Source organism: Planobispora longispora, assembly GCF_016863135.1.
In the GTDB taxonomy this organism is placed as follows: Bacteria; Actinomycetota; Actinomycetes; order Streptosporangiales; family Streptosporangiaceae; genus Planobispora; species Planobispora longispora.
On record NZ_BOOH01000045.1, the window covers coordinates 1 to 113,209 of the forward strand.

General features: G+C 70.5%; 103 protein-coding genes, 5 tRNA genes and 1 pseudogene (1 of these 109 cut by a window edge). 46 read left to right on the plus strand and 63 right to left on the minus strand.

Features of this window, described 5'->3' with window-relative positions; all coding sequences use genetic code 11:
- Positions 1–223 precede the first annotated feature (223 nt).
- Positions 224–2,284: a S9 family peptidase gene (locus Plo01_RS26565; RefSeq protein WP_203893425.1), complete on the plus strand. Its 2,061-nt coding sequence runs from the start codon at positions 224–226 to the stop codon at positions 2,282–2,284.
- A complete protein-coding gene (mgrA, locus tag Plo01_RS26570; RefSeq protein ID WP_203893598.1) occupies positions 2,284–3,300 on the plus strand; it encodes an L-glyceraldehyde 3-phosphate reductase in 1,017 nt (338 codons plus the stop codon). The genes Plo01_RS26565 and mgrA overlap by 1 nt, the downstream gene beginning before the upstream one ends.
- Positions 3,301–3,355: 55 nt before the next feature.
- On the opposite strand, the gene Plo01_RS26575 is transcribed toward mgrA, so the two are convergent.
- Positions 3,356–5,779: a lysylphosphatidylglycerol synthase transmembrane domain-containing protein gene (locus Plo01_RS26575; RefSeq protein ID WP_239317119.1), complete on the minus strand. Its 2,424-nt coding sequence runs from the start codon at positions 5,777–5,779 to the stop codon at positions 3,356–3,358.
- Positions 5,780–6,514: 735 nt separating this feature from the next.
- Between Plo01_RS26575 and Plo01_RS26580 the strand changes: the two genes are divergently transcribed.
- Entirely contained in the window at positions 6,515–8,068 is a 1,554-nt protein-coding gene (locus Plo01_RS26580; RefSeq protein WP_203893426.1) for a M28 family metallopeptidase, read from the plus strand.
- A 181-nt stretch (positions 8,069–8,249) separates the two neighbouring features.
- Positions 8,250–10,256: a molybdopterin-containing oxidoreductase family protein gene (locus tag Plo01_RS26585; RefSeq protein WP_203893427.1), complete on the plus strand. Its 2,007-nt coding sequence runs from the start codon at positions 8,250–8,252 to the stop codon at positions 10,254–10,256.
- An 80-nt stretch (positions 10,257–10,336) separates the two neighbouring features.
- On the opposite strand, the gene Plo01_RS26590 is transcribed toward Plo01_RS26585, so the two are convergent.
- Positions 10,337–10,786, minus strand: coding sequence for a GNAT family N-acetyltransferase (locus Plo01_RS26590; RefSeq protein ID WP_203893428.1), 450 nt, complete (start codon positions 10,784–10,786; stop codon positions 10,337–10,339).
- A gap of 90 nt (positions 10,787–10,876) precedes the next feature.
- On the opposite strand from Plo01_RS26590, the gene Plo01_RS26595 reads away from it, so the two are divergent.
- Entirely contained in the window at positions 10,877–11,344 is a 468-nt protein-coding gene (locus tag Plo01_RS26595; protein WP_203893429.1) for a hypothetical protein, read from the plus strand.
- A 3-nt stretch (positions 11,345–11,347) separates the two neighbouring features.
- On the opposite strand, the gene Plo01_RS26600 is transcribed toward Plo01_RS26595, so the two are convergent.
- The 4 genes from Plo01_RS26600 to Plo01_RS26615 form a co-directional block, all read right to left on the minus strand.
- Complete coding sequence (locus Plo01_RS26600) at positions 11,348–11,815, minus strand: SRPBCC family protein (RefSeq protein ID WP_203893430.1); 468 nt, start codon at positions 11,813–11,815, stop codon at positions 11,348–11,350.
- Positions 11,816–11,958: 143 nt separating this feature from the next.
- A complete protein-coding gene (locus Plo01_RS26605) occupies positions 11,959–12,333 on the minus strand; it encodes a VOC family protein (protein WP_203893431.1) in 375 nt (124 codons plus the stop codon).
- 91 nt (positions 12,334–12,424) lie between these two features.
- On the minus strand, positions 12,425–13,306 hold the full coding sequence (locus tag Plo01_RS26610) for a class I SAM-dependent methyltransferase (RefSeq protein ID WP_239317121.1): 882 nt from the start codon (positions 13,304–13,306) through the stop codon (positions 12,425–12,427).
- Between the two features lie 102 nt (positions 13,307–13,408).
- Complete coding sequence (locus Plo01_RS26615) at positions 13,409–14,734, minus strand: Nramp family divalent metal transporter (protein WP_239317123.1); 1,326 nt, start codon at positions 14,732–14,734, stop codon at positions 13,409–13,411.
- 205 nt (positions 14,735–14,939) lie between these two features.
- Between Plo01_RS26615 and Plo01_RS26620 the strand changes: the two genes are divergently transcribed.
- The 5 genes from Plo01_RS26620 to Plo01_RS26640 all read left to right on the plus strand — a co-directional run bounded on the left by Plo01_RS26620 (position 14,940) and on the right by Plo01_RS26640 (position 21,110).
- Positions 14,940–16,763, plus strand: coding sequence for an acyl-CoA dehydrogenase (locus Plo01_RS26620; RefSeq protein WP_203893433.1), 1,824 nt, complete (start codon positions 14,940–14,942; stop codon positions 16,761–16,763).
- A 155-nt stretch (positions 16,764–16,918) separates the two neighbouring features.
- Positions 16,919–17,653: an NUDIX hydrolase gene (locus Plo01_RS26625; protein WP_203893434.1), complete on the plus strand. Its 735-nt coding sequence runs from the start codon at positions 16,919–16,921 to the stop codon at positions 17,651–17,653.
- Between the two features lie 67 nt (positions 17,654–17,720).
- Positions 17,721–18,785, plus strand: a complete 1,065-nt coding sequence (locus tag Plo01_RS41095; RefSeq protein ID WP_203893435.1) for a lipopolysaccharide kinase InaA family protein — start codon at positions 17,721–17,723, stop codon at positions 18,783–18,785.
- A gap of 31 nt (positions 18,786–18,816) precedes the next feature.
- Entirely contained in the window at positions 18,817–19,776 is a 960-nt protein-coding gene (locus tag Plo01_RS26635; RefSeq protein ID WP_203893436.1) for a hypothetical protein, read from the plus strand.
- Positions 19,773–21,110, plus strand: coding sequence for an adenylosuccinate synthetase (locus Plo01_RS26640; RefSeq protein ID WP_239317125.1), 1,338 nt, complete (start codon positions 19,773–19,775; stop codon positions 21,108–21,110). The genes Plo01_RS26635 and Plo01_RS26640 overlap by 4 nt, the downstream gene beginning before the upstream one ends.
- Positions 21,111–21,116: 6 nt before the next feature.
- Here the strand turns inward: Plo01_RS26640 and Plo01_RS26645 are convergent, their stop codons facing one another.
- From Plo01_RS26645 to pdhA, 4 genes are all read right to left on the minus strand, one after another.
- A complete protein-coding gene (locus tag Plo01_RS26645) occupies positions 21,117–21,410 on the minus strand; it encodes a Dabb family protein (protein ID WP_203893437.1) in 294 nt (97 codons plus the stop codon).
- 114 nt (positions 21,411–21,524) lie between these two features.
- Positions 21,525–23,015 carry a dihydrolipoamide acetyltransferase family protein gene (locus tag Plo01_RS26650; RefSeq protein ID WP_203893438.1) on the minus strand — a complete coding sequence of 497 codons (1,491 nt, stop codon included), beginning with the start codon at positions 23,013–23,015 and terminating at the stop codon, positions 21,525–21,527.
- A 12-nt stretch (positions 23,016–23,027) separates the two neighbouring features.
- Positions 23,028–24,008, minus strand: a complete 981-nt coding sequence (locus Plo01_RS26655; protein ID WP_203893439.1) for an alpha-ketoacid dehydrogenase subunit beta — start codon at positions 24,006–24,008, stop codon at positions 23,028–23,030.
- Positions 24,005–25,123: a pyruvate dehydrogenase (acetyl-transferring) E1 component subunit alpha gene (pdhA, locus tag Plo01_RS26660; RefSeq protein ID WP_203893440.1), complete on the minus strand. Its 1,119-nt coding sequence runs from the start codon at positions 25,121–25,123 to the stop codon at positions 24,005–24,007. Before pdhA ends, Plo01_RS26655 begins: the two co-directional genes overlap by 4 nt.
- Positions 25,124–25,410: 287 nt before the next feature.
- Here pdhA and purS point away from each other — a divergent pair, with 287 nt between their 5' ends.
- The 7 genes from purS to Plo01_RS26695 all read left to right on the plus strand — a co-directional run bounded on the left by purS (position 25,411) and on the right by Plo01_RS26695 (position 34,219).
- Complete coding sequence (purS, locus tag Plo01_RS26665; RefSeq protein ID WP_203893441.1) at positions 25,411–25,656, plus strand: phosphoribosylformylglycinamidine synthase subunit PurS; 246 nt, start codon at positions 25,411–25,413, stop codon at positions 25,654–25,656.
- Positions 25,657–25,828: 172 nt separating this feature from the next.
- Positions 25,829–26,269 (plus strand): ATP-binding protein, encoded by a 441-nt coding sequence (locus Plo01_RS26670; RefSeq protein WP_203893442.1) that lies wholly within the window; start codon positions 25,829–25,831, stop codon positions 26,267–26,269.
- Positions 26,270–26,571: 302 nt separating this feature from the next.
- Positions 26,572–27,252, plus strand: a complete 681-nt coding sequence (purQ, locus tag Plo01_RS26675; RefSeq protein ID WP_203893443.1) for a phosphoribosylformylglycinamidine synthase subunit PurQ — start codon at positions 26,572–26,574, stop codon at positions 27,250–27,252.
- Positions 27,249–29,516 carry a phosphoribosylformylglycinamidine synthase subunit PurL gene (gene purL, locus Plo01_RS26680; protein ID WP_203893444.1) on the plus strand — a complete coding sequence of 756 codons (2,268 nt, stop codon included), beginning with the start codon at positions 27,249–27,251 and terminating at the stop codon, positions 29,514–29,516. The genes purQ and purL overlap by 4 nt, the downstream gene beginning before the upstream one ends.
- Positions 29,517–29,723: 207 nt before the next feature.
- Entirely contained in the window at positions 29,724–31,778 is a 2,055-nt protein-coding gene (locus Plo01_RS26685) for an adenylate/guanylate cyclase domain-containing protein (protein WP_203893445.1), read from the plus strand.
- 160 nt (positions 31,779–31,938) lie between these two features.
- Positions 31,939–32,607, plus strand: coding sequence for a Crp/Fnr family transcriptional regulator (locus Plo01_RS26690; RefSeq protein WP_203893446.1), 669 nt, complete (start codon positions 31,939–31,941; stop codon positions 32,605–32,607).
- 79 nt (positions 32,608–32,686) lie between these two features.
- The gene (locus tag Plo01_RS26695; protein ID WP_203893447.1) at positions 32,687–34,219 is read left to right on the plus strand and encodes an MFS transporter; all 1,533 of its coding nucleotides are present in this window, start codon (positions 32,687–32,689) and stop codon (positions 34,217–34,219) included.
- Positions 34,220–34,232: 13 nt separating this feature from the next.
- Here Plo01_RS26695 and Plo01_RS26700 read toward each other — a convergent pair whose 3' ends face one another.
- The gene (locus Plo01_RS26700) at positions 34,233–34,919 is read right to left on the minus strand and encodes a TetR/AcrR family transcriptional regulator (protein WP_239317165.1); all 687 of its coding nucleotides are present in this window, start codon (positions 34,917–34,919) and stop codon (positions 34,233–34,235) included.
- An 82-nt stretch (positions 34,920–35,001) separates the two neighbouring features.
- Between Plo01_RS26700 and Plo01_RS26705 the strand changes: the two genes are divergently transcribed.
- Positions 35,002–36,474, plus strand: coding sequence for an MFS transporter (locus Plo01_RS26705; protein WP_203893449.1), 1,473 nt, complete (start codon positions 35,002–35,004; stop codon positions 36,472–36,474).
- 121 nt (positions 36,475–36,595) lie between these two features.
- On the opposite strand, the gene Plo01_RS26710 is transcribed toward Plo01_RS26705, so the two are convergent.
- Together Plo01_RS26710 and Plo01_RS26715 are read right to left on the minus strand one after the other, a co-directional pair.
- Entirely contained in the window at positions 36,596–37,375 is a 780-nt protein-coding gene (locus tag Plo01_RS26710; RefSeq protein WP_203893450.1) for a methylenetetrahydrofolate reductase, read from the minus strand.
- A 251-nt stretch (positions 37,376–37,626) separates the two neighbouring features.
- Positions 37,627–39,711 carry a PhoX family protein gene (locus Plo01_RS26715; protein ID WP_373871718.1) on the minus strand — a complete coding sequence of 695 codons (2,085 nt, stop codon included), beginning with the start codon at positions 39,709–39,711 and terminating at the stop codon, positions 37,627–37,629.
- Between the two features lie 161 nt (positions 39,712–39,872).
- On the opposite strand from Plo01_RS26715, the gene Plo01_RS26720 reads away from it, so the two are divergent.
- The gene (locus tag Plo01_RS26720) at positions 39,873–40,328 is read left to right on the plus strand and encodes a sterol carrier family protein (protein WP_373871719.1); all 456 of its coding nucleotides are present in this window, start codon (positions 39,873–39,875) and stop codon (positions 40,326–40,328) included.
- 39 nt (positions 40,329–40,367) lie between these two features.
- On the opposite strand, the gene Plo01_RS26725 is transcribed toward Plo01_RS26720, so the two are convergent.
- A complete protein-coding gene (locus Plo01_RS26725) occupies positions 40,368–40,700 on the minus strand; it encodes a hypothetical protein (protein WP_203893452.1) in 333 nt (110 codons plus the stop codon).
- A 1,097-nt stretch (positions 40,701–41,797) separates the two neighbouring features.
- Between Plo01_RS26725 and purF the strand changes: the two genes are divergently transcribed.
- Together purF and purM are read left to right on the plus strand one after the other, a co-directional pair.
- Complete coding sequence (gene purF / locus Plo01_RS26730; RefSeq protein ID WP_203893453.1) at positions 41,798–43,270, plus strand: amidophosphoribosyltransferase; 1,473 nt, start codon at positions 41,798–41,800, stop codon at positions 43,268–43,270.
- A gap of 55 nt (positions 43,271–43,325) precedes the next feature.
- Complete coding sequence (purM, locus tag Plo01_RS26735) at positions 43,326–44,351, plus strand: phosphoribosylformylglycinamidine cyclo-ligase (protein WP_203893454.1); 1,026 nt, start codon at positions 43,326–43,328, stop codon at positions 44,349–44,351.
- Between the two features lie 342 nt (positions 44,352–44,693).
- Here the strand turns inward: purM and Plo01_RS26740 are convergent, their stop codons facing one another.
- Together Plo01_RS26740 and Plo01_RS26745 are read right to left on the minus strand one after the other, a co-directional pair.
- A complete protein-coding gene (locus Plo01_RS26740) occupies positions 44,694–44,927 on the minus strand; it encodes a DUF3073 domain-containing protein (protein WP_203893455.1) in 234 nt (77 codons plus the stop codon).
- Between the two features lie 150 nt (positions 44,928–45,077).
- Entirely contained in the window at positions 45,078–46,193 is a 1,116-nt protein-coding gene (locus tag Plo01_RS26745) for a Leu/Phe/Val dehydrogenase (RefSeq protein ID WP_373871720.1), read from the minus strand.
- A gap of 204 nt (positions 46,194–46,397) precedes the next feature.
- Here Plo01_RS26745 and Plo01_RS26750 point away from each other — a divergent pair, with 204 nt between their 5' ends.
- Both Plo01_RS26750 and bldC read left to right on the plus strand, forming a co-directional pair.
- Positions 46,398–47,330, plus strand: a complete 933-nt coding sequence (locus Plo01_RS26750; protein WP_203893457.1) for a DUF8083 family protein — start codon at positions 46,398–46,400, stop codon at positions 47,328–47,330.
- Positions 47,331–47,648: 318 nt separating this feature from the next.
- Positions 47,649–47,852, plus strand: a complete 204-nt coding sequence (gene bldC / locus Plo01_RS26755) for a developmental transcriptional regulator BldC (protein ID WP_013133571.1) — start codon at positions 47,649–47,651, stop codon at positions 47,850–47,852.
- A gap of 244 nt (positions 47,853–48,096) precedes the next feature.
- On the opposite strand, the gene Plo01_RS26760 is transcribed toward bldC, so the two are convergent.
- Positions 48,097–48,786: a TetR/AcrR family transcriptional regulator gene (locus Plo01_RS26760; RefSeq protein ID WP_239317129.1), complete on the minus strand. Its 690-nt coding sequence runs from the start codon at positions 48,784–48,786 to the stop codon at positions 48,097–48,099.
- A gap of 181 nt (positions 48,787–48,967) precedes the next feature.
- On the opposite strand from Plo01_RS26760, the gene Plo01_RS26765 reads away from it, so the two are divergent.
- From Plo01_RS26765 to Plo01_RS26795, 7 genes are all read left to right on the plus strand, one after another.
- The gene (locus tag Plo01_RS26765; RefSeq protein ID WP_203893458.1) at positions 48,968–50,059 is read left to right on the plus strand and encodes a LacI family DNA-binding transcriptional regulator; all 1,092 of its coding nucleotides are present in this window, start codon (positions 48,968–48,970) and stop codon (positions 50,057–50,059) included.
- A gap of 112 nt (positions 50,060–50,171) precedes the next feature.
- Positions 50,172–50,420, plus strand: a complete 249-nt coding sequence (locus Plo01_RS26770) for a hypothetical protein (RefSeq protein ID WP_203893459.1) — start codon at positions 50,172–50,174, stop codon at positions 50,418–50,420.
- 140 nt (positions 50,421–50,560) lie between these two features.
- Positions 50,561–51,523, plus strand: a complete 963-nt coding sequence (locus Plo01_RS26775) for an N-acetylmuramoyl-L-alanine amidase (RefSeq protein ID WP_203893460.1) — start codon at positions 50,561–50,563, stop codon at positions 51,521–51,523.
- Between the two features lie 223 nt (positions 51,524–51,746).
- Positions 51,747–53,381, plus strand: coding sequence for a beta-N-acetylhexosaminidase (locus Plo01_RS26780; protein WP_203893461.1), 1,635 nt, complete (start codon positions 51,747–51,749; stop codon positions 53,379–53,381).
- Positions 53,382–53,589: 208 nt separating this feature from the next.
- Entirely contained in the window at positions 53,590–54,069 is a 480-nt protein-coding gene (locus Plo01_RS26785) for an NUDIX domain-containing protein (protein WP_203893462.1), read from the plus strand.
- 187 nt (positions 54,070–54,256) lie between these two features.
- On the plus strand, positions 54,257–54,856 hold the full coding sequence (locus Plo01_RS26790; RefSeq protein WP_203893463.1) for an RNA polymerase sigma factor: 600 nt from the start codon (positions 54,257–54,259) through the stop codon (positions 54,854–54,856).
- Positions 54,849–55,766: a hypothetical protein gene (locus Plo01_RS26795; protein WP_203893464.1), complete on the plus strand. Its 918-nt coding sequence runs from the start codon at positions 54,849–54,851 to the stop codon at positions 55,764–55,766. The genes Plo01_RS26790 and Plo01_RS26795 overlap by 8 nt, the downstream gene beginning before the upstream one ends.
- A 326-nt stretch (positions 55,767–56,092) precedes the next feature.
- On the opposite strand, the gene Plo01_RS26800 is transcribed toward Plo01_RS26795, so the two are convergent.
- From Plo01_RS26800 to Plo01_RS26810, 3 genes are all read right to left on the minus strand, one after another.
- Complete coding sequence (locus tag Plo01_RS26800; protein ID WP_203893465.1) at positions 56,093–56,296, minus strand: heavy-metal-associated domain-containing protein; 204 nt, start codon at positions 56,294–56,296, stop codon at positions 56,093–56,095.
- Between the two features lie 40 nt (positions 56,297–56,336).
- Positions 56,337–57,404, minus strand: a complete 1,068-nt coding sequence (locus Plo01_RS26805) for a quinone-dependent dihydroorotate dehydrogenase (protein ID WP_203893466.1) — start codon at positions 57,402–57,404, stop codon at positions 56,337–56,339.
- A 76-nt stretch (positions 57,405–57,480) separates the two neighbouring features.
- Positions 57,481–58,188: a GAF and ANTAR domain-containing protein gene (locus Plo01_RS26810; RefSeq protein WP_203893467.1), complete on the minus strand. Its 708-nt coding sequence runs from the start codon at positions 58,186–58,188 to the stop codon at positions 57,481–57,483.
- 164 nt (positions 58,189–58,352) lie between these two features.
- On the opposite strand from Plo01_RS26810, the gene Plo01_RS26815 reads away from it, so the two are divergent.
- From Plo01_RS26815 to Plo01_RS26825, 3 genes are all read left to right on the plus strand, one after another.
- On the plus strand, positions 58,353–58,736 hold the full coding sequence (locus Plo01_RS26815) for a hypothetical protein (RefSeq protein WP_203893468.1): 384 nt from the start codon (positions 58,353–58,355) through the stop codon (positions 58,734–58,736).
- A gap of 213 nt (positions 58,737–58,949) precedes the next feature.
- Positions 58,950–59,741, plus strand: coding sequence for a phosphatase PAP2 family protein (locus Plo01_RS26820; RefSeq protein WP_203893469.1), 792 nt, complete (start codon positions 58,950–58,952; stop codon positions 59,739–59,741).
- A 240-nt stretch (positions 59,742–59,981) separates the two neighbouring features.
- Complete coding sequence (locus Plo01_RS26825) at positions 59,982–60,626, plus strand: phosphatase PAP2 family protein (RefSeq protein ID WP_203893470.1); 645 nt, start codon at positions 59,982–59,984, stop codon at positions 60,624–60,626.
- On the opposite strand, the gene Plo01_RS26830 is transcribed toward Plo01_RS26825, so the two are convergent.
- The 6 genes from Plo01_RS26830 to Plo01_RS26855 all read right to left on the minus strand — a co-directional run bounded on the left by Plo01_RS26830 (position 60,595) and on the right by Plo01_RS26855 (position 66,260).
- On the minus strand, positions 60,595–61,098 hold the full coding sequence (locus Plo01_RS26830) for an isochorismatase family protein (protein ID WP_203893471.1): 504 nt from the start codon (positions 61,096–61,098) through the stop codon (positions 60,595–60,597). The two genes, Plo01_RS26825 and Plo01_RS26830, sit on opposite strands and share 32 nt — an antisense overlap.
- Before the next feature lie 265 nt (positions 61,099–61,363).
- The gene (locus Plo01_RS26835) at positions 61,364–62,008 is read right to left on the minus strand and encodes a response regulator (RefSeq protein WP_203893472.1); all 645 of its coding nucleotides are present in this window, start codon (positions 62,006–62,008) and stop codon (positions 61,364–61,366) included.
- Positions 62,009–62,085: 77 nt separating this feature from the next.
- Entirely contained in the window at positions 62,086–63,258 is a 1,173-nt protein-coding gene (locus tag Plo01_RS26840; RefSeq protein WP_203893473.1) for a sensor histidine kinase, read from the minus strand.
- A 261-nt stretch (positions 63,259–63,519) separates the two neighbouring features.
- Complete coding sequence (locus Plo01_RS26845; protein ID WP_203893474.1) at positions 63,520–64,683, minus strand: epoxide hydrolase family protein; 1,164 nt, start codon at positions 64,681–64,683, stop codon at positions 63,520–63,522.
- A 143-nt stretch (positions 64,684–64,826) separates the two neighbouring features.
- Positions 64,827–65,666 carry an SDR family oxidoreductase gene (locus Plo01_RS26850; protein WP_203893475.1) on the minus strand — a complete coding sequence of 280 codons (840 nt, stop codon included), beginning with the start codon at positions 65,664–65,666 and terminating at the stop codon, positions 64,827–64,829.
- Between the two features lie 138 nt (positions 65,667–65,804).
- The gene (locus Plo01_RS26855; protein WP_203893476.1) at positions 65,805–66,260 is read right to left on the minus strand and encodes a pyridoxamine 5'-phosphate oxidase family protein; all 456 of its coding nucleotides are present in this window, start codon (positions 66,258–66,260) and stop codon (positions 65,805–65,807) included.
- 323 nt (positions 66,261–66,583) lie between these two features.
- Between Plo01_RS26855 and Plo01_RS26860 the strand changes: the two genes are divergently transcribed.
- Complete coding sequence (locus Plo01_RS26860) at positions 66,584–67,396, plus strand: SAM-dependent methyltransferase (RefSeq protein WP_203893477.1); 813 nt, start codon at positions 66,584–66,586, stop codon at positions 67,394–67,396.
- A gap of 222 nt (positions 67,397–67,618) precedes the next feature.
- Here Plo01_RS26860 and Plo01_RS26865 read toward each other — a convergent pair whose 3' ends face one another.
- From Plo01_RS26865 to Plo01_RS26885, 5 genes are all read right to left on the minus strand, one after another.
- The gene (locus tag Plo01_RS26865) at positions 67,619–68,542 is read right to left on the minus strand and encodes an aminoglycoside phosphotransferase family protein (RefSeq protein ID WP_203893478.1); all 924 of its coding nucleotides are present in this window, start codon (positions 68,540–68,542) and stop codon (positions 67,619–67,621) included.
- A 486-nt stretch (positions 68,543–69,028) separates the two neighbouring features.
- Positions 69,029–69,102: transfer RNA gene (locus Plo01_RS26870), tRNA-Phe, on the minus strand.
- A 28-nt stretch (positions 69,103–69,130) separates the two neighbouring features.
- Positions 69,131–69,205: transfer RNA gene (locus tag Plo01_RS26875), tRNA-Asp, on the minus strand.
- Positions 69,206–69,313: 108 nt separating this feature from the next.
- A tRNA-Glu gene (locus Plo01_RS26880) sits at positions 69,314–69,386 on the minus strand.
- A gap of 96 nt (positions 69,387–69,482) precedes the next feature.
- Complete coding sequence (locus Plo01_RS26885; protein ID WP_239317131.1) at positions 69,483–70,931, minus strand: metallophosphoesterase family protein; 1,449 nt, start codon at positions 70,929–70,931, stop codon at positions 69,483–69,485.
- A 149-nt stretch (positions 70,932–71,080) separates the two neighbouring features.
- Here Plo01_RS26885 and Plo01_RS26890 point away from each other — a divergent pair, with 149 nt between their 5' ends.
- Together Plo01_RS26890 and Plo01_RS26895 are read left to right on the plus strand one after the other, a co-directional pair.
- A complete protein-coding gene (locus Plo01_RS26890; protein ID WP_203893480.1) occupies positions 71,081–71,422 on the plus strand; it encodes a metallopeptidase family protein in 342 nt (113 codons plus the stop codon).
- 220 nt (positions 71,423–71,642) lie between these two features.
- On the plus strand, positions 71,643–72,890 hold the full coding sequence (locus Plo01_RS26895) for an MFS transporter (RefSeq protein ID WP_307837405.1): 1,248 nt from the start codon (positions 71,643–71,645) through the stop codon (positions 72,888–72,890).
- Between the two features lies 1 nt (position 72,891).
- Here Plo01_RS26895 and Plo01_RS26900 read toward each other — a convergent pair whose 3' ends face one another.
- Complete coding sequence (locus Plo01_RS26900; RefSeq protein ID WP_203893482.1) at positions 72,892–73,410, minus strand: PspC domain-containing protein; 519 nt, start codon at positions 73,408–73,410, stop codon at positions 72,892–72,894.
- Between the two features lie 133 nt (positions 73,411–73,543).
- Here Plo01_RS26900 and Plo01_RS26905 point away from each other — a divergent pair, with 133 nt between their 5' ends.
- On the plus strand, positions 73,544–74,701 hold the full coding sequence (locus Plo01_RS26905) for an acyl-CoA dehydrogenase family protein (RefSeq protein WP_203893483.1): 1,158 nt from the start codon (positions 73,544–73,546) through the stop codon (positions 74,699–74,701).
- Positions 74,688–74,813: a hypothetical protein gene (locus Plo01_RS41100; RefSeq protein WP_275415423.1), complete on the plus strand. Its 126-nt coding sequence runs from the start codon at positions 74,688–74,690 to the stop codon at positions 74,811–74,813. The genes Plo01_RS26905 and Plo01_RS41100 overlap by 14 nt, the downstream gene beginning before the upstream one ends.
- A 94-nt stretch (positions 74,814–74,907) precedes the next feature.
- Here Plo01_RS41100 and Plo01_RS26910 read toward each other — a convergent pair whose 3' ends face one another.
- On the minus strand, positions 74,908–75,549 hold the full coding sequence (locus tag Plo01_RS26910) for a 3'-5' exonuclease (RefSeq protein ID WP_203893484.1): 642 nt from the start codon (positions 75,547–75,549) through the stop codon (positions 74,908–74,910).
- 116 nt (positions 75,550–75,665) lie between these two features.
- On the opposite strand from Plo01_RS26910, the gene Plo01_RS26915 reads away from it, so the two are divergent.
- Positions 75,666–75,741 (plus strand) — tRNA-Lys (locus tag Plo01_RS26915).
- A gap of 357 nt (positions 75,742–76,098) precedes the next feature.
- Here the strand turns inward: Plo01_RS26915 and Plo01_RS26920 are convergent.
- From Plo01_RS26920 to Plo01_RS26960, 9 genes are all read right to left on the minus strand, one after another.
- A complete protein-coding gene (locus Plo01_RS26920; RefSeq protein WP_203893485.1) occupies positions 76,099–77,481 on the minus strand; it encodes a tyrosine-type recombinase/integrase in 1,383 nt (460 codons plus the stop codon).
- Positions 77,478–77,669: a helix-turn-helix transcriptional regulator gene (locus Plo01_RS26925; RefSeq protein ID WP_239317133.1), complete on the minus strand. Its 192-nt coding sequence runs from the start codon at positions 77,667–77,669 to the stop codon at positions 77,478–77,480. Before Plo01_RS26925 ends, Plo01_RS26920 begins: the two co-directional genes overlap by 4 nt.
- On the minus strand, positions 77,666–79,312 hold the full coding sequence (locus Plo01_RS26930; RefSeq protein ID WP_203893605.1) for a replication initiator: 1,647 nt from the start codon (positions 79,310–79,312) through the stop codon (positions 77,666–77,668). The genes Plo01_RS26925 and Plo01_RS26930 overlap by 4 nt, the downstream gene beginning before the upstream one ends.
- 101 nt (positions 79,313–79,413) lie before the next feature.
- Positions 79,414–79,608: a hypothetical protein gene (locus Plo01_RS26935; protein ID WP_203893486.1), complete on the minus strand. Its 195-nt coding sequence runs from the start codon at positions 79,606–79,608 to the stop codon at positions 79,414–79,416.
- Positions 79,608–81,032 (minus strand): FtsK/SpoIIIE domain-containing protein, encoded by a 1,425-nt coding sequence (locus tag Plo01_RS26940; protein ID WP_203893487.1) that lies wholly within the window; start codon positions 81,030–81,032, stop codon positions 79,608–79,610. The genes Plo01_RS26935 and Plo01_RS26940 overlap by 1 nt, the downstream gene beginning before the upstream one ends.
- 84 nt (positions 81,033–81,116) lie before the next feature.
- Entirely contained in the window at positions 81,117–81,539 is a 423-nt protein-coding gene (locus Plo01_RS26945; protein WP_203893488.1) for a plasmid replication, integration and excision activator, read from the minus strand.
- 109 nt (positions 81,540–81,648) lie between these two features.
- Complete coding sequence (locus tag Plo01_RS26950; RefSeq protein ID WP_203893489.1) at positions 81,649–82,386, minus strand: GntR family transcriptional regulator; 738 nt, start codon at positions 82,384–82,386, stop codon at positions 81,649–81,651.
- 150 nt (positions 82,387–82,536) lie between these two features.
- Entirely contained in the window at positions 82,537–82,830 is a 294-nt protein-coding gene (locus tag Plo01_RS26955; protein WP_203893490.1) for a hypothetical protein, read from the minus strand.
- Positions 82,814–83,170, minus strand: a complete 357-nt coding sequence (locus Plo01_RS26960) for a hypothetical protein (protein ID WP_203893491.1) — start codon at positions 83,168–83,170, stop codon at positions 82,814–82,816. Before Plo01_RS26960 ends, Plo01_RS26955 begins: the two co-directional genes overlap by 17 nt.
- Positions 83,171–83,501: 331 nt before the next feature.
- Here Plo01_RS26960 and Plo01_RS26965 point away from each other — a divergent pair, with 331 nt between their 5' ends.
- Entirely contained in the window at positions 83,502–84,926 is a 1,425-nt protein-coding gene (locus Plo01_RS26965) for a helix-turn-helix domain-containing protein (protein WP_239317138.1), read from the plus strand.
- Entirely contained in the window at positions 84,923–85,459 is a 537-nt protein-coding gene (locus Plo01_RS26970; protein WP_203893492.1) for a flavoprotein, read from the plus strand. The genes Plo01_RS26965 and Plo01_RS26970 overlap by 4 nt, the downstream gene beginning before the upstream one ends.
- On the opposite strand, the gene Plo01_RS26975 is transcribed toward Plo01_RS26970, so the two are convergent.
- Positions 85,456–85,866, minus strand: a complete 411-nt coding sequence (locus tag Plo01_RS26975) for a hypothetical protein (protein ID WP_176728631.1) — start codon at positions 85,864–85,866, stop codon at positions 85,456–85,458. The two genes, Plo01_RS26970 and Plo01_RS26975, sit on opposite strands and share 4 nt — an antisense overlap.
- A gap of 246 nt (positions 85,867–86,112) precedes the next feature.
- Positions 86,113–86,760, minus strand: coding sequence for an HNH endonuclease (locus Plo01_RS26980; RefSeq protein ID WP_203893493.1), 648 nt, complete (start codon positions 86,758–86,760; stop codon positions 86,113–86,115).
- 558 nt (positions 86,761–87,318) lie between these two features.
- On the opposite strand from Plo01_RS26980, the gene Plo01_RS26985 reads away from it, so the two are divergent.
- Positions 87,319–87,921: a hypothetical protein gene (locus Plo01_RS26985; RefSeq protein WP_203893494.1), complete on the plus strand. Its 603-nt coding sequence runs from the start codon at positions 87,319–87,321 to the stop codon at positions 87,919–87,921.
- Between the two features lie 1,525 nt (positions 87,922–89,446).
- Here the strand turns inward: Plo01_RS26985 and Plo01_RS26995 are convergent.
- The 4 genes and pseudogenes from Plo01_RS26995 to Plo01_RS27010 all read right to left on the minus strand — a co-directional run.
- Positions 89,447–89,707: pseudogene (locus tag Plo01_RS26995) on the minus strand (tyrosine-type recombinase/integrase); the annotation flags it as partial.
- Positions 89,708–89,733: 26 nt separating this feature from the next.
- Positions 89,734–90,798: an integrase core domain-containing protein gene (locus Plo01_RS27000; protein WP_203893497.1), complete on the minus strand. Its 1,065-nt coding sequence runs from the start codon at positions 90,796–90,798 to the stop codon at positions 89,734–89,736.
- Between the two features lie 151 nt (positions 90,799–90,949).
- On the minus strand, positions 90,950–91,570 hold the full coding sequence (locus tag Plo01_RS27005; protein WP_203893498.1) for a nucleotidyl transferase AbiEii/AbiGii toxin family protein: 621 nt from the start codon (positions 91,568–91,570) through the stop codon (positions 90,950–90,952).
- 20 nt (positions 91,571–91,590) lie between these two features.
- Positions 91,591–91,911, minus strand: a complete 321-nt coding sequence (locus Plo01_RS27010) for a hypothetical protein (RefSeq protein WP_203893499.1) — start codon at positions 91,909–91,911, stop codon at positions 91,591–91,593.
- Between the two features lie 858 nt (positions 91,912–92,769).
- On the opposite strand from Plo01_RS27010, the gene Plo01_RS27015 reads away from it, so the two are divergent.
- A complete protein-coding gene (locus Plo01_RS27015; RefSeq protein WP_203893500.1) occupies positions 92,770–93,012 on the plus strand; it encodes an integrase core domain-containing protein in 243 nt (80 codons plus the stop codon).
- Positions 93,013–93,103: 91 nt separating this feature from the next.
- Here the strand turns inward: Plo01_RS27015 and Plo01_RS27020 are convergent, their stop codons facing one another.
- The 9 genes from Plo01_RS27020 to Plo01_RS27060 all read right to left on the minus strand — a co-directional run bounded on the left by Plo01_RS27020 (position 93,104) and on the right by Plo01_RS27060 (position 104,710).
- A complete protein-coding gene (locus Plo01_RS27020) occupies positions 93,104–94,534 on the minus strand; it encodes a sigma-70 family RNA polymerase sigma factor (RefSeq protein WP_203893501.1) in 1,431 nt (476 codons plus the stop codon).
- Positions 94,535–96,322: an RICIN domain-containing protein gene (locus Plo01_RS27025; RefSeq protein ID WP_203893502.1), complete on the minus strand. Its 1,788-nt coding sequence runs from the start codon at positions 96,320–96,322 to the stop codon at positions 94,535–94,537.
- 74 nt (positions 96,323–96,396) lie between these two features.
- Complete coding sequence (locus Plo01_RS27030; RefSeq protein WP_203893503.1) at positions 96,397–97,080, minus strand: N-acetylmannosamine-6-phosphate 2-epimerase; 684 nt, start codon at positions 97,078–97,080, stop codon at positions 96,397–96,399.
- On the minus strand, positions 97,077–98,036 hold the full coding sequence (locus Plo01_RS27035) for an ROK family protein (protein ID WP_203893504.1): 960 nt from the start codon (positions 98,034–98,036) through the stop codon (positions 97,077–97,079). The genes Plo01_RS27030 and Plo01_RS27035 overlap by 4 nt, the downstream gene beginning before the upstream one ends.
- A 46-nt stretch (positions 98,037–98,082) precedes the next feature.
- Positions 98,083–99,012 carry a dihydrodipicolinate synthase family protein gene (locus Plo01_RS27040; RefSeq protein ID WP_239317141.1) on the minus strand — a complete coding sequence of 310 codons (930 nt, stop codon included), beginning with the start codon at positions 99,010–99,012 and terminating at the stop codon, positions 98,083–98,085.
- A gap of 50 nt (positions 99,013–99,062) precedes the next feature.
- Positions 99,063–100,112 carry an oligopeptide/dipeptide ABC transporter ATP-binding protein gene (locus tag Plo01_RS27045; protein WP_203893506.1) on the minus strand — a complete coding sequence of 350 codons (1,050 nt, stop codon included), beginning with the start codon at positions 100,110–100,112 and terminating at the stop codon, positions 99,063–99,065.
- 11 nt (positions 100,113–100,123) lie between these two features.
- On the minus strand, positions 100,124–102,118 hold the full coding sequence (locus Plo01_RS27050) for a dipeptide/oligopeptide/nickel ABC transporter permease/ATP-binding protein (protein ID WP_203893507.1): 1,995 nt from the start codon (positions 102,116–102,118) through the stop codon (positions 100,124–100,126).
- Between the two features lie 2 nt (positions 102,119–102,120).
- Positions 102,121–103,071 (minus strand): ABC transporter permease, encoded by a 951-nt coding sequence (locus Plo01_RS27055; protein WP_203893508.1) that lies wholly within the window; start codon positions 103,069–103,071, stop codon positions 102,121–102,123.
- A 49-nt stretch (positions 103,072–103,120) separates the two neighbouring features.
- Positions 103,121–104,710, minus strand: a complete 1,590-nt coding sequence (locus Plo01_RS27060; protein WP_203893509.1) for an ABC transporter substrate-binding protein — start codon at positions 104,708–104,710, stop codon at positions 103,121–103,123.
- Between the two features lie 164 nt (positions 104,711–104,874).
- Here Plo01_RS27060 and Plo01_RS27065 point away from each other — a divergent pair, with 164 nt between their 5' ends.
- Together Plo01_RS27065 and Plo01_RS27070 are read left to right on the plus strand one after the other, a co-directional pair.
- A complete protein-coding gene (locus Plo01_RS27065; RefSeq protein WP_203893607.1) occupies positions 104,875–105,600 on the plus strand; it encodes a FadR/GntR family transcriptional regulator in 726 nt (241 codons plus the stop codon).
- Positions 105,557–105,638: transfer RNA gene (locus Plo01_RS27070), tRNA-Lys, on the plus strand. Before Plo01_RS27065 ends, Plo01_RS27070 begins: the two co-directional genes overlap by 44 nt.
- 131 nt (positions 105,639–105,769) lie before the next feature.
- Here Plo01_RS27070 and Plo01_RS27075 read toward each other — a convergent pair.
- Both Plo01_RS27075 and Plo01_RS27080 read right to left on the minus strand, forming a co-directional pair.
- Positions 105,770–108,199, minus strand: a complete 2,430-nt coding sequence (locus tag Plo01_RS27075) for an ABC transporter permease (protein WP_203893608.1) — start codon at positions 108,197–108,199, stop codon at positions 105,770–105,772.
- Entirely contained in the window at positions 108,199–108,930 is a 732-nt protein-coding gene (locus Plo01_RS27080) for an ABC transporter ATP-binding protein (protein ID WP_203893510.1), read from the minus strand. The genes Plo01_RS27075 and Plo01_RS27080 overlap by 1 nt, the downstream gene beginning before the upstream one ends.
- 97 nt (positions 108,931–109,027) lie before the next feature.
- On the opposite strand from Plo01_RS27080, the gene Plo01_RS27085 reads away from it, so the two are divergent.
- The gene (locus Plo01_RS27085; protein WP_203893511.1) at positions 109,028–109,636 is read left to right on the plus strand and encodes a response regulator transcription factor; all 609 of its coding nucleotides are present in this window, start codon (positions 109,028–109,030) and stop codon (positions 109,634–109,636) included.
- A gap of 17 nt (positions 109,637–109,653) precedes the next feature.
- Here Plo01_RS27085 and Plo01_RS27090 read toward each other — a convergent pair whose 3' ends face one another.
- The 4 genes from Plo01_RS27090 to Plo01_RS27105 all read right to left on the minus strand — a co-directional run.
- Complete coding sequence (locus Plo01_RS27090) at positions 109,654–111,792, minus strand: sensor histidine kinase (protein WP_203893512.1); 2,139 nt, start codon at positions 111,790–111,792, stop codon at positions 109,654–109,656.
- A 145-nt stretch (positions 111,793–111,937) separates the two neighbouring features.
- Complete coding sequence (locus Plo01_RS27095) at positions 111,938–112,360, minus strand: peptidase inhibitor family I36 protein (RefSeq protein WP_203893513.1); 423 nt, start codon at positions 112,358–112,360, stop codon at positions 111,938–111,940.
- An 83-nt stretch (positions 112,361–112,443) separates the two neighbouring features.
- Positions 112,444–112,683 (minus strand): helix-turn-helix domain-containing protein, encoded by a 240-nt coding sequence (locus Plo01_RS41400; RefSeq protein ID WP_203893609.1) that lies wholly within the window; start codon positions 112,681–112,683, stop codon positions 112,444–112,446.
- Positions 112,684–112,941: 258 nt separating this feature from the next.
- On the minus strand, positions 112,942–113,209 hold the 3' portion of the coding sequence (locus Plo01_RS27105) for a pyridoxamine 5'-phosphate oxidase family protein (protein WP_203893514.1). 257 nt of this gene lie beyond the right edge of the window; 268 of the gene's 525 nt are visible here — the last part of the coding sequence; its start codon lies off the right edge, out of view; its stop codon occupies positions 112,942–112,944.

Genomic DNA, 113,209 nt, shown 5'->3' on the forward strand with positions numbered 1-113,209 from the left:
CTAACTTACCAGCCATTGAGCGGCTCTGCGAACCGATCTCTGAAACCGTTGGTTTCAAGGGGTTATCGACATACACAGGACAGCCCACATCACAGTCACCTGAGTGATGGGAGTGGGTTGCGCCGGATCTTGCCGACACCAAAAGATTAGCAGTCCCCGCCGACCGCTCGGGACGGAACGTCGGAACCTGAGCCCGGCGGGGCCGGAATCATAGACTCGGCGGGTGAGCATCGAGACGCCGCCTACGGCGAAGAAGGTTCCCAGCGAGCGCGTGCACCACGGGGACACCGTGGTCGATGACTACGCCTGGCTGACGGTCAAGGACGATCCCGAGACGATCGCCTATCTCGAGGCCGAGAACGCCTACACCCAGCAGGTGACATCACACCTGAAGCCCCTCCAGGAAACGATCTTCCAGGAGATCAAGGGACGCACTCTGGAGACCGACCTCTCCGTCCCCACCCGCAAGGGTGACTGGTGGTACTACTCCCGCACCGAGGAAGGCAAGCAGTACGGCATCCAGTGCCGGGTCGCGGCCGAGGGCGACACCCCTCCCGAGCTGAAGCCGGACGAGTCGCTGCCCGGGGAGCAGGTCATGCTCGACGCCAACGAGCTGGCCGGCGACAGCGACTTCTTCTCCCTCGGGACCAGCGCGGTGAGCCCCGACGGCACCCTGCTGGCCTACTCCGTCAACTTCACCGGCGACGAGCGCTTCACCCTGAAGGTGAAGAACCTCGTCACCGGCGAGACCCTCCCCGACGAGATCCCCGGCATCTTCTACGGCGGGGCCTGGTCGGCCGACGGCACCACGTTCTTCTACACGACGGTCGACGAGACGTGGCGGCCGCACAAGGTCCACCGGCACGTGATCGGCACCCCGGCCGCCGCCGACGTCCTCGTCTACGAGGAGACCGACGAGCGGTTCTGGATCGGCATCGGACTGACCCGCAGCGAGCGCTACCTCGTCCTCTCCGCGGGCAGCAAGATCACCAGTGAGGTCCGCATCCTGGAGGCGGACGACCCGACCGGCGAGTTCCGCGTCGTACGGCCCCGCAAGACCGGCGTCGAGTACGGCATCGACCACGCGGGCGACCGCTTCCTGGTCCTGCACAACCGCAACGCCGAGAACTTCGAGCTGGCCACCGCCCCGATCGACGATCCGGGCGCCTGGACGCCGCTGATCGAGCACCGCGAGGACACCCGCCTGCTCGACGTCGACGCCTTCGCGGGCCACACCGTCGTGCACTTCCGCCGGGACGGCCTGACCGGCATCCGCGTCCTGCCCGCGGACGGCGAGCCGTACGAGATCTCCTTCCCCGAGCCGATCTACGACGCGGCCCCCTCGGGCAACCCCGAGTTCGTCACCGGACGGCTCCGCCTCGGCTACACGAGCATGATCACTCCGCCCTCGGTCTACGACTACGACCTCCAGGCGCGCGAGCTGATCCTGCTCAAGCGCAGGCCCGTGCTCGGCGGCTACGACCCGGACGACTACGAGCAGTTCCGGGAGTGGGCCACCGCCTCGGACGGCACCCGCGTCCCGATCTCGATCGCCGTCAAGAAGGGCGCCGCCCGGCCGGCGCCCACCGTCCTGTACGGCTACGGCAGCTACGAGATCTCGATGGACCCGTCGTTCTCGGTGGCCCGGCTGAGCCTGCTGGACCGGGGGTTCGTCTTCGCCGTCGCGCACGTCCGGGGCGGAGGCGAGATGGGCCGCCGCTGGTACGAGGACGGGAAGTTCCAGCAGAAGAAGAACACCTTCACCGACTTCGTCGCCTGCGCCGAGCACCTCAAGGCCGGGGGCTGGTCCTCCGAGATCATCGCGCGGGGCGGCTCGGCCGGCGGGCTGCTGATGGGCGCGGTGGCCAACCTCGCCCCGGAGGTCTTCGCGGGCGTGGTCGCCGAGGTGCCGTTCGTGGACCCGCTGACCTCGATGCTCGACCCGTCGCTCCCGCTCACCGTCATCGAGTGGGACGAGTGGGGCGACCCGCTGCACAACCCGGACGTCTACCACTACATGAAGTCCTACTCGCCGTACGAGAACGTGGACGAGAGGGTCTATCCGCCGATCCTGGCGATCACGAGCCTCAACGACACCCGCGTCCTCTACCACGAGCCGGCCAAGTGGATCGCCAGGCTCCGCGACACCGCGCGGGGCGGGCCGTTCCTGCTCAAGACGGAGATGGGCGCCGGGCACGGCGGCCGCAGCGGCAGGTACGACTCCTGGCGCGAGGAGGCGTTCACCCTCTCCTGGATCCTCGACACCGCGAAGGTCTCCGAATGATGACGTACATCGCCGCGGACGACCGCTACGACGGGCGGCAGCCGTACAACCGGGTGGGCCGGAGCGGGCTCAAGCTGCCCGCGGTCTCGCTCGGGCTCTGGCACAACTTCGGTGACGACAAGCCGCTCGGGGTGCAGCGGGACATCCTGCGCCGGGCCTTCGACCTCGGGGTGACCCACTTCGACCTGGCCAACAACTACGGCCCGCCGTACGGCTCGGCGGAGACCAACTTCGGGCGGCACTTCCGCGAGGACTTCGCGCGCCACCGCGACGAGCTGATCATCTCGACCAAGGCCGGGTACGACATGTGGCCCGGGCCGTACGGCGAGTGGGGCTCCCGCAAGTACCTGCTGGCCAGCCTGGACCAGTCGCTCAAGCGGATGGGCCTGGACTACGTCGACGTCTTCTACAGCCACCGGTTCGACCCGGACACGCCGCTGGAGGAGACGATGGGCGCGCTGGACCACGCGGTCCGCTCGGGCCGGGCGCTGTACGCCGGGATCTCGTCCTACTCGCCCGAGCAGACCGCCGAGGCCGCGCGGATCCTGCGCCAGATGGGCACGCCGCTCTTGATCCACCAGCCGTCCTACTCGATGCTCAACCGGTGGATCGAGGGCGGGCTGCTGGACGTGCTGGAGGAGGAGGGCGTGGGCTGCATCGCCTTCTCGCCGCTGGCGCAGGGCATGCTGACCGACCGCTATCTCGGCGGGATCCCGGAGGGGTCGCGGGCCTCGCTGGGACACTTCCTCAAGCCGGAGATGCTCACCGACGAGGTCATGCGGCACGTCCGCAGGCTCAACGAGATCGCGGCGGCGCGGGGCCAGTCGCTGGCGCAGATGGCCCTGGCGTGGGCGCTGCGCGACCGGCGGGTGACGTCGGTGCTGATCGGCGCGAGCAGCGTGGCGCAGCTGGAGAACAGCCTCGCGGCGGTGGAGAACCTCTCGTTCACCCCGGAGGAGCTCGCGGCCATCGACAAGGACGCGGTCGAGGCCGGCATCAACCTCTGGGCGGTCTGACCGTTCCCGTGAGCCCGGTCCCCCCGCAGGGGTCCGGGCTCGCGGGCTCAGGGGCTCACAGGGCCTCGTTGCGCTGCAGATAGGTGAACGAGGCCCAGCCGGGCAGGACCGGGAACCAGAAGGTGAGCAGCCGGAACAGCAGCACGGCGGGGGTGGCCACGTCGGGGTCCAGGCCGGCGAGGGTGAGACCGGCCGAGAGCGCGACCTCCACCGCCCCGAGGCCGCCGGGGGTGGGGACGGCCGAGCCGATGGCGTTGCCCGCGAGGAAGACCACGGCCACGGCGGCGAGGTTCAGGGAGCCGCCGAAGGCCCGGACGCAGGCGTCGAGGCAGGCGATGAAGAAGACCGTCAGCAGCAGGGTGCCGGTGAACCCTTCGGCGATCTTCCGGGGGGACTGGAGGACGTCCAGCAGGCGGGGCAGGACGCCCGAGAACAGCGAGCGCAGGCGCGAGGTGACCATGCGGCGCAGGCGCGGGATCCCCAGGAGGACGACCAGCAGCAGGGCCACCGCCAGCAGCACGAACACCAGCGTGCGGGACGGGGTGAAGGACGCGGCCGTGCTGGAGCCGGTGATGTAGGCGAACAGCAGCAGCAGCCCGATGTGGAAGGCCAGGCCGGTGACCTGCGAGGCGCCCACGCTCGCCATCGCCGGCCCCGGCGGGATCCCGCGTTTCTGCAGGTAGCGGGTGTTGATGGCGACGCCGCTCACCGCGGCCGGGGCGACCAGCTTGACGAACGAGCCGGCGAACTGCACGAGCACGGTACGGCCGAGCGGCAGTTTCTCCGGCACGAAGCCCATCAGCATCAGCGCGGCGGCGACGTAGCTCAGCATCGCGGCGACGAACGCGATCCCGGTCCAGCCCCAGTTCGCCGAGGTGACCACGGTCAGGTTGATCTGGGTCAGGTAGGAGAGCACGAGATACGCGGCGAAGGCGCTGGCGATGATCGTGACCAGGGTGCGCGGGCGGAACCGCTCCAGGCGCACCTCGCCGACCTCGACCTTGGGTTCGAGCCCGACGATCTGCTCCCGGATGGCGGTCAGCAGCCCCTTGTTCTTCTTCAGCGCCGCCCGGGTCTCCCGGGTGAGCGCGATCCGCTGCAGCAGCGGGAGCGCGGTGGCCAGCGTGTTCGGACCGGTCACGGCCGCCGCGGCGCGGACCGAGCGCTCGGCGCCGACGCGCAGGCTGAGGTAGGTGACCAGCTGGGCGACGTCGAGGCTGAGCAGCAGGTCCCCGGCGGCGATCTCACCGCTGCGGGCGTCCATCAGGACGACCCGCCCCTCGTCGTCGACGTGGATGCTGTCACCCGTCAGCCGGCGGTGGGCCAGCCGCTGGACCTGCAGGAGCATGACCTGCTCCCAGATCTGGGCGAGCAGGTCGTCGCCGATCTCCTCATCCGGGATGTCGGCGAGCGCCCGGGTGGGGACGTGCTCGTAGATGAGGATCGCGGCCTCGGAGCCGATCTCGCCCGTGCCGACCAGCCGGGGGCTGCCGACCCCGGCGGCCTGCGAGGCGTAGGCCATCAGCGCCTCGCGCTCCAGCTCGGCGCGGAGCGAGCGGATGGCCTTGCGCCGGGTCTCGGAGTTGAGCCGGATCCGGCGCCAGAGGCGGTAGAGCAGCCCGGCGACCTGCCGGTCGCGGTCGAGGACGGTGACGTCGAGGCGGGTGCCGTCCTTCAGCCCGATGGCGTATCTGCGGCTGTCCTGGGGGTCGTCCTCCATCCGGTGGGCCTTGACCGGGTGGAACCCCAGTTTGCGGACCGCGGCGACGATCGTGCTGCCGGGCGGGCGGGTGTTGGGGCTGCCCAGGCCGTACAGCGTGGCGTATCCGACGGCGAGCCCGACGATGATGGAGACGGCGATGCCGGGGATGGTGGCCGCCAGCCCGGCGAACAGCGCGACCGAGTTGATCGCGACCGCCGTCCACAGGGCGGCGCGCCAGGTGGGGCGGCGGGAGATGCGCATCGCGGTGACGTAGGCGATGACCGAGGTGAGCAGCGCGTTCAGCGGCTCGACCCCGGAGCGGCCCCCGGTGAGCAGCAGCCGCAGGTCCTCCGGGCCGGGACCGAGGATCCACTCGCCGAGGGCGAAGGAGAGCACCATCCCGGCGATCGCCGCGAACAGTCCCTCGGCGACGCGCAGGCCGTCGCGGTGGAGCACCCGCTCGACCGCGTACGCGGCGGGGACGGCGAGCATGGCGACGCCGCCCAGGCCGCCGACCAGGCCGCTCACCAGGAACGGGACGCGCCGGGTGCCGTCGGCGACGTCGGCTTCCAGGCCGTTGAGGGTCTTCCTCGCCACCAGGGCGAGGAGGATGACGGCTGTCAGCCCCAGCAGCGTGGCCAGGAAGCGCAGCGCGTCGGAGGGGCGCCGGAGCCGCTGCGGGAGCAGCGGCTCGACGACGAGCACGGCGGTCTCCCCGCCCGGCGGCGGTGCGCCGCGGGCGACGGCCGTGTCGTCGCGTTCCTTGATGTCCTTCACCGCCAGCGATTCTGCCTGTTTCGCATTACAGGTGCGTCACCGATCTTTCCGTCCAGTCTCCACGATCGGAGTCATGCGTATCTCGCGGCCGCCGGCGGTCTCGGCGGCGTGGCTCCCATTCTGATCTCTGAGCCCGGGGAGCGCGGGCACCGGGTCGTCCCGGAGCGGCGCCGCGTGCGGACGCGGAGACCGCCGCGGGGGCGCGGAAGCGGAACGACGCCGGCGTTCCGGTGATCCGCCTCCGGCCGGCCTCGCCACCTCCGCTGAAGAAGATCCTGGACGTCTGGTTCACCGGGAGTGTCAGCACCGACGAAGCGGACATCGCCAACGTCTCCTCTATCTCCGAGATGGAGAATTGACCCGCCGATCTGCGATAACCGGGAAACAAACGGTGGCTTCCTGGAAAGCTGACCCCATGGACCGGCATCCCGCCTTCGACCGCGGCCCGCCCCGGGTCACCTCCCGCCCCGGCCATGACCGCCCGGTCCGGGCACGCCGTACGTCCTTCCCGGCGTCACCGCGCTTCCGGCCGCCGTCGCGGGCACGACGACTGAGATCATTACTCCATCCGCGCCGCCGCCGTCAAGTACTCCCCGAGAACGCCGGGAACGCTGATTCGACTCCGCTCGATAACAAATGTTGAGAGGGTCTTACAGAATCCCATTCGCCCCACTAAGTTCCGATTATCGCGATCACGGGGGATTTCCTGCTTCATTGGTGTTAGAGGAGTTTCGCATGCGCGTACGCGCGTACAAGGGCCTGCTGGCCGCCGTCACCGCGGCTTCCGCCCTGGTCCTGCCCGTCATCTCCGCCACCCCGGCCGCCGCTGACCCGGATCCCCGCGCCCTCAGCAAGTCGGTCACCGGGCTCGGCGTCAAGCGGCATCTCGTCAAGTTCCAGCAGATCGCCGACGCCAACGGCGGAACCCGCGCCTCGGGCACCGCCGGCTACGACGCCTCGGTCGCCTACGTGGCCGACAAGCTCCGCAGGGCCGGATACAAGGTCACCCTGCAGGAGTTCGAGTTCCCGTTCTTCCGCGAGATCACGAAGTCCTCGCTGGAGCGGGTCGCCCCGTCGGCCAAGACCTACGTGCGCAACACCGACTTCAGGACCATGACCTACTCCGGCTCGGGCAACGTCACCGCCGCCGTGCAGGCCGTGGACGTCATGATCCCGCCGAGCCCGACGCCCAACACCTCCACCTCCGGCTGCGAGGCGAGCGACTTCGCCGGCTTCACCCCGGGCAACATCGCCCTCATGCAGCGCGGCACCTGCGGCTTCCAGGTCAAGGCCGAGAACGCCCAGGCCGCCGGGGCCAAGGGTGTGATCATCTTCAACGAGGGCCAGCCCGGCGAGGGCGCGGCCGACCGCCGCACCCTGCTCCTCGGCACCCTCGGCGCCCCCACCGTGAACATCCCGGTCGTCGGGACCACCTACGCCGTCGGCGAGGAGCTGGCCGCCGCCGGGACGACGGTCACCCTGGTCACCGACACCGAGAGCGACCTGAACCGCAAGACGCACAACGTGCTGGCCGAGAGCCGCTGGGGCGACCCGGACAAGGTCGTCATGGCGGGTTCGCACCTGGACAGCGTCGTCGAGGGCCCCGGCATCAACGACAACGGCTCGGGCAGCGCGGGCGTGCTGGAGACGGCGCTGAAGGCCGGCCTGTTCCCCACCAAGAACAAGCTGCGCTTCGCCTTCTGGGGCGCCGAGGAGCTGGGCCTGCTCGGCTCCGAGCACTACGTGGCCAACCTCTCCGCCGAGGAGAAGGCCAAGATCAAGCTGTACCTGAACTTCGACATGATCGCGTCCCCGAACTACACCTTCGGCATCTACGACGGTGACGACTCCGACGGCGTCGGCGCCCCGGCCGGACCGGCGGGCTCGGACCAGATCGAGAAGCTCTTCGAGTCGTACTTCAAGGCCATCGGCGAGCCGTACACCGGCACCGACTTCACCGGCCGCTCGGACTACGGCCCCTTCATCGAGGTCGGCATCCCCGCGGGCGGCCTGTTCACCGGCGCCGAGGGCATCAAGACCGCCGAGGAGGCCGCGAAGTTCGGCGGTGAGGCGGGTGTCGCCTACGACAAGTGCTACCACCTGGAGTGCGACACCATCGACAACATCAACGACAAGGCGCTGCGGGTGAACACCGGTGCGATCGCCACCGCGACGTTCGTCTACGCCTACAGCTCGCAGCTGCCCGGCGGCGGCGCCCCCGGCGCCAACCAGCCGGGGACCGGCGGCGGCGGCCACGACGACCACGACCACGACGGCGTGGAGATGTAGTCTCCGCCCCGTGACGAGCGCCTGACGAGCACGTGACAGGCGCCGCGGTCACCGCTCCGTGACGTGACGAGGGGGTACGGCCGGGTCCGGCCGTACCCCCTTCCCGTGCGCTTCCCGGTGCGCCGCGGGCCGTCCCCGCACCCCGTGAGTCCCGCTCTGCCCGCGCCGGTAAAGTCAAGCTATGTCGGGTGAAGTGCAGATTTTGGGGGCGTGTCCGCTGGACTGCCCGGACACATGCTCGTGGGTCGTCACGGTCGAAGACGGCCAGGCCGTCAAGATGCGCGGCAACCCCGACCACCCCTACACCCGCGGCGCGCTCTGCGTGAAGGTCAACCGCTACCTGGAGCACACGAAGGCGGCCGACCGCATCCTCCACCCGCTGCGCAGGGTCGGGCCCAAGGGCTCGGGCACATTCGAGCGGATCTCCTGGGACGAGGCCCTGGAGGAGATCTCCGTACGGCTGCGCGCGATCGTCGACGAGCACGGCGGCGAGGCGATCTGGCCCTACAACGGCACCGGGAACCTCGGCTACCTTCAGGGATCCGAGGGCATCGCGGGCCGGCGGTTCTGGAACGTCCTCGGCGCGTCCCGGCACTACCTGAACATCTGCTCCGAGGCGGGCAACTCCGGCCTGAAGGCGATCAACGGCACGCCCGGCGGCATGGACCCCGAGAACTTCGCCCTGTCGAAGCTGATCCTGCTCTGGGGCACCAACACCCTGACCAGCGGGCACCACCTGTGGAAGTTCATCCAGGACGCCCGCGCGGCCGGGGCGCACGTGGTGGCGATCGACCCGATCCGCACCCGCACCGCCGAGCAGGCCGACGAGCACCTGCCGATCCGGCCGGGCACCGACGCGGCGCTGGCGCTCGGGCTGCTCCACGTCGTGCTGGAGGAGGGCGCGGAGGACCGCGACTACCTGGAGAACCACACGGAGAACTGGGAGGCGTTCCGCGAGGAGATCCTCCGGTATCCCCCGGCGCGCGTCGCCGGGATCACCGGGCTGCCCGAGACGGACATCCGGGCTCTGGGCCTGCGCCTGGCGCGCACCCGGCCCACCGGCATCCGCGCCACCATGGGGATCCAGCGGCACTCCGGCGGCGGGGCGACGCTGCGCGCGCTCGCGGCCCTCCCCGCGGTGACCGGTGACTGGCGCCACCCCGGCGGCGGGATCGCCTACTCCACCAGCGGCCACGTCCACCTGAACATCGACACCCGCGACGACCTGCTGCCCGCGCCGGTCCGCACGCTCGCCATGACCCGGCTGGCCGGGGACCTGGACGAGTCGGTGAAGTGCCTGTGGGTCGCCATGGCCAACCCGGTGGGATCCTCCCCCGACCAGAACCGCATCCGCGAGAAGCTCCTGCGCGAGGACCTGTTCACGGTCGTGATGGAGCAGTTCCCCACCGACACCGCGGACTACGCCGACATCGTGCTGCCCGCGACCATGCAGATCGAGAACACGGACCTGCACGCCGGCTACGGGCACATGTACCTGATGTGGAACGAACCGGCCGTCGAGCCGCCGGGCGAGTGCCTGTCCACCACCGAGACGTTCCGCCGCCTGGCCCGGCACATGGGGCTGACCGAGCCGTCGCTGTTCGACTCCGACCTGGAGCTGGCCGAGCAGCTGCTCTCCTCCGGGCATCCGTCCCTGGACGGGATCACGGTGGATCGGCTGCGGAAGGAGGGCTGGGTCCGGCTCAACGTGCCGCAGCCGTTCGCGCCGTTCGCCGACGGCGGCTTCCCCACCCCCTCGGGCCGCCTGCGCTTCCCCCGGGGGTCCGCCTACACCCCCTCCCACACGGCCTCGGCGCCGGGCGGGCCGTACCCGCTGGCGCTGGTCACGCCCGCCCCCCACACCTTCCTCAACACGACCTTCGGCAACAATCCCGAGCTGCGACGCCGCGCCAAGGGGCCGCGGGTCCTGGTCAACCCGGCCGACGCCGCGGACCGGGGCCTGACCGACGGGCAGCGGGCGCGGGTGTTCAACGCCGGCGGCGCGTTCGAGGCCGAGGTGGAGATCAGCGAGAGGGTACGGCCCGGCGTGGTGGCCTCAGCCAAGGGGAACTGGCCCAAGCTCAGCCCCGGTGGCGCGACGGTCAACGCCGTGGTGGAGCAGCGCGACGCCGACATGGGCCGCGGCGCCGTCTACCACGACAACTTCGTGGAGATCGCCCCCGTCTGAGCCTCCGGTGCTCCCGGCCGCGCCCGGCCGGCTCTCGATCGGGTTCTCGGCCGGGCTCCGGACTCCCGCGGGCCGGTCTCTCAGTCGAGGGCGAGCTTGTAGCCCTCGTGGGAGGCGGCGAAGCCGAGGGAGTCGTAGAACCGGTGGGCGTCCTCGCGCCGCTTGTCGGTGGTGAGCTGGACCACGGCGCAGCCGCGTTCGCGGCCCCGCTCGATCGCCCACCCCATCATCTTCCGGCCGAGCCCCTGACCGCGCAGGGCGGCGGTGATCCGTACGGCCTCGATCTGCAGGCGGAGGGCGCCGCGCCGGGAGATCCCCGGGATGTAGGTGAGCTGCATGGTGCCCACGACCTCGCCGTCCCGCTCGGCCACGATCAGCTCGTTGTTCGGGTCGGCCGCGATGGCCTCGAACGCGGCGCGGTGCTCGGGGCCGTACGTCCCGGTGCGGGCCGCGGCGATGGAGTCGTCGGCGATCATGGCGACGACGGCCGGGAGATCCTCGAGGCGGGCGGTGCGGAATTCCACTGACATGACGATCAACCTAGTCCGGGGCGGAGGTCAGGGCAGGGTCAGGGTTGCTCCCGGATGTGGATGAGGGGTCCGAAAGCGCACCCTGATGTCATGAAAGAAGAACTGACTCGACGTGACGAGATGTCCCTCGCCGGCGCGGCCCTGCACGGGGCGCCCTGGAAGAGCGCCGCGGTGACCGGCGGCGCGGTGGCGGCGACCAGCTTCGGGCTGGGCGTGATCCTGCCCGGGGCCGCCAGCCTGACCTGGGCCCTCTGCCTGGGCGTCAGCCTGTTCGCGCTGGTCGCGGCGGTCGGTGCGATCTCCAGGCCCGGCGCCGGCGACCGGGTGACCCGGCAGGCCCGGTCCTGGGCGCTGCGCCACCCGTGGCGCTTCTCCCTCTACCCGTCGCTCGGCGCCGCCGCGCTGATGTACCCGGTGCAGCTCGTCATCGACGGCGAGGGCCCGTTCGGCGCGGCGCTGGACGCGCTCCAGGGCGGCGTCGCGGTCTACCTGATCACCGCGGTGCTGGCGCTGACCATGAAGGGCCGGGGCCAGTCGTCCCTGCCTCCCGGCCGCTGACCCTCAGGGCCGTTCCGCGACGGCCTTGAGGCTCTCCAGGGTCCGGCGCATGTTGACGGCGTTGTGGCCCGCCCGGTCCGCCACCCCGGTGGCGAGGCCGCCCACGACGCGCATGAACCGGCCCCGCCTGTCCCAGGTCTTCTGCTCCACCCGGCAGCCGTTCTCCGTCTCCGTGATGTCGAACCGCCAGATCGCCACGTCGAGCACGCCCTCCGCGCGCACGTGGTAGGCGAAGGTGCGGCCCGGCTCGGCGGCGGTGATCGTGCAGATCGTCGACCAGCGCCGCCACCCGTTGCGGTTGATCCCCCGGAACCTGGCTCCCGGCCGCGGCTCCCGGACGGGGCCGACCCAGCGGATCCGCTCGCACTCGGCGTTCCAGGCGCTCATGTCGGTGATGTCGGCGATCAGGTCGTAGACCGCCTCGGGCGGTGCGGAGATCTCGATGCTCGCCGACGCGCTGGGGACACTCATGTCCGCAGCATGACCGTCAGAACATCGTTCCGGCAAGAGCCGATCCCTCCCGTCCGCGACGGGACCGCCGCGGGATCAGCTCCGCGGAACCGACTCCGTGCGAAACTCCGTACGATCAACCTTGCGAGATAAGCCCTGCGAGGTCAGCCCTGCTCGCGCTCCGCCTCGCTCCGGCAGACGCAGAACTCGTTGCCCTCCGGGTCGAGCATGGTCACCCAGCCGGTCCCGTCGGGGTTGCGGTGGTCGCCCTGGATCGTGGCCCCGAGGCCGAGCAGCCGCTCGACCTCCTGGTCGCGGGTGGAGCCCTCGGTGCCGTTGACGTCCAGGTGCACGCGGTTCTTGACGGTCTTGCCCTCGGGGACCTTGATGAAGAGCAGATTGATCTTGCCCACGAGCAGGACCTCGTCGTCGTCCTTGTCGGTCTCCGGGTGGAATTCGAACCCGGTGGCGTCGCGCCAGAAGGCCGCCAGCTCGTACGGCCGCGCGCAGTCGAAGGTCACGTAGTGAACGTCAATCATGCGTCCACCCAACCGCGACACCATCTAACCCGTCAAGCCGGTGTTGTGGCTCCCCGTACGGCCGGGCCGGTCACTCCGGCGGCCCCGGGCGTCATGCCACGTCCCACCAGAGCGTGATCCAGCGGTCTCTCGGCACCGGCCACATGTCCAGCTCGGCCACGGCCGCGATGACCTCCTCCGCCCGGTCCGGATGGAGGCAGAGCCTGCGGCAGGCGCTCTCGGCCAGCTCCGCCACGTCCGTGAACCGGCTCAGCGGGGCCAGGCGCTCCTGGCGGCCGACGCCGTACCCCAGCCGCTCGGCGATGGCGACCACGTCGTCGGCCGTGGGTCCCCCGGGACGGCTGATGCCGTGGAAGTGGGCCCAGAGCGGGTCGAGCCAGCTCATCGGGTGCCGGTACGGAAGCTCCAGGACGACCCGGCGGCGGGCGTGACGGGTCAGCTCGGTCAGGAAGCCCACCAGGCCGGGCACGTTGTAGACGACGTGGGCCGCCACCGCGACGTCGGCCTCCGGGGTCTCCCCGGCGACGTCGGGCCAGCGGCCCCGGATCGTCCGCGCCGGGACGCTCAGCGCCTCGGCCCGGGACGCCAGCTCGGCCAGCATCTCCCCCGAGGTGTCGACCGCGATCAGCTCGCCGAGGGTCCCGGCCCCGCCCCGCGCGCCGGAGCCCCCGGGGCCGTCCGTGACACCGGAGCCCCCGGGACCGTCGCCGCGGCCCAGGCGGGCCAGCGGGAGCGAGGCCGCGCCGGTCCCGGCCCCCACGTCGAGGACGACCCCCTGATCCGGCAGCGCCTCGGCGATCCGGGCCAGGGTCGGCCCCTCGGGGGCCTCCAGCGCGCGGTCGGTGCGCTCGGCGAAGCGGGCGGGCGAATGCCGCCACGGATCGGCCGGCGCCTTCGCCGCGATCTCCTCGGGGATGCCCCATCCCGCCAGGTCCGACCGCCAGCGCCCGGCCATTTCCTCCAGCTCGTCCATGTCCTCAGAGCCTAGAAGACGCCGGAAGCCCGAGCCCCCGGAGCCTGGAAGGCGGCCGGGGCCCGGGTCTCGGGTCTCGGGCCCCGGCCGCGTCCGACGGATCTAGAAGAGCTTGCCGAACTGGTCGATCACCGTCAGCACCGAGAAGTAGCCGAAGAACGCGAAGACCAGCAGCACGATCACCATGCGGTAGCCGCGGACGCGGATGGCCTCGGGGACCAGCTTCCGGTTGAGGATGACGAGCAGCACGGAGTAGAGGAACATCATGATCCCGCCGACGCTCGCGGAGATCACCAGCAGCGTGATGGGCTGGTCGAAGCCGATCACGAGCATCGTGATGCCGAACAGCACGATGAACCAGACGACCAGGCTGTAGATGCGGCTCTCGGTCCACCGCGCGCTGTTGGGCAGGTAGACCGTCTTGACGATGTCGGCGACCATCCGGCCGACGTAGTCGCAGATCCCCATGCTGGCCGCGAACAGCGACAGCGCCCCGATGGCCCAGAAGAACGTGCCGAACCACGACAGCCGCTGGTTGAGCACCTCGCCCTCGGTCCGCAGGAACGTCACGTTGTTCGCGGTGTCGGCGCCGAAGACCGTGGAGTAGGCCAGCATCGACATCAGGAAGATCGTGAAAATGGTGATGGCCACGAACGAGACGAGCTGCTCGATGTTGGCCACCCGCCACCACCTGCGCCAGCGGGCCAGGTTGGCCTCGTCGGGCTCGAAGGTGTAGCCGGTGGCGGGGGCGGCCTGGTCCTCGCCGGTCACCGGGGAGACCAGGCGCGGGATGCGCGCGCCCATGCCCATGTTCTTGTCGCGGATCCAGTTGCTCTGCACCAGGTTCTGCCCGCCGCCCGCGCCGGCGAAGGCCATCGCGCCGAGCACGAGCGCCGCGCCGAGCTGGGCGGGGACCTGGCCGACGTGGGTGACCGCCTCGCCCAACCCCCGGTAGGCGTCCCCGGTGATGGCCAGGAACACCGCGACCACCAGGAAGACGAGGACCGCGCCCACCTTGACGAACTGGGTCGCCTCCACGGTCCGGTAGATGACCGGCGACAGGGTGAGCGCCGCTGCGATCACCAGCAGCTCGACCACGGCGATGACGGTGATGTCTCCCCCGCCCACGGCGTAGGTGAGGACGGTGGCCGAGCTGGTGGCCCAGCCGGGCCAGATGTTGGCCAGCACCGCCATGAACGCGAACAGCAGGCCCCAGTGCCGCCACAGGCGGCTGAACCCGGTCAGCGCGGTCTCCCCGGTGGCGAGCGTGTACCGCTCGATCTCCATGTTGAGGAAGTACTGGGCGACGACGCCGACCACGGCCGCCCAGAGGAAGACCAGGCCGACGTTGGCGGAGATGTAGGGCCAGATGACGAACTCGCCGGAGGCGAGGCCGACCCCCGCCGCGATGACTCCCGGGCCGAGCACCTTCCGCAGCGGCTGAGGGTCCGGGAGCTCAGCCGGGCGTAACGGAGGAAGAGCCATAAGAAACGTCTTCCCCCGGCCGATGTGACAAACGTCCCCAGTCTCGCTGTTTTCTAGGGGTTACTGGCGGGTAGCATTGTCAGTAAGGTTACTGACCAGTAGACCACCTGTCGCGAGTCCCGGTTCCCGGTTTCAAGGAGCAGAGCCCATGGGCCACTACAAGAGCAACATCCGTGACCTGGAGTTCAATCTCTTCGAGGTGTTCGGACGCCGGGAGATTCTGGGCACCGGCCGCTACGCCGAGCTGGACGAGGACATCGTCCGCAGCATGCTCGACGAGCTCAACCGCATGGCCACGGGCGTGCTCGCCGACTCCTTCGAAGAGGGCGACCGCACCCCGCCGGTGTTCGACGCCGCGACCGGCACGGTGAAGATGCCCGAGGGCATCAAGAAGTCCTTCTTCGCCATGCGCGACGCCGGCTGGACCAACCTCGACCTGCCCGCCGAGATGGGCGGCCCGGGCGTGCCGCGCAGCGTGGCCTGGGCCCTGGCCGAGCTCGTCCTCGGCTCCAACCCGGCCCTGTGGATGTACTCCAGCGGCCCCGGCTTCGCCCACATCCTGCACACCGTCGGCAACGACGAGCAGAAGCGCTTCGCCGAGCTGGCCATCGAGCGCCAGTGGGGCGCCACCATGGTGCTCACCGAGCCCGACGCGGGCTCCGACGTGGGCGCCGGCCGGGCCAAGGCCGTCCAGCAGCCCGACGGCACCTGGCACATCGAGGGCGTCAAGCGCTTCATCACCAGCGCCGAGCACGACATGGCCGAGAACATCTTCCACCTGGTGCTGGCCCGCCCCGAGGGCCACGGCCCCGGCACCAAGGGCCTGTCGATGTTCCTGGTGCCCAAGTACCACGTGGACCTGGAGACCGGCGAGCTCGGCGAGCGCAACGGCGTCTACGTCACCAACGTCGAGAAGAAGATGGGCCTGAAGGTCTCCACGACCTGCGAGCTCACCTTCGGTGACAAGCACCCGGCCGTCGGCACGCTCGTCGGCGACGTGCACGAGGGCATCAAGCAGATGTTCATGGTCATCGAGCAGGCCCGCATGATGGTCGGCACCAAGGCCATCGCCACCCTGTCCACCGGCTACCTGAACGCGCTGGAGTACGCCAAGTCCCGCGTGCAGGGCGCCGACCTGACCCAGATGGCCGACAAGACCGCCCCGCGCGTGACCATCACCCACCACCCGGACGTACGCCGCGAGCTGATGCTCCAGAAGTCGTACGCCGAGGGCATGCGGGCGCTGGTCCTGCTGACGGCCTCCTACCAGGACGCCGTGCAGATCGCCGAGTTCGAGGGCCGCCGGGACGAGCACGCCGAGGCGATGAACGACCTGCTGCTCCCGCTCGTCAAGGGCGTCGGCTCCGAGCGTTCCTACGAGATGCTCGCCCGCTCGCTGCAGACCCTGGGCGGCTCCGGCTACCTGCAGGAGTACCCGATCGAGCAGTACATCCGGGACGCCAAGATCGACTCCCTCTACGAGGGCACCACCGCGATCCAGGGCCTGGACCTGTTCTTCCGCAAGGTCCTGCGCAACCAGGGCAAGGCGCTCGGCTCGCTCTACACCGACATCAAGGCCTTCGCCGACTCCGAGGCGGGCAACGGCCGGCTGAAGCAGGAGCGCGCGCTCCTGGCCGAGGCCGCCGACGAGGTCAAGGCCATGGCCGACACCCTGGCCGGCTGGGCGCTCGGCTCGCTGGAGAAGCCCGCCGAGGTCTACAAGGTCGGCCTGAACACCACCCGCTTCCTGCTCTCCCTGGGCGACCTGGTGATCAGCTGGCTGCTGCTGCGTCAGGCCGAGATCGCCCTGGCCGCGCTGGGCGCCTCGGACGAGGACCGGGCCTTCTACACCGGCAAGGTCGCCGCCGCCTCGTTCTTCGCCCAGACCGTTCTGCCGCGCCTGGCCGCCGAGCGCCGCGTCCTGGCCGCCACCGACCAGGACCTGATGGAGCTCCCGGAGGACGCGTTCTGACCCGGATGGGCGACTAGATCACCTGCTCCCGCGGCAGGTCGGCGATGAGGGGCGGTCCCGTGTCAACGGGACCGCCCCTCACCCGTTCTCCCGGGGGTTGACTCCGCCCTCTGTTATTCTCATACTGAGACTATCTCAGATTGAGAAGGACTGGCATGGATGAACGCGAGTATCTGGCGGCCTACGACCCCCGGGCATATCCGGCGATCGCCGTGACCGTCGACGTGGTCGCGCTCACGATCATCGGGGGCGTGCTGCACGTGCTCCTGGTCGAGCGGGGGGAACCGCCCTTCCTGGGGCGGTGGGCGCTGCCCGGCGGGTTCATCCGGCCCGGAGAGGATCTGGACGAGGCCGCGGCCAGGGAACTGGCCGAGGAGACGGGCATGACCGACCGGGTCCACATCGAGCAGCTGGCCAGCTACGGATCACCGGGCCGCGATCCCCGGATGCGGGTCGTGTCGATCTCCTACCTGGCCTTCGCCCCCGACCTGCCCGACCCGCAGGCGGGCTCCGACGCCACCGACGCCGCATGGTACGGCGTGGACCGCCTGCCGAAGCTCGCGTTCGACCACGAGCGCATCCTGGGGCATGCGCTTGAGCGGGCGCGGGCCAAGCTGGAGTACACCCCGCTGGCCACCGCGTTCGTGGGCCCGATGTTCACGATCTCCGAACTGCGCGGGGTCTACGAGGCGGTGTGGGGGGCGCCGCTGCACGCGGGCAACTTCCACCGCAAGGTCCTGTCGGTCCCCGGGTTCGTGGAGAGCACCGGCGAGACCACCGAGAGCGGCGGAGCCCGGGGCGGCCCGCGGGCCAAGCTCTACCGCGCGGGGGACGCCCGGCTCCTCCATCCCGCTCTGCTGCGGCCGGAGCGGGAGGAGGAGATCCGGTGAGCACGACGGCGACCGCGCCGAGGGGGACCCGATGACCATGACCGCGACCGGACCGAGGGGAGATCCGATGACCGACGAACCCACCGGGGCCAGAGGAGACCCGGTGACCACGACCGCCGAGGCGATCGCCCTGGTGAAGGCCGCCGTGGATCCGCAGGACCTGTTCTCCGGGGACGCCCCGGAGCGCACCTACCGGCGGCTCGCCCGGCTCCTCCACCCCGATCTCGCCTCCGGTCCGGACGCCGCGGCCGCCTTCGTCAGGCTGGCCCGGCTCTGGGCGGCCCGCCACGGGAGCGCGGGCCGTCCGAGAACGATCACCACCGGGCGGGGGACCTACCGGATCGCCGGGGTTCACCGGCGGGGCTCCACCGCCGTGCTCTACAAGACCGGCGGGGACACCCTGGTCAAGCTGGTCCGGAGCCCGGCCGACAACGACCTCCTCCGGCGCGAGGCCGACGCGCTCAGAACGATCGAGCGCAAGGGCGTTCCCCTGCTCCTGCCGTACGTGCCCCGGCTGGTGGAGTCGTTCCGCTACCGTTCGGGCGGGGTGGAGCGGCAGGCCAACGTGATCAGCAGGGTGCCGGACGGGTTCCTGACCCTGGACGAGATCACCCGGCGGCGGTCACCGCTGGACCCGCGGGACGCGGCGTGGATCTGGCGGCGGCTGCTGGTGGCGGTCGGCGTGGCCCACCGCGCCGGGATCGCGCACGGCGCCGTCTTCGGCCACCACGTGCTGGTCCACCCGATCGAGCACGGCCTGGTCCTGATCGACTGGAGCCAGTCGGCGCCGCTGGGCACGCCGCTGACCGCCCTGGTGACACGGCACCGCGACGACTACCCGCCCGGCGTCCTCGCCCGGGAACCGGTCACCGAGACCCTCGACATCCGCCTCGCCACCCGCTGCGTCGCCACGCTCATGGGCTACCGCGCCGGCCGTCCCGCCGCCCCCGGCGGGCGCGGCCCGGCCCAGGACCCCGGAGGCGCCCCCCGCGGCGTCCCCGCCCGGATGCGCGCCTTCATCAGGGGAAGCCTGCTGAGCCCTCCGCGTGACGCCTGGGGACTCCTCGCCGAGCTCGACGAACTCCTCGACGACCTCTACGGCCCACGGCTGTACCGCCCCCTCCACCTGTGACAAGCCTGACACCCGCGAGACGGAGACCCCCATGGGAAGCGGAATCTGGTCCACCGACGTATACACCGCGGCCAAGCGCCTGCGCGCGGTCAGCGGCGCCAGCGCCTTCGCCTACAGCGACGGCGGCGCCCGCACCGTGCACGCCGATCTCGACCCCCACGGCGTGACGGCCCGCGAGAGCCGCGACTCCGACGAGCACCCCGCCTCGCTGGCCGTCGCCGTGCTCTTCGACGTGACCGGCTCGATGGGCGACGTGCCGCGCACACTCCAGACCAAGCTGCCCGACCTGCTCGGCCTGCTGCTGCGCAAGGGGTACGCCACCGACCCGCAGATCCTGTTCGGCGCGATCGGCGACGCCACCTGCGACCGGGCGCCGCTGCAGATGGGGCAGTTCGAGTCTGACAACCGCATGGACGGGCACCTCGGCAACATCCTGCTGGAGGGCGGAGGCGGCGGGCAGATGAGCGAGTCCTACGAGCTCGCCATGTACTTCATGGCCCGGCACACCTCGATCGACTGCCTCGAGAAGCGGGGACGGCGGGGCTACCTGTTCATCATCGGGGACGAGCTCCCCTACCCGAAGGTGAGCCGCCACCAGGTCGCCGCGGTCATCGGCGACCACCTGGAGCGCGACATCCCCATCACCGACGTCGTCGCCGAGCTGACCCGCATGTACGACGTCTACTACATCATCCCCGCCGGGGCGTACCACGCCGGGGAGGGCAAGGTGCTCAAGCGCTGGCGCGAGCTGCTCGGACAGAACGTCCTGGAGCTCGACGACCTGAGCATGGTCTGCGAGACCATCGCGCTCACCGTGGGGCTCGGCGAGGCCGCCATCGACCTCGACGAAGGTCTCAGCGACCTGGACGACCTCGGCTCCGCCGCCGGGGCCGCGGTCTCCAGGGCACTGGCCAGACTGGACCGCGGCGCGCTCGTGGTGGACGACGGGCCCGGTCTCGAGATCGGCGAGAGCGGGGTGACGCGGCTGTGAAAGATCACATGATCGTCGTCGATCTGGGGTACGGCGACGCCGGCAAGGGCGGCGTCGTGGACTGGCTCTGCGCCCGGGGCGACGTCACCGCCGTGATCAGGTTCAACGGGGGCGCGCAGGCCGGGCACAACGTCGTCCTGCCCGACGGACGGCACCACACGTTCGCGCAGTTCGGCTCCGGAACGTTCCGGGGCGTGCCCACCCATCTCTCCCGGCACATGGTGGTGGATCCCTTCGCGCTCTCCGCCGAGGCCGACCACCTGCGCCGTCTCGGCGTCTCCCAGCCGTACGGCATGCTCACGATCGACCGCGAGGCCCTGCTCGCCACGCCGTACCACATCGCGGCCGGACGGGACCGCGAGCGGGAACGCGGCGAGAGCCGGCACGGCTCCTGCGGGATGGGCGTCGGCGAGGTGATGGCCTACGCGCTGGAGAACCCGTTCGTGGCTCCCAAGGTCGGCGACTGCGAGCGGCCCGGGCTGCTGGCGCAGAAGCTGAACCTGCTGCGCGACCGGCTCGGCGACCGGATCGGCGCGGACGCGCCCCCGGTCGCCGACTGCCTCGCCGCCTACCTGGCCTTCGCCCAGCGGGTGCGGTTGGTCGATCCCTCCTACGTCAGCGAGCTGCTGCGCAGGCGCCCCGTGGTCTTCGAGGGCGCCCAGGGGGTGCTGCTCGACGAGTGGCACGGCTTCCACCCCCACACGACCTGGAGCACCACGACCTTCGACAACGCCTTCTCCCTGCTCGACGGGGAGCACGCCGTCCGGCTCGGCGTGCTGCGCACCTACACCCCCCGGCACGGGCCCGGCCCCCTGGTCACCGAGGACCCGGAGCTGAGCCTGCCCGAGCCGCACAACCGGTCCGGCCCCTGGCAGGGACCGTTCCGGATCGGCCACTTCGACGCCGTGGCGCACCGCTACGCCCTGGCGGCGGCGGGCGGGGTGGACCTGCTGGCCCTGACCCACCTGGACGCGCCGGTGTCGCGGATGTGCGACTCCTACGACATCGGCGAGCTCCCGGTGGAGGAGAAGAGCGAACCGGTCGACCAGGCCGGGCTCGCCGCCCGCCTGGCCCGGCAGTCCGAGCTCACCGCCCGGCTGGACAAGGCCCTGCCCCACTACGTGGACGGGATCAGCGACTGGCCCACGGCGGTCTCCGAGGCGCTGGGCGTGCGCGTCTGGCTCGGCTCCTCCGGCCCCACCGCCCACGCCAAGTCGCTGATCCCGTCCGCCTCGTCGCGGAAGACCGGGGTGAGTTTCATGGGGGGCGCGCGGGCGCTGCGGGAGCGGACGGAGCGGGCGGAGGCGGGCTACCGGGCGCTGCGCTGGGCGTGAACCGTCCTAGACGGTGAACTGCACGGCCGCGCGGGCGGCCAGGATCGGCTTGATGTGCTCGGCGATCACGGCCTGGTGCTCCGGGTGGTCGCGGTAGACCAGGTAGTCGTCCACGGAGTCGAAGTCCGCCACGAGCGCGAACTCGTGGTTGCCCGGGTTCACCCCCGCGTCGGAGCCCAGGGCGTAGGCGCGGATCTCCGGGATGGCGCCCGGGAGCCTGCCCAGCTCGGCGGCGACGGCGGCCTTCTGCTCGTCGGTGGCGTCCTCGGCCCAGGTGAACAGCACGACGTGGCGGAACATGATCGTCCTTTCGGTTCGGATGCCCGCCAGCGTACGGCCGCCGCCCGCGGTCCCCCGCCCCGGGTCACGCCCCCGGGGCGGGGTGGGTCTCCCCGCGGGATCCCGTGCTCCGGGTCAGCCCCAGGCGAGCATCCGGAGGGGGTCCTCCAGCATGGCGCCGACGTCGCGCAGGAACAGCGAGCCGAGCTCGCCGTCCACCACCCGGTGGTCGAAGGAGAGCGCGAGCGTGCACACCTTGCGCGGCACGATCTGCCCGTCCACGACCCAGGGCATGTCCCTGACCTGCCCGAAGGCCAGGATCGCCGACTCGCCCGGGTTGAGGATCGGCGTCCCGGCGTCCACCCCGAACACGCCCACGTTGGTGATCGTGAACGTGCCCCCCGCCATGTCGGCGGGCTGGGTGCGGCCGGCCCTGGCGGTCTCGACGAGGCCGCCGAGCGCCGCCGCCAGCTCCGGCAGCGACAGGGCGTGGGCGTCCTTGACGTTGGGGACCAGCAGGCCGCGCGGGGTGGCCGCGGCGATGCCCAGGTTCACGTAGTGCTTGACCACGATCTCCTGAGCCGCCTCGTCCCACGCCGAGTTGATCATCGGGTGGCGCCGGGCGGCGACGAGCACGGCCTTGGCGACCAGGAGCAGCGGCGAGACCTTGACCTCGGCGAAGTCCGGCAGGGCGCGCAGGCGTGTCACCGCCTCCATGGTCGCGGTCACGTCCACCTGGAGGAACTCGGTGACGTGCGGCGCGGTGAACGCCGAGGCCACCATGGCCTGCGCGGTCGCCTTCCGCACCCCCTTGACCGGGATGCGCTCCTCGCCGCCGGACGGCACGGCGCGCATCCCCGGGCGGGCGGTCCCGGCGTCCTGCCCGGGCGCCGCGTTCGCGGCCGTGTGCACGTCGTCCCGGGTGATCGAGCCCTGCGGCCCGGTCCCGGTGAGCGTGGCGAGATCGACCCCGAGGTCCTTGGCCAGCTTGCGCACCGGCGGCTTGGCCAGCACCGCGACCCGGCCCGCCCCGGCGGGGGCCGACGCGGGAGCGGGCTGCGGCTGAGACTGCGGTACGGCGCCGGCCCGGGACAGTCCCTCGGGAGCCCGCGCGCCACCCGGGGCGGAGGACCCGGTAGAGGGCCCTGTTGAGGGCTGCTTGCGGGCGCGGCGCTTGGCGGCGCCCATCTTGACGCCGTACCCGACCAGGACGGGCTGGCGTTCCTCCTTGGGCTTCCCCGACCCCCCGGGCCCCCCGGCCTCCTCGGGGACCGCCGGGACCATGTCGTCCGCCAGAGCCTGGCCGCGCCCCGCGGGCTCGGCGGCCCCGCCGTCCCGGCCGCCCGCCGCGCCGGACAGGGCCGCGCCGCCGGCGGGGGCCGCGGGGGCGGAGCCGTCGTCCACCCTGATGATGGGCTTGCCCACGTCGACGGTCTCGCCCTCGTCCGCCAGCAGGGCCGAGACCACGCCCTCGAACGGGCAGGGCAGCTCGACCACGGCCTTGGCGGTCTCGATCTCCACGATGGTCTGGTTGACCTTGACCGGGTCGCCGACCTTCACGTGCCAGCGGACGATCTCCGCCTCGGTCAGTCCCTCGCCCACGTCGGGGAGCTTGAACTCCTTCATCCCTCTCCCTCTTTAGAACGTGAACGCGCGGTCGACGGCGTCCAGGACCCGGTCCAGGTCGGGCAGGTAGTGCTCCTCCAGGCGGGAGGGCGGGTACGGGGTGGACGGCCCGCCGACGCGCAGGACCGGCGCCTCCAGGCTGTAGAAGCACTCCTCGGTGATCCGGGCGGCCAGCTCCGCGCCGAAACCGCCGAAGACGGGAGCCTCGTGCACCACGACGCACCGCCCGGTGCGCCGTACCGACTCCGCGATCGCCGCCGTGTCCAGCGGGTTGAGCGAGCGCAGGTCCACGATCTCCAGCGAGCGGCCGTCCTCCTCGGCCGCCGCCGCGGCCTCCAGGCAGGTCTTCACCATCGGGCCGTAGGCGAGCAGGGTGACGTCCGTGCCGGGCCGTACCACGCGGGCCCGGTCGAGCGGGAACCACTCCTCCGCCGCGGCCGTGTCGACCTCGGCCTTCTCCCAGTAGCGCCGCTTGGGCTCGAAGAAGATGACCGGGTCGTCGCAGCGGATCGCCTGCTGGATCATCGCGTAGGCGTCCGCCGGGTTGGAGCAGGCCACCACCCTCAGGCCCGCGGTGTGCGTGAAGTACGCCTCGGGGGACTCGCTGTGGTGCTCCACGGCCCCGATGCCGCCGCCGCACGGGATGCGCACGACCACCGGGAGCTTGAGCGCGCCCAGCGAGCGCAGCGGCATCTTGGCGAGCTGGGTGATGATCTGGTCGGCGGCCGGGAAGACGAAGCCGTCGAACTGGATCTCGCAGACCGGGCGGTAGCCGCGCAGCGCCAGGCCGATGGCCGTGCCGACGATGCCGGACTCCGCCAGCGGGGTGTCGATGACCCGCTCCTCGCCGAAGTCCTTCTGCAGCCCGTCGGTGACCCGGAACACGCCGCCGAGCTTGCCCACGTCCTCGCCCATGACCAGGACCTTGGGGTCGTCCTCCATGGCCTTGCGCATGCCCTCGTTCAGGGCCTTGGCCAGAGTCAGCGTCGTCATCGGCCGCCCTCCTCGGTCTCGAACCCGGAGAGGTAGGAGGCGAAGGCCGCGCGCTCCTCGTCCATCAGCCGGTGCGGCTCCGTGTAGACGTGATCGAAGATCGCCAGCGGCTCGGGGTCGGGCATCTCCAGGCAGCGCTTGCGCACGTCCCTGCCGAGCTCGTCGGCCTCGGCGTCGACCTCGTCGAAGAACGCCTGGTCGGCGAGCTGGTTCTTGAACAGGTAGGCCCGGACCCGCTCGATCGGGTCCTTGAGCTTCCACGCCTCCAGCTCGTCCTGCACGCGGTAGCGGGTCGGGTCGTCGGAGGTGGTGTGCGCGCCCATGCGGTAGGTGAAGGCCTCGATCAGCACCGGGCCCTGCCCGGACCGGGCGTCGGTCAGCGCCTTGCGGGTGACCGCGAGGCAGGCGAACACGTCGTTGCCGTCCACCCGCACGCCGGGGAAGCCGAACCCGCTGGCCCGGCGGTAGAGCGGGATCCGCGACTGCTTCTCCAGCGGCTCGGAGATCGCCCACTGGTTGTTCTGGCAGAAGAACACGACCGGCGCGTTGAACACCGACGCCCAGATGAACGACTCGTTCACGTCGCCCTGGGAGGTGGCGCCGTCGCCGAAGTAGACGATCGTGGCGGCGCCGTTCTCGCCGACCGCGCCGTCGCGCTGGATGCCCATGGCGTAGCCGACGGCGTGCAGGGTCTGGCTGCCGATCACGATCGTGTACAGGTGGAAGTTGTGCTCGGCGGGGTCCCAGCCGCCGTGGTTGACCCCGCGGAACAGTCCGAGGAGGTTCACCGGGTCGACGCCGCGGCACCAGGCCACGCCGTGCTCCCGGTAGGTCGGGAAGGCCATGTCCGCGTCGGTGAGCGCCCGGCCGGAGCCGATCTGCGCGGCCTCCTGGCCGAGCAGCGAGGCCCAGATGCCCAGCTCGCCCTGGCGTTGCAGGGCCACGGCCTCCAGGTCCACGCGGCGCACCAGGACCAGGTCCCGGTAGAGCGCCCGGATCTCCTCCGGGGTCAGGTCGATGTCGTAGTCGGGGTGTTCGACCCGCTCGCCTTCGGGGGTCAGCAACTGGACGAGCTCGGGGGGTGCTTGCGCACCACGAGAGGCGTCGGCTGTCACGTGCCGCTCCTGTGTGCTCGGGGCCGTCCGAGTGGGTTCGCCACTCCCGTCCGGCCGGTTAGCGACGCATCCGATCCGTTGTGGTGGGGTTCGTCTGCGGTTATGGACATCGTGGCAGAGGTCACATACCTGAGCGCAAGACCTCGCGTGACGTCCATGTCCTCCCCGTTCCCACTCCGCCTGTTTTCACCCCAGGGAGCGCGAGCCCGGACCCGGCGACAGAACGCTTCCGGGGCCCGTTACGCTTGAGTCGCCTGACCGTCCCCGCATCAACCTGGAGGAACACCGTGGCGCGCGTCATCGTCGACGTCATGCTGAAGCCGGAGATTCTCGACGCGCAGGGCCAGGCCATCGCCCGCGCGCTCCCGCGGCTCGGCTTCTCCGGTGTGTCCTCGGTACGGCAGGGCAAGCGGTTCGAGGTCGAGATCGAGGGCCCGGCCGACGAGGCCGCGCTCGCGGAGGTCCGCAAGATGGCCGAGACCCTGCTCGCCAACACGGTGATCGAGGATTTCACCGTCACCGTCGCCGGCTGAACAGTCACAATAGCCACAGGAAATTCCGGTAGAGCCAGGAGAATTCCAACGCGGCAGGACACAAACACCACGACCTGACCAACAGTAGATAACATCACAGTTATTTTGCGGTTAGCCCCGATTGTGTCAGGGAAGCCTTTCGAGGGTGACGTCTGGCCCCGGGAGGAAACCGGTGGATATCGAGTTCTCGCTGGCTCTGCCAAGGGAGGCCATCGGCATCCCGATGGTCCGCAGGGTCCTCGGAGACTCTCTGCGCTCCCTCCACGTCACGGAGAACTGCGTCTCCGACATCCTGCTCGCGGTGAGCGAGGCGTGCGGCAACGCGGTGCGCTACGGCGGCCCGGCCAACCGCTACCAGGTCGAGGCCGCCATCGGCTACGGCCGCTGCGACGTGCGCATCATCGACAAGGGCCGCGGGCTGATGCGGATGCCCGAGCGCTATCCCTCCCCCGACCTCGAGAACGGCCGCGGCATCCTCATCATGCGGGCCGTGGTCGACGAGATCTTCTTCGACATCGCCCCCGGCCAGGGCACCACGGTGCACCTGAGCAAGCGGCTCGACGTGGAGGAGGGAGCCCGCGCCCCCGGCCGCAGGGAGCTCGCCTCGGTCTGAGCGCGCGTCCGGGCGATCACGTCGATGCGATCACGCCCGGGGATCACGTCCGGGCGATCGCGTTCATGTGATCGCGTTCATGTGATCGCGTTCGCGTGATCGCCTCCATACGATCGCGTTCGTGCGATCGTGTTCGTGCGATCCTCCAACGGCGCGCCCCCTTCCGGCGCGGCCGATCGTGCGATCCGACGACTCCGCGTGCGACTCTCTCATGCGGAGCGGATAGCCTGGGCGCACCGCCGCAGACCGCCGTCCGCCGTGAGACGTCGGCGCGGTGCTCGTTTGTGGAGGGAAACGCTGTCATGAGTGCTGCCCGCGTGGGCGTCGTCACTTTCCCCGGAACCCTTGACGATCAGGACGCGGCCCGCGCCGTACGCCATGCGGGCGGCGAGGCCGTCCCGCTCTGGCACGCGGACCCCGACCTCAAGGGTGTGGACGCCGTCTTCCTGCCCGGCGGTTTCTCCTACGGGGACTACCTGCGGTGCGGTGCGATCTCCCGGTTCGCGCCGCTGATGGAGGAGCTGATCCCCGCCGCCCGGGCCGGGCTGCCGGTGCTGGGCACCTGCAACGGCTTCCAGATCCTCTGCGAGGCCCACCTGCTGCCCGGCGCGCTGATGCGCAACGCCAGCCTGCACTACATCTGCCGCGACCAGGGCGTCGTCGTGGAGAACACCGCCACCCCCTGGACCGCCGACTTCACCGAGGGCCAGAGGATCGTGCTCCCGATCAAGCACGGCGAGGGCCGCTACGTCGCCGACGAGGCGACCCTCGCGGCCCTGGAGGCGAACGGCCAGGTCGTCTTCCGCTACGTCGGGAACCCCAACGGCTCCCTGAACGACATCGCGGGCATCCGCAACGAGGCCGGCAACATCGTCGGCCTGATGCCCCACCCCGAGCACGCCGTCGAGGATCTGACCGGCGCCCCGAGCACCGACGGCCGCGGGTTCTTCACCTCGATCCTGAAGAAGCTGGTGAACGCGTGAGCCCCGACGTGAACCTCGACACCGTCAAGCGCGCCGCGGACACCCCCGGCGAGCGCCAGCCGTACGCCGAGCTGGGCATGAAGCGCGACGAGTACGACCGGGTCCGCGAGATCCTCGGCCGCCGCCCGACGAGCTCCGAGCTGGCCATCTACAGCGTCATGTGGAGCGAGCACTGCTCCTACAAGTCCTCCAAGGTGCACCTGCGCCAGTTCGGCACCAAGGCGCCGAAGTCCGACGCGCTGCTCGTCGGCATGGGCGAGAACGCCGGCGTGGTGGACGTCGGCGACGGCTGGGCGGCCACCTTCAAGATCGAGTCGCACAACCACCCGTCCTACGTCGAGCCGCACCAGGGAGCGGCCACCGGCGTCGGCGGCATCGTCCGCGACATCATGTCGATGGGCGCCCGGCCGATCGCGGTCATGGACTCCCTGCGCTTCGGCGGCGCCGACCAGCCCGACACCCGCCGGGTGCTGCCCGGCGTGGTCGAGGGCATCAGCCACTACGGCAACTGCCTGGGCCTGCCCAACATCGGCGGCGAGGTCGTCTTCGACCCCTGCTACATCGGCAACCCGCTGGTCAACGCGCTGTGCGTGGGTCTGCTCCGCAAGGACCAGATCAAGCTGGCCACCGCGCCCGGCCCGGGCAACAAGGTCGTGCTGTTCGGCGCGCTGACCGGTCCCGACGGCATCGGCGGCGCGTCGGTGCTGGCGAGCGCCACTTTCGAGGACGAGTCGCAGGCCAAGCGGCCCAGCGTCCAGGTCGGCGACCCGTTCATGGAGAAGCTGCTGATCGAGTGCTGCCTGGAGCTGTACCAGGCGGACGTGGTCGTCGGCATCCAGGACCTCGGCGCGGCCGGCGTCTCCTGCGCGACCACCGAGCTGGCGGCCAAGGGCACCGGCGGCATGGACGTCCAGCTGGACCTGGTCCCGCTGCGCGACCCGTCGCTGCGGCCCGAAGAGATCCTGATGAGCGAGTCGCAGGAACGCATGATGGCGGTCGTCACCCCCGACGACATCGACGCCTTCATGGCGATCTGCACCAAGTGGGACATCCCCGCCACGGTGATCGGCGAGGTCACCGACACCGGCCGCCTGGTCATGACCTGGCACGGCGAGACCATCGTGGACATCCCGCCGGGCACCGCGGCCGACGAGGGCCCGGTCTACGAGCGCCCCTTCGCCGAGCCCGCCGGGCAGGCCGCGCTCAACGCCGCCTCCGCCGCGGAGCTGCCGCGCCCCGAGGACCTGCGCGCGACCCTGCTGCAGCTGTTCGGCTCGCCGAACCTCGCCTCGAAGGAGTGGGTGACCTCCCAGTACGACCGGTACGTCCGGGGCAACACCGTGCTGGCCCAGCCCGCCGACGCCGGGGTCCTGCGGATCAGCGAGGCCATGCCGGGCGCCGAGGAGACCACCCGCGGCATCGCGCTGGCCACCGACGGCAACGGCCGCTACGCCCGCCTCGACCCCTACGCCGGGGCCCAGCTCGCCCTGTCCGAGGCCTACCGGAACGTGGCCGTGACCGGCGCCACGCCGCTGGCGGTGACCAACTGCCTGAACTTCGGCTCCCCCGAGGACCCGGAGGTCATGTGGCAGTTCGCCGAGGCCGTGCGCGGCCTGGCCGACGCCTGCAAGATCCTCGGCGTCCCGGTGACCGGCGGCAACGTGTCGTTCTACAACCAGACCGGTTCCACCGCGATCCACCCGACCCCGGTCGTGGGCGTGCTGGGCGTGATCGACGACGTGGCCAAGCGGGTGCGCAGCGGCTTCACCGGCGAGGGCGACCGGGTCGTCCTGCTCGGCGAGACCCGCGAGGAGCTCAGCGGTTCCGAGTGGGCGCACGTCGCCCACGGCCACCTCGGCGGCCTGCCGCCGGTGGCCGACCTGGAGGCCGAGCGCGCCCTCGCGCTCGTCCTCACCGAGGCCGCCTCCCGCGGTCTGCTGACCGGCTCCCACGACCTGTCCGACGGCGGCCTGGCCGTCGCCCTGGCCGAGGCCTGCCTGGCCCGGGGCGTCGGCTGCGCGGTCTCCCTGCCGGGCGACGACGCGTTCGTCGACCTGTTCAGCGAGTCGGCGGCCCGCGCCCTGGTGACGGTGCGGCCGGAGGCCTTCGACGCCCTCGCCGAGCTGTGCGCGGCCCACGAGGTGCCCTGCTACGGCCTGGGCGGCACCGGCGGCGGCACGCTGGCGGTCGAGGGCGTGCTGGAGATCCCGGTCGCCGAGCTCCGCGAGGTCCACGAGGGCGCGCTCCCGGCCGTCTTCGGCTGATCGGCGGACGCGGAGGAGGGGTACGGCCCGCGCGGGCCGTACCCCTCCTTCCATCCGGCGCCCCGATCGTGACCGGGTGTCGATGGAAACCGCGTTGGCGACAACGGCGGCGTATCGCAATAATCGGATCGTTCGGGGGAGCCCCGTCTGCGGACGGGGGCGGACGCACAGGGGGTTACGCGACTCCCGTTGAATACGGAGGCCACCGTGCCGACGAACGACCCGACGGCCACCTCGCTCGTGGGCAGCGCCGGGCCTGAGCCCTACCTCCCTCCGGCCACGCAGCCGGTCCGCTCGGTCGTCTGGGTGATCCACCTGGCGCTGCCGATGCTGGGACTCTGGCTGCTGCTCGCCAACCACGACCACATCAACGTCAAGTGGCAGCACAATCCCAGCCACTTCCTACTGATCATCGTCGTCGCGGGGATCAACTTCGTCCTGGGCACCATGATCAGCCAGACGGCGGCCCGGCGGTCGGACGCCCGGCTGCTCCTGCTCTCACTGGTCTTCCTGAGCAGCTCCGGATTCTTCCTCATGCACGGCCTGGCCACCCCGAAGGTCATCCTCCCGGCCGGCAGCTACGGGTTCGACCTGTCCCAGCCGGTCGGTCTCCTGCTGGCCTCGGGGTTCGCCTTCGCCTCGGCGCTGCCGCTGAACGACCGCGCCGCGGCCGCCGTCCTGCGCTCGCAGATCTGGCTCCGCGGCGGGCTCGCGCTGCTGCTGGTGCTGTGGGGGGTGCTCTCGCTCGTCCCCGGTCTCACCCCGCTGTCCAGCAAGCCCCCGGAGCTGGGGGCCGGCCTCGGCGGGGCCGAACTGCTCGGGCTGGCCCTGTACGGCGCGGCCGCGGTGCTGCTCTTCCAGCATCACCGCAGGCGCCCGGCGGCGATGCTGATCAGCATGATCACCGCCTACGCCCTGCTCGCCGAGGCGATGCTCGCCGGGATGTACCACCGCAACTGGCACCTGTCGTGGTGGCTGTGGCACCTGCTGCTCACCTTCGCCTTCGTGTTCGTCGCCTACGGCGCCCACATCCAGTCGCGCCGCGAGGGCACCACCGCCGGGCTGTTCGACTCGATCGCCCTGACGGCGACCGTCCGGAGGATCCGGGCGGACTACGAGCGGGCGCTGGAGGAACTGGTCGGCCATCTGCGGCGCCGGGCGGACAGCCGGGTCCCGGTCGCGACCCGGCTGGCGGGCAAGTTCGGGCTCACCGAGGCGCAGGCCGCCGTGCTCGACCGGGCGGGCGAGGCGCTGGCCAACGAGCGCGAGCTGTCGGAGCGGCTGGCCGCGCTGGTGGACCTGGGCAACCGGGCCCGCGTCGGCCTCCCCGAGGACGAACTGCTCGTGCAGTCGCTGGAGCGGGCGCGGCAGGCGTACGGGGACGTGCGCATCGCGCTGGTCTCGGACGGGCGGGTCTCCCTCGGCGCGGCGGAGTACCGCGCGGACGACTTCCCCGCGGGCGGGCCGATCCGGGCCGACGGCTCGGTCGTCCACCCGCTGACCGTCAAGGGACGGCTCGCCGGGGCCCTGCGGGTGCCGGTGGGCCGGACGCCCCAGGACGACGCGCTCGCGGCCACCCTGGCCGGCCAGATGTCCATCTCCCTGGAGAACGCCCGGCTCTACCAGGAGCTGGAGACCCTGTTCCGGCAGTACATGTCGCCGGATGTGGCCAAGTCGCTGCTGGCCGATCCGCGGACCGCGGAGCTCGGCGGCGAGCTGGTCGAGCTCACCGCGCTCTTCGCCGATCTGAAGGGGTTCACGAGCTTCTCCGAGCGGGTCGCGCCGGGAGAGATCGTGGAGATGCTGAACCGCTACCACACGGCGGCCGTCCCGATCATCCTCGGGAACGGCGGCACGATCGTGCAGTTCGTCGGCGACGCGCTGCTGGCGCTGTTCAACGCCCCGGCCCGGCAGTCCGACCACGCCGCGGCCGCGGCCCGGGCGGGCCTGGCCATGCAGGAGGCCGCCGCGGAGATCGTCGCCGACGCGCCCGGCTATCCCCGGTTCAGGATCGGGATCAACACCGGGCCCGCCCTCGTCGGCAACATCGGCAGCCCCCAGCTGCGCGGGTTCAACGCGATGGGCGACTGCGTGAACGTGGCCGCCCGGCTGGAGGGGATCGCCGAGCCGGGCACCGTCGTGATCGGCCAGAGCACCCTCGACCAGATCGGCTCGCACGCGCGGGTCAGCTCCCTGGGGGAGCTGAGCCTCAAGGGCAAGGAGAAGCCCGTCCACGCCTACGTGCTCTCCGGGCTCTCGTGACCGGCTTCTGCCGACGTAATTCTAGTGATTTATCCGAATTCACCAGGGTTTGAGGCGCAGAGTGGGAATTCCCTCGCCGGAGTGCGTTCTCCAGCGGGGGCCATACCGACATAATCGACATCTGTCACCGACACTCCGCCCGAGCCGCCAGGGGGTGCACGTGAGTACTTCTTCCGAGCCGGGTGAGTTCCTCGCCCTCTTCACCCCCGACGAGGCCGCCGCGCTCCGCGCGACGGGGCGGGTCCGGCGGTGGGACCGGGGGGCGACCCTGATGACCGAGGGCGACGTCTCGGACTGGGTGCTCGTGCTGACCGCCGGCCGGGTCAAGGTCTCCTCGCACACGGCGAGCGGGACCGAGGTCGTCCTCGCCATCCGCGGGCCCGGCTCGCTGCTGGGCGAGTTCTCGGTCATCGACGGCCTGCCCCGGTCGGCCACGGTCACCGCCCTGGAGCCGGTCGAGGGCATCGCCGTCCGCGACTTCACCGCCTTCCTCCAGCAGCACGGCCGGATCGCGGTGCTGCTGCTGCAGATGGTGACCAGCCGGGTGCGCGACGCCGACCGCAAGCGGATCGAGTACGGCGCGTTCGACACCACGGGGCGGGTGGCGACCCGGCTGGTGGAGCTGGCCGAGCGGTACGGCAAGCCGGCCAACGGCGGGATCCGGGTGGAGCTCCCGCTCTCCCAGGACGAGCTGGCCGGGTGGACCGGCGCCTCGCGCGAGGCGGTCAGCAAGGCCCTGCGGTCGCTCCGGGACCGGGGCCTGATCGCGACCGGCCGCCGCCGCGTGGTCGTCCACGATCTGGAGGGCCTGCGCAGACGGGCCAGGTGACCGGCCCGCCGGAGGTCCGGGCGGGGATCGCCGGCACCCCGGACAAAACGGGCGTACGCCGTACGTCAGACTGGAGCCTATGGTCGCGCTTCCCCAGGACCTTCCCGGCTCGCCGGAATACGTCTCGAAGCTCCGCTACGCGTGGCGGGTCTGCTCGGTCACCAGCCTCGGCCTGGTGCTGATCGGCGTCTCCGGGAGCACGCTCAACGTCGCCCTGCCGGCGGTGGTCCGGCACTTCCACGCCGACGCGTTCGCCTCCGGCTGGATCCTCCTGGCCTTCCTGCTCGTCAACACCTCGACCCTGGTGTTCTTCGGCCGGGTGGCCGACCTCCTGGGCCGCCGGGAGGTGTACCTCACCGGGTTCGCCCTGTTCACCGCGGCCTCACTGCTGGCGGGCCTGTCGCCGAACGTCTGGTTCCTGATCGCGATGCGGGCGCTCCAGGCGATCGGCGCGGCGATGATCCTGGCCAACGGAACCGTGATCATCACCGACGCCTTCCCGCCCGACCGGCTCAGCCAGGGCATGGGCGTCTACATCGGCACGCTCTCGGTCGCCCAGCTCGCCGGCCCCACCCTGGGCGGCCTGGTCGCCGAGGCCGCCGGATGGCAGTGGATCTTCTGGGTGAACGTGCCCGCCGGACTGATCGCCCTCGTCTGGGGGGCGTTCACCCTGCGCAAGGTCGAGCGCGGCCCCCGCGAGCCGGTGGACGCCCTGGGCAACCTGATCGTCTTCGCCGCCATGTCGGCGGCGCTCATCGCGCTGTCCGAGGCGGGCTCGCGCGGGCTGGGCAGTACGGTCGTGCTCGCCGGCGCGGCCATCACGGCGGTCCTGATCCCGCTGCTGATCGTCGTGGAGCGCCGCGCCTCGCACCCGGTGCTCAACGTGCGCCTGTTCGGCGAGCGCATGCTGGCCTTCGCCAATCTCGCCTCGTTCTGCAACGCGCTGGCCCGCGCGTCGCTGATCCTCCTGGCCGCCCTCTACTTCCAGGCGGCCAGGGGCGTCGACGCCGTCACCGCCGCGCTGGGCGTGCTCCCGGTCCCGGTCGGCATGGCCCTGGCCTCCCCCGTCACGGGCGCCCTCGGCCGCCGGATCTCCCCCTACGCCCTGTCGGTGGGCGGCGCGCTGCTGGGCACGTGCGGGCTGGGGGTCCTGATGCTGAACACCGCGCCGGCGACGCCGTACTGGGTCATCGGGATCGGCCTGTTCCTGTGCGGCTGCGGGAGCGGAACGTTCCTGACCGGCAACACCACCCAGGTGATGAAGGCCCTCCCGCCGGGGAGCCTCGGCGTGGTCAACGGCTTCCGGCTCATGGTGATGAACGTCGGCATCGTGCTCAGCGTCGCCCTCACCCTGAGCGTGCTCACCAGCGCGGTCAGCCCCGCCCTGCGCGCCCAGGTCTACGCGGGCACGCTCTCGCGCATGTCGCCGGTCGCAGTGGACCAGCTCATGGACGGCTTCCAGAGGACGTACGGCGTGCTGTTCTGCGTCGCGGTGGCCGGGACCCTGCTGGCCGCCCTGGCGCGCTCCCGCAAGATCCCGGGCGTTCCGAGCGATGCGGGCGACGCCGGCTCCCAGAACGATCCGGACGACCGGGACTCCGCCTCGCGGTAGCGGGCCGCCGGGATCAGGAAGGATCCGGCGATCTCGCCGAGCGCGCCGATGCGGTGGCGGCCATGGCCTCGATGCCGCCGATGAGCAGGTCGGCGCCGAAGGTGTCGTAGAGATCGGGGTCGATCCCCTCCGCCAGGGGGGAGGCCATCTCCACGATGTGCGGGTAGAGGCCGGACGGGAGCGACTGGAGGGTCAGGCGCTTGACGCGCACCCGCTCGGCCGCCTCCTCCTCGGTCAGGCCGGGGCAGCGGCGGTTCAGCGGCCCGGAGGCCAGGGCGATCGCGCCGTGGAGGAGATACTTCGAGATCAGGCAGCTCTGCTCGTAACCGAAGCCCGCCCGCTTGGCCAGTCCGAGCGCGGTGTCCCACACGCGCAGGAAGTTCGGCACCTCCAGGCCGTCGATCTCTTCGAGGACGGCCGCCGCGCAGGGATGGCGGCGCAGCACCCGGACGAGGCCCGCGACCAGCGCGCGGAGCTGCTCCTGCCAGGGGGCGCCGTCCTCCTCGATCACGAAGCCCTCGATCAGGTGGTCGGCCATGCCGACGGTGAGCTGCTCCTTGTTCTTGAAGTGCCAGTAGAGCGCCATCGGCGTGACGCCCAGCTCCTGGGCGAGCCGCCGGATGGTCACCGCGGCGAGCCCCTCGGCGTCACCGATCTGCAGCGCCCGCTCGACGACCGCCTCGCGGGTCAGTTTTCCCATCACGCTTGACAACTATACGCCGTATAAGCTCCACTATCCACCGTACATGTACGTCGTACAAGTACACCGTAGAGGAGTGGGGATGACGGACAACCGCAGGTGGTGGGCGCTGGGATCGATCTCCCTCGCCACTTTCATGACGTACCTCGACAACAACGTGGTCAACGTGGCGTTGCCGACGATCCAGCGGGACCTCGGGCTGAGCATCTCGGGGCTGGAATGGATCGTGAGCGGCTACATCCTGGTGTTCGCCGGGCTGATGCTGGTCGGCGGGCGGCTGGCCGACGTCTTCGGCCGCAGGCGGGTGTTCCTGACCGGGCTCGGGATCTTCACCCTGGCCTCGCTGGCCGCCGGGCTCTCCCCGGACGGCGCGACCCTGATCGCCACCCGGGCGGTGCAGGGCGTCGGGGCGGCTTTCCTGACCCCCACCGCGCTCGCGCTGATCGGCTCTGTCTTCCGCGACCCGAAGGAACGCGGCACGGCCGTCGGCCTGTGGAGCGCCGTCGGCGCGCTCGCCCTGGCGCTCGGCCCGCTGACCGGCGGGTTCATCAGCGAGCGCTGGGACTGGGGATGGATCTACCTGATCAACGTGCCGATCGGGGTCGTGACCTTCGGCCTCGGCCTGTGGGCGATCCGCCCGGCCGCCCAGGACCGGGTACGGCACAGCCTCGACGCGCCCGGCCTGGTCACCTCCAGCCTGGCCCTGTTCGCGCTGACCTACGCCCTCATCGAGGGCGAGGGCGCCGGATGGACCTCGCCGGAGATCCTGGGGGCCTTCGGGATCGCGCTGGCGTCCGCGCTGGCCTTCGTGGTGCTGGAGACCCGGGGCCGGGAGCCGATGATCGACCTGTCGCTGTTCCGCTCCCGGGTGTTCAGCGGCGGCACGCTGTCCATGGGCCTGTGGTCGTTCGGGGTCTTCGGGATCTACTTCTTCACCGCGCTGTACCTGCAGAACGCGCTGGGCTTCACCCCCGTCGAGGCCGGAGCCGCGTTCGTGCCGATGGCCCTGGTGATGGCCGCGACCGCGACGGCCGCCCCGCGGATCAGCGGCGCCCTGGGCACCGCGCGGACGGTGGCGGCCGGACTGCTGCTGATGGCCGTGGCCGTGTTCGGGATCTCGTTCATCGGCGAGGGCGGGGCGTTCGGCGACCTGCTCCCCTGGTTCCTGACCTACGGCCTGGGCGGCGGCCTGCTGGTGCCGCTCACCACCGCCATCCTCGGCCAGCTCCCGGACGACCGCGCCGGGGTCGCCTCGGGCGTGCTGAACGTCTCGCGCGAGGTCTTCGGCCTGCTCGGCATCACGCTCCTCGGCGCGATCCTCAACTCCCGCCAGGCCGCGCTCGTCGCGGACGGGGCCCAGCCGCTGCCGGCGTTCCTGTCCGCCTACCAGTTCGCGCTGGTGCTCGCCGCGGCGATCGTCCTGGCAGGCGTGCCGATCAGCCTGTTCTCGCTGAGGTCGTCCCGAGGCTCCGCGACCGCCGCGGACTCCCGGCCCGGCCGCCACGCGGAGACGTCGGACGGCGAGGCCGGGCGCCCCGCCGTACCGGTGCCCTGACGAACGCGTCCCACCTCAACGGCCTCCCCCACCGGCACGGTGCCCTCGGGGCCGAGACGGACCCGAGGGCGGGCCCCGGCATGGACCGCAGACTTTCCGTACGGCGGCGCCGAGGTCGTGCTCACAGGATGCCGGACAACCGGGACTCCACCTCGCGGTACCTGGCCACCGGGACCAGATGAACACCGTCGAAGGCGCCCGAGTCGCGGATGCGCAGCACCTGCTCGCAGGCGGCTTCCACCCCGGCGAGGCGGTCGTCCGCCACCCGCTCCACCAGGTCCGCCGGGATGTCGATGTCCGGGATCGCGGCGGCCATGCGACGGGCGTGGTTCTCGCTGGCGACGACCATCACACCGGCGTAGACCGGCACGTCCACCGGGTTGGCCTCGCGCCAGCGCAGCAGCGCGTCGAGGGAGAAGCTGACCTGGACGAACATGAAGTCGGCCGCGCGCTTCCAGGCGGGCAGCGGGCGCAGCCCGGCGGCGGCGCCGACCTGGAAGGCCGGGATGCCGGCGAACGCGGGGTCCCCGTCGAGGGAGCGAACCTCCTCGATCATCGAACGGACGGTGAGGTCGCTGGTCCGGTTGCCGGTGGTGGGCTTGTCGCCGTACACGAACAGGAAGCGCTCCACCCCGTAGGCCGCGGCGGTCAGCAGGTCGCGGCGGAAGCCCAGCAGGTTGCGGTCGCGGGAGTTGAGGCAGGCGATACTCCGCCCGCCCATCGCCTGGACCTCGTGGGCGACGGCGACGCTGGAGACGGTGGCCCGGCCGATGTGGTTGTCCGGGATCAGGAAGGAGTCCGCGATCCGGCTGAGCGTGCCGATCTGGTGGCGGACGTGTTTGAGGTCGGGACGGGTCGGTGGCTCGACCTCGCAGATGATGTCGAAGGGGCGAGTGGTCATGGGGTCAACCTAGACAGCCCCACCTGCGTGAACCATCCGGTTCCACGGGATGAGACGGGTGACCGGGGACAGGCGATGAGGGCCGTCCCCGCACTCGGCGGGGACGGCCCTCATCACTGCCATAGGGAAACCGGGTCCGGACGGAACCGGAGGGGAACCGCGCAACGGCCGTGCCGGAGGGGGTGGTACGGCCTGCGTCCCCCGGACCCCGCCCCGGACGCCTCCGGGGCGGGACGCAGGCCGTACCGGGCTCAGGAACCGATCTTCTTGCCCTGGGTGTGCCAGGCCACGGCGACCGACGGGCGGGGCTGGCTGTCGCCGCCGTCGGGCCAGTGGCTCGCCGGGGTCTCGGGCGAGGCGCCGTCGACCTCGCCCGGGTGCTGCACGGCGACGAAGACGCTGCGCTGGTCCTGGGTGATCAGCGGACCGCAGGTCTCCGCGCCGATCGGCACGGTGAGGAACTGGCGCAGGTAGCCGCGCTCCCGGCCGGTGACCGGCATGACGAACAGGCCGTCGTTGAGCTTGAAGGCGTTGCCGTCGGTGGAGATCCACAGGTTGCCGTCGCGGTCGAAGGCGACGTTGTCCGGGCAGGAGATCGGCGAGACCTTGGTCTTGTCGAACCCGGCGAAGTAGGTGGCGGGGTCGCTCGGGTCACCGCAGACCACCGGCAGCGACCAGGCGAAGGTCGTGGCCCCGGCGTCGTTGCGCCTCTCGGCGATCTCCAGGATGTGGCCGTGCTTGTTGGACGGGCGCGGGTTGGCCTCGTCCACCTGGGCCGCGGTCCGGTTGGAGTTGTTGGTCAGCGCCAGGTAGACGCCGCCGGTGACGGGATTGCGCTCGATGTCCTCGGGCCGGTCCATCTTGGTCGCGCCGACCTTGTCGGCGGCCAGGCGGGTGAAGACCAGGACCTCGGCGGCCGTCATGCCGGGCACGTGCGAGACGTTCCCGGTGACCAACGGGATCCACTCGCCGGAGCCGTCGAACTGCCCGTCGGCGGGGAGCTTGCCCGAGCCGTCGATCTCGGCGGCCGGGCTGTCGCCGGTGAACTTGGCCACGTACAGCGTGCCCTCGTCCAGCAGGGTGCGGTTGTGGCGGTCGAAGCCGGGGATGTAGCGCTTCTTCGAGACGAACTTGTAAACGTACTCGAACCGGGAGTCGTCACCCATGTAGGCCACGACCCGGCCGTCCCTGGCCAGGGTGGTGGTGGCGCCCTCGTGGGCGAACCGGCCCAGGGCGGTGCGCTTGACCGGGGTGGAGTCGGGGTCGAACGGGTCGATCTCCACGATCCAGCCGAAGCGGTTGACCTCGTGCGAGTGCTTGGACAGGTCGAAGCGCTCCTCGAGCCGCTCCCAGCCGCGCCCGCTGGGAGCGGTCGAGGTGGTGCTGATGCCGTACCGCGCCAGGCCGGCCTTCTCCGCCTCGGGGGCGCCGCCGCCCTTGGCGAAGTACTGGTTGAAGTTCTCCTCGGCGGTCAGCACGGTGCCCCACGGGGTGGTGCCGCCCGCGCAGTTGTTCAGCATGCCCAGGACGACGGTGCCGGACGGGTCGGCGGCGGTCTTCAGCAGGTCGCTGCCCGCGGCCGGGCCGGTGAACTTCATCGGGGTCTGCGCGGTGACGCGCCGGTTGTAGCGGCGGGAGCCCCTGGTGACCAGCCTCCACTGACCGGAGTGGCCCACCCGCTCGATCTCCACGATCGAGCCGCCGTGCGCGGCCATACCGATCTTGATCTGCTCCTCGGTCGCGGTGGCGCCACCGGCGTACCCGCGGAACATGAGCGCCTCGTCGGTGTACTCGTGGTTGACCCACAGCAGGCCGCGGTGGCCGCCCATCGGGAAGAAGGTGACGAAGTCGCAGTTGTAGCCGAACTGCTTGGCCTGCGCCGCGGCGGTCTGGTTCTCGTAGTCGAAGGCCGGGGCGTCGGGCAGGACCGGGTCGCCCCAGCGCACGACGGCGGCCGACTGGTACCCCTCGGGGACCACGATGCGGTCCTCGCGGTTGGGCGCGACGGCGGCGAACCGGAGCGAGCCCCGGCCGCCGTGCCTGGCGGCGTCGGCGGACAGGCTCTCCGGCTGGGGCTCGGCGGCCGCCGGAACGGCCCCCGCCACACCGGCCGCGCCGGCCCCGGCGGCGATGACGCCGAGCGCGCTCGCGCGCAACATGCCCCGGCGGGAGAGCGCCGAGGCGACCACGTCACCGAAGTAGGCGTTGCCGCTGGTGTTCGAGACATCGTGCGCGCAGGCGTTGCCACAGCGGAATTCACAGGTCAGCGCGCTGCGCCCACCCTTGTGCGGGCTCATGAGCAGCGGGAGCGAGCGGCGCGGCGACGGGTTCGCCACAGGGGCCTCCAGGGTGTGCACGGTTGTTCCGGGCCCGGACGCTACGGGCGCAGACCGAACCCGAGGTGAACGACGTTTGCCCGGATGATGAACCGTTTGTCACTGATGTCCTGGTGCTCTCCGGGTCCCCTGACATCCCGCGGGACGCCACGGCATGCATGATGAGAGGCGTGCCACCACACAAGCCTGACGCCGCCAAAGTCCGCGCCGCGCTGGACGCCCAGCTGGTCGCGCTCGACGAACCGCCCTACGACGGCCCCGAGACCCCCGACGCCCTCCTGGGGGCGTGCGTCATGGCGGCCCTGCGGGCGTACGAGCGGGGGACGCGGCCGGAGCGGGAGGCCGCGCGCCTGGCCGTACGGCACCTGCTGGACCGGCTCGCGGCGGCGGCCCCCGGCCGGACCGTCGAGGTGCGGGTCCCGCCGTACGCCGCGGTTCAGTGCGTGGAGGGCCCCCGGCATACCCGGGGAACCCCTCCGAACGTGGTGGAGACGGACGCGCGGACCTGGCTGGAGCTGGCCACCGGACGGCTGACCTGGGCCGAGGCCATGGCTTCGGGAAGCGTCGCGGCGAGCGGCGCCCGGGCCGACCTGTCCGACTATCTTCCGATCGGCTGAGGGTCCGTCAGGGATGGGGTCCGTCAGGGATTGAGTCCGTCAGGGATTGAGTCCGGTCCTGATGCCGAACCGCTCCTCGACGCAGGACCGCTGGATCTCGGGCGGCAGGTTCAGGCAGTCGCCGACCCGGTTGGCGAACCAGACCATGAACCCGGCGAAAATGATCAGAGCGAGGGCGCTCAGGGCCAGGCCGACCCAGGCGCGGCTCCGGTTGGAGTTCTTGACGATCGCGACGATGCCGATGACCACCCCGACGAGCGCCGTCAGCGCGCCGAGCCCGCAGGCCAGGAGCAGGACGAGGCTGACGATGCCGAGCACCAGGGTCGCGGTGCCCAGCCCGCCGCCCTGCGCGCCCTTGGGCCAGTCCCCCATCGGGGGAGCCGGATATCCCGCCGGGCCTCCGGGATAGGCGGGGACGCCCGGGGGAGGCGGGTAGCCCTGTCCCGCGCCGTAAGGCTGCGCTCCGCCGGGCACGACGCCCGGCGTCGGGCCGCCGTAGGGACCGCTCGGCGCCGCCCCGTTGTGCGGAGCGCCCGATGCCGGAGCGCCCGATGCCGGAGCGCCCGGTGCCGGACCGCCGTAAGGACCGCTCGGCGCCGCCCCGTTGTGCGGACCGCCCGATGACGGCCCGCCGTAGGAACCGCCCGGTGGCGGACCACCGTAGGAACCGCTCGACGCCGGGCCGCCCGGTGGCGGACCGCCGTAGGAACCGCTCGACGCCGGGCCGCCCGGTGGCGGCCCGCCGTAGGAACCGCCCGGTGGCGGGCCGCCGTAAGGGTCGCCCGGCGCCGGAGCTCCGTGCGGGCTCTCCGTCACCGGGACGCCGTGCCGCCCGCCCGCCCCCGACGGCCGGTCCGGCGGGAACCCGCCGCCGACGGGTTCGGTGGCCTCGGAGGGGACGGTGGAGAAGTCCTTCGACGGGGTGGGCGGGTCGTAGCGCGAGGGCGGGGACGCGCCCGCGGACATGCCGGGAGCGCCCAGGGGCGGCCTCTGCTCCGCCTGGACCGGCGGAGGGACCTCCGGCGCGTCCGGCATGTCCGGAGTCGGCGGCACCGGCTCCCGCGGTGCGGGCTCGGGCGGCCCCGGCGGCGGCTCGCCGGGCCCCGACGGCTCCGGGGTGTACGGCGGCGGTTCACTGGGGTCCGGAGGCTCCGGGGTGTACGGCGGCATCTCGCCGGAACCGGAGTGTTCCGGGGTGTACGGCGGGTGCGAGGCGGGCTCCTCCGGCTCGGCGGGATCGGCCGGCCGGTTCCCGGGCTCCCGTCGCGGATCAGGCTGGTTTGGATCCACAGGTGATGTCACGTCTGCTCTCCCGACGCGTCGGTATGCCGATCTCACCCTCCCCTGGACCTGCCACCCGAAACCGGGACGCCACGCCAAAAGGCAGACGATTGTTCGGTAAAACCAGAACAAACGGAAGAGACGGACCCGGAGTACGAGCAGCCAGGAAGCGCACCTACACTGAAGCCGTGCTGAAGGGCGACGGCCAGCTGAGCCATGACCTTGATCCCCACGACCGTCCTCCGAAGGACGCCTGCGGCGTCTTCGGCGTATGGGCCCCGGGGGAGGAAGTCTCCAAACTCACCTACTACGGGCTGTACGCGTTGCAGCACCGCGGACAGGAGTCCGCGGGCATCGCGGTCAGCGAGGGCAGCCGCATCCTCGTCTACAAGGACATGGGCCTGGTCGCCCAGGTCTTCGACGAGTCGATCCTCGGCACCCTCCGCGGTCACCTGGCCATCGGCCACTGCCGCTACTCGACCACCGGGTCGAGCGTCTGGGAGAACGCTCAGCCGACGCTGAGCTCGACCGAGGTCGGCGGGCTCGCGCTGGCCCACAACGGCAACCTGATCAACACCCGCGAGCTGTCCCGGCGCCTCGCGCCGGGCACCACCCGCGCCACCACCGACACCGAGGTGCTGGCCGCGCTGCTGGCCCAGGACCGCAGCCAGCCGGTCGAAGACGCCGCCGCCGAGCTGCTCCCCCAGGTCAAGGGCGCCTACTCGCTCGTCTTCATGGACGAGAAGACGCTCTACGCCGCCCGCGACCCGCAGGGCATCCGCCCGCTGGTCCTGGGCCGCCTCCCGGGGGCGGAGGGGCACAGCCACGGGGGCGGGACCAAGAGCGGCTGGGTCGTCGCCTCCGAGACCGCCGCCCTCGACATCGTGGGCGCGGTGTTCGTCCGCGAGATCGACCCGGGCGAGCTCATCACCATCGACGAGAACGGGGTGCGCTCGCGCCGGTTCGCGCTGGCCGAGCCCAAGGGCTGCCTGTTCGAGTACGTCTACCTGGCCCGCCCCGACACCACCATCGCGGGACGCAGCGTGCAGTCCACCCGCGTCGAGGTCGGCCGCGTGCTGGCCCGCGAGCACCCGGTCGAGGCCGACCTGGTCATCCCCACGCCCGAGTCGGGCACCCCGGCCGCCGTCGGCTACGCCGAGGCGAGCGGGATCCCGTACGGCCAGGGCCTGGTGAAGAACTCCTACGTCGGCCGGACCTTCATCCAGCCGTCCCAGACCATCCGCCAGCTCGGCATCCGGCTCAAGCTGAACCCGCTGAAGGAGGTCGTCGCCGGCAAGCGCCTGGTGGTCGTGGACGACTCCATCGTGCGCGGCAACACCCAGCGGGCGATCGTCAAGATGTTGCGCGAGGCGGGAGCCCGGGAGGTCCACGTCCGGATCTCCTCGCCCCCGGTCGCCTGGCCGTGCTTCTACGGCATCGACTTCGCCACCCGGGCCGAGCTGATCGCCGGCTCGCTCAGCGTGGAGGAGATCCGCGACTCCCTCGGCGCCGACTCGCTCGGCTACATCTCGCTGGAGGGCCTGACCGAGGCCACCACGCTCCCCTCCGACCGGCTCTGCCGCGCCTGCTTCACCGGTGAGTACCCGATCGCCGTCGACCAGGACAACGTCGGCAAGTACGTCCTGGAGGCGAAGGCGTGAGCCCGCGCGCCGGGAAGCACAGCACGAAGGTCGTGCGACCGACGAAGGAAGTTGAATGACCAGTTACGCCGCCGCCGGTGTGGACATCGACGCGGGTGAACGCGCCGTCGAGCTGATGAAGTCGAAGGTCGCCCGGTCGCGGCGGCCCGAGGTCGTCGACGATCCCAGCGGGTTCGCCGGCCTCTTCGACGCCTCCGCGCTGCTGGCCTACCGGCGTCCGCTGCTGACCACCTCGACCGACGGCGTCGGGACCAAGGTCATGCTGGCCCAGCGGGTCGGAAAGCACGACACGATCGGCATCGACCTGGTCGGCATGGTCGTGGACGACCTGGTGGTCTGCGGCGCGGAGCCGCTGTTCATGACCGACTACATCGCCTGCGGCAAGGTCGTCCCCGAGCGGATCGCCGAGATCGTCGGCGGCGTCGCCGAGGGCTGCCGCCTGGCGGGGACCGCGCTGATCGGCGGCGAGACGGCCGAGCACCCGGGCGCCATGGGCGCGGACGAATACGACCTGGCGGGCGCCGCCACCGGTGTCGTCGAGGCCGACGCCATGCTGGGCCGGCACCGGGTCCGCGAGGGCGACGTGGTGCTGGCGCTGGCCTCCTCCGGCGTGCACTCCAACGGCTACTCGCTGGTCCGGCACATCATCTCGCTCGCCGGGCTCCCGCTGGAGCGGGAGGTTCCCGAGTTCGGCCGGACGCTGGGCGAGGAGCTGCTGGAGCCGACCAGGATCTACTCCCTGGACTGCCTCGCGCTGGCCCGTTCCGTCGAGGTCCACGCCTACGCGCACATCACCGGCGGCGGTCTGGCGGGCAACCTGTCCCGCTCGCTCCCGCCCACGATGGACGCGCTGCTGGACCGCTCGTCCTGGACCCCGCCGCCCGTCTTCGGCTTCCTGGCCGAGCACGGCAAGGTCGCGCAGGCCGACATGGACCGCACCTTCAACCTGGGTGTGGGCATGGCGGCGATCGTCCCGGCGGACGCGGTCGACGCGGCACTGGCCCTGCTGGAGGAGCGGGGCCTGCCGGCCTGGGTCCTCGGCGAGGTCGTCCCCGGCGCGGGCGAGGCCCGCTACCGCTGAGGCGCGACACGGACGAAACGAGCGACACGGACCTCCCGGCGCCGCGCCGTACGACGGCGCCGGGAAGGCCCGTGCGCCGTCTCGCCGTACCGGCGCCACAGGAAACACCCGTGGCCGTGTCGGGCGGAGCACCGGCCCGTCCCGCGTGAGCGCGCGGCCGTCGGGCTGCGGCCCCGTGCCGGAGCCGGTCAGTCGGCCGGTCGGCCGGAGGAATGAAGTCGAAGAGCCCGTGAGTCCATGGAGACGACGAGGTCGTCAGATTCTGATTCTGACGCACGGATAGGACACCCGGTGGCCCATGGCCACCGGGTGTCCTGATTCGCCTTTCAAACGAAAATTCGCCTACCGGCGACCGCGTGAGTCGTCATCCCGCTCGTCGTCGGAGCCGAAGTCATCGGCGTAATCGGCATAGCGATCCGCCAGCTCGTCGTAGGAGTCGTCGGCGTCGTCGTTGTGGTCGGAGTCGTCTCCGACTCCGAGTTCGTGGCGAAGACGCTCAAGATCGGTGCCACCGCTGTTGTACTTCAGCTGGCGAGCAACCTTGACCTGCTTGGCCTTTGCTCGGCCGCGCCCCATTGGCTCGACCCCCTCGTGTGGGGTCGTGCCCGACCCCTCGTCGCTAACGCACCACGCACTGACGCCACCCGACTTGAGGCGTCAGCTCTCGTTCGACTACAACCGTACCTGTTTTGCGCCCGCCTCGGTACGCCGTATGGGCGCGAGGGACTACCGGCCCAGCCAAATGCCCCTAATTCGCCCGACTTCCGACATTCTGCGCTCGGCCAGCCTATCCGCTGCGACCGCCGGAGGGACGCCATCCTCCGCCGCCGTAGCGAAAATCTTGAGAGTCGTGGCGTAGATCTTGGTGGCCTTTGCCCGGGCACGGTCCATATCGAACCCGCCGATCTCGTCGGCGACCTGGATCACACCGCCGGAATTGACGACGTAGTCGGGCGCGTAGAGGATGCCGCGGTCGGCGAGTCGCTTCTCCACGCCGGGGTGGGCGAGCTGGTTGTTGGCGCCGCCGCAGACGATCGTGGCGCGCAGCCGGAGGACCGTGTCGTCGTCCAGGGCGCCGCCCAGCGCGCACGGCGCGTAGACGTCGATGTCCGCCCCGGTCAGCTCCACCTGGTCGGCGACGACCTCCACCTGGGGGTGGCGCTGCCGTACCCGCTCGACCGCCTGCTCGCTGACGTCGCAGATCACGACCTCGGCGCCGTCCTCGACGAGGAGGTCCACCAGCCGGTGGCCGACCTTCCCGACGCCCTCGACCCCGACCCGCCTGCCGCGCAGCGACGGCGTGCCGAAGGAGTGCTCGGCCGCGGCCCGCATGCCCTGGAACACCCCGAAGGCGGTCAGGATGGAGGAGTCCCCGGCGCCGCCGTGCGCGACGGTCCGCCCGGTCACGTAGGGGGTCTCGCGGGCGACGAGGTCCATGTCCTCGCTGTAGGTGCCCACGTCGCACGCGGTCAGGTAGCGCCCGCCCAGGGAGTGGATGAACCTGCCGTAGGCGCGGAGCATCGCCTCGTTCTTGTCCCGGTCGGGGTCGCCGATGATGACGGCCTTGCCGCCGCCGAGGTCGAGACCCGCCAGGGCGTTCTTGTAGGCCATCGCCCGGGAGAGGTTGAGCACGTCGGCCAGGGCGGCCTGCTCGCTCTCGTAGGGATAGAACCTCGTGCCGCCGAGGGCCGGGCCCAGAGCGGTGTTGTAGATCGCGATGATCGCGTAGAGGCCGCTGCGCTCGTCCGAGCAGAAAACGACCTGCTCGTGCTTGGCCTGTCCGCTCATCGGGGTGCCTGCTGGGCTTGCATCCTTGTGGGAGAGCCCGAAGACGTCCGTCACTGTGGTGACTCCCGGTCGTCCGGTCCGCCGCCCCTTCGCGGCGGAGATCACTCTCAGGGTAACCACAACCGCTGGTGAACGAAGAGGGAAAGCCCCCCTTCTCACCTGCCGAGACGCGATCGAGACGCGGTCAGACCCCACCGGCCCGCACGACGGACGGGTCGATACCGGACAACAGCGGGGTCTTCGTGGCACGATGCGAGCGTGCTGCCCTATGCCGCGTACCTCCGCGTCTACGAACCTCTGACCGCGTTCAGCCCGCCGGAACGCGCCTCATGGGAGACCTACGCCGGCGCGCGCGACCGGCCGCGCCGCGCGACCGCGCTCCACGCCGAACACGGCGAGGCCGTCGCACGCCTGCTGGGCGTGCCCCCGATCCCGGCCCCGCCGCACGAGAGCCCCAACGCCTACCTGCGACGCGTGGAAGAGGTGCTCTACGTCTGCCCCTGGCAGAGCAGGCTGCGCTCGTGGCTGGCCTTCACGCGTTTCCGCGGGAGCACGCCCCCCAGGCTGGCCGAGCGGTTCGTGCCGATCTCCATCGCCGAGCAGACCGCCGACGACTTCGACCGGTTCAAGCGGCGCGGCGGCTCGGCCGCGCTGCGCACGCACATCCGAACCTCGACCTGGCACATCCCCATCTCCTGGTTCGTCCCCTTCGACGGCAACGAGCGCTGGCTGGTGCTGAGCGGCGACCAGGGGCCCGCGGGCCCCACGGCCGGAGAGCCGCCGGCCGAGGACTCGACGGCCATAGACTCGGCGGCCGGGAGCTCCGCGGCCAAGACCTCCGCCGCCGGCCGCAACCTCCTCTACGTCACCACCATGGCCCACGCCCGGCGCCGCACCGCCCGGGCCCTGCAGATCATCCGCAGGCAGGTGGGCGACGCCGGGGTGACCGGCGAGGTCGAGGACGTCGCCCGGTGGCTGGAGGAGTTCCACCCCCACTCGCTGGTCGAGCTCGACTACGGCGGCATCGTCCACCTCATGGACGACCAGAAGCTCCAGGCCGATCAGTCCGTGGCGGAGCTCGCCGCGGCGCTCACGGGCCTGGAAACGGGACAGGAAGAGCTCGCGTTCGCCATGTACCAGCGGGTGATCCTCCGCTGGAGGTCAATACAACTTCTCGAATCAGCAAACTGAGTCGCATATCACCCCTCTGACCTGCATAAGTGGGGCTGTCAACGTCCGGGGACGCATCTGCGAACTGAGTAGTTTGCCGTTTTCACTGCGATACCACGAAACGTGTCGCTAGAATCACCGAGCGTGACTACACCGCGTACACAAGAGAGATGAGTCTCCCAAAGACTCGCCAATCGCTCTGCGTGGTTGTATGGTCACATCGGGTGATGCCGCATATGGCCCCATCAGCCGCACGCAGGGGCCGTAGGAGGACATCCGTGACAAGCGTCAAATCGCAGGATCGCTGTCGCCGGTCCACACGGAGGAGAGGCCGCACAAATGTCAGCTCGTACACCTGAGGCCGAGCCGCTGCTCACCCCGGCGGAGGTCGCAACCATGTTCCGGGTCGATCCCAAGACGGTCACCCGGTGGGCGAAGGCGGGCAAGCTCACGTCCATCCGCACCCTGGGTGGTCACCGTCGCTACCGGGAGACCGAGGTCCGCGCGCTGCTCGCGGGGATTCCGCAGCAGCGTTCCGAGTGAGGGGGCACCGCGTCGGCCCCCGGGGGAGCCGTGCCCGCGCTCACCGAGCGTGAGCGCGGAGGGCACGTGATTTGCGTGGAGAGCGGCGTCGCACGCCCGGCGCCGCCCCACCATGACCCTCCCGCGACCCGTCCGGCAGCTGGATCTCCCCCTCCATGACCCAACTGCCCCGGCAGTCCGGTTCCGCCCCGCGGACTCCGGTTCCCCCGCACGCTCCGGTACGGCCGCCGTCCGCTCCCCGCCCCTACAGCAACTGGTCGCGGACGAGCTCCTGGAGGAGATCCTCGACCTCCGGCGCGTGACTCGCGGCCACTCCGAGCAGCGCCACCATGTGATCCACCAGCATGCGCTCCAGCACGGGCCGCTCGATGTCCCGGTGCTCCAGCCAGTCGAGGCCGGCCGTCTCGACCGAGGCGATCCACGAGCGCAGCGTCATGCGCAGCGTCGGGCCGGGCTCCTCGACCCGCATCTGCCTCGTGATGAGGTTGAACAGGCGGTGCCGGACACTGTCGACGATCTCCCCGATCTCGCCGCTGCGGTTGGCCGGGCCGCCCTTGAGCAACGCGGCGAAGCCCGCCGCGTGCTCCTCCACGAAGTCGAAATAGCGTCCGAGCCCCAGGGCCAGCTCATCCAGCGGACGGCCGTTCCCCTGGGGGCGCAGGCGCTCTTCCAGCTGGGTCGCGGCGCTCTTCAGCGCGGCGACGTAGAGCTCCTGCTTGCCGCCGAAGTAGTGGTAGACCAGGGCGCGCGACGCCCCGGCGGCCGAGGCGACGTCGTCGATGGAGACGTCTTCGGCGTCGTGCTTGCTGAACAGCTCCAGGGCCGCGGCCATGAGTTCCTCACGGCGCCGGTCCACGCTGAGCCTGCGCCGCGCAGGACGCGCGCCGCCTGCCGCAGGTTTCTCCTGCTTGGCGGCTCCGGATGTCGAACCCACATCCCGCACACTATCGGAGTCGGAGCCCCCAGGCGCCGCTGTCAAGATCCGGGGCCGCCGCACGAAAGCTGTACCCCATCCGGAACAAAGCCGTACCCCAAACGGAAGTGGATCGTTTTGTGGGAGAGGGCATCCAGACACCCGCACAGGTGCCCACCCACCATTTCCGGGGGAGAGGCCAATGTCAGGACCGCCGGTCGACATCACCACCACCAGCCGAGCCCGTGCGCTCGACATCCCCGTCCCGACGGACGGCGCCGCACCGCGTCCGCGTCCCACGATCCGCAACGTCGCTGAGCGAGCCGGCGTCTCCAAATCGCTGGTCTCCCTGGTGCTCCGCGGATCACCGCACGTCAGCGAGCACCGCAGGCAGGCCGTGCTGCAAGCGGCCAGGGAGCTGGGCTACCGCCCCAACGCGGTCGCCCGGAGCCTCGTCGAGGGCCGCACCCACCTGGTCGGCGCGCTCGTCGCCGACCTGCACAACCCCTTCTACGCCGAGTTCCTCGACGGTCTGCAGGAAAGCCTGCACGGCGACGGGCTCCGGCTGCTCATCGGCAACAGCCAGTGGGATCCCGCCTTCGAGGACGAGGCGGTCGAGGCCTTCCTGGAACTCCGGGTGGACGGGCTCGTCCTGCTCGGCATCCCGCCCACCAGCGAGACGCTCATCGAGGCGACCGCCTACACGCCGACGGTCGTGGTGGGCGAGCGCGAGACCGACCTGGGCGGCGTGGACATCGTCGTGGACGACGACCAGCTCGGCTCCCGCCTGGCGATCGACCACCTCGTGGAACTCGGCCACCGCAGGATCGCCCACATCGAGGGCGCCTGCTCCTCCGCTGGAAGGTTCCGGTGCGAGGGCTACCTGGTCGCGATGCGGCGGCACGCGCTGGCGCCGTACATCACGGTCGAGCAGGGCGAGGCCACCGAGGAGGGCGGCGCCCGGGCGGCGCACAGCCTGCTGACCCGCGACCCGCGTCCCACCGCGATCTTCGCCGCCAGCGACAGGGTGGCCATGGGCGTGCTGTCCGCCGCGGCCGAACTCGGCCTGCGCGTGCCCGAGGACCTGTCCGTGGTCGGCTACGACAACTCCCAGCTGTCGGGCCTGCTCCCGATCTCCCTCACCACCGTCGACCAGCCCCGCCGGGCCATGGGCCGCTCGGCCGCGACGCTGCTCAGCGACCGGATCGGCGACCCCGGCAAGGCCTCCCGCCTGCGCCAGGTGACCCCCCGCCTGGTCGTACGGCGCACCACCGGCCCCGCCAGCGGATCGTAAACAGCCCGCCTGGAGCGTTACACCGTTTCCAGGCGGGCGCCAAGGCTGGGCAAATCCCTTCGGGTGCCAGAGGCCCCTGGTGTTGACTCTGGTCCTGATAAGGGGGGTAACCATGCGTGATCCAGAACTGGTTTCATGCGCTCAGCGCGCCGCCTCCGAGCTGGAGCGGGCGTGGGCGCAGTGGCGCACCAGCCGCGGCCGGAACGGAGAGTCGGCATCCGACTCGGTGGCGAGTTACGTGGCCCACTCGATCGACCACCCGTGGGGCCGCCCACGCGTGGTCCTCGGCGTCGACGCCGAGGACGCCCGCGAGCTCGCCGCGCTGCTGCAGCGGCAGGAGGTCGGAGAGCACGTCTGGTGACCTGACACCGGACACCCCGGGAATCCGGCACCGGGCACGCACGGAGGCCACGCCGCCGCACGTGCCCGGGAACCCGCCAGCGGGCGCGGTACCTGTACGCGTAGATTGGGGGGCTGACGGTTCCTACGGGGGGATTGAGCGTGACTGGCAGAGCATTCACGGCGGCCCTTGTCCTGTGCGGTCTGACCGCGACGGCCTGCGGCGGCGCGCCGGACGACACCGACGCGGCTCCGCAGCGGGCGAGCGAGTCCGCCGCGAGCCCGGCGGAGACCGCCGACGGCGGCCCGCCCGACGACACGGAATCCGCCTCCCCGTCCGGCTCCGGCTCCGGCCCCGAGAGCACCGCCGATCCGGAAACCTCCGAGGGGACCTCCTCCGCGCTCCCGGAGGCCACCGTCACCGGCACCGCCGAGGCGCCCGCGACGGGCGGCGCCACCGGCGTCAAGCCCCTGCAGGGCAAGGTCGTGGTCATCGACCCGGGGCACAACGAGAACAACCACCGGCACACCGCGGAGATCAACAGGCAGGTCGACGTCCTGACCCAGAAGAAGGCCTGTGACACCACCGGGACGGCCACCACGAGCGGCTACAGCGAGGCCGCGTTCGCCTGGGACGTCTCCCAGCACCTGGCCAGGATCCTGCGGGCCAAGGGCGCCACGGTGAAGCTGACCCGCAGCAGGAACACGGCGTTCGGACCGTGCATCACCGAGCGGGCGAGGATCGGCAACCAGGCCCGGGCGGACGCGGCGATCTCGGTGCACGCCGACGGCTCCGCCGCAGGCAACCGCGGCTTCCACGTGATCATGCCGAAGAAGATCGGCGGCAAGGTGGACGCGGTGGTGGACGACTCCAGGAGGCTCGGCCTCAACGTGCGGAAGGCCTTCCGCGAGGGCACCGGGCTGCCGTACTCCACCTACATCGGGAACAACGCCCTGGACTACCGGAGCGACCTCGGCGGTCTGAACCTCTCCACGGTCCCGAAGGTCTTCATCGAGTGCGGGAACATGAAGAACTCCGGCGAGGCGGCGAAGTTCCAGGACGCCAGGTTCCGGCAGCGGATCGCCCTCGCCCTGGCCAACGGGGTGGAGCAGTACCTGCGGTAGAACCGGCGCCCGGCACCGGGGTCCCGCGCGGGCTTCCGCCGCGAGGCCCCGGACGCGGATGACGTCCAGCGCGGCATCGGCTCGGTATCGGGCTTCGGGCTTCGGGCTTCGGGCTTCGGGCTTCGGGCTTCGGGCTTCGGGCTTCGCGACGATCATGGTCGCTATGCACAACATTCGACTGGTTCCCGGAGGGTTCCGGGGAGATTTGACATGATTTAGGGCCATGACCGACCTCCTGCCCCGTCCCACGTCCGCCGAGTCCGGTTCAGAATCCTTCACCCTCTCCCCCGGTGACTCCGTCTCCGGCCCCGCCGAACTGGTGGACGCCGTACGGCAGGCGCTCACCACGCTGGACCTGCGCCCCGCCGAATCCGGCACGGTCACGATCGAGCGCGACGCGTCGCTGGGCCCGGAGGCCTACCGGCTGGAGGTGACCGCGCAAGGCGTGCTCATCGCGGCGGCCGACCGGTCCGGCGCCTTCTACGCCGGGCAGACGTTGCGCCAGCTCCTGCCCGACACGGCGTTCCGGAGCGTCCCGGCCGGCGGGGAGGTGCCGCTGGTACGGGTGACCGACGCGCCGCGGTTCCCCTGGCGCGGGACGCACCTGGACGTGGCCCGGCACTTCCTGCCCAAGCGGGAGGTGCTGCGGATGATCGACCTCATGGCGGCGCACAAGCTGAACCGGCTCCACCTGCACCTGGTGGACGACCAGGGCTGGCGGTTCGAGAGCCGGGCCTACCCCCGGCTGCACGAGGTCGCCTCGCACCGGCCCCAGACGACCACCAGCTACTACCGCGAGGAGCCGTCCTTCGACGGCGTCCCGCACGGCGGTTACTACACCCTGGACGACCTGGCGGAGATCGCCGCCTACGGCAGGGCCCGGGCCGTGACGATCGTGCCGGAGATCGACGTGCCCGGCCACGCCTCGGCCGTCCTCGCCGCCTACCCGGAGCTCGACGCGCGGGCGACCGGCGGCCGGGAGCCGGAGCCGTTCCCCGTGCTGGAGCGGTGGGGCATCTCCCCGGCGATCCTCTCCCCCCTCCCGCCGACGATCGACTTCCTGACCGTCGTGCTCGACGAGCTGCTCGGGGCGCTCGGCGAGACTCCGTACGTGCACCTCGGCGGGGACGAGTGCGTTCTCGACGACTGGGCGGCCTCGCCGGAGATCACCGCGTTCCAGGCCGAGCTGGGCCTGCCCGACCTGGCCGGTCTGCACGCGTGGTTCCTGCGGCGGCTGGCGGACGTGCTGGCCGAGCGGGGCAGCCGCGCGGTCGTCTGGGACGAGGCGTTCGTCAGCGGCATGCTCCGCCCCGACACGGTCGTCATGCCGTGGCGCGGGCTCGGCGTGGCCCGGCGGGCCGCCGCGGCCGGGCACGACGTGGTGCAGACGCCGATCTTCCCGCTCTACTTCGACTACGCGGAGGCGTCCTCGGAGGAGGAGCCGGTCGCCATCGGCGACGCGACCACGGTGAGCGACGTGGCGGGGTTCGCGCCGATCCCCGAGGCGTGGACCGCCGAGGAGGCCGGGCACGTGCTGGGCGCGCAGTTCCAGCTGTGGAGCGAGCGCCTGCCCGACGGCCGGGCCGTCGACTACCGTGCCTGGCCGCGGGGATGCGCGCTGGCCGAGGTCGCCTGGGCGGGATCCGCCGACGCCTCGTTCCCCGCCCGGCTGGAGCGGCACCTGCGGCGGCTGGACGCGCTGGGCGTCGAATACCGCCCGCTGGACGGGCCGCGCCCCTGGCAGCGCGGCGGGTCCGGATGGCGCCGGCACCGGCCGGGCGTCATCGACGTGCGCGAGAGCATGAAGCACGTGGAGGAGCTGACCCTCACCGCCGACTCCACCCGCCCCAGCATCTGATCCCGCCCCCTCCCGCCCCACCCGGCATCCGGCTTCAGCTCGGCCTCCGCCCCACGGCCCGGTATCCGGCTCGGCGTCCGGCCCCGCCGCGACCCGGCATCCGACTCTGGCCTGGCCGGACCGGGTTGGAGGCGGGGCGGGTCAGGGTGAGGCGGGCCGGGTAAAACGGCTGGCTGGGGCATCGCCCCGCTCAGTACGCTCCGGAGGCATGAGCGCTGCCCTCTCCCCCTCCTCGAACGCTCCCGCCCCCCGGAGCGCGCCCAAGGCGCCCTCCGTCTCCTGCGTGTTCGTCTGTCATGACGGCGCGGGCCGGGTGCTGCTGGCCCGGCGCGGCGCCGGGGCGCGGGACGAGCCCGGGACGTGGGACTGCGGCGCCGGGGCACTGGAGTACGGCGAGACGTTCGAGGCGGCGGTCGCCCGGGAGGTCCGCGAGGAATACTCCGCCGAGGCGCTGGAGATCGAGACGATCGGCGTCCGCAACGTCCTGCGCGGCGACCCGGTCACCTCCCACTGGGTCGCGGTGGTCTTCGCAGTCAAGGTGAACCCCGGCGAGGTCGCGATCGGGGAGCCGCACAAGTTCGACGAGCTGGGCTGGTTCACGCCCGACGCGCTGCCCGGCCCGCTGCACTCGCAGCTCCCCGGGAGCCTCGAACTCCTTCACGCGCACCACCGCCTCCGGACGGCGTAGCCCGAGGCCCGCCGTCTCCGAACGGTGTGACCAAGGACCGCCGCCTCCGGGCGGCATGATCCGGGGCCCGCCGCCTCTCCGGCGGATCCCTCGCGGGACCGTTCGCCCGGACCCGTCTCTCCCGGGGAACCGTTCGGGGCGTTCTCGGCAACAACGGATGATCTGATCCAGAGCCGAGAGGCACAGAATGAGTGAGAGCAGCCGGGCGGAGGACGACGATGTCTCCTTCATCGAACGGTCCCGGCATGACCCGGAGGCGTTCGCGGAGCTCTTCCGGCGGTACGCCCCCGACATCGCCCGCTACGTCACCCGCAGGCTGGGCGGCCACGCCGCCGACGACATCGTGGCGGAGACGTTCCTGACGGCCTTCCGGCAGCGCGGCGGTTACGACGCGGCCCGTCCGAACGCGAGGCCGTGGCTGTACGGGATCGCGACCAATCTGATGAGACGGCACGTGCGCACGGAGGTCCACCAGCTGCGTGTCGTGGAGCGCACCGGGACCGACCCCGTGCTGGCTCCGTTCACCGAGCGCAGCAACGAACGGCTGAGCGCCGAGGCGGCCCACCGCCGCCTCGCGGGCGCGCTGGCGGCTCTGCCGCGAGGCCACCGTGACGCGTTGCTGCTGGTCGCCTGGGGCGGCCTCACCTATCCGGAGGTCGCCGAGGCACTGAACGTCCGGCTGGGCACGGTCCGCTCACGCGTCAACCGGGCGCGCACCAGGCTCAGGAGCGAACTCGGCGGGGTCAACCCGCTTACCGCCGTCAGCGAGGAGCCCGTCCATGAGTGAGATGACCCATCTTGAGCGTTTCCGCGCGGAGGTCCCGCGCCCCGGCCTGGCCGACCTGCGCGACCAGGAACGGCGGCTGCTGACCGCCATCGCCGGGACCGGCCCGGACGCCGCCGGAACCGGCCCGTCCGGGCCGGTCAGGCGCCGCGGCGCGATGCCCCGCCTGGTGGCGGGCCTGGCGGTCACCACCGTGCTGGCCGTGGCCGCCGTGATCGGGTTCACGCTGGTGCAGGAACGCGCCGGCACGGCGACCTCCTACGCCAACGCGGCCATCGACATCGAGCTGCGCGGCGACGAGTACGTGGCGACGATCAAGGATCCGTTCGCCGACCACGCCCTGTACTCCGAGGGGTTCAAGGCGCTGGGCCTCGATGTCGGCCTGCAGCTGGTGCCCGCCTCGCCGACCCGGGTGGGCGACATCGTGCGGTACGGGTCCTCCGGCACGAACGGCGACGACAAGCTGGGCGGCGGCCTGTCCCCGGAGGGGTGCGCCCCGGGCTCCCCCGGCTGCGCGCTGACCGTGACGGTCTCCAAGGGGTTCAGCGGCAAGGGGACCGTCTACCTGGGCCGGCCGGCCCGGCCGGGTGAGCGGTACGGCGCCCATGCGATGGCCGAGGCGAAGGGCGAGATGCTGGAGGGTTACGACCCCGTCGAGCGCACCGTGGGCGAGGTCGCGGCCGAGGCGCGCAAGCGCGGCCTGACCGTGGTCTACCAGATCATCACACCCGACGAGGGCGGCGACGGCTTCTCGGTGAGCCCGGACGAGCAGTCCGCCCGGGTCGGCGACCACTGGGTCGTGTGGGCGGCCGAATCGGAGAGCGCCGGAACGGTCCGGCTGCTGGTGTCGGAGAAGCGGGTGGCGAAGAACCCGGTCTACGGCGACTCCAGGCCGAACGCCCCGAGTGATTGACCTCCGACCGAACGCCCCGAGTGATTGACCTCCTACCGGACGTCCCGGCCGATTGATCTCCGGCCGGACGGCGTCGCGGCGCGGGGCGGCGCGCCCGAGGAGCGTGGGGTGACGGGCCGCGCCCCGGTCGGCGGGTGGCGGTGACCGGGGCGGAGCCGTACGGAGAAGCACGGGTCACCGAACACGGACGTACCAGAAGCACAGGTCACCGAACACGGGCGTACCGGAAGCACAGGTCACGGCCGTATCGGAAGCGCAAAGCACGGCCGTGCCGGAAGCACAGGGCACGGCCGTGCGGAGCGTTCGGAACGGAGTGCTCGGTCTCCTCAGCCCGCCACCGAGTAGCCGGCTTCCTCGATGGCGGCGCGGACGGCCCCGTCGTCGAGGTTGTCGCCGGTCACCTCGACCCGGCCGGACTGCAGGTCGACGTCGACCCCGGTGACGCCCGGGACTTCGCCGACCTCCTCCTTGACCGAGCTGACGCAGTGGCCGCAGGTCATGCCGGTGACGGTGTATGTGGTCACGCTCATCACGCCTCCAGGTCTGTGGGTTACCCACCCAGGGTATAACTCAGCGCGCCGTACGGCCGATGATCTCGCGGAGATCGTCGACGCCGTGGCGGCGCATGCGCCGGGCGAGCTGCCGGTGGATGCGGTGCGCCCACAGCGGGCCCTTGTAGATCATGGCGGTGTAGCCCTGGACCAGGGTGGCTCCGGCGAGCAGGCGCTCCCAGACGTCGTCGACGTCCTCGACTCCGCCGACGGAGACGAGGGTGAGCCGGTCGCCCACCCGGACCCGGAGCCTGCGGAGCACCTCCAGCGACCGGGCCTTCAGCGGGCGCCCCGACAGGCCGCCGGTCTCGTCGCTGGCGACGCCCTCGCGGCTGATCGTGGTGTTGGTCGCGATGATGCCGTCGAGCCCGAGCTCCAGGGCGAGGTCGGCGACCGCGTCCACGTCCTCGTCCGCCAGATCGGGAGCGATCTTGACGAGCAGCGGGGTGCGCTTCGGGGTGCCGTCGGCGACCTCCTTGACCGCCTGGAGCAGCGGGCGCAGCAGTTCCACGGCCTGGAGGTTCCGCAGGCCCGGAGTGTTGGGCGAACTCACATTGACGACCAGGTAGTCGGCGAGCGGCGCCAGTCGCTTGGCGCTGGCCACGTAGTCGTGGACGGCCTCGGACTCGGGCACGACCTTGGTCTTGCCGATGTTGATCCCGACGATCGCCGGCACCCCGCGGGTCCTGCTCAACGTCCTGGCCGCGGCGTCCGCGCCCGCGTTGTTGAAGCCCATCCGGTTGATGACCGCCCGGTCCTTCACCAGCCGGAACAGCCGGGGCCTGGCGTTGCCCGGCTGGGCGTGGGCGGTGATCGTGCCCACCTCGACGTGGCTGAAGCCGAGCGCGGACATGGCCTCCACGCATCCGGCGTCCTTGTCGAAGCCCGCCGCCAGCCCGAACGGGCCCGGGAAGTGCACGCCGAACGCCTGCACCCGCAGCGCCGGGTCACGGGGCGCGAGGCGACGATGGAGGACCTTCTTGGCCACCGGCGCCGCGGAGAGCACGCGGAGCCCCCGGACCGTCAGGTGGTGGATGTCCTCCGGGTCGAGGCGGCTGAGAATCTGCGTGAAAAGGAATCGGTACATCACCGGTCAGGTTAGCCCCCCGGCCGGGCGCCGGATCACCCCGGCCCGCCGTACTAGCTGTACTCGGCCAGCAGGGTCACCCCGGCTCGCCCGCCGCCTCGGCGAGCACTTCGGCCGCCAGGTCGGCCACCCTGCGGCGGCTGTCCCTGGCCCGCTTGCGCAAGCCGGTGAACGCCTGCGCGGCGGTGAGGTCGTGCTTGCCCATCAGGTAACCGATGGCCCGCTCGATGACCACCCGGTAGTCGAGAGCGTACTGGAGCTGGTCGGCCAGGACGCTCTTCTCCTCGGCCGCGATCACGGAGGTGAGTATCTGCTCGACGACGCCGGCGTAGGCGTGGAGGGACTCCAGGTCGGAGCCGTTCCAGTCGTAGGGGGCGGACCGGTAGACGTTGAGCGTGCCGACCGGCCGCCCGCCGAGCCGTACCGGCACTCCGGCGACCGCGCGCACGTCGGGGTGGAGCCGCTCGGCGAGTTCCGGCCAGCGCGGATCGTTCCGCACGTCGCAGGAGGTGACCGCGGTCCCCCCGGCGAAGGAGGAGATGCACGGGCCCCGGCCGGTGTGGAGCTGAGCCCCTTCGAGGCTGTGACCCGCCTCGTCGGTGGTGACCAGGTAACGGAGTTCCCCCTGCTCCCCGCTGAACATCAAGCCCGCACCCGAGTGTCCGAGCAAGACGTCGACGACCCCGACCGTCCGCTCGAGCTGCTCGACGATGCCCGGGGCCGGGACCGTCGGCTGAAGCCCTCTGAGGCCCGCGACCAGCGTGTCGTGGTCAGTGCGCGTCATATCGGGGGATGCCTTTCGTCATGCTCGGGGATCTGTTCTGAGGCTTACATCTGCCCCGGGGAAGGAGATTTAGGCGAGTGTCCGGGACCCGGCCGATCCACGCCGCATATGATCGTCAACACCTTGTTAAACATTCGGCAAGCGAAGATCGGCAAGCTGTGGGCATGGACATCCCCTCGCGTTCCACCGCCGTCCGCCGCCGGCGCACCCTGGCGCACGTCATCCTGCGCGATCTCATCGAGACCGGGCACACCACCGTCCCGCCTTGGTGGGAGGCCGAGATCGAGCAGGAGTTCGGCGGGCTGGGCGGGTTCCTGGCGGAGCTGAGCCGCCAGTGGTGGACGGCCTACGCCGCGCACCTGGACACGCTGATCGAGCTGGGCATGGGCGGCCCCGACCAGGCGTGGGCCGATGTGACCGAGCAGATGCCGCACCTGCGGGCCGTGCTCGACGCCTACTCCGGCGAGCCCACCCTCGGCGAGGCGGAGCGGCGCCACTGCGACGTGCTGCGCTGGACCACCCGCCGCGAGGCCCGCCACGCCGCTTGAAGGCGGTTTCCCGGATCCCTGTCGCCGGGATCCGAGCCGTCCGAGCCTCCGTCCTTCGAATCCGTGTCGTCCGAGCCTCCATCCTTCGCGCCTCTGCCGTCTGGATCCCCGCAGGTCGAGTCCCTGCCGTCTGCACTCTCCCTTCCCGAACTCCCAGCGGACTCTCATCCGCCGTCCCATGCATGAACCCCCGCATCGGGGTAGCCATAGGTGATGGTCAGATTGCTCGATCGCCAGGGGACGAACCAGCGGCTGGGTGTACGGCTCACGCTCGCCACGGTGGCCGTCACCCTGTTCGCGATGCCGTTCATGCTGCTGCTGGTACTGGTGCTGTCCTCGTTCGAGCCGCTGAACAACTTCGACGAGGGCATGGCCCGGCTCTTCTACGGGCACGCGCTCTCCATCCCGGGCTACACGGACTTCCTCAGCGTGGCGACCGAGGTGTTCGGGCCGTGGACGTGGCGCGTCCTCGCGGTGCTCGCGGCGATCTGGCTCTGGGTGCGGGGGTGGCCGCGCCTGGCGGTCTGGTCGGTCGTCACGATCACCGTCAGCGGGCTGCTGAACCTCGCGGTCAAGGAACTGGTCGACCGGGCCCGTCCCATCCTGCCCGACGCGGTGTCGTGGGCGCCCGGGCCCTCGTTCCCCTCCGGCCACGCGATGGCCGCGGCGACGGGGACGAGCATGCTGGTTCTCCTCCTGCTCCCCGTCCTCAAGCACCGGTGGACCCACCTGGCGGCCTGGATCACGGCGGCGGCGATCACGGTCTTCGTCGCCTACAGCAGGGTGGGGCTCGGCGTGCACTGGGTCAGCGACGTGGTCGCCGGGGTCGCGCTGGGTCTGGCGACCGTCGCGGCCACCGCCACGGGTTACGAGACCTGGCGCCGTGACGAGGGCCACAGACCGGCCGTGCCGTACGAAGAGGGCGTCGAGCCCGAGGTCTCCGAGGCTCCCGAGGAGGCGGATTCCGTCGAGGGGCGGGGCTTCCCGAGGGGCCAGACCTCTTAGGCGAGACGTCTCAGGCCGGCAGTCCCCCCAGGGGAAACCCCTCGGCCTCTTCGGGGGCTCCTGCGGAAGGCGTCTGTCTGCAGCAGGAAACCTCTGGACGTGTCGCGTACGGAAAACCCGTCGCTTTGATGTGAAGTTGAGCGTTCTCTAGTCCCTTTTTGGGGTAGCTGGGGCACCATGTCGAGGATGCCGATCGATGGCAGGAGCGCTCTCCGCCTCATCCTGTTACCGCTGTCCATCATGGCCGCTCTGACGATCGGCGTCGGCCTGCTGATCACCAAGGTCCTGGAGACGACCACCATCGGCGCCAACGACCAGGGGGTCAACGAGGAACTGGCCGACGGCCGTACGACCTTCTGGAGCGACGTCACGGACGTGCTGTCGAAGCTGTCCGACACACCCGTGATCGTCATAGCCACCGCCGTGCTCGTGGTCGTCTTCCGGCTGGTGTTCAAGCGCTGGAACGAGTCGCTCTTCCTCGTGGTGGCCGTGTGGTCGCAGTCGATCATCTTCCTGCTCTCGACCGTCCTGGCCAAGCGCGACAGGCCCGAGGTCGAGCGGCTGGACCCGGCCCCACCCACCTCCAGCTTCCCCTCCGGGCACACCAGCGCCGCGGTCGCCTTCTACTGCGGTGTGGCCCTGGTGCTGACCCTCCACACCCACCGCTACAAGATCTTGAATGTGCTGTGGTGGCTGGTCGGCCTGGGGATCCCGCTGGGAATCGCCTACTCCCGGATGTACCGCGGCATGCACCACCTGAGCGACGTCGCCTGGGGCTTCCTGCTCGGCCTGGTCTGCGTCGCGGTGGCCGCCAAGGCACTGCTGAGCACGCGGCACACGACCCGGGAGGGAGTCAGAACAACTCGGACGGCGTGGCCACCCTGACGCCCGCCGCGGTCAGCTCCTCTTCAACCTTCCGGGAGATGTCCGCGGCGGGTTCATCCCCGTCATAGGTCGCGTGCGCGCCCCGCACGAGCGTGACCGTGTGCCCCCGTTCCAGGGCGGCCAGGGAGGTCTCGCGAACGCACCACTCGCTCTGCATCCCGGCGACCACGACGGGCGCCGCGGGCGGGAGGAGCCAGGCGAGGCTGGTGCCGGCGAACGCGTTGGGGGCGTGCTTGTCGACCACGTGCTCCCCCGGAAGCAACTCGTGGACCAGCTCCCAGCCCGGCGTCCCGGGGGCGTCGGGGTCGTCCGCCCCACCGTTGTTCCGCACGAAGACCACCGGCATCCCGGTGGCGCGGGCGCGCTTCAGCAACGTGTCGATCGCGGCCGAGATCTCTTCCGCGCCGGGCACCGGTTCGGGAGGCTGAAGCATGTTCCGCTGAACGTCGATGAGGAGCAAGACGGGATTCATATCCGAACTCTAGTTCCCATCCCCTGCTCGGAGAAGCCTTTCCCAAGATCCCACAGTGGCTGCCGGAGATCCACCGAAAGTTCCGGATCCGGCTCGCGACTCCGCCCGCCTCCGCCCGCCTCTGACCGCCCGCCTCTGACCCCACCCGCACCCGTTCGGGTCTGCCCGCCTTTGACCGCCCGCCTTTGGCCACGCCCGCACCCGTCCGGGTCCGCCCGCCTTTGACCGCCCGCCTTTGGCCACGCCCGGGTCTCCCGGGACCGGCTCAGGACTCCAGGAAGCGCAGCACGGCCAGCACTCGCCGGCTGTATCCGGACACGTCCAGGAGCTGGAGCTTGTCGAAGACCGCATTGATGTGCTTCTCCACCGCGCTCTGCGAGACGAACAGCCGGTCGGCGATCGAGGCGTTGGTCAGGCCCTGGGCCATGTGCTCCAGCACCTCCCGCTCCCGTGGGGTGAGCCTGGAGACCGGATCGGCCTGTGTGGTGCGGGCCAGCAGCTGCCGCACCACCTCCGGGTCGAACGCCGCGCCCCCGGCGGCCACCCGCTCCAGCGCGTCCAGGAAGTCTCCGACCTGCGCCACCCGATCCTTGAGCAGGTAGCCGACGCCGTTGACGTCGCCGCTCATCAGCTCGGTGGCGTACTTCTTCTCCACGTACTGCGACAACACCAGCACCCGCGCGCCGGGATGGCGCCGGCGGATCTCCAGAACCGCCCGCAGTCCCTCGTCGGTGTGGGTCGGCGGCATCCGCACGTCCGCCACCACGATGTCGGGCGAGTGCTCTGCCACGGCCGCCATCAGCGCCTCGCCGTCCCCGACCGCGGCCGGAACCTCGTGACCCTCCTCCAGCAGGAGCCGTACCAGCCCCTCGCGCAGCAACGTGGAGTCTTCCGCCAGAACCACCCTCATGACCACCCCGCCACTCTCACGACCATCCCACCGGCCTCATGGCCGTCCCACCACCCTCACGTCACCCCGCCGAGCCCTCACGACCATCCCGCCATCCCAGGCGAGCGCTCCGGCGTCGCGGCCGCCCCGTCCGGTCCGGGCGACCGCTCCCGCGTCATGGCAGCCGAGGCGCAGAGGAGCTCCGCCGTCACCACTGTCGGCCCTCCGGCCGGGCTGATCACGCTGAAGTGCCCGTCCAGCGCGGCGACCCGGCGGGCCAGACCCGACAACCCGCTCCCCGAGAGGACCGCGCCGCCCTTGCCGTCGTCGATCACCTGCACCAGGATCCTGCCTTCCTCCGATGCGACCCGGACGGTGATCAGATCCGCCCCGGCATGCTTCGCCGCGTTCGTCACGGCCTCGCACACCACGAAGTAGGCGGCCGTCTCGACCGTCGTGGTGGGCCGCCCGTCCAGATCGTAGGAGATCCGCACGGGCACGGCGGAGCGCTCGGCCACCCCGGCGAGCGCCTCGCGCAACCCCAGGGAGTCGAGTGCGCTCGGGTAGACCCGCCAGGCCACCTCCCGTAGGTCGGACAGGGCCTGCTGCGCGTCTTCGTGCGCCTGGCGGAGCAGGTCGTCCAGGAGCTCGGGCGAACGGCCGCGCCTGGCCCGGCCGATCAGCATGGCGAGGGCGACGAGGCGTTGCTGCAGCCCGTCGTGCAGGTCACGCTCGATCCTGCGCCGCTCGACGTCCACCGCGGCCACGATCCCGGCGCGGGTCTCGGCCAGCTCGGCGATCCGGCGTTCGAGGATCTCCGTGGGACTGAGCCTGAGAAGGTGGGTCACCAGCCATCGCTCCAGTGTCACCACCCCGGCGATGCCGGTCAGGTTCAGGAACAGCAGGACCGTTCCCAGCACCGCGATGTAGATCACGACCGGCGCGGTCGGCTCGATGCCGTCCGGACTCTCCCCCGCCAGCCAGCCGGTCACCAGCCACAGCCCGGTCCCCGCGCCGACGCCCAGAGTCAGCAGGACCAACCCGCCGAGCACGCCCGCGGCCCAGCGCACGGAGAGATAGCGGTGCGCCCGCACACCGTTGTAGCCGCCCGCCCCCATCCCCAGCCGCCGGGCCTCGAACGAGGCGATCCGGGCCGAGGCCTCCAGCACCTCGGGGCGCAGGCGCGGCAGAGCGAGGCACGGGGTGGCGGCGAGCAGCCAGAGCAGTTCCATGGCCGCGGTGAGCGTCCCCACCAGCAGTGTGAGAACCATCAGGCCGCCACGGCGCAGCCCATCACGAGGCATGGCCGCCCCCGCGCCGCGCCGGTCGCCGTACAACTGGGATCCCCCTCATGGGAAGCAGGTTACGAGGGGGAGCCTCCAGCGGCGATGGGGTCGGCCGCCGGAGGCTCCTGGGGAAAACCGCACCTCTCATGAAGGGGCTTTCAACGGCTGTTCTCGTGGGGCTTTTCAGCGGGACTTCTCACGGACCCGGCGGGCCTTCTCGCGGATTCAGCGGTCCTTCTCGCGGATTCAGCGGTCCTTCTCGCGGAGGGCCCGGAAGAACGCCCGCACGTCCCCGATGAGCAGGTCCGGCTCCTCCATGGCCGCGAAGTGGCCGCCCCGGTCGAACTCGGTCCAGTGCACGATGACCTCGGACCGCTCGGCGAGCTTGCGGACGGACGGCGCGACCTCGTGGGGGAAGATCGCGATGCCGGTCGGGACGGTGGAGACCTCCGGCATGCTCCAGGCGCGCGCGAACTCGTAGTACAGCTGCGCGGACGAGCCGCCCGTGTTGGTCAGCCAGTACAGCGTCACGTTCGTGAGCATCCGGTCGCGGTCGACGGCGTCCTCGGGAACCTTCTCCGAGTCCGTCCACTCCCGGAACTTCTCCACGATCCAGGCCAGCTGCCCGGCCGGGGAGTCGGCCAGGCCGTACGCCAGGGTCTGGGGCCGCGTGGACTGGATCTTCATGTATCCGGACAGGTCGTTCATGAAGCGGTCGAGGCCCTTCAGCCGCTCCCGATCCGTCTCGGTCAGCTCGTCCAGCTCCCCCGGCGCGCCGCTGGGGAAGGTGAGCAGGAAGTTCAGATGGACGCCGATGACGTGCTCGGGATCGACCACTCCGAGGTCGCGGGAGATGCCGGAACCCCAGTCCCCGCCCTGCGCGCCGTACCGCTCGTATCCCAGGCGGCTCATCAGCTCGGCCCATGCCTGGGCGATGCGGCGGATGTTCCAGCCCTGCTCGGTGACGGGGGTGGAGAAGCCGTACCCGGGGATGGACGGGATGACCACGTGGAAGGCGTCCGCGGGGTCGCCGCCGTGGGCGCGGGGGTCGGTGAGCGGCCCGATGACGTCGAGGAACTCCACGATCGATCCGGGCCAGCCGTGCGTGAGGATGAGGGGCGTGGCCTCGGGCTCGGGCGAGCGGACGTGCAGGAAGTGGATGTCCTGGCCGTCGATCGTGGTGACGTACTGGGGGAAGGCGTTGATCTTCGTCTCGTGCTCGCGCCAGTCGTAGGCCGTGGCCCAGTAGTCGACGAGCTCCTCGAGGTAGCTCTGGGGAACACCCCGCTCCCAGCCCACACCCGGCATCTCTCCCGGGAAGCGGGTGCGCAGGAGCCGGTCGCGCAGATCATCCAGATCGGCCTGGGGGATGTCGATGCGGAAGGGGCGGATCGCGGTGTCGTCGCTCATGGGGACAACACTGTCAGCCATCGCGGAAAGGAGCTTTCCTCTATAGGGAAGAAACCTCGACGTATCTCGAAATTCCCGACAAGAGCAACGAGCGCGAGCCACCGTCCCGATGACAGGAGCGGCGTCCCGGGCGGGGCACGGGATCAGCGAGCGTTCCGCAGCAGATCGGCCAGGGAGGTGGCGGGACGACCGGCGACGTCCGGTACGGCGGTGCTGACGCCCTCCATCTCCCCCGCCGCGATGGCGGTGTAGGTCGACACCCAGGCGTCGACCTGCCACGCGGGCGCCCCGTAGGAGGCTCGGAAGGCGTAGGCCTCCTCAAGGGTCTCGGGCCGGTAGGTCACCCGGCGGCCGGTGGCCGAGCCGATGACGGCGGCGATCTCGGCGAAGGTCAGATCCTCCGGCCCGGTCAGGTCGTAGCTCCTTCCCGCGTGACCGCCGGGCGCCCGCACGACGGCGGCGGCGACGTCGGCGATGTCGTCCTGCGCCACGACGGAGACGCGGCCCTGTCCCGCCGGACCTCGGATCACGCCGTCCTCGCCGACCATCGAGGGCAGGAAGTCGGCGTAGAGGTTGTCCCGGAGGAAGGTGAACGGCAGGCCGGTGGCGCGGATGTGCTCCTCGGTGGCCCAGTGGTCACGGGCCAGGGTGAAGGTGGCGGTGGGGGACGCGCCGTAGAAGGAGATGTAGACGAGATGCCCGACGCCCGCGGCGAGCGCGGCGTCGACGAAGGCGCGGTGCCGTTCCACCCGGTCGGGGGTCTCGGCGGCCGAGACCATCAGCACGGCGCCGACGCCGTCGAGGGCCCGGCTCACGGCCTCGGCGTCGCCGTACTCGGCCCGCGCCACCGTCGCGCCCGCCAGCCGCGGCGCACGGGCCGGATCGCGGGCGATCAGCCTCTGCGTGACGCCGGCGGCGGCCAGCCGGTGGGCGACGCGGCCGCCGAGCCGCCCTGTGACGCCGGTGACGGCGATGGTCGTCATGGGACTCCTCCACGGTCGGCGAGCCGTACGCGCCGCCGAGGCACGCGGCCCGACAGAGAGCCGGACACACGTAGTCGGAGCACGCGCTCCGGCAGAGAGCCGGACACGCGCCGCCGGGGCACGCGGCCCGACAGAGAGCTAGACCAGCCAGTTCCCGTCACGCATGAGGTTACGGCCCTTGAGCTCGTTCACCTCTCGCCACGCCTGGACGCCGGTGGGCACGATCCTGAAGTACAGGTAGTCGTCGCCGCTCTTCCTCGGGTCGAACCCGGTCTTCTCCGCGAACGCGTCCGCGAGTTCCTGCGGCATCCGGTCGGAGGGGATCGTCTCGGCCGCGCCGTCGATCATCACCACGTCGCGCGTGACCCCGAGCCCTATCCGGACGCGCCCGTTCGAGCTGAGGTTCCTCCCCGTCGGGGTGGCCAGGGAGGTGGACACGATCAGCGCTCCGTCGTCCCAGAGGAACGAGAGCGGCACCAGGTAGGGATTGCCGTCGTCGTCCGCCGACGCCACCCAGACGTCCACGTCGTGGACCAGCCGGGCAAGCGTGTCACGCCTGCGTTCGTCACCGCTGCGCGGCGGGGGCAAGGTCACCGTTCAATCCTCCAGAGATCGGCAGATGGCGGGATCCTAACCGGACGGCGGAAGCGGACCGGGCCGCACCCCCGTGGCATGAGCCGCCCGGGACGGAATGCCTGGATCCGCTTCCGCCGTCTCTCCCGGGCCACCGCCGGCTCAGGGGCTTCGGTGCGCCCGGCAGGCAGGTCCGAATGCCGGCCCGGCAGGACCCGATGGGACCTGACAGAAAGGGCCGAACGCCCACGATCCACGGAAAAGTCACCATTCAATCTTCGATGCCGTCCTGGGACGGCTAAGTTGATCCGGAGGGAGCTGGATCTCCACGAGAGCGGGAAGCCATGCCGGACGCATCCTCCGAGACGACGCAGAACATCATGGACCGCATCGATCCGAGCGTGCCGCACCCCGCCCGGGTGTACGACTACTGGCTGGGCGGCAAGGACCACTTCGCCTCCGACCGCGCCGTCGGCGACGAGATCCTGGCCGTCATGCCGGGCCTGGTCACCGCCGCCCGCGCCGAACGGGAGTTCCTCGGCCGGAGCGTCCGGCACCTCGCCGGCGACCCGGGCGTCCGGCAGTTCCTCGACGTCGGCACCGGCATCCCCACCGCGAACAACACCCACGAGGTGGCCCAGCGGGTCGCTCCGGAATCCCGGATCGTCTACGTCGACAACGACCCCGTCGTCCTCAACCACGCCCGCGCCCTGCTGCGCAGCACCCCCGAGGGAGCCAGCGCCTACGTCGACGCGGACCTGCGCGAGCCCGAAACGATCCTGGGGCCGGCCGCCGAAACCCTCGACTTCAACCTGCCGATCTCGCTCATGCTGCTGGGCGTCCTGGAGTTCGTCCCCGACCAGGAGCAGGCGCTGGCAGCGGTCGGCGCGCTCGTCGACGCCCTGCCCTCCGGCAGCTACCTGACGATCACCCAGGGCATCCACACCGAGGCCATGGACGCCGCGGCGGCGGCCTGGAACGCCAGCGGGGCCACCCCGATCACTCTGCGCCACCCCGAGGAGATCCTCCGGTTCTTCGACGGCCTGGAGATCCTGGAGCCGGGTCTCGTCCCGCTGCCGCAGTGGCGTCCGGACCCCGACACCCGGTTCACCGACCACGACATCCCGCAGTACGGCGCGGTCGCCCGCAAGCCGTGAGCGGTCGCCCGCAAGCCGTGAACTGAGAACCTCCGTCACAGGCGACGCCGGAGCGATCATGGCGATCCGGGCTCGCGTCTCCCTCAGCTCCTTCGGCGCCCTCGACGACGAACGTGAGCCCCCTGCAGTCCCGGCGGGGCTCCGAGCTGGTCCGGCCCGCAAACGCGAAGCGCCCCTTCAGCACCTGATCCCCCGGCGAAACCGCGGAGGCCATCCCCCTGTTCAGTCCCGCCGCAGCAGCGCCATGGCGATGGCGACCTGGGCGGGTCCGAGGGCGGTCTTGCCGTCTTCGATGTCCCACAGGGCGTTTTGCAGCACGCGGCCGAGCGTCCATCCGACTGCCCGCCCCCGATCGAGGCCGAGGGCCTCGGTCAGCAGGTCGAAGCGGCGCAGCACCGCGCGAGCCACATCACCGGTGGCCTCCGCCTCCTCCCACCGGTTGTCCAGTGCCGGCAGCAACTCGAACCCCGGGTGGCCCGCCAGCGGTTCAGGGTCAATGGCCAGCCAGGGTTCCCGTTCCCCCGCCAGGACGTTGTCGTAGTGCAGGTCCCAGTGCAGCAAGCGGTCGCCGGGTTCGCCGACCAGTTCGGCCACGGCGGACGCGCAGGTGCGCACCAGTCGCCGTTCGCCAGGGTCCTGCAATGCCGGTACGGCCTGCGGGACCCGGTCGAGCATGGCCGCGGCGATGTCGGACAGCCGTCGCAGACCCCCTGGGGCGGGCAACGAGGTCAGGCGGGCCATCAGCCCGGCCAGGATCTGCACGGCCGCATCATCGTCGGCCACCGAGGATAGGGGCCGGGTCGCGTCCAGGCGTTCCAGCAACTGCGTGCCGCTTTTCTCGTCATAGTCGAGCAGGCGCACGATGCCACCGCCTTTCCACGCCCGCAGGCCGGTGGCGGTGCCGGCGGTCTCCTCCCGGAGCTGTTGAAGCTTCAGGACGGCAGGGGTCCCGTCGGCCTGAAGCACCGGCAGGACCAGCGAGGCCATGCCGTACGCGGCCGGGCCGTCGGGCCGCAGTTCCCAGCGGTCCAGGAACTCGCCGCCGAGACGCGGCAGATCGGTGATCCAAGCGCGCGCCTCGGCGCCGTTGGCGGCGTAAGACGCGGCGAACAGGTCGGGAACGTCTATGCGGGTCGACGTGTTCATGAAAGACATCTCCTTCGTGGGTCCGGGGTTGAGCTGCGACGGACGAAGGAGGTCGCGGAGGCGCCCGATCACCGGGCAGGGGTCAAAGCATGCCCTCACCCTACCCGGACGCGGTCAGCGCCGATCAGGGGAATTCACGCGCGCCTGGTGGCTGATCATCTGCGACTCTGTCCGAGATCGTGCGCGTCGCTTCGGCCGTCGATTTCCGAAGCGATCCGCCCGGTCGTCCCGGTCGTCTTCGTCGCCGGGAATGATGAGACCCCGCCCCCGGTGCGCGGTGGAGGCGGGGCAGTGGTCGGCGGGGCGGTCATGGGAAACAACTGCTCGCCCAACCAGTTCGGATCACGAACTCACAGCTCACAGGCTCCCCGAAGTCGAAATGCACCCATATCAACGTAAGAGCTTGCGGCTAAGCGTTACTGTCATTGGAGATCAAAAAGCCCCGCACGATAATCCGTACGGGGCGTTTGTGCTGCTCAGATGATGTGGTCAGGGGCGGGGTCGAACCGCCGACCTTCCGCTTTTCAGGCGGACGCTCGTACCAACTGAGCTACCTGACCTGGATGGTGGGGTTGTCACCTACCAGAGCGGTCCTGACGGGACTTGAACCCGCGACCTCCACCTTGACAGGGTGGCGAGCACTCCAAACTGCTCTACAGGACCTTGCTTCGTTCGGAAGTTTTTCGCTTCCGTCCGTCTTGCCTTGCTTAGCTTACCAGGTCTTCGGAGGCCTTCGACCTGCCGTTTCCCTGGCGAGCTTTCGCTCGGCCGTGCCCCCAACGGGATTCGAACCCGTGTCGCCGCCTTGAAAGGGCGGTGTCCTAGGCCACTAGACGATGGGGGCGTAAGGACTTTCGTCCCACTGCCATTGCCGTCTTCCCGCTGGAGACCTCTGAAGCATAGGGGACTTTCGCCCCCGATGCCAAAGCGGTTTCCCGGCTCACGGCGTCGCGGCGCCTCCGGTCGGTCCCGTCGGGGACGGGCTGATCGTCGGCTCCGGGAAAATTGTACGCCCAGGGTCACTCTCAAGGTGACGTTGGATCTGCACTGACTGCTCGCCGAGTCCCCCGAGGGTGATGTCGTCCCAGGCCCGCAGGCGGCGCGTCTCCCGGTCGAAGTACAGAACCGAGGCCATCACGGGGGTGGGTTCGTCGTGTTCGAGGGCGCGCAGGCCGGCGCCGCCGGTGGAGCCCTGGACGAGGACGCGGGTGCCGGACGGCAGCAGTTCGGTCGAGCGGGCGTGGGCGTGTCCCGCGAGGACCATGGGGACCGTGCCGGAGAAGGACCTGCCGATCGTCGCGTCGTGCACCGCCACCAGGTCGACCTGCCCGAACACCTGGGTGAGGCGGGTGGCGTGCGCCCGCCCCAGGGCGGCGAGGGAGTTGGGATCGGAGTCGACGGCGACGGACTTGTCGGGGGTGAAGCGGGGGTCGCCGAGGCCGTAGATGCGGAGCCCGGCGACGGTCTTGACGGAGTCGTCGAGCACGACCGCGCCCTTCTGCCTGGCCACGGCGCGCTGGGTGGCCTTGGAGTCGTGGTTCCCCCGGACGAAGACGTACGGCACCCCGAGGTTGCCGATCTCCTCGACGAAGTTGTCCTCGGGGCCGGTCCCGTGGTCGGTTATGTCCCCGGTGTCGACGACGACGTCGATCTTGAACTGGGCGGTGATGGAGCGGATGAGGTTCCACGCGATGAGGTTGAGGTGGATGTCGGAGACGTGCAGGACCCGGATCGCGGTGGGGTCGGCGTCGTAGACGGGCAGGGCCGAGACCGTGTCGTACAGCTGCGAGACGTTGTTGACCAGCTTGGCGAGCTGGCCCCGGTACGACTCGAACTTCGTCACGATCGACTCCGCGTCGCCGACCAGGGACGGCGCTCCGGCGAGCAGGCCGGTGTACTGCGGTTCCACCACCGAGTCCGGCCGGTAGGTCATGATGGCCGCCGTACCCACCCCGGCGATCATGACGACGCCGCTCAGCAGGCCCGCCAGCGCCGCCCGGGGGCGGCGGAAGACGATCAGAGAGGCGATCAGGGCCCCCGCCAGCCCGGAGACGACGACCCGGATGATCAGCCGGCCTATGCCCTCGCCCAGTTCCTTCTCCAGCAGGGCGGGGAGCCGGTCGGAGAGCCGGGGGTCCTCCAGCATGGCCCTGGCCCGCTCGGTGTTGATGTTCTCCAGCGTGACGCGCAGGCGTATCGGGGCGTCGTGGGTGTCGAACAGGAGCGTGCCCAGCGGACGGGCGTCGACGACGGTCTCCCCGGTCCAGGACACCTCGGCGGACATGCCCGCCTCCACGGGCCCCACCGTGGCCCGCACGGGGCCTCCCAGGGCGACCCCGAGCCACGCCCCGGCGGCGGCGACGGCCATGATCGCCGTCGCGCGCGCCACCCGTCCCGATACGGCGCGGCGGAACGCTCCGCCCCATCCCGACGTGAAGGTGCGAACGCCCCGGGTCCACCGTCTGAAATCCATGCCCCTCCGCCCGTACTCGACTCCCCAGAAGTCGCTTACCCGGAAAAGCGCGGCAGAATGGCCGTGTGATCGAGGTCTCGAGGGAGAAGTTCGAGGAGCTCGTGGCCGAGGCACTGGACACGATCCCTCCCGAACTGACGAAAGTCATGGACAACGTCGTCGTGGTGGTCGTGGACGATCCGCCCGAGCCGGATCTGCTGGGGCTCTACACCGGCATCCCGCTCACCGAGCGTGGCGACTGGTACGCCGGCGTGCTGCCCGACCGGATCGAGATCTACCGGAATCCGATCTGCGCGATCTGCGACACCGAGGATGACGTGGTGGAGGAGGTGCAGATCACGGTCGTTCATGAGATCGCCCACCATTTCGGCATAGACGATGACCGACTGCACGAGCTGGGCTGGTAGATAAAGCCGCATTACACATGCTCCATCCCATGCCCGATATTTCCTGATGGGGAATTACACGCTGCATGAGTTTGGCCAGTTCAGCTTGCGAAAAGGACTCCCAACGGGCACGGTAGGTCACACGGCGAATACACACAGTCAGATTCGCCTGTGAGATCACCAGCGGAGTCCCATGGCGGCCACCAGGTCCGGGCGGTCCGCCGGGCGGCATCGCCGTCCGGTGGAGCGTCAAGCCACCTACGGCGAGGTCCTCGCCGTCAAGGAGTTCCGCGCGCTCTGGGGCGGCCAGGCCCTCTCGCTCCTCGGCGACCAGCTCTCCCGCGTGGCGCTGTCCGTCCTGGTCTTCGAGCGGACCGAGTCCCCGCTGGCCACCGCCTCCGTCTACGCGCTGACCTACCTGCCGCCGATCATCGGCGGCCCGCTGCTGGCGGGTCTGGCCGACCGCTACGCCCGCCGTCGCATCATGGTCGTCTGCGACCTGCTCCGCGCCGTCATGGTCGCGGCCATGGCGGTGCCCGGCACCTCGTTCGCCACGCTGTGCGCGCTGGTCTTCTGCGTGGTGCTGCTCAGCGCCCCGTTCTCCGCCGCCCGGGCGGCGCTCCTGCCCGAGCTCCTCGAGGGCGACCGCTACGTCGCGGGCTCGGCCCTGCAGAACATGACCAACCAGGCCGCGCAGATGCTCGGCTTCGCCGTCGGCGGCGCCCTGATCATGGGGATGGGCCCGTACCGCGCGCTGGCCCTCGACGCGGCGACCTTCATGGCCTCCGCGCTCATCCTCATGTCGGGGATACGACGGCGCCCGGCCCCCCTCCGCGGCGACGCCGGCCGTTCCTCGATGTGGACGATGACCCGCGCCGGAGCCAGGATGGTCTTCGGCGACCCCCGGCTGCGGATCCTGGTGCTCTTCGCCTGGCTCTGCGGCTTCTACGTGCTCCCTGAGGGCATCGCGACCCCCTACGCCGCCACGCTGACCGACGACCCCCACCAGATCTCGTTCGTGGCCGGTCTGCTGATGGGCGCCATGCCGACCGGGACGGTCGTCGGCGCCTTCCTGTTCAGCCGATACGTCAGCCCTTCCAAACGCCTGCGCGTCATGGGCTGGATGGCGATGCTGACCTGCGCGCCGCTGATCGCCTGCGCGATGCGCCCGCCGCTCGCCGTGGTGCTGGTCCTGTGGTTCATCTCGGGCGTGGGCGGTGCGTACCAGCTCGCCGCCAACGCCGCGTTCGTGCAGTGCGTGCCCGCCGAACGGCGCGGCCAGGCCTTCGGCCTCGTCCAGTCAGGCCTGCTGGCCGTTCAGGGGATCGGCATCCTCGTCGGCGGCGCCGCCGCCGCCGAGCTCGGCCCCGAACCCGTGGTCGCACTGGCCGGCGCGGCGGGCCTGTTCGTGGCCGCCACGCTGGCCATGCTGTGGACCGAGTCCCGCAAGGAGATCATCATGAGGGTTCGCACCGGAGCGGTGGCCTGACTCACGCCTGCGGCGAGGAGTTGCCGTCGCCTCGCGGCGGCTCCGGAGCGGTGTACTGCGGGGGCACCGGAGGCGTGTACTGCGGGGCCGGGTTCTGGTACGGCGGAGCCGCGTCCTGGTGCATGGGGTACGGCGCCGGCTGGGCCGGGTCCTGGTGGGTGGGGTACGACCCCGCCGGCGCGTTGCGCCGCTCGGTGTGCTCGGCCCAGTGCTGCTCGGCCCTGGCCCACCCGTGCTCGGCCTTGGCCTTCGCGTCCAGCCAGACCGGGTTGTCCTTGTTCTTGTCGATCAGGTCCTGGAGGATCGACCGGTCCTTGCCCTCGTCGGGCAGGAGCAGCCAGCCGACCGCGTAGACGGCCACCCCGGCCCCGCCGAAGACGCAGGCGACGGCGAGCCCCACCCTGATGATGTTGGGGTCGATCCCGATGTAGCGGCCGAGGCCCGAGGCCACACCCGCGATGACACGTCCGTCCCTGGTCCGACGGAGCTGCTTCACGCCCGAGAAGTTGTTCTCATCCATGTCTTCAGACTGCCCTCCGGAGGCCTCCGGTCACATCGGGATTCCCCCTGGGCGGACCCTGAAGTCCCCGCAATACCCTGGCAGGGTCACCACGGAACCCTGACCGGGGTCACCACGGACGAGAGGAACCCCCATGGACGACCTCCTGCGCATCGATGACGAACTCTCCGAAGAGCAGCGCCTCATCCGGGACACCGTCAAGGAGTTCGTCTCCGACCGGGTGCTCCCCCACGTCGGCGACTGGTTCGAGGAGGCGGTCTTCCCCGCCCGCGAGCTCGCCCCCGTGCTCGGTGAACTCGGGCTCCTCGGCATGCACCTGGAGGGGTACGGCTGCGCCGGGCTGGACGCGGTCGCCTACGGCGTCGCCTGCCGCGAGCTGGAGGCCGGCGACTCCGGCCTGCGCTCGTTCGTCTCCGTCCAGGGCTCGCTGGCCATGTTCCCCATCTGGAAGTACGGCTCCGCCGAGCAGAAGGAGGAGTGGCTGCCCCGGATGGCCGCCGGTGAGGCCATCGGCTGCTTCGGCCTGACCGAGCCCGACCACGGCTCCGACCCGGCGGGCATGCGCACGCACGCCAAGCAGGACCCCTCCGGCGACTGGATCCTCAACGGCTCCAAGATGTGGATCACCAACGGGTCCATCGCCGACGTCGCCGTGGTCTGGGCCCAGACGGAGGAGGACGTCCGCGGCTTCGTGGTCCCCACCGGCACGCCGGGCTTCTCCGCCCCGGAGATCCACAAGAAGATGTCCCTGCGCGCCTCGGTGACCTCGTCTCTCTACTTCGACGACGTCCGTCTCCCGGCCTCGGCCGTACTGCCCGGGGTCCAGGGACTGAAAGGCCCGCTCTCCTGCCTGTCGGAGGCCCGTTTCGGCATCCTGTGGGGCGTCGTCGGCGCGGCCCGCGCCTGTCTGGAGTCGGCCGTCGACTACTCCAAGAGCCGCATCCAGTTCGGCAGGCCCATCGGCGGCTTCCAGCTGACCCAGGAGAAGCTCGCCTGGATGTACGTCGGCCTCGGGCAGTCCCAGCTCACCGCCCTCCACCTGGGCCGCCTGAAGGACGCCGGCGCCATCACCCCCCGCCAGGTCAGCTTCGGCAAGCTGGCCAACGTCCGCGCCGCCCTGGACATCGCCCGCCAGGCCCGCACGATCCTCGGCGGCAACGGCATCACGCTGGAGTATCCGGTGATCCGGCACATGAACAACCTGGAGTCCGTACTGACGTACGAGGGCACGCAGGAAGTGCATTTACTGACACTGGGCAAGGCGCTCACCGGCATCGATGCCTTCCGCTGACCTGGGTCGCTTCGCTCCGTCAGTCTGTGTTCCCATGACCTACGAGGGCACCCAGGAGGTGCACACGCTGGTGCTCGGCGAGGCCCTGACCGGCATCCCCGCCTATCGCTGACGTCCTGCCGCGAGCACCCGCGGATCCGCCGCCGAGCGACTCGCGAGTCGGCCGGCCGCTTCGCAGGCCGCTTCCCGGGCGGCGGCGGACCGTCCTACGAGCCGACCTGTCGCCGGCGCGCCTCCCGCTGCGGCAGGCCGCACGACGTCCACTCCGGACCCTGCGCGGCCCGCTCCAGCTCGTCGTCCCAGCATGCTCCCCGTTCGATGAACGACCGGAACAACCCCGCGGTGGCGCGGGCGTCGACCAGCGCGGCGTGCGCGTTCACGAGGGGAACCCCGGCGCGTTCGCAGCAGGCCGCGAGGGTCCACTTCCCGTTCCCCGAGGGGAGGAACCGCGGCGCGAGGCGCTGCGTGCACAGGGTCTCCGTCACCCAGTGACTGTCCGGGAGCGTCCGCAGGAAGCGCAGGTCGAAGGAGGCGTTGTGCGCCACCAGGACACGCCCGGCCACCCGGCCCCAGATTTCGTCCAGCACCTCGTGGATCACCGGCGCGCCCGCGACCATCGCGGGGGTGATCCCGTGGACGTGCACGGCCCCGGTGTCCCGGCGGGGGTCGATGAGCGAGTGCCACTCATCGACGGTCCTGCCCTCGGCGTCCAGGGACACCAGAGCGATCTCGCATATCCGATCGCCCTTCGCGGGCGAGAATCCGGTCGTCTCCACGTCCACCACGACGTATCCGCCCCGCGCGGCCCGCCGGAGGGGGGCGTCCAGCTCTGGTCCCGATGTCGTCACAGGTACCACTCTAGGAAGAGTCCCGTCTTCCCACGCACCCCTTGGGTGAATCGACGTCCCTCCCGGACCTGGCAACGGACGTCGGCGGACACTATCCTCGGTACGCTGTCTTCAGCGGGGCGTTAGCTCAATGGTTAGAGCTGCGGACTTTTAATCCGTAGGTTCTGGGTTCGAGTCCCAGGCGCCCTACCACTCCTGACCAGGAATCTAGGCTCTGACCAGGGCTTTCATTCCCGGCGATCTTCACCGGCCCATGCAGTTGGATGCAGCCGGATGCAGGTGTCTGCCACTGGTCGCGGAACATACGCGGAATGGAATCCAGCCCGTCCGCCCAGGTCAGCATCAGGATTCCGGAAGCCGCCGGAACGGTTCCGCGCACCTCCGAAGCAGGATCCGCGCTCCCGAAGCACTGCCCAAGCCCCCCAAGTCGGTGCTGACCTACGAGATCACGTAGGAGATCCACACCCGACCTCAGGATCAGCCCCCGCACATGGTGAAGGACCCCGAGGCTTGCCCGAGGTCCTTCACCGCGTTCCGCCGTCACGGCTGTCACGTCGTGAGCGCTTCCATGATCCGCTTGTTGGCCGTCTCGTGCTGCCCGTCGATGCACTTGGCGTAGACCCGAAGGAGCACGTCCACCCCGTGGCCGGCGCGCTCGGCGACCTCCGGGGCGTGGACTCCGGCGTTCAGCCACAGGGACACCGCCGCGTGCCGCAGGTCGTACGGCCGACCCGCCAGGGGCGAGGCCACCTGATCGGGGGTGAAAGCGTACATGCGCGCCTGCTTCCAGACCATCGAGACCGTCGAGCCGGGGAAGCTCTTACCGCTCCGGGTCCGGAATAGCCGCCCGTCCTCGGCGACGCCGTACCGGTCGATGTGCTCGCGGAGAACGGCCACCAGCTCCGGCGGGATCGGCACGCGCCGAGTCGCCTTGCGGCCCCGATGCTTGAGGCCGCGCTCATCGTTGGCCTCCCCCGAGTCGGTGTAGCGCGTGTTGCTCTCCGGCCGGGTCGTCTCCAGGGTCAGGACGCCCCAGCCCGTTGCCGGAAGGCCGCAGTTCGCCTCGCGGAGTCCGGCCGCCTCAGCCGGGCGGAGGCCGGCGAAGTACATGCAGGCGAACATGGCTGCCATCATCGGCCCCCGGGTACGGCCCGCATACGTCACGGCGACCAGGAGCCGACGGGCCTGCTCCGGACTGACCACCGAACGCCGGTCGATCTCGCCCGTGGACTTGACCTTGCGGAACTTGACCTTGTGGATCGGATTCGCCGAAAGCTCCCCGAGTTCCACGGCGTACTCCAAGACCTGGTGGAAGACGGCCCGCTTCCGCCGGTAGGTCGAAGCCGCCGCGGCCTTGCCGTCCAGGCGCAGGGAGATGGCCTCCAAGGCCGCCCGCGTGTGCTTGGGGTCCTCCAACGCGCTCAAGGGCAGCGAAGCCGCTTCCAGCCACCGCACCACCTTCAGGACTTTCGGCGAGGGAGGCGGACGGCGGTCCTCGGGCACGAAGGAGTACTCAAGCAACGTCCGCCGGATCTCCTCGTCATCGGGACGGCCGGACACGTCGCCCGTCAGGACGGGGGTGATGTAGGCGAGGGAGTCGGTCATGCCCTCGCGGGTCTTGGCCGCCGCATGAGGCCACCAGGCGTGGACGTAGGAGACGGCCAGGGAGTACCAGGTTCGCGTGTCCTTGGCCTTGACCATCGAGCCGGGAAGGCCGCTCTCCGGGTCGAACGCCTCCCCGTTCCTGGCCGCCTGGCGCAGGTCGGACAGAAAGCTCTCGGCGAGTCCCTTGGTCTTGAAGGTCGATGACTTCTCCCGGTTGTCCACAGTCCAGCGCACGGTGTGGGAAACGATCCGGGGTTTCTTGCCCACACCCTGGGGCCGTGTGTTGGTACGGATGCCCCAGAACTTGACCTTGTACGAGGTGGTCACGCGGCCTCCCGGAGAGATTCGAGCCAGGCTTCGAACTCGCTCCGGTACAGCCGGAGGTCACCGTTGGGCAGCCGGAACCCGGCGGGGAACTTGCCGATCTCGCGCCAGCGGTAGAAGGTGCGGGCCGAGATCCCACCCAGTTCTTCGAGGATCTGGGGAACGGTCATCAGCTCGTCCTTCTTCTTCACGCCGCCACCTCCAGCCTCGGAGTTGCCGAAAATTCTTCGACGGGCTGTCCCTCCGCTCTGGCCTGGAGTTCGAGGAGCCGGGCACGGGTGCGTTGGCGGTCGGCCACGGCGCGCAGCAGTCGTTTGGCCAACGGGGTGCGGGTCGGGTCCTTAGTGGAGACCGGCTTCCAGACGTAGCGGTGCGGGTCGGTCTGGGCGGGGTCTTCGGCCAGGCCGAGCGCGTCGAGGATCCAGGCTCGCCGGTCGGCTTTGTGTTCGGCCAGGGTCTTGTTCGACCACTTGCGGGAGACCAGAACCCGGCGCCCGGCGTAGCCGAGGTGTTCGGGCTTGTGCGCCTTGCTGCGGCACCGGCCCGGCATCATGCCCGGCTTGGCACCTTTGGGCTGCACGCCGTAGCGGAGCCAGTTCGCACACATCGGAGAGCAGGGTTCGTAGCGCAACGCCTCCACCATCCGGGCCGCGTGGTCGCGTCGAGCGCAGTCGTCAGTGTCGAGCGTTTCGCCGAGACTCTTGGTCAGGTACTTCGACAGGTAGCGGATGCACTGATCGGCGTCCGGGGTGCCGGCGAGTACGCCTTGGGCGTCGACCTGGTCGCCGAAGCGGAGTACATGCAGGGGGCTGGCGTCCTCGTCGGCGTCGAGCCGGTCGAGGGCTTCGTCCCAGGTAGGCAGGATCTCACCGGTTTCCGGGTCGAGGTAGTCGCCGTCTTGGCCGTCCAGGTGGCTTTCGCCGTCCGGGAGGTCGGCCCGGGGAGTCCACACCGGGAGGTGTTCTCCCTCGAATCGGATCTCCTCGGTCGCCGGCCACCACACCTGGTGGTAGGTCGCCGCCGCGATGGCCTTGATCTCCGCTCGTGGCAGGGTGCCCCGGATGGCCATGTGCAGGTGTGGGGCGAGTCGTTTCTGCGGTTCCACGGTGGCGAAGTACTGCACGTCATAGCCGGCGACCCGGCGGAGGTTCTGCACGAACCGGTCGACCAGCTTGGAGAAGTGCAGCGCGTCCCGGGCCGCCCGCCGGTAGTCGTAGGTGCTCGGGTCGACCGGCACGCCTTGCCCGGATCGGATGCTGCCGTAGGAGGGCAGGGTGAGCGTGATGAACATCGACGGCCGGTAGACCGTACCGCCGGCTCCGGTGAAGGACCGGCCGAGTGTGCTGGGGCTCATGGCCCGCTTCGGTAGGTCCGGGGCGTCCTGTCGGCGCCGGGTCGAGCGTGAACGTCGCGGAGCCGCCCGGCCGCCCAGTACGCTGCCCCGCATCCCGGCCGCGTTGATCTCGACGTCGATCTCCCGGATCGCCGCATCCCAGTCGGCGACCTCCTCGACGTCACCAACGCGTTCGGCGTGATCGCGCTTGGCCTGCACATCGGCGCGGAACTCGATCAACCATTGCTGCTCTTCGGTAGCGGGGGCCGGTGTGGTGACGGGTTCGGCTTCCAGGTGCCAGCCTTCCCGACACTGGGCCATGCGCAGGTAGCGGTTGCGCTTGGCACACGGCAGGCACTTGGCCTCTTGGGTGGCGCCGCACGGGATGTCGAAGGTCTCTTCCTGGCCGGTGACGATGTCGAGGCGCCGCATCTCGACGGGGCGGATGCACACGCCGTTGAGCTTGGCCATCTCGATCGCCACGTCTAGGGCCAGCGGCATCCGGGCGCGTACGGCGCGGGCGAGGCGGGGGTGGGAGGCGTCTGCCGGGGCGGTCGGGTCAGTGGTCGGAGGGGTCGATGGGACAAGGGCAGAGGTGTGGGTCACATGGCCTCCTTCCGGGTGTCCAGGTCGGCGCACAGCCGGTAGGCGTCGCTGTAGGGGTCTTTGCACAGGTGGGCGGTGTCCAGGTTGATGATCAGGACTACTTCGCCCAGGTCGCAGCCGTCGAAGGTCCGCAGTCGACGGAAGGACAGCGCGTTGATCTCGGCGGCGGTGCCGTGAATGGTGATCCTCATCAGACCGCCTCCTCCGTCTCGAACAGCGCGGCCATGTCGCGGATGTCGGCATCGGAGACGTAGGCGGCCCGGACCCGGATCGGGTCGGGTGAGGTCTCCAGGCGCACGTAACCGATGCCCGCGCCCTCTTCGGGGACCGATGAGATGTGGTCGGCCAGCGCGCCCCGATCGCGGGCTCCGTCGCCGAGGACCATGTCCACCTGTTCGGACTCGTCCAGCCGCAGCGCGATCTTGTCGGGGAACAGGTTGCGGATGGTCAGGACATCCTTGCGCGGGTCCTGGAGAGCGGCCAAGACGCCGAAGCCGACCGCGCGCCCCTGAGTGGTGAGGGTGGCCAGCGCGGCCATGATGCGCTGTTTCAAGGTCCGGTCGCTCTGGTAGGCGGTCAGGAAGGCCACCTCGTCGACCACGATGAGGATGAACGGGTCCTCGACGGTGGGGATGTGCTCGCGCTGGACTCCGGCGAACTTCGCGGCGCGCTTCTGCATCAGGGATACGGCCTCCTCCAGCAGGTCGGCGCACTCCTCCGGGGTGGCGGCATAGCGGCCCTCGAAGATGGCCCGGCCGAAGGACAGCTCCATGAGCTTGGGATCCAGCCCCCAGACCTGGGCCACGCCGGTCCAGATGGCCGGGATCAGGGCGCGGATGACCGACCACAGGATGGAGCCCTTGCCGGCCCCGGTCGCACCGGCCACCAGCACATGCGTGCCGTGGATCTTCAAGTGCCAGGGGCGGCCGTCCTCGCAGATGCCGATCTCCAGCGGCCCGACCGAGACCGTCGCGGGTAGCGCGATGGCCGGTAAGGGCACGGCCAGCGGGTCGCGCCGGGGAAAGGTCAGCAGCAGGCGGCCGGCACGGGCGACGGAGACGCGGCATGAGGTAGCGCCGAAACCATGGGCCAGGTGCTCGATGCGGTCGGCCCAGTCGGTGACGGCTTGGCCGGTGAGCATCTTGACGCTGACCAGGTCCGCCCAGGAGGTGCAGCGTACGCGGATCAGGTGGGGGACGTAGTCGCGTCCTTGGAGGTGGCGAGCCAGCCCGGAAACGGTCATGACCGCGTGCCAGTGCCGCCGGTAGACCCAGATCAATCGCCAGAAGGCCAGCAGTCGCCAGCCGATCCAGGCGTTGAAGGACTCCCGGTCAAACAGTGCCCACGGGATGAGCACTGACAGCGGAATCGTGACCGCGACCAGGACGACGCGCCAGCCGTACAGCCAGCCGAGGACGACGGGGATGGCGGACACGGCTACAGCGACAGGGTGACGCCAGATGAGACGGGCGAGCCCGACCAGCAGGCGACCAATGAAGATCGCGATAGTGACGGCGGCCGGGGTACGGACGATCGCCGGGCGGAAGACCACGGCGGTATCGGGTGTAGTGGAGACGAGGTTGCGTGTCTCGTCTCCGGGCAGTTTCTTGAGCATTAGACTTCGGCTCTCTCTGTGATTCGCATCTGGGGAGATGAGGGGCCGCCGGAAGGACCAGTTCCAGCGGCCCCGCTTTGTGTGTCAGGCCGCGATGTCCTTGCCGGCCGGAGGCTGCTTGGCCGGGGAGCCGGAACGCGGGGCGCGCATGACGGTGGCCCGGATGGAGTAGGCCAGCCGACCGACCTGGGAGACGTACGGCGTGACGCTCATGCCGTCGAACTCGACCGGCGTGAACGGCAGGCCCGGCAGCGGGGGCGGGGGCACCGGCTGCACCGGGGAGAGGATCTTGACCGCCACGGTCTTCTGTCCGGCCTTGAGCGCCGGGTCGGCGTCCATGACCGGGACCTGCCAGACGAGTTCACCGGTGGTCTTGTCCTTGGCGTAGACGGTCCGGCCGTTGGTCGAGGCGTCGAAGTCCTTGACCTGTTCGACCTCGCCGACGACGTAGCAGCCGTGCGGGAAGACCTGCTCGAAGGTGATGGGGATGGGTCCTTGGAGTGCCATGATGTGATCCTGTCGTCTACTCGTTAACTTGTATTGTCGTGTTGAAGTTAACTCTGAAACGCTTGCTCGACAAGACGAGTTTCCGAGAAGGTATGTGACTTGAGTCACATCACAGGCTGTAGGCGTCTTCCAACTCGTGCAGCGTGCCGGGAAGCGCGACCTCAATGATCAGCACAGGGCGGCCGGATCCATCGAAGATGCGTGACAGCACAGCCAGGACGGCAGTGGTCTTGGCGAGCCCCAGCGCCTTGATCTCCTCAGGCAGTGGGTGCCGGGCGGCCAGGCGCTCGATGACGTGATCCAGTTTCACACCCTTGATCCGCTGCATGTGCTGCCGCACTCCCACGGTCAACGGCTCCATACCGCCGAGGTCGGTCCCTTCGGCCAGCTCGATCGGGCACCAGAAGGTGACCAGCTCACACGGCTTTCCCGCATCGGCGAACAGCACCCGGCGCATCACGACCGGGGCGCTCTCCGGCAGAGAGAACATCGCCGCCACATTGGCCGGGGCCGGACGAGAACCCGCCTCCAGGATCGTCGCCCCTTCTCGCGTCTCGACGCGGTCCAGCACCGCGCGCCCTGGACGGGAGGAGTCTTCTTCGGCCGCCGGCGGAGCGGGCTTCACGAACGACCCCTTGCCGTGCTCACGATCGATCACGCCCCGGAGCTGCAAGACCTGGAGCGCCCGTACGACGGTCGGACGGGAGACGGCGAACTCGCGGACTAGCTGGGTCTCTGAGGGCAGCTGGGAGCCGGGAGGGTAGGTGCCGTCAGCGATCTTCCGCCGGATCGCCTGCACGATCTGGGCGTACTTCGGCGGCGCGTACTCGTCATCAGAGATCGACATGACAACAACCCAACTACTCGACTTATCGTCAGCATAGAGATCAATGGAGATGTTGCCTAGACCGTCAGATGTACCGGCGGTGAGTACGGCGGCACGAGACGCATGGCCCCCTCCACTTCTCGGCCAGGTCGACCGCACCGCCGTACCCGTCTAGCGAACGCGCCCGGCCAGCAGATCAGTCCAGATGGCCTGAGCCTCCCGCAAAGGCCACGACCGGCTTTCCAATACCTGATGACCGTCCTCACCCTGGACCGTCCGCCGGATGAATCCCAACCCCGCACCCGCGCACAGCTCGTAGATCACCGAGCGGCACACGCAGGTCCACGCCACCGGCCGCACCCGCTCCAGCACCGGGTACGGCTCCCGCCACTCCAGGCGCACGCAATCCCGCTGGACCATGGCGATGTGCGGGCTGATCCCCGCGCAGTCATCGAGGGGAAGCACCGTGCGCCTCCGTGAGCGCTGCGGGCAGCGGATGCGCCCTAGCCAGCTCGGCATACCGGAAGGCGATCCGACGCGCGGCCCGTCCCGGTTCCATGGCTGTATGCCAGGCGTAGACGGCCCGGCCCCGCCGTATGTCCCAGCCACCGGTACGCCACCAGAACCGGCGTCCGTCGGACCAGACCACCAATCCGGCCCAGACCGACACCACGGCGAGCCCGTATCCGTCGTTGACATCGGCCGTGATGTCCAACCTGCTCAGCTCACTGCGCAGGCACTTCGCGGCGTCCACGGCCGAGACCGCCCCGTCCCCCGGTTGCGATGCCTGCACCAGCCCGTTCATGCCCGACTCCGCGCTCACGCCGCCGCAGGGAAACCGAGTCCCTGACACGTCGAGCAGATGTCCCGCACGCGCGGCAAGGGCGGTACCGGACCGGCAGGGCTGGCGATCAGCGCCCGCCGGAAGCTGACGTACTTCCAGCCGCGTCCCTCGCAGGCGAAACACGACCGCTCGACCTGTTCACCGATCTGATCGCTTCTCATGCATTCCAGCGTCGTTAGCTGCGACGCTTACGCCCATTCCTCGGCGGTATCCCTTGACGGGATAGGTCATCGACGGGTCAGGATGGGATCACCGCGCGACCTCGGATCCCCCGCGAAGGGACATGGCCCCGATGCCCGAGATTCCCGGCTCCATCTGGCAACGGCCCGACATGCTGGCCGCGCTGCGGGCACGCGACATCGGCCGGGTCTTCCACCTGGTGCGCCAGTACGCCGGAGTGTCGCAAACCGCCATCGGCAGCATGATCGGCATGAGCCAGGGCAAGGTCAGCGGCATCATGAGCGGCAGCCAGCAGGTGACCGCACTGGAGGTCTTCGAGCGCATCGCCGACGGCTTGGACATGCCGGACGCCGCCCGGCTGGCTCTGGGTCTTGCTCCCCGTACGGCCTCAGTTCCGGCTATCCCCTCCCGGGATGACCACCGCCGGCAGACGCCGATCTTCTCGGCTTCGTCTCGTAGCGTGGAGTCCGTCCAGCGAGGGGAGGACGAGACCGCCGTGCGACGTCGCGAATTCGTCGGTCTGGCCGGGGCCGCGCTGTTCGGAGCCGTCATCTCCGACGGTGCTCCGGCCGCCGAGCCCGTATCCGGCATCGAGGACCTGGCCGCCGCGCTGACCGAGTACCCGATGCCAGCTCCCAGTGCTCCGGAGCTCGCTTCCTTGGCCGCCGCCGTTGCCCAAGCCAAACAGGACTACCAGGCGTGTCACTACGGCGAGGTGCTGACCGCGTTGCCCGCGCTGCTGCGCTCTCTGCGCGCCGCCTGCACCGTGCTGGAGGGTGACGACCGGTTGAAGGCTCATGCGCTGTCGGCCGAGGCGTACCACGTGGCCGCCTCCATCATGCTCAAGCAGGAAGACAAGGGCCTGGCCTGGCTGGCAGCCGACCGCAGCGTCCAGGCTGCTCACCTGTCCGAAAGCCCGTTGATGATCGGCTCCAGCGCCCGCATCATCACCCACGCCCTGATGGACGGAGGCCACCATCGAGCCGCCGCCGGCAACGCCAGCACCGCCGCCCAACGCATGGACACCCACCTTGCCCGGCCCTCCGACGATGAGCTGTCGATCTACGGCGCGCTGCTGCTCCGGGGCGCCATCGCCGCCGCCCAGCACGGCCACCGCCCCACCGCCACCGAACTGCTGGACGAGGCCGAGCAGGCCGGCCACCGCCTCGGACATGAGGGCAACCACATGTGGACCGCCTTCGGCCCCAACAACGTGCTGTGTCACCGAGTCAACGCCGCTCTCACCATGGGTGATGCAGGAAGCGCGATCGACTACGCCCGCCGGGTGAACATCGACGCCCTGCCGATCAACGAACGCAAGGCCACGCTCCTGCTCGACACCGCCCGCGCCTTCCTGATGTGGGGCAAGCACGATCGAGTCCTGCACATCCTGCGCGCCGCCGAGCAGATCGCCCCCGAGGAGATCACCGGCCGTCCCGCCACGTTACGGTTGGTCCGAGATCTGCTGATCACCGCGCCGATCAGCATCCGCCGCGAGGCCCGCGAGTTCGCCGACGCCCTGGGAGTCAGCGCATGAACCGGACCGGCAAGGTCCTGTACATCATCGTGTGCGCCGCCGGCCCCGCCGCCGAGGTCGGCCGCCTGGTCGCCCTGGCCCAGGACGAAGGCTGGACCGTGCAGGTCATCGCCACCCCGTCCGCGCTGGACTTCATCGACATCGACGCGCTGGAGAAGCAGACCGGCCGCCCGGTCCGCAGCCGCTACCGCAAGCCGGGTGAGCCCAGGTCCCCGAGGGCCGATGCCATCATCGTGGCGCCGGCCACCTACAACACCATCAACAAATTCGCGCAAGGCATCGCCGACACCTACGCCCTCGGCCTCCTGGCCGAAGCCCCGGGCTTAGGCATCCCCGTGGTGGTGCTGCCCTTCGTCAACACCGCGTTCGCCTCCCGCGCCCCGTTCCGCCGCAGCGTCGAACAGCTCCGCGCCGAAGGCATACACGTCCTACTTGGCCCCGGTCAGTTCGAGCCTCATGTTCCTAGTTCTGGAGCCGACCGCACCAATGCCTACCCCTGGCACTTAGCTCTGAAGCAGCTCACCGATTCCTAGCCTCGGTCAAGGATGACCGCCATGACACCGGCCAGGCCAGAAAACGTCGAGCCAATACATGCCAGGGTCGCTACTCGCTCCTTGGGAGAGATCCAGAGACCTCGATTCCATTCCTTGAGGCGGTCACGGCCAAGCCTTCGCGTGAAATTCTGTCGCTTATGTTCTCGCACCTGATTGCAGCCAAACAACAGCCCCTTGGCGTTGTTCCTGCAAGGCCCTTGCCTGCCTCGCGCACCGCATGTACGAGGAACACGGAAGAGGAAGTAGATAATCGCTAACACAGATCCAATGATCAGCAGAGGGGCGACCTCCCCCTTGTCATCGGCAGCCCACCAGCCCCAGATAAGGGCAAGCAGAACGCCATAACCCCAGTATTTACTGATGAAACTCTGCTTCTTCCTCGCCACGTTTGGAACGTACCGAACGAAAAAGGGAACGACTAGGAAGAAGCAGGTTCCCACCCAGTTAGGCAACTCTGCATTGACAGCCGTACCGCCACAGGCTCTACACAGCTTGGATCATTGCCGAATTGGTCTTATATGAATCAAGGGCGGCGCTCCGCGCCGCCTCGCGGCCCTCGCCCGGCTCGCACGCTGCGCGTGCGGCCTGGGGGCCGTTCTCGCGCGCGGCCGGCTCGGGCCGCTACTCAAGCCCTACACCTCTTCGGATCCCTTCCCCTGCATAGCGAGTTCATGGCGAACCACTTCCCTCAGCAACTCGGCCATCGTTCCAGTTGAGATGCCGACCCCCCAGTGCATCGACACTCCTCCGATCCGGCGTTCTGCCTCATGAAGACGGTTCAGTAGAGCATCAGGAGCATTCTCATAGATCGCTCGCAGTACTTGGAACTCATCGGCTGATAGAGAGGCCAAGGCATGAAGGTCCTTGGCCTGTGGCCCGGTGTAGTCGCGCGCACGGGAATCATGAGGACCCGCGATCTCCGCGAGGTAGGCAATAGTTCCGTTCCTGGGATGCTCGACGACCCACCGCCAGAACCGTGCCGCATCGGCTGTGTCAGGCGCATCCCTGTGACAACGCTGACAGAGAAGGATCACGTTCTCCACAGCGTCTGGGCCGCCGAGGGCACGGGGCACTACGTGGGCCCGTTCCAGCCCTTTCCAGAGCATTGCTAGAGCCTTCTTGGAGCGCACTTGCTCCACCCGACACCAGCCGCAGGCGAAACACTCCGGTTCGCCGAGATCATCAAAGGGAATGTAGTCGCTACCCGGTAGCGCTCTCCCACACCAATATCTGGCGATCTCTTCGTGTGTTGGCACACCCGTGTCCGAGAACTTGTGCACGGCAAGCAACATACGGGGAGGGACCGACACTTTCGGGCGGCATGCCTCTGGCGGGGGGCTCCGGCTCCGGGATGATCGCTACAGGCTGCTCATCGCCACCGGCCAGTTGGTGGCTGGGGTAGGGGCCTGCCCATCCCGTCTGCCATCGACCCAGGACAAGCCGAGTGGAGCAGGGCCAGAGGGTCAAGGTCGTTCGTCCAGCAGGGCGCTCCACCTTGACCCTCTGGCCCTGCTCCACTTCCCCTGCGGGCGGGTCGACGGCAGACGGGATGAGCAGGCGGGCGGAGTGTGCGGCATGAGGCCACGTGCTCCCTATTCTCCGAGGCTGGTTGAGCTGGGCAAACACAGGGAGCAGGTCGGAGGACATGGTATTTGGATATCCCAGACGTGCGCTAAGTGCCATACTCCCGTTCTATGCCTCGCGCCGATCGTGTCAGCCTTACCCGGGAAGCACTTGCGATACCCACAGTAGATCACCTTTCGAATAACGGTACGCTCAACGTTCTCCTAGATCGGGTCCTCTCAGGTCTTCCGTCTGGCCTTCCACCAGATCGAACGATGGTTGGCCTGTTCATGAACTTCGCCAGGCTGACAGATAAAGCGTTGCGTGAATACGACGCGGCACGAGCCGAATTGCTGCTTTTCGTCTCCCCTCACCCAGGACTGCGCACAAGCCCTTACCTGAGAGCTATCGACCACATGGAGAACTGCGTGAGTGCAACCCATCGCGCGGTTCTTAATGCGCGAGCACTTCGAGAAAATAAGGTAGGCCGAGGAGCGCCAACCCTGACTCAGCGCCAGGAAGAGCGTCTAAAATTTCTGCGTAACGCGATAGAACATTCCGACGAAAAGATCCTCGGTAAGCAGAAATACAAGAATAGTCCGATTTTTGATAAAGCCGATCCATATTCACTTCGCCTTTCGAATACATCCATGGTGATCGGGTCACACGTCTTAACATACAAGGAACTCGTGTCGGCAATGACAAAATGCTGCCAGACAATTGAGAAAATACGAGGTATTCCTACAGGCATACCTGGCGCCGACTTTCCGAATGCCAAGCTGCGAACAACCGTGGATAAAACAAATCCAGGGCTAGGTCAATTCCGGTCCAGTGACTACCTTAGAGAGCTAGCTCGACTCGTCGTCACTCATTCCTGACGAGATCTTCTCGCGGGTCCCTGATCTTGTTCCTCAGCGCCGGCCCATCGGGCATCGTGGTGACGAGGCGTACTCTGACAGGAGAATGGACCGAGTTGCGGAGATCTTCGACTACGAAGCCTCATCCCAAGATCCGGAACATACACGGAATGCCTTCAGTGCATCTGGCTAGCGCATCCCGCTAAGCTCCAGGTCAGAGGGCTGAGCGGTCCATAAGAAGCCTTCCTCTTTTAATCCGTAGGTTCTGGGTTCGAGTCCCAGGCGCCCTACCATTCGCACCCCGTCTGACCTGCGATTTCTCGGATCAGACGGGCTCTGCGCGAGCCGGAGAACGGCGATGTTTGCTCCATGTTTGCTCGCGGGCACGGACCGAGCACACGGGTAGATCGTTTAGAGCCGTTCCTTCAGGTCAGACCCCGCAGACGGGCATCGGAAGACCAGGACCGAAGACCTCGCCGGGCTACCGTACCCCGGAAGAGCATGCCGACGGTCAACAGCCGACAGGCCAGCCGAGCTGCGGCGACAAGTAATCCGCAGGGCCCCTCAGAGTGAAGGGGTACTCCCGCATCGCTCCTACCGAACGACTCCTATGCCCCGCTAGAACCGTTCTCGACATGCCGATCTTGACGGCGATTCAGCCACATGATCAAAAGGAGGAGTTGGCCCGTCTCGCCAAAGGACGGGCCGCTTCAAGAGGGGAAGCCGTTATGGGTGTCGGGAAAGGCGGGCGCCTGGTTACGCTCGCATCAGTGGGTGCGTTGACGGCAGTGCTGCTACCGACAGGGGGTATGGCTACCGCTTCGTCCGCCACACCTCAGGTTCACGCCTGCGTCAGCAAGATCACTCGCGTTACCCGGATAGTCGACCCTGGAACTGAGTGTCTCTTCACTGAGGTTGCCGTCCAATGGGGTGCTGAAGGACCGGCTGGGCCGGAGGGTCCAGCCGGTCCTGCTGGATCGCAGGGCGAGCAGGGGCCCAAGGGTGACATCGGCCCCGCCGGCCCCCAAGGCGAGGAGGGAAAGACCGGCCCGCAAGGCCCCAAAGGTGACACTGGAGAGGTCGGCCCACAAGGTGAACAGGGGCCCCCGGGACCGCAAGGACCCAAGGGCGAGAAGGGCGATCCAGGAGGGGTAAGGGGAGCCCAAGTCAAGGAGGCGCCCTTCACTGGCGGCTCCGGTGGCGTCATGTGCGACCCTGGCCAGTACGCGACTGGCGGTGGCTACAAGGTCAATAACGGCACGGGTCAGGTCTACCAGAGCCTTCCCGTCTTCGGAGTGTCCAAAGAACCCCGAGGCTGGGAAATCATGGCCACCGGCTCAGCCAACGGAACCGTCTACGTCATCTGCGTCCCCTGGAGTTAACTACCCGGCAAGATCTCTTGACTTCCGGCGTCCCGAACACCCGTGAATGAACCACGCCGGATTTCACGGAGACCAGCGCCGCTCCCGTTTCCCGCTTAGTTCTCAACAAACAGTGAAGCCCGCTGGCGTACCACCAGCGGGCTTCACTGTTCACCCCACGTTGATCAGAGGGTTGTATCCAACCTCGCACCCGGTAGAGCAACCAGCCTCACCTTCGACCCGATCGCACCAGGGATGACCATGGCGGCGGTGGACTCGGCGGCGGCCTGAGCAACCTCGGGGTAGACGCTGGTGTAGGTGTCGCGGGTGAAGGTGGAAGAGACATGACCGAGGGTTTCCTGGACCACCTTCAGCTCCACCCCGGCGGCGAGCATCAGCGAGGCGGCGCCGTGGCGCAGGTCGTGCAGCCGGACCGGCGGGAGCCCGTGTGGGTGCCAGAAACTCGGCCACCCTATGCGACCTGCGCATACTCATGTATCAGCCCGCCGAGACGATCACGGCGGATGACCTCGATATCGGCCTCGACCGGGTCGGGCAGGGCTCGAAGGGGAGCGGCCTGCCCCAGGGATCGGTGCGGGCGGTGCTCGTTGAAGTGGGTCTCGTACTCGGTCAGCACCCGTCGTAGATGGCGAGCGTTGACGATCAGCATCCGGTCGAGGACCTCTCGGCGCAGCCCACCGATCCACCGCTCGATGTAGGCGTTCGCCCGCGGAGCCCGCGGCGGCGTCTTCAGAATCCGAATGCCCATACTGGTGAACACCTCATCGAACGCGGTGGTGAACTTCGTGTCCCGGTCCCGGATGAGGAACCGGAAGCCCTTGGCCCGATCTCCCAGCTCGATCATCAGGTTCCGGGCCTGCTGAGCGACCCAGTGCCCGGTGGGGTGATCGGTGACGCCGAGCAGGTGCACTCGCCGGGTGGCAACCTCCATGACGACCATGCCGTACAGGCGTTTGAGCAGCACAGTGTCGCAGTGGAAGAAGTCGCATGCCAGGATGCCGGAGGCTTGGGCGCACAGGAACTCGCTCCAGGTCGGTCCCGTACGCCGCGGCGCCGGATCAAGGCCGGCCTTCCTCAAGATGAGCCACACGGTGGAAGCACCGACGCGATACCCCAGGCCGGAGAGTTCCCCGGCGATCCGCCGATACCCCCACAACGGGTTCTCTCGGGCCATGCGAAGGACCAATGATCGCACCGAAGACCGTGTCGCCGGCCGCCCCTGTCTGCGGCGCTTGAACGTCCAGCGCTGCCGTACCAGATCAGCATGCCAGCGCAGCAGTGTGCTCGGCGTCACGAACACCTTCAGGCGGTCGGCTGCGGGCAGCAGCCGCGCCAGTGCGCTGATCACCGCCCGATCCGCCCAGGAGGGTCGCGGGCGGGCGACCTGGCGGCGCAGCACCACGAGCTGATGCCGGAGCACGAGAATCTCGACGTCCTTCGACGCATCCGAGCGGACCAACAGCATCAGCCAGCCCGAAAGCTGGAGAAAGATCAGATAGAGCAACCGCAACGCCATGAACAACGATCATGTACAGCGAACGCTCACGCACCAAACCGCAGGTCACCTCACTGGCCGAGTTTCCGGCACCCACAGGCTCGGGGAAGCAGTCAATTGCCTATCTGCAGCAGCCACAAGCTCAGCGAACGAAACGGCGGGAGGGATGCCGTCACTCGCTCTTTCTCAGCTCCTTCTCCCACACGCCGAAGCGTTCTCTGAGGGCCTCTGCCTCGGCCGTGTCGACGCCGTACACGCCGAACTCCTCATCGGTGCGGCGACGCACGTACGCCAGCATCTCCGCGAACACCTCCCGGTCGAACCCGGCGTCCCGGCGAGCGGCCAGCTCCAGAAGCTGATCGCGCGTGTACCGGCCGGACTCCACGAGCGCGTCCACGTCGATGAAGTCACGCGCGAGCGCGCGGTTGAACAGCGCCTCGGTCTTTCCGGCCGCCACGTCGTCAGGATGGAGGACCGGGCCCATCTCCATCCGCACCGGCGGCCGAAACCGTACATCCGCGACGACCTCGACCTTGCATCCCTGATCCGTACCATGCTCGGAGATCCACATCCGGACATACCGCTCAGTGCTCTGCAGGATCTCAGCCTGATACCCGGCTGCACGGTACGCCTCGGCCACGTGATCCGCTGCCGCTGGACAGTCCATGTCCAGCGCGCCGAACAGATCGACGTCCTCGCTGGGGCGCTCCACGATCCCGTACGCCTGAACGGCGTACCCACCGGCCAGCGCGAAGCCGTACTGATCAGCGACGCTCAGACCGATCTCGATCAACCGCCGATGGAAAGGGTCCATCACGCGGCCCGGTCACGCAGCCCGGTGAAGCGCGACTCCCACAAGCGGCGGACCCGCACCGGCAAGATCAGATCAGGCCAGATGCGAACCAGCAGATCGGCGTTCAGGTACGCCTTTAGATCTTGCTCTCGGCCCTCCTGGATGACCTGCTCATACATCATCCGCAGCGCCGCCGGATCGGACAGGTCGTAGGAGCGCCGCGGACTCCAGTCCAGCCAACCGGGCAGCGCGACGACCCCGCCCGCAGGCCCGGTCAACTCCTCCAGAGCACCGGGAACCGCATACGGGCGGATGTTCGCGTAATTCAACGCCCTGTCCATGTCTCCAGTGTGACATTTCCTCCAGCACCGCACCCCCGCGATGAGGCAACCTCACGCCGCGCCGAGCAAACTACCGGGTATCGCGGTCGACGCCGGCGACCACACCGTGAAGGCCACCCGAACCGCTCTGAACACGGGCAACGGTCAAGGTCCCTATGTTTGCTCGGTGGTTGCTCGCCTGTCGCGGTACGGCGCGGCACGCGACACCACCATCCGGCAGGACAAAAAGGACAGCTCCGGACAGGGAGTCACCAGGCGGTACGGCGCGGCGCCGGACGACAGTGAACCCGCCGGCTTTTAATCCGTAGGTTCTGGGTTCGAGTCCCAGGCGCCCTACCACCCGCACCCCGTCTGACTTGAACTTTCTCGGTCCAGACGGGCTCTGCGCGAGCCGGAGATCGCCGATGTTCGCTCCATGTTTGCTCACGTGTATCGGATCCCGGCTCTCGCAAGATGGTGAATTCGAGGGGCCCTCTTCCACGTCAGACCTGGCAGGCGGCCATGGGAAGACCAAGAAAGAAGATCCCGCCGGGCCGCTGTACCTCACAGCGTTGAATCCCCGGTAACCTCGCGCCAAGCCGTCGGGCGAGTACCCCCGTAATCCCATGTCACCTTCCCGTCGATGACCGAGTGCCCTCCGCGCACATACTGCCTCCTGAGCGTGGCCTACCCGAGCAGCAGTACGGAGGGCTTGCATCCGGTACCCGGGTACAGCCCCACCGTCGAGGTGGCCGCCCTGATCCCGACACGGGGCGGCAGACCCGAAACGCGCCGGCCGCAGCCGGGGCGATCTTCCACGCCGATTATGGATCGCAGCACACCGCGGCCGCCTTCGCTGCCGTATGCACGCAGCTGGGGGTGCGCCGGTCGATGGGCGCGGTCGGCTCCAGCGCCGACAACGCGCTGGCCGAGGCGTTCAATGCCACCCTCAAGCGCGAGACGCTGCAGGGAGCCAGAAGCTGGTCGTCGGCTGGCCGGGTCCGATTGGAGATCTTCAAGTGGATCACCCGTTACAACGCCCGCAGGAGGCATTCCGGGCTGGGCTACCTCAGCCCGATCGACTACGAGCGGCGCTCCGATAGGGTGCTGCTCGCCGCATGACAGCAGGTGTCCACCCTTCGGGGCGAGCCCCCTGGACCGGGCGTCATCAGGTGGCACGTCGCGGCACCGGACGGCATTGAACCTGTCGGCTTCAGTCGCGTTCGGGCACGAGGGTGATCAGTTGATCGGCCGAGCCGGTGTAGGCGCCGTAGAGGATGAACGCGGTCGGCGGGTGCTTGCCGCCGAACTCCTTGCCGATGGACAGCGCCATGCCGGTGGGGACGTTGACCAGGCGGGACACGCCGTCACTGAAAGTGGGCCTGTTCCAGCGCTGGGCCGGGGCGTCAGAGCAGGATGCGAGCCGGACCGCGCGGATGCCCCCGCCGTTGAAGGAGACGGTGTCGTACTTCTCGGCCGCCGTCAGGCAGCGCCCACTGGCGACATTGATGAGCCGGAACCGGTGAGGGTCGCCCTTCGTGTGCCAGGCCGTCCTCGGGTCGGCGCAGCGCAGTGCCGCGACCCTGTCGTCCGCTGCGCCGACGCACCGGCCCGCATGGGCGATCCGGGTGCCCGCGACCGTCTCCGGGACAGCGCTCCGGGTGGGTTTCGGGACAGCGCTCCGGGTGGGTTTCGGAGCACGTGTCAGCGCGGGTTCTGGGACTTTCTCGAGTGCGGGTGATGTGCTCCGCGTCGGTACGGCGGCCGTCGGCGGAGACGGGGGATCCGCCGGAAGTGAGAGCACGATCACGGCTACGGCGGCGGTGGCCGCCGTCACGACCGTCGTGGTGGCCGCCCGGCCGAACACCCCGCCGGAGACGCCCTTCGACGCGACGGCCTTGCCCAGTCCTTCCACGGCTGGCGGCAGCAGCCCGATCGGCAGCGTGGCCCGCAACGCGGCGTTGAGATCGAGCAGTTCGCCTCGCGCCCGAGCACAACTCGGGCAGGACTCCAAATGCGCGCGCAGCGCTCGCGGCAGACGGCCGTTCTTCTTGCGTACGGCCGCCGCCAGCGGTTCGGCGTATTCGCGGCAGCGAGGCGATGTACCCGCGAGGTGGGCGGCCAGATACGCCTTGCGCAGCCCTTCGCGTGCCCGGAAGGCCAGCACGCCCACGTTACCGGGGGTGATGCCCAGGATCTTCGCGATCTGCTCGGGCTCCTCGTCCTCGATCACAGTGTGCCACAGCACGGTCTGCCAGCGCGGCGGCAGCGACCGGTAGGCGCGGGTCACCAGATCGTCGGGCGGCTCCGGCCCGGCCACCGTCAGGTCGTCCTCCCGGAATTCGGCGGTGAGGACCCGCCGCTGGTCGGAGTGCGCCCATTCGGCCGCGGTGTTGCGCACCACCGCGTACAGGTAGGGACGCCACCCGCCGGACGGACCGGCCGCGCCGGTGCGGACGGTCCGCAGGGTGCGGGCGAACGCCTCACTGGCCAGGTCCTCCGCGGTGTACGGATCCGGGCACAGGCGACGGGCGAAGGCGAGGACCGCGGCGTGGTGCCGCTCGTACAGCTCGGCCACGGCATGACTGTCCCCGGCCCTGACCAAGCGCGTCAGGGCCGAGTCGTCGCTGGTCGGGCCGTTCATTTATCCAATCGTGAACTTGAGAGATTTTTTGACATATGTGGCTTTAGCATAGATATGGGTAGGTTTGGCAGAAAAACGGATGATTCGGGTGGCATTCGTCGTGGCGCTCTTCAGCGTCACGGCACCGCCCCGCTGCGGTTCGAGCAGCCAGCGCTGCCCCTTGCTCGTCTTGCTGCACTTGGCGAGGACGACCGACCGCTTGGCACCGTTGACCGGTCCGAGTGCCAGGCAGCGGCTCTTGAACCGCACCTGCACCGACTTGCCTGCCACCGGCACCAGCTGCCACTTCGTCCGGCAGGACCCGAGCCTCGCCGTCGCACGGTAGGCGGTCAGGCAGGTGCCGTATGCGCTCTTGAGGGTGACAGTCCGCGTCGGGGTCTTCGTCGGGGCCGGCGCGTCCTCCGGTCCCGGCGTCGAGGACGGTCCCGGCGCGGAGGTCGGGACCGAGGTGGGGGCCGTGGTCGGTTCGGACGCCGTGGTCGAGGACGCGCTCGGCGTCGGAGCCGGAGCCGGAGCCGGGAAGCCCACCGGGCTCGTCTTGAACATCTGGTCGGCCAGCGGCTCGAACTTGAGGGTGCTCCCGTTGGCGCGCACCACCGGCGCACCGTCGCGGGCCTCACGCTTCGGAACGGCGAGCCCCGGTCCGGACTTCCCATCGGCACGGTTGGTAAAGTTGATCTTGTCCTGGCCCGCGCCGGGCAGCCACTGCTGCGACGGGTTCTTCGCCGCGCACACCGTGGTGACCACGGGCTTGGAACCGTCCGCGGCGGTGGCGCCCGTCAGGCACTGGTGGTTCCCGACGTTGCGGATCGTCACGTAGCCGGCACCGTCGATGGTCCGGCGCCAGACCGTCCCGTTGTCCGAGCACGGCACCTGCACCGCCTGCTGGCCGTCGACGCCGACGCACTTCCCGCTCTCCACGATGCGCAGCCGGAAGTCCACCGGCGGGGCCGGCTGGTCCTGGATCAGGTACGGGCTGGACGCGACGTTTCTGATCTCCGGCAGCGGCTCCCCCTTCGGCTGCGACGCCGGCGTCGGCTCGAAATAGCGGAACTCGTCCGTCCGGCACGAGTCGAGGTGGTAGTTCGACGCGGGGTCACCCGTGCACTCGGGCCGGCTGCCCATGTTGCGGCAGACCGGGTCGTTGCCGTTCACGCCGCCGCCGTTGCAGTGGCTGAGCCCGAAGGAGTGGATCATCTCGTGGGTGAACCCGGCCTCGCTCCAGCACCAGCGCGGCAGGATGACGCCGCCGTTGCTGAGCCCGGCGTTGGCCCCGCCCCCGGTGCACGAGTCGGTCATCTCGTTGTCCCGGCCGAAGAACATCAACTTCACCCGGTTGGTGGCCACGAGCTCACGCACCCGGGCCGGCTGGGAGGCGATGTTCTCCGTGAGCGCCTTCCCCATCTCGGCCCGGTTGCGGCCCTTGAGGAAGGACACCTTCGCCACGATCGGGCGGCACTGGTCATCCTGCACGACCCTGAGCCGTCGGGAGACCCCGAACCGCCGGGCGCTCGACTCGAAGGTCTGGTCGGTCTCCCAGACGGTCCGCAGGACCGACTCCACCTCGGAGTCGTAGGAGTCCTGACCGGGCTGGTGAACGTAGACCGGCAGCACCCATCCCTCGGCCGGGGAATCGGTCCCGTCGCAGGCGAACCCGGACGTGCCCAATGCCCGCGTCGCCGCGGAGGCGGCCGCCTGCGGCACGGGCGCGGCGGACACCGGCCCGGCCAGGACGCTCGCGGCCACCGTCATCAGTGACAGCACGAGCACTAATTTGATCTTTCTCATTCAAACTCCTCTCACTGGAGAGGAGTCGAATCGCCCGTGTGGATTACGCGCTTTCCAGAATTTTTCTGCTGAATTCACCGCACGGGTTCACCGCAGGCCTCGGTGAACCAGCGGGTGACGGTCGTCGGGTGGGTGATGGCGGTGCCGACGACGACGGCGTGGGCACCGCGCAGGAGGGCCTCGGCAGCCTGTCCGGGCGTGTGGATCCGGCCTTCGGCGATCACCGGGACGGGCAGATCGGTGGAGAGCCGGGCGACCAGATCGAGGTCCGGTCCGGGGCCGGTGCGCGAGTAGGGGGTGTATCCGGCGAGGGTCGTCCCGACCACGTCGGCACCGGCCTCGGCTGCGGCCACGCCTTCCTCGTAGGTCGAGACGTCGGCCATGACCAGCCGCCCGGTGCGCTCGTGCACCGCCCGGACGATCTCGGCGAGCGTACGGCCGTCCGGGCGGGGACGGCCGGTGGCGTCGAGGGCGACGACGTCGGCCCCGGTCCCGGCCACCGCGAGGGCGTGGTCGAGGGTGGGCGTGATGAAGACGTCGCCGTCGCCGTCCTTCCACAGGCCGATGAGCGGCAGGTCGAGCGCGGCCCGGATGAGCCGCAGGTCCTCCAGCCCCTGGGCGCGGATGCCCGCCGCCCCGCCGGCCGCGACCGCCTGCGCCACCCGGCGCATCGTGTCCGGGTGACGCATCGGCTCGCCCGGGTAGGCCTGGCAGGACACCACGAGACGGCCGCGCAGCGCCGCGAGCACCGGACTCATGTCTCCACCTCCAGGACCAGCCGGGCCGCACCGAGCAGGGCGGCGTCGCCGCCGAGCACGGCGGGCTCGACGGGAATGTCACACAGCGCGGGCAGAACCTCGGCGCGGACCGCCTCTCGGAGCGCGTCCCACCAGGGCGCACCGCATCCGGCGACGCCTCCGCCGATCACGACGATCTCCGGGTCGATGACGTTCACCAGCCCGCCGATCGCTGAGCCGAGCGCGCTCGCCCCCTCGGCCAGGACGATCGCGGCGACCGAGTCGCCCGCCTCGGCGAGCAGGGCGACCTCGGCCAGGTGCGTGACCCCGGCCCCGGTGCGACGACGGTACTCGGCGAGCAGGGCCGGGCCCGCGGCCACCGCCTCGACGTGCCCGCGTCCGCCGCACGGGCAGGGCCGGCCGGCGGCCGCGGCGACCGGCAGGTGGCCGGCGTGACCGGCCACGGAGCGCGCGCCGTGCCGTACCCGGCCGCCGAGCAGGAGGGAGGCCCCGATCCCGGTGCCGGCCGCGACCAGCAGCACGTCGCGGCGGCCCGCGGCGGCCCCGCGCCACTGCTCGCCGAGCAGGTGCGCGTGCACGTCGTTGTCCACCGCGACCGGCAGGCCGAGCTCCCGGGAGAGCTCGCCGCGCAGATCGGTTCCGGCCCATCCGGCGATGGCGCCGGTCGCCGAGACGACCACACCGCGCCCGGAGTCGATGACTCCCGCGCTGGCGACGCCCACCGCCGTCACCGCCCCCGCACCGCCGGGCACCGCGAGCTCCGCGAGCTCGCGGACCAGTTCGGCGGCGGTCCGCACGACCTCGGCCGCTCCCCGGGTCGCGGGGGTCGGCCGGGTCCGTACGGCCAGCAGCCCGCCGGACGGATCGACCAGCCCGGCGGAGGTCTTGGTGCCACCGATGTCCACTCCGACGACCGGCCCCGCGGCGGCCGGGCCTTCCGGCTCGGAGACGCTCACCACGGCAGGACCTGTCCGCGCACGGCGGTCCCGGCTGCGATCGTGATCACAGCAGTCCGGCCTCCTCCAGGCGGGCGGCCACGGCGCGGGTCTCGTCCTCGGTCAGCTCGCGCATCGGCGCCGATACGGCCGCGGTCGCGATGACGCCGCGCAGGGCGAGCGCCGTCTTGAACGCGCCGACACCCCTGGTGCTGCCCCCGGCGGTCGCCGGGTCCACCGCCTCGACGATGCCGAACAGCCTGGTCAGGCGGTCCTGCTCGGCCCTGGCCTCCGCCCAGCGGCCCTCGGCGCAGGCGCGGACCAGACGCACGTAGCCGTGCGGGTCGACGTTGCCCAGGCCCGGCACGGCGCCGTCCGCCCCGGCGAGCATCATCGCGTCGACGACGACCTCGTGGCCGGTCAGCGCCGAGAAGCCGGCCAGGCCGGCGGCGCCGAGAACCACCTGACGGAAGCCGACGTCGTCACCGCTGGAGTCCTTCAGCCCGTCGATCACCCCGTCGGCGGCCAGCGCCAGCACCTGGCCCACAGACAGCTTGCTGTGCACCGAGACCGGCACGTCGTAGGCGAGCATCGGCAGGTCGACCGCGGCCCGGACCGCCCGGAAGTGCCGGTCGATCTCCAGGGGGTGGATACGGGTGTAGAACGGCGCGGTCACCACGGTGGCGTCGGCGCCGAGCTTCGCGGCGATCTCGGCTCGCTCGATCGCCCGTGCGGTCGTCGTCTCGATGCAGCCGGCGAGGACGGGGACCCGGCCCGCGGCCGTCCCGATCACGACCTCCAGCGCCTTGTCGCGCCGGGCGTCGGTGAGGAAGGCGGACTCGCCGGAGCTGCCGAGCGCGAACAGGCCGGTGACACCGGCCTCGATCTGGAAGTCGACCAGCCGCTCCAGCGAGGCGGTGTCGACCTCGCCGTCCGGCGTCAGGGGGGTGACGACCGGCGGGACGACTCCACCGAAGCGGGGTTCACGGGCGCTCACAGAATGCTCCTTGTCTGGATTTTCCAGGTAAATCAGGGTTTTGGGATGAGTCATGCGGAGAGTCCGGCCGGGCGATGCCCACCGTCACGCGGGGCCTCCGGGTGGACGCAGTGCCAGGAGTGGCGGCCGGCCGGGTCCGCCTGCGCGGCGTGCGGGAACTCCGTCGCGCACTCGTCGGTCGCCTTCCAGCAGCGGGTGCGGAACGGGCAGCCCGACGGCGGGTGGGTGGCCGACGGCACCGGACCGGTCAGCACGATCCGCTCGCTCCCGCCGAGCAGGCTCGGGGTGGCGGAGAACAGCGCGCGGGTGTAAGGGTGACGGGCCGCGCCGCCGACGTCGGCGGCCGGGCCTTCCTCGACCACGCGGCCGAGGTACATGACCGCGATCCGGTCGGCGAGGTAGCGGACCGTCTGGATGTCGTGCGAGATGAACACCAGGCCGAGCCCGAGACGCGCGCGCAGGTCCACCAGGAGGTTGAGCACCTGGGCGCGGACCGAGACGTCGAGCGCGCTGGTGGGCTCGTCGGCGACGATCACGTCGGGTTCGAGCGCCAGTGCGCGGGCCACGGCCACCCGCTGGCGCTGCCCCCCGGAGAGCCCGCCGGGCAGCGCGTCGGCGACATGACCGGGCAGCCCGACCAGGCCGAGCAGCTCGCGCACCCGCTCCTCGCGCTGCCGTACGCTCCCCCGCCCGTGCACGTCCAGCGGGTCGCGCAGGATGCGCCGTACGGGCAGCCGGGGGTTGAGCGCGGTGGAGGCGTCCTGGAAGACCATGGCGACGGCCGAGCCGAAGCTCTCGCGCCGCGTCCTGGCCGGCATCGCCCACAGGTCCTCGCCGCGGAAGCGCACCGTGCCCGAGGTGGGCGGCTGGAGGCCGACCACCACCTTGGCCAGCGTGGACTTGCCGCAGCCCGACTCCCCGACGACGCCGAGGATCTCACCCCGCCCGACGGACACGGTGGCGTCGGTGAGGGCGTGGACCCGGTCGCGGCGCAGCAGCCCGCCGCTGCGCGCGGTGTGCACGACGTGCACCCCTTCGAGGCTGACGACCGGCCCGTTCCCGGCAGGCGCGACGGGCTCCCCCGTAACGGATCCGTTCATGACCGGCTCGTTCACGGCCGTCCTCCTTCGTGGGCGCCGCTCGGCTGCAGCCGCTCCCCGGCCTGTACGGTGCCCGGGTGGAAGCAGGCGTGCGCGTGGACGTGCGGGTCGCCGTCGGGCTCCGGCTGCGTCGTGCGGCAGATCGCGGTCGCCGCCGCGCACCGGCCGGCGAAACGGCAGCCGGGGCCGAAGTCCTGCGGCGCGGGCACCACGCCGGGGACCTGGTGCAGCCGCGCCGCCCCGGCCTCCAGGGAGAGCACGGAGCCGAGCAAGCCGCGGGCGTAGTGGTGCCGGACCCCGGAGAACAACGCCGTGGCCGTGCCGACCTCCGCGAGCTGACCGGCGTACATCACCGCGATCCGGTGCGCCAGCTCACCGACCAGGCCGAGGTCGTGCGAGACGAGCACCATGGCGAAGCCGAGCTCGTCGCGCAGCTGCCCGAGCAGCTCGACCACCTGAGCCTGCACGGTCACGTCGAGTGCCGTCGTCGGTTCGTCGGCGACGAGCAGGCGCGGACTGCGGGAGAGCGCCATGGCGATCAGCACCCGCTGGCGCTGGCCGCCGGAGAGCTCGTGCGGGTAGCTGCGCAGGGTCCGCCGGGGATCCAGGCCGACCAGTTCGAGCAGTTCCCCGGGGCTGCGCGTGCCGCCCCGGCGGGTGAGCTGGCGCAGCTGGGCGCCGACGAGGACCGACGGGTTCAGGGACGACATCGCGTCCTGGTAGACCATGGCGATCTCCGGACCGGAGATCGCCCGCCGCTGCCGGGGCGTCAGAGTGAGGATGTCCCGCCCGCCGTACTCGATCCGGCCGCCGACCTGCGCGCCGCGCGGGAGCAGGCCCATGACGGCGAGGCTGGTCAGACTCTTGCCGCAGCCGGACTCCCCGACCAGGCCGAGCGTCTCGCCCGAGCGCACGTCGAAGGAGAGCGACTGCACGACCGGGACGTCACCGTAGCGCTGCGGGAAGCGGATCGTGAGGTCCCGGACCGAGAGGAGGGTCTCGGCCTCCGGAGGCAGGGGGGCGACCCGGGGGCCGCGCCCGGCCGTCACGGCGGCCAGGCGGGCCAGTGCGGCCTGCACCGCGTCATCCGTACCGGGTCCCGCCGTCTCCCCCGCGGCCGGTACGGCGGTCGCCGCCTGCGGAGCGGTTCGGGGGGCCGTGCGCGGGGCGGCCCAGGCGTCGGTCAGCCCTTCGGCGAGCAGGTTGAGCGCGAGCACCGTGACCAGGATCGCCAGGCCCGGGAAGAACGTGGCCCACCAGCCGCCGGACAGGACGATCTGCCTGCCGTACGCCAGCACGTTGCCCCAGCTCGGCGCCGGGTCCTGGATGCCCGCGCCGATGAACGACAGGCTCGCCTCGAAGATGATCGCGTCGGCCACCAGCACGGTGGCGAAGACCATGATCGGTGCGGCGCAGTTGATCGCGACGTGCCTGATGAGGATGTAGCGGCGCGGGGCCCCGATCACCCGTTCGGCCGCGACGTAGTCCTCCCCGTACTGGGCCAGGACGTTGGCCCGCACCACCCGGGTGAGCTGCGGCACGTACAGGAAGGCGATGGTCAGGATCAGCACCGGGAGGTTGCGGCCGAAGACCGCCACCAACACCGCGGCGAGCGCGATGCCCGGGAAGGACATCACCACGTCGAGGACGCGCATGATGCCTTCGCTGACGAGCTTGCGGGAGGTGGCCGCGAGGCTGCCGAGCACCGCTCCGGCGAGCACCGCGACCGCGGTCGCCCCCAGGCCGATCAGCAACGAGGAGCGCGCGCCGTGCACGACGCGGGCCAGGACGTCACGGCCGGCCCTGTCGGTGCCGAACCAGTGCTCGGCATCGGGCGGGGTGGCCGGGACGCCGGTGGCGAGCGGGTCGCCCGCCACCAGCGGGGCCGCTGCGGCCAGCAGCCCGACCACCGCCAGGACGGCCAGGGAGACGGCCGCGGCCGGGGAGAGTCTGGACAAGCGGATGCCCGGACGGGAGAGCCGGGTCGTGAGCTGGGATCGGAACATGGTCACACCACCCGGATCCGCGGGTTGACGACGAGGTAGAGCAGGTCGACGACGAGGTTGACCACGAGGAACGTCACCGCGATCGCCAGCACCGCCCCCTGCACCAGGGCGACGTCGCCGTTGGTGACGCCGTCGAGGATGAGTTTGCCCATCCCGGGCAGGTCGAAGATGGTCTCGATGACCACGGCGCCGCTGAGCAGGTAGCCCACCCGCAGGCCGAGCACGGTCAGCGGGGTGATGAGCGCGTTGCGCAGCGCGCCGCGCACGACGATCACCCGGGGCAGGCCGTTGCCCGTGGCGGTGCGGACGTAGTCGCGGTCGAGCTCCTCGACCATCGAGGTGCGCACCAGGCGCGCCAGCGAGGCCGCGACGGGCACGGCGATGGCGACGGCCGGGAGGGCGAGCGAGCGCAGCCACCCGGTGAAGGAGTCGGCGGGGTTGACGTAACCGCCGGTCGGGAAGAGCTCGGCGCCGAGCGCGAACTCCTGGATCAGCAGGATGCCGAGCCAGAAGGACGGCACCGCCACGCCCGCGATCGACAGCAACCGGGTCAGCTGGTCCGGCCAGCGGTCGCGGAAGAGCGCGCCGGTGATGCCGAGGGCGAGGGCGCCGGCGACCGCGAGCACGAGTCCGAGCAGGGTGAGCTGCACGGTCAGCGGGAAGGCCGTGGCGATGCGGTCGGCCACCGGGGCGGCCGGCGGGGCGGTGTAGCCGAGGTCGCCCTGCGCCAGCTGCCCCAGGAACCGGGCGTACCTCACCGGGAGCGGGTCGTTCAGCCCGTGGGTCTCCGCATAGGCCGCCCGTGCCTGCGGGCTCGCGCTCTCGCCGAGCGCGTTGTAGGCCGGGTCGTTCGGCGAGAACTGCAGGACGACGAAGACGAGCAGGGTGACTCCGGCGAGCATGAGCGGCAGGGTCACCAGCCGTCTCGTGGCCAGTCGTAGGAACGCGAACATGGTGTCTTTCTCGTCGCGGGCGGGTCAGCGGATCGGCCGGGCCGGCCGATCAGGCGAGACCGACGTCGAGGAACGACAGACCCGTGGTGGGGATGGGCTTGAAGCCGGTGAGCTTCTTCTCGTTCCAGGCGGTGGGCAGCTTGCGGTGCAGGATCGGGTAGAGCGGGACCTCCTCGGCGATGACGTCGACCGCCTGGGCCCACAGCTTCCCCTGCTCGGCGGCGTCGTCCGTCTTCGCCGCCGCATCCAGCAACTGCAGGACTTTCTTCGCCTCGGCGGTCCCGTTCCAGCGGAACCGCTTCTCGGGCCAGAGGCCGTCGAAGAACCAGCGCAGCAGCAGGTCCATGTCGTTGCCGAAGACGGACGGGTCGCCGGGTGCCACCAGGACCTGGAACTTCCCGGGGTCGATCTTGTTGGTGTACTGCCCGCCGGACTGGCCGATGTCGAGGGTGGTGCTCACGCCGACGGCGTCCCAGCCCTCCTTGATGACCGGGACGGCGTCCTTCACCCAGCCGGCGTCGGTGGTGACCATGGTGACGTTCAGGCCGGAGACGCCGGCCTCCTTCAGCAGGGCCCTGGCCTTGTCGGGGTCATAGCCGTAGACGGTCGCGGCCTTGGCGTAGGCCGGGTGGGTCTGCTGGACGTAGCCGGTGGCCGCGGCGGCGTTGCCGAGCATGGCTGTCTTGATCAGCTTCTCGGTGTCGATGGCGTAGTGCAGTGCCTGCCGTACGCGCTTGTCGTCGAAGGGTTTCTCGGCGCAGTTGAACATCAGGAAGAGCAGGCCGAAGGACTGGGCGGCCTCCAGCTTGTGCTTGCCGGCGACCTTCTCGACATCGATGTAGGGGACGTCCTCGATGGCCGTGACCCGGCCGGACTCCAGCGCGGTGACGCGGGCCGACGGGTCGGACAGCAGCCGCCAGATCATGTTCTTGGCCTTGGCCGGGCGGGTGCCGTTGTACTTGTCCCACCGCTCGAAGACGATCTTGTCTTCCTTGGTGGCCTCGATGAGCCGGTACGGCCCGGAGCCGACGGGCTTGGCGTCGAACGCGGTCTTGTCCTTCTCCACGAGCGCCTTGGGCACGATCTTGACGACCGCGAGCCGCTCCTTGAGCAGCGGGAAGGCGTACTTGAGCTTGATCTCCACGTTCTTCGGATCGGTCGCGGTGACGCTCTCGATGAACGGGATGAACTGCACCATGAGCGAGGCGTTCGCCGGGTCCATCACGCGCCGGAAGCTGAAGACCACGTCCTCGGCCGTCACCGGGGAACCGTCGTGGAAGGTGGCGCCCTCGCGGAGCGCGACCCTGTAGGTCGTCTCGTCCGCCTGTTCCAACTCGCCGGCCGCCAGCGCGGCATAGGATTCGCGGCTCACCGGGTCGAGGTCGAACAACGCCTCGAAGACGTGCATGTTGGCCGCGACCGGGGTGGCGCCGGATGAGGTCATCGGGTCGAACCCGGTGGACAGGGCGTAGGAGATGCCGGCCTCGATGGTGTCGGCGGCGACCGGGGCCGCACCCCCGGTGGAGGCCGGGCCGGAGCACGCGGCCAGCGAACCGGTGAACGCGGCGGCGGCGCCGGCTGCTCCGACGAACCGGAGAAACCCTCGGCGGTCCAGAGACACGGCGGTGGGATGGGTCACGTCGTCTGCTCCTCTTCGATCGCGGCCTCCGGGGCCGCAGGAGGCTGATTGATCATATGACGTCTGATGTCTGATACCTGTAGGGTTGGAATGTAGAGGGGACCCCACGAAAGGGCAAGAGGTTGGTCGAGATCGCGCCCATCCCGCGATCGCCGCGCGGCGCGATGCTGCGCCAGCGCGAGGTCGCGGAACGCATCAAGCAGTACATCCTGCACAACCACCTGGGGCCGGGTGACGCGCTGCCCACCGAGGCGGAGCTGTGCGAGGCGGTGGGAGCCAGCCGTTCCAGCGTCCGCGAGGCCATCAAGACCCTCACCGCGCTGGACATCGTCGAGGTGCGTCACGGGCACGGGACCTACGTCGGACGGCTCTCCCTGGCCGCACTCGTGGAGAGCCTGGCCTTTCGAGGCCTGCTCAGCCGGGCCGACGACTTCCGGGTCCTGTCCGAACTGGTCGAGGTCCGCCAGACGATAGAGCAGGGGATGGCCGCCTCCATCGTCACCGCCTCCGACGAAGCCCTCCACGGCGAGCTGCTCGATCTCGCCGAGCAGATGGCCGAGTGCGCGGCCCGCGGCGAGTCCTTCATCGAGCAGGACCGCGAGTTTCACCTGCTGCTCATGGAGCCGCTCGGCAACGAGCTGCTCACCCAGCTCACCGCCGCCTTCTGGGACGTGCACGCCATCGTGGCGCCCTCGCTCGACACGACCCCCGAGTCAGTGCGGGAAACCGTCGAGGCGCACCGCGCGATCGCCCGCGCGGTCATGGCCCGTGACGTCGCGGCGTTCGTCCGCGCCGTCGAGGCCCACTACGCCCCCGTACGGGACAACCTCAGGGAGGGACTCCAGAGCGGCGGGTCAGGGCCGGTCCCCGCCGGGCCGGGCGACTTTTAATCCGGAGGTTCTGGGTTCGCGTCCCAGGCGCCGTACCACCTCCGCTTGCGGGTTCTCCCGGCCGGGAGAACCCGCGATCACGGCCTGGGTCACAGCTGGGTCCTGCGCGCCGGCCGAGCGACTCCGCGAGAGGCGGGACGACCACCCGCAGGACGACCGGATCCGCAGGTCAGGAGATCGCCTCGACGGGGCGGGCACGGAGGACGAACCGCACGGGAAGGGCGGTGGCGGCCAGGGTCAGGACGGCCACCGAGGCGACCAGGGCCAGGTAGGCCGGCGGCGGCACGTACGGCTGCGCCGAACCGGTCATGCCCAGGCTGAAGGCCGTCAGCGTGACCAACGAGATCACTGTGCCGCCGGCCACCGAGACCAGCACCGCGGTCAGCGTCTCCAGACGGGCCATCCGCAGCACCTGCCGGCGCGTGGTGCCGACGAGACGGAGCAGGGCGAACTCGCGGGAGCGGTCCGAGGCGGACATCGCCAGCGTGTTGACCGCGGCGATCGCGGTGAACGCGATGATCAGACCCATCGTCACGTAGTTGACCTCGGCGTTCGGCGTTCCCACCGCGGCGGCCCGGGCCCCGTCGAGCACCGCGATGCCGGGCGCGGCCCGCTCCAGGGCCGCGCGGGAGAGCGACGGCGCCGAGACCAGGGCGGTGGAGAACGGGTCGTCCACGTGCGGACGCACCAGCTCGTGCGCCAGGAGGAGCTCGCCGTACCCGAGGCCCCGATCGTAGAGGGCGACGACGCGGAGCGTCACGGGAGTGCCGTCGCCGAGGGTGAGCCGGAGCGGCGAGCCGACCGACACCCCGAGGCGGGACGCGGCGGTGCTGCTGACGGCGACCGTCGCCGGGCCGAGCCCGTGCAGCGACCCGGCGACCACCCCGGGGTCGAGCGTCAGCGAGAGCCCCGCGGGCGTGACGGCCTGCGCGCCGTACTTCTCCAGGCCGACCCGGACCGAGGTGTGCAGCACCTCGGTGACCGCCTCCACGCCCGGCACCCCGCGTACGGCCTCGGCCGCGGCGGCGGAAACCCGCGTGCCGAGCACGTAGTCGGCGCGGTCGCCCGCCGCCGCCTCCTCCTGGGCGGCGTGCCCCATCGTGGTCTGCACGAACAGGATCGTGCACGTCATCGCGACCATCAGACTGAGTGGAGTGATCACCAAGGCCAGCCGGTGCGACCCGGCCCGAAGGTTCGCGGCGGCGAGGTGCCCGCTCACCCGGGAGGCGCGCAGCACCACTCCGAGCAGCGCGACGGCCACCCGGGCGATCACCGGGCCGAGCAGGGCGGCCGCGACCGTCCACACCAGTGCGGTCACCATCGTCACCGGGCCGGACGCCGCCTCGGTGGACAGCCCCGACAGCACCGCCGTCAGAACGGCACCGCCCGCGGCGCACGACAGCCCGGCGAGCATCCGTCCCCGGGACAGGCGCACGGCCGGCATCGCCGCCTCGCCGAGGGCCTCGACCGGGCGGATGCGGGCGGTCCTGCGGGCGGAGACGCGGGCGGCGGTCCAGGCGGCCAGGACGGTCGCCGCGAGCGCGGCGAGTACCGGGAACGGGCTCACCACGAGCCGCAGGTTCTCCGGCATCACCCCCAGCGCGACGAACCGGGAGCGCAACCAGAATCCCAGGCCGATTCCCAGGGCGGACCCCAGGGTTCCGGCGACGGCGCCGAGCACGAGCGCCTCGCCGCCGAGCAGCCGGCGCACCTGCCGGGGTGTCGCCGCGATCGCTCTCAGCAGGGCGATCTCACGGTGGCGCTGCTGGACGGAGAGCGCGAACGTGCCGACCACGACGAGGACCGCGACCAGCAGCGCGGTACCGCCGAGGGCCCCGCCCATGCTGATCAGCTTCAGCCGTGCCTGCTCCGCGTCGAGGAACTCGGCCGCGCCGCGCTCGTCGCCGGTGTGGACGACCGCGCCGCCGGGCACCGGGGTCAGGTCGATCCGGGGTGCGCCGGAGCGGGGGAAGACGCCGATCGCGCTGACCAGACCGGGGCGGCCGGCCAGGCGGCGGGCCTCGGAGGCGGCGAAGAACAGCGTGTCCTGGCTGGGCAGGGCCTCGGCGGTGACGCCCGTCACCCGGTAGACCCGTGATCCCGCCGGTGACTCCACGGTCACCTCGGCGCCCACGTCCAGCCCGGCCCGCGCGTCCGCCACCAGTTCGTTCCCGTCCCTGGGCGCGCGTCCGGCGCGCAGGGTGAACGGAGTGAGCGGGGCCGACTCCCAGCCGTGCCCCCAGAAGGACCGGCCCGCGACCACGACGGGGAACGTCACCTCGGTGACCACCCGCCCGACCCCCGGGATCCGGCCCAGTTCCCCGGCGAGGGAGGCGGGGATCCACCGGCGCTCCGACAGGGCCTTGGCCTTCGTCTTGGTCTTCTCCTCCGACTTCCGGACCGTCTCGCGGACGTACCGGTCGCCCGCGACGATCATCGGGGCGCCCGCGTAGCGCTCGGGGGCGACGCCGCCGCGCAGCCCGGTCTCCAGCAGCATCCCGCAGGCGCAGACCAGGGCCGCCGCGCACATCAGGGCGAGGAAGGCACCCGCGAAGCCGGCCTTGCGGTGCCGGATCGCCCGCAACGCGAAGAAGATCATTACACCCACGCTCCCAGTCTGGTCATCCGCTCGGCCACCCGGTCGGAGGTCGGCGCGGTCATCGCGTCCACGATCCGGCCGTCGGCCAGGAACAGGACGGTGTCGGCGTAGGAGGCCGCCACCGGGTCGTGGGTGACCATCACCACGGTCTGGCCCATGCCGTCCACCACCTCGCGGAGCAGCCTCAGCACGTCACGGGCGGTCATCGTGTCGAGCGCGCCGGTGGGCTCGTCGCCGAAGACCACCTCGGGCCGGATCGCCAGCGCCCGGGCGATGGCCACCCGCTGCTGCTGCCCGCCGGAGAGCTGGGCGGGCCGGTGCCCGGTCCGCCCGTCCAGGCCGACCCGCGAGACGATCTCGCGGAGCCAGGCCCGATCCACCCGGCTTCCCGAGAGCCGGAGCGGCAACGTGATGTTCTCGGCCACGGTCAGCGAGGGCACCAGGTTGAACGCCTGGAACACGAATCCGATCCGCTGCCTGCGCAGCTTCGTCAGCCGCGTCTCGTCCATCCCGGTCAGCTCGGTGCCGCCCAGCCGTACCGAGCCCGAGGACGGTGAGTCCAGCCCGGCCGCGCAGTGCAGGAACGTGCTCTTCCCCGACCCCGAGGGTCCCATCACCGCGGTGAAGCTCCCCTGCGGGATGCCCACCGTCACCTCGCGCAGGGCCGCCACCGCGCCCTGCCCTGTGCCGTACACCTTGCTCACCGCGTCCAAACGCACCACGTCCGTCATGCCTGCCAGCCTGCTGGCCTGCGATCGGCCAGGCCAGAGATGTGATCACCGAAGGACCGTGACATCGTCATGATCCGGGCACTGATAGACATGTCCCGTGATCCGTGTGCTGTTGGCCGAGGACCAGTACATCGTCCGGGGCGCCCTGGCGGCGCTGCTGGGCCTGGAGGAGGACCTGGAGGTCGTCGCCGCCGTCGAGTCGGGCGACGCCGTGGTGCCCGCCGCGCTCCTGCACCGGCCCGACGTCGCGGTGCTCGACATCGACATGCCCGGCGCGCTCGACGGCCTCGCCGCCGCGGGAGAGCTCCGCGTGCGACTGCCCGCCTGCCGGACGATCATCCTCACCGCGTACGGCAAGCCGGGCCATCTCCGCCGGGCGCTCGGTGCGCAGGTGGACGGGTTCCTGCTGAAGACCGCACCTCCGGAGGAACTGGTGGCCGCCATCCGCGCGGTGGCCGGCGGCGCGCGGGTGCTCGACCCCTCGCTGGCGGTGACGGCCTGGGACCTGGCCGACAATCCGCTCACCCCCCGCGAGGCCGACGTGCTCCGGCTGGTGGCCGAGGGGATCGACGCCGCCGAGATCGCCGGGCGCCTCTTCCTGAGCGCGGGAACCGTGCGCAACTACATCACCGCGATCGTCGCCAAGCTCAACGCCCGCAACCGGGTCGACGCCGTGCGCATCGCGAGGGGGGCGGGCTGGATCTGACCGCGCCGCGGGGAGCCTCAGCCGGCGGGTACGGACGTCGTGAGGGATGCGGCGGGGACACGGGCCTCGATCTCGAACCGCTCGCCGTCGCGGGTGGTGGCGAGGCTGCCGCCGAGGGCGGCCAGCCGCGTGGTCAGGTTGCCGACTCCCGCCGAGCCGCGGCGGCCCGCGGTCCGGTCCGGGGCGGGGCCGCCGGCGGGAACCTCGGCCGGGGGCACGCCGTCGTTGCGCACGCGGAGCCGTACCTCACCCCGCTCGCGGTCCGTCGCGATCGTGCAGCGGCGTGCGGCACTGTGCCGGAGCACGTTGGTCACCGCCTCACGCAGCACCGTGCTCAGCACGGTCTCGACCTCCGCGGCGACCCGGCCGTGGCCCAGCTCGACCGTGACCTCGATGCCCGCGGCGCCCAGGAGCGAGCGCGCCGACTCCGCCTCGGCGGCCAGCGACATCTCGTGCCGCTCCCCGGACACGGAGCGCATGTCGGCCTCGGCCTTCTCCACCATCTCGAGCACGTCCTCGATCTCGGCGCGGGCCCGGACGGGGTCGAGCCTCCTGGCCAGCTCGCACTTGAGGAGGATCGCCGCCATGCTGTGGCCGAGCAGGTCGTGCAGGTCCCGGGCGGCGCGCAGGCGCTCCTCGACCACCGCCGACCGGGCCAGCTCCTCCTTGACCGCCTGGACCTCCTCCGCCAGCAGGGCCAGCCGGAGGAGCCCGTAGACGACCAGGCCGGTCACCAGTGTGCTCACGGTGTAGTTCACCGTCACGGCGGGCTCCAGCCCGAGGACGACGCCGATCACCGCGGCGCTCGCCGTCACGGAGGCGACGAGCGGCCAGGCGAGCGCCGCGGGGAAGGCCAGCAGGAGCGGTCCGGAGAGGAAACCGGCGACGCCCAGCCAGACCTCGCCGAAGGCGGGGATCGGGAGATAGGTGAGCAGGGCCATAACCGCCAGTGACCGCAGGTGGCGGCCGGACACCATGCGCAGCTGCAGGAGGAGGATCAACCCGAGGCAGACGGTCGCCGGGAGCAGCGATCCCGCCGGGAGCCGGAGCAGCGCCTTGGCGCTGAACCCGGCCAGGACGACGGCCAGCAGGGTGAAGGAGAGAACGGAGGCGTGCCGGTCGTCCGGCGGGAGCGACGGAGCGGATCCGATGCCGGGAAGCACGACGGAGACGGTGAAACGGCCGGTGGGGGACAGGCCCGTCGTGAGCGATCCGCCCGCCTCCGCGACCCGGCCGGGGAGGTCGCTCAGGCTCTCGTCCTCCGCGGTCCTGGCTCCGTCGTTGGAGACGCGGAGCCGGACTCCGCCCTCGGACGTGTCGGTCTCGATCTCGCACGTCGTCGCCGTGCCGCGCCGTACGACCTCGGTCACCGCCTCCCGGAGCACGGCCGCGAGCAGCGCGCCCGCGGGCCCCAGCGGTTCGGCGTGGCCGACGCGCACGTGCGCGGTCACGCCCGCGGCCGCCAGCATCGCGCGGGCGGTGGTGATCTCGGGCGCCAGGGACATGGCGCGGTACCCGGAGGCGGCGGCCCGCGCCTCGGCCAGGGCGCGCCGTGCCGTGCCCGCGACCTCTCCGAGGATCTCGGCCGTGCGTTCCGGCTCGGCCAGGGCGCGCCCGCCGCCTGCGGCGATCATGGTGAGGCCTCGCCCGAGACCGTCGCTCAGTTCGGCGGCGATGCGCAGCCGCTCCTCGGCGACGGCGGCCACGGCGAGGGCGAGCCTGGCGGAATGCAGCTGGTCGACCTGCTCGGTGAGCCGGGTCAGGCCGTAGACCACCAGCGCGATCAGGATCATCGTGATCGTGGCGTCGGCCGTGGCGGACGCTTCGCCGTACCGGACGGAGCCGATCACCGCCGCCGCCACGGCGACCGCCGGAGCGAGCGGCCACAGCCGCGACAGCAGCAGTGACCCGGCCAGGAAGCCGAGCATGGCGACGGACGCGCCGGAAGCGAGAACGCCCCAGAACCCGGTTCCGGCCTGTACGGCGAACAGCATCGGCCCCCGGAACCGCCTGAGCACCGGCAGGACATGGACGAGCTGCAGCGCGAACACGACGATCGCGATCGGCACCCCGGCCAGCAGGTACACGCTCGCGAACGCGCCCAGAACGGCGAGGGTGATCCCCCGGGCCAGGTGGGGCGCCTGAATCTGTGGCAAATCCGTACCCCCGAACATCCGGGGGAACAGCCTAGACGAGCCGGCCTGCCGATCGCCGCCGACAAGGCACGCGTCTCCGCCGAACACGACGCCCTGTGGGTGCTGGGGCGCGGGCAACCGCAGCCCCAGCACCGCACTGGGATCGCTATGCGTGACAATCGACGTATTTGCGCACCGCGTCGATGCGAGAGCCGAACTTGCCTTCGTACTTGTACGCCCGGGAGTAGTCACCGAGGGCGACCTTGACGTACAGGCGCGGGTCCCAGTCGATGAAGCAGCCGACCGAGTTGGCGTAGAACGAGCCGACGTTGTCGTGCAGGTAGGGCGGCAGGTCGCGGTAACCGTTCTGCGGCTTCCAGCGCCATGGGGTGCCTACGTAGTCATTGCGTTCCCAGAAGCAGATCTCTCCCGGTCCGCACTGCTCGGCCGCCCTCTGCAGCGCGGCGCTCTCTGAGGCGGTGGCGGCGGCGGAAGGTGCTGCCGTCACGCTCAGGGTGGCGAGCAGGGTCACCGCGGTGGCGAGCAGGAGGGTGGCCGGGCGGCGGGACTGCTGGAAGGTGAAACTCATGGATTGGTCCTTTCCGGTTGTCGTCTCATATCGAGAGTCCACGCCGCGGCCGGACCTGTCCTTACGGGGGAGCGCACAGGTGTTTAGTCTGGGTGCACTCCCGGATGACCCCTCATGCTCCGCCGACGGAACCGGCGCGGTGACAGACCGCAGGTGCCGCGGAACACCTGGCTGAAGTGCGCGGGGCTGGTGAAGCCCCATCGGGCCGCGATCGCGGCGAGATGTGGTGCGCCGCGGCGACCGATCCCGGCGTCAGATCGGGGTCGCCGAGGTTCTGCCGGATGAAGGCGTGGATCGGGGCCGGCAGCGCTTGCCGCTCGAATACGGCGTCGTGGTCATCAGCGTCGCCTCCACCGGGCCCAGTTGGCTGATACCGATCTGAGCCCGGAACCGGTCCTCCAGTTTAGACTCGGGAACCCCCGCTGCGGTTGGAGATCAGGCGTCCACCCGGAGGGTGGCGGATCACGTGCGGCGGAAAGCGCCGGCGGCCCCTGCCCGGTCCCCGTGGATTGCGGGGCGGACATCGGCTCTGCGCCACCTGACGGGAGGCGTGCGCTCTTCGCTTCAGAAGCGGAAGCGGGTCAGAAGCGGAAGCGGGTCAGGCCGCCCGGCTCCGTCGCAAGGACCACCGTCGCCGAGCGTGGCTCGATGCGATACACGTTCCACGGCGGTGGCCCTTGCGACGGTGCGTTGAACGGGGCAGTGATGCCCGATCCGCTCTCATCGGGCTCCGCCGGCCAACCGTTGTCCGCCCACGCCTCGGCGATGCGCGCCACTGCGCCCGGCTCGGTCACCCGCACCGCGGCGCCCTCGATCACGACGTCCGCGTCGTGGATCGACACCGCGACC

What these genes read in the sequence shown, in the direction of transcription:
- Plo01_RS26825 (WP_203893470.1), top strand. Translation starts at nt 59,982, where the DNA reads ATGGCCGCTCTGACGATCGGCGTCGGCCTGCTGATCACCAAGGTCCTG.
- Plo01_RS27045 (WP_203893506.1), bottom strand. Translation starts at nt 100,112, where the DNA reads ATGAACGGATCCGTTACGGGGGAGCCCGTCGCGCCTGCCGGGAACGGG.
- Plo01_RS26935 (WP_203893486.1), bottom strand. Translation starts at nt 79,608, where the DNA reads ATGAGGATCACCATTCACGGCACCGCCGCCGAGATCAACGCGCTGTCC.
- Plo01_RS27075 (WP_203893608.1), bottom strand. Translation starts at nt 108,199, where the DNA reads ATGATCTTCTTCGCGTTGCGGGCGATCCGGCACCGCAAGGCCGGCTTC.
- Plo01_RS26635 (WP_203893436.1), top strand. Translation starts at nt 18,817, where the DNA reads ATGGGAAGCGGAATCTGGTCCACCGACGTATACACCGCGGCCAAGCGC.
- Plo01_RS26600 (WP_203893430.1), bottom strand. Translation starts at nt 11,815, where the DNA reads ATGAGTGTCCCCAGCGCGTCGGCGAGCATCGAGATCTCCGCACCGCCC.
- Plo01_RS27030 (WP_203893503.1), bottom strand. Translation starts at nt 97,080, where the DNA reads ATGAGTCCGGTGCTCGCGGCGCTGCGCGGCCGTCTCGTGGTGTCCTGC.
- Plo01_RS26805 (WP_203893466.1), bottom strand. Translation starts at nt 57,404, where the DNA reads ATGTACCGATTCCTTTTCACGCAGATTCTCAGCCGCCTCGACCCGGAG.
- purQ (WP_203893443.1), top strand. Translation starts at nt 26,572, where the DNA reads ATGAGTGCTGCCCGCGTGGGCGTCGTCACTTTCCCCGGAACCCTTGAC.
- Plo01_RS26650 (WP_203893438.1), bottom strand. Translation starts at nt 23,015, where the DNA reads ATGAAGGAGTTCAAGCTCCCCGACGTGGGCGAGGGACTGACCGAGGCG.
- Plo01_RS26945 (WP_203893488.1), bottom strand. Translation starts at nt 81,539, where the DNA reads ATGGCACTCCAAGGACCCATCCCCATCACCTTCGAGCAGGTCTTCCCG.
- Plo01_RS26970 (WP_203893492.1), top strand. Translation starts at nt 84,923, where the DNA reads ATGAACCGGACCGGCAAGGTCCTGTACATCATCGTGTGCGCCGCCGGC.
- Plo01_RS41095 (WP_203893435.1), top strand. Translation starts at nt 17,721, where the DNA reads ATGACCGACGAACCCACCGGGGCCAGAGGAGACCCGGTGACCACGACC.
- Plo01_RS27025 (WP_203893502.1), bottom strand. Translation starts at nt 96,322, where the DNA reads ATGAGAAAGATCAAATTAGTGCTCGTGCTGTCACTGATGACGGTGGCC.
- Plo01_RS26865 (WP_203893478.1), bottom strand. Translation starts at nt 68,542, where the DNA reads ATGAACACGTCGACCCGCATAGACGTTCCCGACCTGTTCGCCGCGTCT.
- Plo01_RS27020 (WP_203893501.1), bottom strand. Translation starts at nt 94,534, where the DNA reads ATGAACGGCCCGACCAGCGACGACTCGGCCCTGACGCGCTTGGTCAGG.
- Plo01_RS26795 (WP_203893464.1), top strand. Translation starts at nt 54,849, where the DNA reads ATGAGTGAGATGACCCATCTTGAGCGTTTCCGCGCGGAGGTCCCGCGC.
- Plo01_RS26590 (WP_203893428.1), bottom strand. Translation starts at nt 10,786, where the DNA reads ATGTCAGTGGAATTCCGCACCGCCCGCCTCGAGGATCTCCCGGCCGTC.
- Plo01_RS26905 (WP_203893483.1), top strand. Translation starts at nt 73,544, where the DNA reads ATGGACGACCTCCTGCGCATCGATGACGAACTCTCCGAAGAGCAGCGC.
- Plo01_RS26820 (WP_203893469.1), top strand. Translation starts at nt 58,950, where the DNA reads ATGGTCAGATTGCTCGATCGCCAGGGGACGAACCAGCGGCTGGGTGTA.
- Plo01_RS27000 (WP_203893497.1), bottom strand. Translation starts at nt 90,798, where the DNA reads ATGGCGTTGCGGTTGCTCTATCTGATCTTTCTCCAGCTTTCGGGCTGG.
- Plo01_RS26585 (WP_203893427.1), top strand. Translation starts at nt 8,250, where the DNA reads ATGTCGGGTGAAGTGCAGATTTTGGGGGCGTGTCCGCTGGACTGCCCG.
- Plo01_RS26785 (WP_203893462.1), top strand. Translation starts at nt 53,590, where the DNA reads ATGAGCGCTGCCCTCTCCCCCTCCTCGAACGCTCCCGCCCCCCGGAGC.
- Plo01_RS26700 (WP_239317165.1), bottom strand. Translation starts at nt 34,919, where the DNA reads ATGGGAAAACTGACCCGCGAGGCGGTCGTCGAGCGGGCGCTGCAGATC.
- Plo01_RS26830 (WP_203893471.1), bottom strand. Translation starts at nt 61,098, where the DNA reads ATGAATCCCGTCTTGCTCCTCATCGACGTTCAGCGGAACATGCTTCAG.
- mgrA (WP_203893598.1), top strand. Translation starts at nt 2,284, where the DNA reads ATGACGTACATCGCCGCGGACGACCGCTACGACGGGCGGCAGCCGTAC.
- Plo01_RS26770 (WP_203893459.1), top strand. Translation starts at nt 50,172, where the DNA reads ATGCGTGATCCAGAACTGGTTTCATGCGCTCAGCGCGCCGCCTCCGAG.
- Plo01_RS26625 (WP_203893434.1), top strand. Translation starts at nt 16,919, where the DNA reads ATGGATGAACGCGAGTATCTGGCGGCCTACGACCCCCGGGCATATCCG.
- Plo01_RS26900 (WP_203893482.1), bottom strand. Translation starts at nt 73,410, where the DNA reads ATGGATGAGAACAACTTCTCGGGCGTGAAGCAGCTCCGTCGGACCAGG.
- Plo01_RS26595 (WP_203893429.1), top strand. Translation starts at nt 10,877, where the DNA reads ATGAAAGAAGAACTGACTCGACGTGACGAGATGTCCCTCGCCGGCGCG.
- Plo01_RS26930 (WP_203893605.1), bottom strand. Translation starts at nt 79,312, where the DNA reads ATGCCGCTGGCCCTAGACGTGGCGATCGAGATGGCCAAGCTCAACGGC.
- Plo01_RS26840 (WP_203893473.1), bottom strand. Translation starts at nt 63,258, where the DNA reads ATGGTTCTCACACTGCTGGTGGGGACGCTCACCGCGGCCATGGAACTG.
- Plo01_RS26740 (WP_203893455.1), bottom strand. Translation starts at nt 44,927, where the DNA reads ATGGGGCGCGGCCGAGCAAAGGCCAAGCAGGTCAAGGTTGCTCGCCAG.
- Plo01_RS27080 (WP_203893510.1), bottom strand. Translation starts at nt 108,930, where the DNA reads ATGACGGACGTGGTGCGTTTGGACGCGGTGAGCAAGGTGTACGGCACA.
- Plo01_RS26960 (WP_203893491.1), bottom strand. Translation starts at nt 83,170, where the DNA reads ATGAACGGGCTGGTGCAGGCATCGCAACCGGGGGACGGGGCGGTCTCG.
- Plo01_RS26860 (WP_203893477.1), top strand. Translation starts at nt 66,584, where the DNA reads ATGCCGGACGCATCCTCCGAGACGACGCAGAACATCATGGACCGCATC.
- Plo01_RS26620 (WP_203893433.1), top strand. Translation starts at nt 14,940, where the DNA reads ATGGGCCACTACAAGAGCAACATCCGTGACCTGGAGTTCAATCTCTTC.
- Plo01_RS26645 (WP_203893437.1), bottom strand. Translation starts at nt 21,410, where the DNA reads ATGTTCCGCCACGTCGTGCTGTTCACCTGGGCCGAGGACGCCACCGAC.
- Plo01_RS41100 (WP_275415423.1), top strand. Translation starts at nt 74,688, where the DNA reads ATGCCTTCCGCTGACCTGGGTCGCTTCGCTCCGTCAGTCTGTGTTCCC.
- Plo01_RS27050 (WP_203893507.1), bottom strand. Translation starts at nt 102,118, where the DNA reads ATGTTCCGATCCCAGCTCACGACCCGGCTCTCCCGTCCGGGCATCCGC.
- Plo01_RS26985 (WP_203893494.1), top strand. Translation starts at nt 87,319, where the DNA reads ATGGTTGGCCTGTTCATGAACTTCGCCAGGCTGACAGATAAAGCGTTG.
- Plo01_RS26835 (WP_203893472.1), bottom strand. Translation starts at nt 62,008, where the DNA reads ATGAGGGTGGTTCTGGCGGAAGACTCCACGTTGCTGCGCGAGGGGCTG.
- Plo01_RS26810 (WP_203893467.1), bottom strand. Translation starts at nt 58,188, where the DNA reads ATGACGCGCACTGACCACGACACGCTGGTCGCGGGCCTCAGAGGGCTT.
- Plo01_RS26850 (WP_203893475.1), bottom strand. Translation starts at nt 65,666, where the DNA reads ATGACGACCATCGCCGTCACCGGCGTCACAGGGCGGCTCGGCGGCCGC.
- bldC (WP_013133571.1), top strand. Translation starts at nt 47,649, where the DNA reads ATGTCAGCTCGTACACCTGAGGCCGAGCCGCTGCTCACCCCGGCGGAG.
- Plo01_RS26720 (WP_373871719.1), top strand. Translation starts at nt 39,873, where the DNA reads ATGAGAGGCGTGCCACCACACAAGCCTGACGCCGCCAAAGTCCGCGCC.
- Plo01_RS26580 (WP_203893426.1), top strand. Translation starts at nt 6,515, where the DNA reads ATGCGCGTACGCGCGTACAAGGGCCTGCTGGCCGCCGTCACCGCGGCT.
- Plo01_RS26780 (WP_203893461.1), top strand. Translation starts at nt 51,747, where the DNA reads ATGACCGACCTCCTGCCCCGTCCCACGTCCGCCGAGTCCGGTTCAGAA.
- Plo01_RS27055 (WP_203893508.1), bottom strand. Translation starts at nt 103,071, where the DNA reads ATGTTCGCGTTCCTACGACTGGCCACGAGACGGCTGGTGACCCTGCCG.
- Plo01_RS26710 (WP_203893450.1), bottom strand. Translation starts at nt 37,375, where the DNA reads ATGACCACTCGCCCCTTCGACATCATCTGCGAGGTCGAGCCACCGACC.
- Plo01_RS27010 (WP_203893499.1), bottom strand. Translation starts at nt 91,911, where the DNA reads ATGGACAGGGCGTTGAATTACGCGAACATCCGCCCGTATGCGGTTCCC.
- Plo01_RS26800 (WP_203893465.1), bottom strand. Translation starts at nt 56,296, where the DNA reads ATGAGCGTGACCACATACACCGTCACCGGCATGACCTGCGGCCACTGC.
- Plo01_RS26610 (WP_239317121.1), bottom strand. Translation starts at nt 13,306, where the DNA reads ATGGACGAGCTGGAGGAAATGGCCGGGCGCTGGCGGTCGGACCTGGCG.
- Plo01_RS26845 (WP_203893474.1), bottom strand. Translation starts at nt 64,683, where the DNA reads ATGAGCGACGACACCGCGATCCGCCCCTTCCGCATCGACATCCCCCAG.
- Plo01_RS26695 (WP_203893447.1), top strand. Translation starts at nt 32,687, where the DNA reads ATGGTCGCGCTTCCCCAGGACCTTCCCGGCTCGCCGGAATACGTCTCG.
- Plo01_RS26655 (WP_203893439.1), bottom strand. Translation starts at nt 24,008, where the DNA reads ATGACGACGCTGACTCTGGCCAAGGCCCTGAACGAGGGCATGCGCAAG.
- Plo01_RS27065 (WP_203893607.1), top strand. Translation starts at nt 104,875, where the DNA reads ATGCTGCGCCAGCGCGAGGTCGCGGAACGCATCAAGCAGTACATCCTG.
- Plo01_RS26940 (WP_203893487.1), bottom strand. Translation starts at nt 81,032, where the DNA reads ATGCTCAAGAAACTGCCCGGAGACGAGACACGCAACCTCGTCTCCACT.
- Plo01_RS26765 (WP_203893458.1), top strand. Translation starts at nt 48,968, where the DNA reads ATGTCAGGACCGCCGGTCGACATCACCACCACCAGCCGAGCCCGTGCG.
- Plo01_RS26790 (WP_203893463.1), top strand. Translation starts at nt 54,257, where the DNA reads ATGAGTGAGAGCAGCCGGGCGGAGGACGACGATGTCTCCTTCATCGAA.
- Plo01_RS26815 (WP_203893468.1), top strand. Translation starts at nt 58,353, where the DNA reads ATGGACATCCCCTCGCGTTCCACCGCCGTCCGCCGCCGGCGCACCCTG.
- Plo01_RS26705 (WP_203893449.1), top strand. Translation starts at nt 35,002, where the DNA reads ATGACGGACAACCGCAGGTGGTGGGCGCTGGGATCGATCTCCCTCGCC.
- Plo01_RS26965 (WP_239317138.1), top strand. Translation starts at nt 83,502, where the DNA reads ATGCCCGAGATTCCCGGCTCCATCTGGCAACGGCCCGACATGCTGGCC.
- Plo01_RS26725 (WP_203893452.1), bottom strand. Translation starts at nt 40,700, where the DNA reads ATGGGGGACTGGCCCAAGGGCGCGCAGGGCGGCGGGCTGGGCACCGCG.
- Plo01_RS27095 (WP_203893513.1), bottom strand. Translation starts at nt 112,360, where the DNA reads ATGAGTTTCACCTTCCAGCAGTCCCGCCGCCCGGCCACCCTCCTGCTC.
- purM (WP_203893454.1), top strand. Translation starts at nt 43,326, where the DNA reads ATGACCAGTTACGCCGCCGCCGGTGTGGACATCGACGCGGGTGAACGC.
- Plo01_RS26950 (WP_203893489.1), bottom strand. Translation starts at nt 82,386, where the DNA reads ATGTCGATCTCTGATGACGAGTACGCGCCGCCGAAGTACGCCCAGATC.
- Plo01_RS26605 (WP_203893431.1), bottom strand. Translation starts at nt 12,333, where the DNA reads ATGATTGACGTTCACTACGTGACCTTCGACTGCGCGCGGCCGTACGAG.